Source organism: Glaesserella parasuis, assembly GCF_017352235.1.
GTDB classification, from domain to species: Bacteria; Pseudomonadota; Gammaproteobacteria; order Enterobacterales; family Pasteurellaceae; genus Glaesserella; species Glaesserella parasuis.
In genome coordinates, this window is sequence record NZ_CP071487.1 from 113,494 (window position 1) to 228,836 (window position 115,343).

The following is a 115,343-nucleotide window of genomic DNA, read 5'->3' on the forward strand; positions in this document are numbered from 1 at the left end:
CGTTTCGGATCTATCCTGCTTGGTATTCTTACTAAGTATCTATAGCCATTTTCGCCCTTAGATAGCATTCCTTTATCTGATAGGATTTTACAAGCCTGCTCCTTTGGGTGTCCCTTTATCGCTTCCTCAAAAGCTAATGGATACAGATAAAAGCTCTCTATCTCATTATCTCGTTGAGGAATGATTTTATAGCCTGCGATATTCGAGATGGCTCGCTGTTCGGGGTTGTTTGGGTATTCGATAAACCGCCCCTCCGCATTCGCTAATAACCAACCATTCACTTGCTCAATGATTTGCTTTTCTTCTTGGCTATGTAGCCCGAATATATTAATCCATTCATTGAAGCAATGTAGTAAGGCTTCACCGTTGGCGGAAGTGTCCCACCCTGTGAGAAAGCTCGCTAATTGTAAGGCGGTTTCAAGGATAGCGAAACGGCTGGCCACTCGTTGAACCTGTGGACTTGCGTCGCTTGGTAAGCGGTCTAGCCACTTGGCTTTTATTTGGCTATGAACGCTAATCAGTGTTTTCTGGTTGTCCGCCACTGTTAGCCATTCAATCCACGCCCTACCAACAGCTCCGTAGTGTTGCTTGCTCGCATAGTTTAAATGGTCGGCGTGTGCCTTGCCGTCAGAGAATGAATGATAGACTTTCGCCCTTGTGATAGGCACATTCAACAAGCGGACTAATTGCCCTGCGTTTGTCTTAATGCCTCCCATCGACAAATAGCCCTCTAGGTCAATCTCACCCGTCGAAAACGCCATAATCCGCCACCGTTGAAGCTCTCTATTACCGCCGTCTTTCGCTCCCTGTATTTTCCCCACGCCATTAAATAAAGCGTAGGCGGTTTGCTCTATGTACTTGCGGTTTGAGCCTTGCCCGATTTCATCAAGGGGCATAAAGTTATCATTTCTTGCTGAGGCTTCATTAATTAAACCTAACCCTGTCGCATTCCACGATAGGCGGATTTTGTCAGGGTGTCCGTATAGACTGCTGGCAATGTTAGCGGTGGTGGTTTTGCCTGCGGTTGAGCCACCGAATAAGTGAACTCCAAAGCTCTCAGCCTCTATGATGTTCATTATCGGGGCAGATAAAGCACAAGCCACGCCTAACATCATTGACGGATTACCTCGCACGTTATCGGCGATTTCTTGCCTCCAGCTCTCTATTGTGCCTTTGGTGTCGTATCCACTGGCGGTGGCGGATTGACGATTAAATAGCACGGGTGTTTCAGGTTCGCCTAATACTTCCCCATTTGGCAAAATATAAGCCCCATTATGCCACCCTGTAGCGTTGGTGATGTGCCATAGGGTACGCTTACCGCTACTTTGTAAATAGTCCGCTAGCTCGTTGCGTAGGTAGGTGCGAGTAGTTAAGCGTAGCCCTTTTGCTTTGAGCTGTCGCCATCCCTCCCGTTCGCCTAAATCCCCCAAGGATAACGCCTCTTTGATTGGTTGCGATTTGCCCTCAGGCGTCCACTCTAGCACGAGATAATGTTCAGCTTCACTTTGCCCTATACCTACTACAGAAATCACATCAGAAAGCCATTCTGTACGCTCTGATAGCAGTCCGCCTGTGTCCTTGTCATATTTCGGGGTAATGCGATAAAGCCCTTCTATGCCGTTCTCTGTGCGTTTTTCGATATAGGGTTTATGTTTATCTATGTCAGCATTCACATCATCACTAGCGGTCATTTCCGCCACGTTTTCCGCTATTGCTCCACCTTGTCGAATGCATTCGATATATCCGCTTAAATCTTCAAGGTGTTGCTCGGCTTCGTCAATGTAGTGAATGATTTTAGCCTGTGTATTCTTAGCAAGGTTTAAGTAAAGTTTAGCCATAATCTTACCGCTTACATCTTCACCGTGATTAGCTCGCTGTATCGTGATGATATAAGCCTTTTTAGGTGCTATGCGGTATTGATGAACGTTTTCCAAAACCTCACCTGTCAGCACAATAGGGGGCGATTTCTCGCCCTGTGGTAACACATCATCAAGTGCTATCTCGTCCTGTGAACGTTCAGCTGGTGGAGCTTTGGCAAAATCCCACGCTTGAGAGCCGATAATGATAAAGGCATTTTCCGCATTTGGTTTTTGCAGTTTCATATTTGGGGCGTTTTTTAGCTTAGTGAATGCTTTCATTTTCGCCCCCTGTTAAGCCCATCACTAACAACGTAAAGCCGTCTTGGGTCATTAGGTACATCTTTCTAGCTTTGCCTTGTTCGTCGATATATTTAGCCTCCTTAAAATTAAGGTGGCGAAATTCATCAGAGCAACCTAGATTTTTGATGATTTGTAATAGGTTGTCGTGTCGTTTACCAAAGTATTCCGCCACTTTTAGCGTATCAGTCATAGATACGCTTTCTTTGTGAAATACCTTTGGGAATACTGCGTTTAATAGTTCTGTTTTCATTGGGTTGTTCCTTAAATGTCAGGTTTTGTAAGGTTCTGTTGCCCCTTAAATCTCAGGTTTTCTCAGGTTCTAGTGTTTTTCTCATTTTTGAGTAAAACCCCCTAGGCTGTACTTTCATTTGGTGCTACCAACTCAATAACCGTAGGGCGAAGTGAACCGTCAGAGCTTGTATGGTCGATAACTTGCTTATCTAACCCTAGCAATTTGGCTTTACCCATTGTGGCTGATACTGCAACGCTTAACTGCCCACGTTCTAAAGCCTTTTCTCTGGCTACCTCTAGCTCATCTAGTAAATCATCTACGGTTAGTTTGTGTCGCTCTATGTGTTCAGCTTGTAGTTCCTCAATCCTTGCCGTAATCTTGCCGTTATCCATTAGCTCTTTTGCTTTGCGGTGAACCGTTTCGGGTTTCATTCCATCCGCTTTATAAGCCTTGCGATAGGCTTCGCTTGCGTTGCCCGTTTCTACAAAATACTGAGCAAAATTTTCTTGCTTTGGTCTGTCTAAGGTTGGCATTGCTCCCCCTTAAACTGTGATAAATAGCGTTGTGTTTCGTACTCGGTCAGCATTGGTAAACCACATTTAGCACGCTCACCATTTAGCAAGGTGATAGCTTTCAAGGCTTCTTTTGTATTGGGTAAGCGGTAAATCGTGTAAGTCCCTGTTCCGTATTGGTTTGGTCTTTCGGTTTTGTGAATGGCGATATTGTGTAATCTTGGTAATTCCGTCACCTCATTACGCCCGCTATTGATGAAGTATTTAAAGTCAATCTCTCGCCCGCTAATCCCTTGTGGGTGTTCTAGTAGTGCGGTGATAGATTTTGCTTTTCGGGTTGGGTAGATAAGTTGTTTCATAAGATGTTACCTCGTCTTATTGTTGGAATGAAGCCAACCACGCTTTTACATCGCTCTCTTTCCAACGAGAAGAACGCCCCCATTTCTCAGGCTGTGCTAATTTCCCGTTTTTAATGTGTCGATAAATGAAAGCGTGTGATACTCCGCTTAATGCTCTTAATTCCGCCATTGAGTAACGTTTCTCTACGGCTTCGGTTGTGGTTTGGTTTTGAATTTGTTTCATATAAATACCCCTGTTTATGTTGGTTTACGGTTGGAAATGTAGGAGTATTGTAGAAATGAAGTTTGTGCTATTGGGGATAATGAACAAATGAACTGGTTCATTGAACTAATGAACTGAGAGAGATAAAAATAAACCGCCATAAAGGCGGTATAGTTTATTGCGATAAATATTTTTTAATGGTGTTTTTTGAGACTACGTCGACCCTATCCCAAATTCTGTGTAAACACCCATTTCAACTTAACGGTGATCGTCTAAGCGATCACCAAAATCAATCATAAATCGATTCATCGCCAGTTTCCAGTTCTGAATCGGCATTGTCCATTTTTTTGATGCATCTTTAATCGCAAGCCAAATCACTTTGAAAACTGAATCATCCGTCGGGAATACATTTCGTTTTTTAATCACGCGACGAATCACGCTATTAAGCGATTCCACAGCATTCGTGGTATAAATCGCTTTACGAATATCAGCCGGATAATCAAAAAATGTGGCAATATTTGCCCAGTTATCTTCCCAGCCTTTCGCCACAAGCGGGTATTTTGCCTGCCATTTTTGCGAAAGTGCGGTCAGATTTTCGCGAGCTTGTGCTTCCGTCGGGGCCTGATAAACCTGCTTTAAATCTGCGGTGACGGCTTTGTAATCTTTCCACGAAACGAATTTCAAGCTGTTACGCACTAAATGCACAATGCAAAGCTGAATTTTCGTTTTAGGATAGACTGCATTGATGGCTTCCGGGAAGCCTTTTAAACCGTCTACACAGGCAATAAAAATGTCTTTTAAGCCTCGATTTTGAAGCTCTGTCAGCACATTCGCCCAGAACTTCGCACCTTCATTTTCAGCAATCCAAAGCCCCAATAACTCTTTATGTCCTTCAAGATTCACACCCAAGGCAACAAACACGGATTTGTTGATAATTCGTCCATCTTGGCGTACTTTCACTACGATACAATCTAGGTAAACAATTGGATAAACCGCATCAAGTGGGCGATTTTGCCATTCCATTACGCGTTCTTTCACGGCGTCGGTAACGCGAGAAATCAGGCTGCTTGACACATCCGCATCATAGAGTTCTTTGAACATTTCAACGATTTCCTGATTACTTAACCCTTTGGAATATAAGGCAATAATCTGCTCATCCATTCCTGTGATGCGGGTTTGGTTTTTCTTGATAAGTTGCGGTTCAAAGGTGCCGTCACGGTCACGAGGCGTCTCAATTTCTATCTCACCTTCATCACAAATGACGGTCTTAGATGTGTAACCGTTACGTGCATTTTTACCTTTTCTAGGCTGATGTTTTTCATAACCAAGATGGTCGGTCAGTTCACCATTTAACGCAGCCTCGACGGTGATTTTCTTGAGCATCCGTGAAAATTGATTGAGGTCTTCTGGTGTTTTTAGGTTTTTGGCAAATTCCGCTGCCAAGGCGTGAAGTTGTTTTTCGTTCATAATAAAATACCTGTGTCTGAATGTATTATCTCAGAAACAGGTATTTACACAAATTGTGGGAGAGGCTCGACTACGTCTCTATTTTTATGTGTGAGTGAAATTTTAGTATGTAATTTGCTGTATGATGGAATTTTCCCATTGTCTAGTAAATCAGGGTTAATAATATCTTCTATAAATTTCATCAAAGTGTCGGGTTTATATGTGAATGTTCCTATATCCTCATCTATTAAATGCGTATTTTGTACCTGTTCAGGTTCTTTTTTATTATCATCATAAAAAATAGGAATGTCTGGGAATGGTTCGATTTTAAAGCCCATTTTATCTGCAAAAAGTTCTAGATCTTCCCTATGAATGTTCACTATTTTTACATCACCTAGCTCACTATTGTGTTCTATTTCTATTGATGATTTTCTCAATAGTCCACTTTTAATATATTGCTCTAGGATAGTTTGAGCAGATTTAAAATCTTGATTAAGAATATCATTACCAACATCACAAGGATTTAAACCGAATAGAATTGAAGCGGCTTCATAAGTTGAAAAATAAATCTGATAACGATAAAGATATAAATGCTCATTAGAATTAAGATTTTTTCTCTTTTCCAAAAGGAAAGGCGTTATATAGTCCTCCTCTAAATCTTCAATATACTGCTCTCCAATATGTTGTGCTACTTCATATTGTACTGCTTCAGATATAAGATTGTTTTTTTCTTTGGGTGTGTTCATAACTATCCCCTGTGTTAAGCCTGTTTTATTTTTATTATGTCCGTTTATGTGTGTTTATAAACAGTTATTATTTTACATAGGCTTTTGAAAAATTCATCATATTGACTTTTTGAGAACTCTTTTCCCTTCGTGTTGGTTATTGATTTTAAAAAGAAAAAATTTTGTAAAAAAATCACAATAAAAAAGCCTAGCTGTAAAACTAGGCTTAATCGGTACTTATAAAAATGGTTTTGGTGCTAATTCTTCCACATAATCCGCCCAATGTTGCAACATATCAAAACGTTGCTCTAAGTAGTTCGCTTTGTTATAACTGCCTCGTATTCGATTTCTATCTTTGTGCGATAAAGCTCGCTCTATCCAATCCGCATTAAAATTCTGCTCGTTGAGTGATGTACTGAACAAATAGCGGATGCCGTGAGTGGTTAGCCGATCTTCACCAATGGATTTAATAATTGCTTTACGCATTGTTTCTATAGATAAATGCCCTGTTTTCTTTGAAGCAACACTAGCAAAAACAAAAGGACTTTGAATATTGGCGTTTACTACCTCATTAAAATGCCTCATCTTGTTTAAAAGCTCAATAGATTGGCGTGATAGCGTAACAATGTGCGTTCTGCCCTCAGGTAAGTTCTTATTCCCTTTCTGTACTTGATAAGCCCATAACCTTTCTTTTTCGTCTATATCTTCCCATTTTGCTTTTGCAATTTCAGAGGGTCTGCCACCTGTTAACAGAACCAACATCACAGCATAAAACACATTTAAACCAAAACGCCCCTTATCTCGTTTTTGATAGAAAGCCTGTAGAAATTCCGCTAATTCGTCAGGTTGAATTGTGTTCATACTTTGTGGAGTTGGTTTATCAAATTCTTTACCAATGTCAGAAAGGTTATTAGTTGCTATTAGCCCACGGTGTAAAGCGTAACGCATTACCTCGTTAATTTTAGCGATAGTTTTGCGTATAGTTTCAAGTTTCCCTGCTCTCTCTAAAGGCTTTAACGCATTAATTGCAATAAGTGGGGTTATTTCTGAAATAGGATAATTGCCAAAATGTGGGAGGATGTGGCGTTTAAATAAAGCCCATGTATCTTTTGCAGTTCGTTCTGAAAAGTCAGCTTTAAGTTTTCTATCCTCGAACCACTTCACAGCCATTTTTTCAAAAGTTAATTCTAATCTATTCGCTTGCTCTTGCTTATCTAGTTCCCTTTGTCTAACAGGATCGATATTTTGAGCAAGTAACGCCCTTGCTTTTGCGTGTTCTTTCCTTGCTTGTATTAAAGAGATTTCAGGGTATTCCCCTATAGTGAAGTTTGTTCTCGTTTTGGTGTATGGTTTGTAATAGTTAAAAACAAACACTTTAGCCCCGCTCTTTCTAACAATTAAACGCAATCCGCCACCGTCAGATAGTGGATAATCTTTATCTTTGGGTTTTGCTTGTCTGATCTGCGTATCGACTAGCTTGTATTTCATCTTAAAAATCCGTAAAAAGTAACAAGGAAGTAACAAGGTTTTACCAGTCCAATAAATCTTCCTAAGCATTGATATATCTAGCTCTAAACTAAAAATAGTAACAAGGTTATTTAAATAAAAGATGGTTTTTTGGGAGTAGCCAACACAAAAGGCAAAATCTTGTTACTAATCTTGTTACTATTTTTTTGTGATGATAGGATACATTGAGAGACGCAGGGAGACAATAAAAAGATTAAAAAGCTAGTATTTGCAAGGTTTTTTGTTAGGTTGGTTTACGTTGAGATACGTGTAGATAAGTGAGTTGGCGGAGGCGTATGGGAGTTGAACCCACCCGAGAACGCCGGCGTCCTCAACAGGATTTGAAGTCCTGCCACATCACCGGATATGACACACCTCCGAAAAAGTAGCACTATTCTACTGAATTTATTAGAATTGTGCAAAATTTCTGACAGATCTCTGCTATGCAATCACTATTTCGTTCAATTCCTGCAATTGATAAACTGCTAAAAACATCACAAGGTGCTGATTTAATTCAACAATTCGGACATCAAGCCTTTGTTGCTCAAGCTCGTTTACTGATTGAACAAGCTCGCCAACATATTCAGCAACATCAAAGTCTGCCTGACTTTCTACAAACAGAACATACGCTTTTTAACGAATTAACTCACCGCTTGCAAAGCCTTGCTCAAGTTAAAATGAAACCTGTGTTTAACCTGACAGGAACGGTTTTGCATACCAATCTTGGTCGTGGCTTGTGGTCGGAACAAGCGATTTCAGCTGCTACCGATGCAATGCGAAATAATGTGGCGTTAGAGTTCGATATTGAAGCAGGTAAACGCAGTCACCGTGATCTCTATATTTCTGAGCTGTTGCAACAACTGACAGGGGCGGAAGCGACTTGCGTGGTCAATAACAATGCGGCTGCCGTATTGTTAATGTTGGCTACTTTTGCTCAAGGCAAAGAAGTGATTATCTCACGTGGCGAATTAATTGAGATAGGCGGTGCTTTCCGTATCCCTGACATTATGGCTCAAGCAGGGTGCAAGTTGGTTGAAGTGGGTACAACAAATCGCACCCATTTAAAAGATTATCGCAACGCAATCAACGAAAATACTGCATTTTTAATGAAAGTTCACACCAGTAATTACCAAATTCAAGGTTTTACTTCGAGTGTGAGTGAAGAAGAGTTGGTGGCATTAGGGCAAGAGTTTAATCTACCTGTGATTAGCGATTTAGGCAGTGGCTCGCTCACCGATATGCAAGCCCTCAACCTACCTGCCGAGCCGATAATGCAACAAAAAGTCGCTTCAGGTGTGGATTTAGTTTCGTTTTCAGGGGATAAACTACTTGGCGGTCCACAAGCTGGGATTATTGTTGGGAAAAAAGCCTTTATCGATCAACTTCAACAGCACCCACTCAAACGGGTTTTGCGTTGTGATAAAGTGATTTTGTCAGGCTTAGAAGCTACGTTACGCCACTATCTTTTCCCTGATCGTTTAACGGACGAGCTACCGACACTGCACTTGCTAACACAATCCCTTGATGGTCTGCAACAGAAAGCAGAACGTTTAAAAGAGGCGCTCTACAAGCGGTTAGATCAGCGCTATATTTTGCAAATCGAACCGAGTGAAGCTCAAATCGGTAGCGGTGCCTTGCCAACGGAAAAAATCCCATCGCTTGCTGTGACTATTTCGGCAGACAAACAGAGCGATTTACTTGAATTAGAAAAACAGTTTAAAACCTATCCAAACCCGATTATTGCTCGTTTTGCACAACAAAAAATGTGGCTAGATGTGAGAAGTGTGGCGGAGTTTGAGGTGCTTATTTTTATGTTGGAGGAACTATGATCATCGTCACCGCAGGACACGTCGATCACGGCAAAACATCACTTTTATACGCCTTAACGGGCACTCACACCGCTCACTTGCCAGAAGAGAAAAAACGGGGGCTGACGATTGATCTTGGCTATGCTTATTTGCCGATTGAAAATGATATTTTGGGTTTTATTGATGTTCCAGGCCACCAAAAATTTCTGTCTAATATGCTGGCAGGTCTTGGCGGTGTCCAACACGCTTTGTTGGTTGTATCGGCAGACGAGGGGATTAAACCGCAGACGGAAGAACACCTTGCTATTCTTCGCCTGTTGAATTTTAAGCAGATTATTGTCGTACTCACCAAAGCGGACAGAGCAGAAGCTACTCGTATAACCCAGCTGATCGAACAATTAAAACAGCGTTATCCGTTTTTAGCTTCAGCACATTTCTTTGTGACTTCGGCTCAGACAGGCGAGGGAATTGAGCCGTTAAAGCACTATCTGATCAGCCTTAATCACCAAAGCACACAAATAGATAAACCGTTCCGCTATGCGATTGACCGTGTATTTAATGTGAAAGGTGCAGGCTTGGTAGTAACAGGGACTGCAGTCGCTGGGAAAGTGGCTATCGGTGATGAATTTTATCTCTCAAGCGGTCAGAAAGTGCGGATAAAAAACATTCACGCCCAAAATAACGAAGCGTCAATCGGGGTGGCAGGGCAACGTTTAGCCTTAAATATCGCCAATGTGGAAAAAGAGCAGATTGAACGTGGCGACTGGATTACACAGCAGGATCCCCAATTTGCTTGTGACCGCATTACCGTTCGCCTAACGACAGCCCAAGCTTTAAAAGAAAACAGTGTTGTGCATCTCTATCACTTTGCCAGTCACACTACCGCAAAATTAAATTTACTGGATAGAAGCCAATGTCTTGCTGATGATACAGCGATAGCCGAACTGATTTTAGATACGCCGTTACACATTGCTTTGCAAGACAAACTTATTTTGCGTAGTGGCGACGATAGTCAAACCCTTGCTGGTGCGGAAGTGATCGAAATCCACTCACCAAAACGCCATAAACGTAGCGAAGCACGCTTGAGTTATCTCTCACAGTTAGCTAACTGCACGAGCTATCAAGAACGTATTGCACTCTACCTGCAACATAAAGCGGTGAATTTAACCCAACTACTGTGGGCAGAGCAGATTTTTATTCGTGATTTAGAAAAACTGGCGGAAAAATCGGATTACTATCTCAACTCTAATCACCTGTTTAACGGGGCATTTAAAACTCAGATCCAGCAACATATTGTGGCGACGCTCGAAGAGTATCACCAACAACATAGCGATCAGCTTGGAGTGACAAAGGCTCGTTTACATCGTATTGCTACGTTAGAGTTATCAGAACAACTTGCCTTTGCCCTCATTGACGAACTGATTGCCGATAACACTTTGGCACAAACACGCGGTTGGATCCATACCTCAACGCATCGAATTGAGTTCAATGATGCTGAATTGCAAATTTGGGCAGAAATCCGACCGCTATTTGAACGAACCAATCAAGCCTTATGGGTTAGAGATATTGCTTCCGAACTGTCCATAGATGAAACTGAAATGCGTAACTTGCTATATAAAGCAGGGAAGTTGGGCTATTTAGTGCCGATTGTCAAAGACCGTTTCCTATTACACGAACAGATCAGTGCATTTGCTCAGCTTATCAAAAATTTCATTGAACAACACGGTGAAATTTCGGTAAATCAGCTTAGAGATGAAATTCAATATGGGCGTAAAGTGACTGTACAACTGATCGAATACTTCGACCGTTCAGGCTTCTTACGCCGTAAGGGGAATGTTCATTTGTTGAGGGATAGGGATACTTATTAGGAACTATAGAGAGTACTACCATGCACGGAGACGAGGAATAAAATCTGAGAATTTTATGATGTGAGGCTAAAATTTCATTGCAAGAAGCATATGAGGCTTTAAGACCATATGACGCTAATAATAAGTATGGTTCTGATATTAGTGATCATAATAGATATAGCTTTTGGGCATTGGTTAATAATATTCCTTGCCTCATCTCTATACGAAAAGAAGGCAGGGGAATTAAGCTTATGGTTACTAGAGGGGAAGATCATAACTTCATTCTTAGATCTCAAGGGTTAAAAGAAAGTAACATTCCAAAGAACTTGAAATCAATAGTGTAAGGAGGGTAGATGTTTATTTTAGGTATTATTTTGATTATATTAAATTTACTTATTAGTTCTAGACAAAAAACAATGAATTTGGGTAGAGAGTTAGATTATATCAACCCATTCTTATTTTTAGGTAGAGTTATTTGTATCATTGTTAGCTTTTTCTAATAAAATTCCTCTCTAAACAAGCGGTTAAATTGTTGCCAAACTTTGCAAAATCCGCTATAATCCCTAACCATTTAGGTAAAAATTGGCTGACAGCTTTGAGTGGTCAGCCTTTTGTGCTTGAACGCAAGTGTTGGTTTTGTCATTTTAATCAACAAAATTTGCAAATCTCCTGCCCAATTTGACCGCTTACAGTAGTGATTTTTGACTGTTTGATTGGCAATTGGAAAATGACACCTCGTACAATTTTTTATAATGCCACTTCCTGCCGGTCTTTAGGCGGATTGTGAAAACTCAACCAAACAGAAAATCAGAGGCTATATTTAATGGCATACTCATATTCCGAGAAAAAGCGTATTCGTAAGAGCTTTGGCAAACGCTCACAAGTTCTGAACGTACCTTATCTATTAACAATTCAGCTCGATTCTTTTGATAAATTTATCCAAAGAGATCCTGAAGGACTTCAAGGTTTAGAAGCGGCATTCCGTTCAGTATTCCCGATTGTGAGCAGCAACGGTGCAACTGAATTACAATACGTTTCTTACGAATTAGGCGAACCCGTATTTGATGTGCGTGAATGCCAAATTCGTGGTACAACCTATGCAGCGCCTTTACGCGTAAAACTTCGTCTTGTGACCTTTGATCGCGAAGCGGCAGCAGGCACAGTAAAAGACATCAAAGAACAAAACGTCTATATGGGTGAAATCCCATTGATGACCGACAACGGTACTTTCGTGATCAACGGTACTGAGCGTGTTATCGTTTCTCAGTTACACCGTAGTCCAGGCGTATTCTTCGATTCTGACAAAGGTAAAACCCACGCTTCAGGTAAAGTGCTTTATAACGCACGCATCATTCCTTACCGTGGTTCTTGGTTAGATTTCGAGTTCGATCCGAAAGACAACCTTTATGCACGTATCGACCGTCGCCGTAAATTACCGGCAACAATCATTCTGCGTGCATTAGGCTACACCACCGAAGAAATCTTAAATATGTTCTTCGAAACTGCGACTTTCCACATTGAAGACAACAGATTATTGATGACCTTAGTACCTGAGCGTCTTCGTGGTGAAACCGCAGCTTTCGACATTGAAGCAAACGGCAAAATCTATGTTGAAAGTGGTCGTCGTATTACCGCTCGTCACATTCGTGCATTAGAAAAAGACAATATTACTCAAATCCAAGTACCGACCGAGTATATCGTAGGTCGTGTGACAGCGAGAGATTACGTTGATCTTTCAACAGGTGAAATTGTTTGCCCAGCAAACAGCGAGATCGGTTTAGAAACCCTTGCAGCATTAGCACAAGCAGGTTACAACGAGATCGAAGTATTATTTACTAACGATCTTGATTACGGTCCGTACATTTCTGAAACCTTGCGTATCGATCCAACTTACGACCGTTTAAGTGCGTTAGTGGAAATCTATCGTATGATGCGTCCAGGTGAGCCACCAACAAAAGAAGCGGCTGAAGCATTATTTGACAATATGTTCTTCTCAACCGACCGCTATGATCTTTCTGCGGTAGGTCGTATGAAGTTCAACCGTTCTTTAGATATTCCTGAAGGCGTAGGCACAGGTATCTTAAGCAACGACGACATCATCGGTGTAATGAAGAAATTGATCGAAATCCGTAACGGTCGTGGTGAAGTCGATGATATTGACCACTTAGGTAACCGTCGTATCCGCTCAGTGGGCGAGATGGCGGAAAACCAATTCCGTATCGGTTTAGTGCGTGTTGAACGTGCGGTGCGTGAGCGTCTTTCATTAGGCGATTTAGATGGCGTGACCCCACAAGATTTAATCAATGCGAAACCAATTTCTGCGGCAGTGAAAGAGTTCTTCGGTTCATCACAACTTTCGCAATTTATGGACCAAAACAACCCGCTTTCAGAAGTCACCCACAAACGTCGTATTTCAGCGTTAGGTTCGGGCGGTTTAACTCGTGAACGTGCAGGCTTTGAAGTGCGTGACGTACACACCACTCACTATGGTCGCTTATGTCCGATTGAAACCCCAGAGGGTCCAAACATCGGTTTGATTAACTCGCTTTCTGTATATGCACGTACCAACAACTACGGCTTCTTAGAAACCCCATTCCGTAAAGTCGTGAATGGTCAAGTGACTGAAGAGATCGAATACTTATCAGCGATTGAAGAAGGTGCTTACGTTATCGCACAGGCGAACTCAAACTTAGATGAGAACTTCCGCTTTACCGATACTTATGTGACCTGTCGTGGTGAACACGGTGAGTCTGGTTTATATCGCCCAGAAGAAATTCACTATATGGACGTTTCAACGCAACAAGTGGTTTCTGTGGCGGCAGCATTAATTCCATTCCTTGAACACGACGATGCGAACCGTGCGTTAATGGGTGCAAACATGCAACGTCAAGCAGTTCCAACATTGCGTGCGGACAAACCATTAGTCGGTACAGGTATGGAAAAACCAATCGCCCTTGACTCTGGTGTTGCGGTGATTGCAAAACGTGGTGGTACTATCCAGTACGTTGATGCTTCTCGTATCGTAGTAAAAGTCAATGAAGATGAAACCGTTGCAGGTGAAGCAGGTATTGATATTTATAACTTAATCAAATATACCCGTTCAAACCAAAACACTTGTATCAACCAAATTCCTTGTGTGAAATTAGGTGAGCCGGTTGGTCGTGGTGAAATCTTAGCTGATGGTCCTTCAACAGATTTAGGTGAGTTGGCGTTAGGTCAAAATATCCGTGTGGCATTTATGCCTTGGAACGGCTATAACTTCGAAGACTCAATGTTAGTCTCTGAGCGTGTAGTACAAGAAGACCGCTTTACTACAATCCACATTCAAGAGTTATCTTGTGTGGCTCGTGATACCAAACTTGGTGCAGAAGAGATCACGGCAGATATTCCAAACGTGGGTGAGTCAGCATTAAGCAAACTGGACGAATCAGGTATCGTGTATATCGGTGCTGAAGTGAAAGGTGGCGATATTCTTGTGGGTAAAGTGACACCAAAAGGTGAAACCCAATTAATCCCGGAAGAAAAATTACTCCGTGCGATCTTCGGTGAAAAAGCATCAGATGTTAAAGATAGTTCGCTTCGTGTACCAAACGGCACATCAGGTACCGTTATCGACGTTCAAGTCTTTACCCGTGATGGCGTAGAAAAAGACAAACGTGCGAAAGACATTGAAGAAATTCAATTACGTGAAGCGAAAAAAGACTTAACCGAAGAGTTAGAGATCTTAGAAGCAGGCTTGTTCACCCGTGTTCGCAACCTATTACTTGAAGGTGGCGTTGCACAAGCAACGTTAGATAACCTTGCACGTGAAAAATGGTTGGAACAAACCCTTGATGACGAAGCAAAACAAAACCAACTTGAACAGCTTGCAGAACAACACGAAGAACTACGCAAAGAGTTTGAACGTAAACTTGAGATCAAACGCAACAAGATCATTCAAGGGGACGATTTAGCACCGGGCGTATTAAAAGTGGTGAAAGTGTATCTTGCGGTGAAACGTCAAATTCAACCTGGGGATAAAATGGCAGGTCGTCACGGTAACAAAGGGGTTATCTCAAAAATTAACCCAGTTGAAGATATGCCGTATGACGAAAACGGTCAGCCAGTTGAGATCGTATTAAACCCATTGGGCGTTCCATCTCGTATGAACATCGGTCAGATCCTTGAAACTCACTTAGGTCTGGCAGCTCGTGGTATCGGTGACCAAATCGACAAGATGATCAAGCAACAGCAAGAGATTGCGAAGTTACGCGAATATATCCAAAAAGCCTATGACTTAGGTCACGGAGCGCAAAGCGTGGATTTAAGCACCTTCTCTGATGAAGAAGTGATGCGTTTAGCACAAAACTTACGCAAAGGCTTACCGCTTGCAACACCGGTATTTGACGGTGCACACGAAAGCGAGATCAAAGGCTTATTAGAATTAGGTGGATTACCGACATCAGGTCAAATTACTTTATATGATGGACGTACCGGTGAGAAATTTGAGCGTCTGGTAACCGTAGGTTATATGTATATGCTCAAATTGAACCACTTAGTTGATGACAAAATGCACGCTCGTTCAACAGGTTCTTATAGTCTTGTTACCCAACAACCACTCGGTGGTAAAGCACAGCTCGGTGGTCAGCGTTTCGGTGAGATGGAGGTATGGGCATTAGAAGCATACGGTGCCGCTTACACCTTACAAGAAATGCTCACGGTGAAATCGGACGACGTAAACGGTCGTACGAAGATGTACAAAAACATCGTGGACGGTACACACTATATGGAACCGGGTATTCCAGAGTCATTCAACGTAATCACGAAAGAAATCCGTGCATTAGCGATTGATATGGAGTTGGATGAAGCGTAAGAACGACAATTTGTAGGGACGCACTGCGTGCGTCCGTGGACACACTCAGTGTGTCCCTACATTCGTTCCCACAAGCGGTCAAATCTTGCAAACAATTTGCCAACACCGACCGCTTGCAACCAAAGATTTTCAGTTGAAATGGGCGACCATTTCAAGAACAAAAACCTCAAATCAGGGGCAAAAACGTGAAAGACTTAGTTAAGTTTTTAAAAGCACAATCTAAATCGAACGACGATTTCGATGTGATTAAAATCGGTTTAGCATCACCAGACAAAATCCGTTCTTGGTCGTTTGGTGAAGTCAAAAAACCAGAAACCATCAACTACCGTACATTCAAACCTGAACGTGACGGTCTTTTCTGTGCGCGTATTTTCGGGCCGGTAAAAGATTACGAATGTCTTTGTGGTAAATACAAACGCTTAAAACACCGTGGTGTGATTTGTGAAAAATGTGGCGTTGAAGTCACCCAAACCAAAGTTCGCCGTGACCGTATGGGACACATTGAACTGGCTTGCCCGGTGGCACACATTTGGTTCTTAAAATCACTTCCGTCCCGTATCGGCTTAATCCTTGATATGCCGTTGCGTGATATTGAACGTGTGCTTTATTTTGAAAGCTATGTCGTGATCGAACCGGGTATGACGGATTTAGAGAAAAATCAGTTATTAACCGAAGAACAGTTCTTAGACGCAGAAGAGCGTTGGGGCGACGAGTTTGAAGCGAAAATGGGTGCAGAAGGTATCCAAGCGTTACTCAAAGACTTAGATTTAGAACATCAATGTGAAATGTTGCGTGAAGAGTTACAAGAAACCAACTCAGAAACCAAACGCAAAAAAATCACTAAACACTTAAAATTACTTGAAGCATTCATTCAATCAGGCAACAAACCTGAATGGATGGTAATGACGGTATTACCGGTTCTTCCACCGGATCTTCGTCCATTAGTTCCGCTTGATGGCGGTCGTTTTGCGACATCTGATCTGAACGATTTATATCGCCGTGTTATTAACCGTAACAACCGTTTAAAACGTCTTTTAGACTTAATCGCACCGGATATTATCGTGCGTAACGAAAAACGTATGTTACAAGAATCGGTTGATGCGTTATTAGATAACGGTCGTCGTGGTCGTGCAATTACGGGTTCTAACAAACGTCCATTAAAATCACTTGCGGACATGATCAAAGGTAAACAAGGTCGTTTCCGTCAAAACTTATTAGGTAAACGTGTAGATTACTCCGGTCGTTCAGTAATCACCGTAGGTCCATACCTACGCTTACACCAATGTGGTTTACCGAAAAAAATGGCGTTGGAATTATTCCGTCCGTTTATCTACTCTAAATTAGAAAGCCGTGGCATTGCTTCAACGATCAAAGCGGCGAAGAAAATGGTAGAGCGTGAAGATCCGATTGTATGGGATATTCTTGCTGAAGTTATCCGTGAACACCCGATCCTGCTTAACCGTGCACCAACACTTCACCGTTTGGGTATCCAAGCGTTTGAACCGTTGTTGATTGAAGGTAAAGCGATCCAGTTACACCCACTTGTGTGTGCGGCGTTCAACGCGGACTTCGACGGTGACCAAATGGCGGTACACGTTCCATTAACGCTTGAAGCACAGTTAGAAGCACGTGCGTTAATGATGTCTACCAACAACGTACTTTCACCGGCAAACGGTGATCCGATTATCGTACCATCTCAGGACGTTGTATTAGGTCTTTACTATATGACCCGTGAGAAAGTAAACGGTAAAGGCGAAGGAATGTACTTCCTTGACCCTCGTGAAGCAGAAAAAGCATACCGTACAGGTCAAGCGGAATTACACTCTCGTGTTAAAGTGCGTATTACTGAATATGAGAAAAACGCAAGCGGTGAGTTTGAAGCAACAACCAGCTTAGTCGATACCACTATCGGTCGTGCAATCCTATGGATGATTTCACCAAAAGGTATGCCGTTTAAACTGTTCAACCAAACTTTAGGCAAAAAAGCGATTTCAAAATTAATCAACGAAAGCTACCGCCGTTTAGGTTTGAAAGAATCAGTTGTATTCGCTGACCAAATTATGTACACAGGTTTTGCATATGCGGCACGTTCCGGTTCATCTGTTGGTATTGATGATATGGTGATTCCAGCACAGAAATACGAAATTATTTCAGCTGCTGAAGAAGAAGTTGCAGAAATCCAAGAGCAGTTCAACTCAGGTCTTGTAACCGCAGGTGAGCGTTATAACAAAGTGATCGATATTTGGGCGGCTGCAAACGAACGTGTTGCGAAAGCGATGATGGAAAACTTATCAACGGAAGAAGTATTAAACCGTGAAGGTAATCCGGAAAAACAAGCATCATTTAACAGCATCTTTATGATGGCAGACTCTGGTGCGCGTGGTTCTGCAGCACAGATTCGTCAGTTAGCAGGTATGCGTGGCTTGATGGCTCGTCCAGACGGTTCGATCATCGAAACCCCAATTACCGCAAACTTCCGTGAAGGTTTGAACGTTCTTCAATACTTTATTTCAACCCACGGTGCACGTAAAGGTCTTGCGGATACCGCATTAAAAACAGCAAACTCAGGTTACTTAACCCGTCGTTTAGTTGATGTGGCACAAGACTTAGTGATCGTAGAAGACGACTGTGGTACACACGAAGGTATCGTGATGACCCCACTTATCGAAGGTGGTGACGTAAAAGAAGCATTGCGTGATCGTGTATTAGGTCGTGTGGTAGCTGAAGATGTCTTAAAACCAGGTTCAGAAGAAGTGTTAATCCCACGTAACACCCTAATTGATGAAAAATGGTGTGATGTGATTGACCGTGAATCTGTTGATGTGATCAAAGTACGCTCAGTCGTAACCTGTAACACAGACTTCGGCGTGTGTGCGAAATGTTACGGTCGTGACCTTGCTCGTGGTCACTTAATCAACCAAGGTGAAGCGATCGGTGTTATTGCGGCACAATCAATCGGTGAACCGGGTACACAGTTAACGATGCGTACATTCCATATCGGTGGTGCGGCATCTGCAGCTGCAAAAGAATCTAGCATTCAAGTGAAAAATGCAGGAACGATCAAACTTACCAATGCGAAATCGGTTACAAACAAAGACGGCAAGTTAGTACTAACTTCTCGTAACACCGAATTAACTGTGGTTGATGCGTTCGGTCGAACTAAAGAGAACTATAAAGTGCCTTACGGTGCGGTGCTTTCAAAAGCAGATGGTGCAGAAGTGAATGCAGGCGAAGTGGTTGCTAACTGGGATCCACATACAATGCCAATCATCTCTGAAGTAAGCGGTTTCATCAAGTTCAGCGACATTGTCGATGGCTTAACCGTAACACGTCAAACCGATGAACTCACAGGTCTTTCATCTGTGGTAGTACAAGATGTGGGTGAGCGTGCAACGGCAGGTAAAGATTTACGTCCAGCATTAAAATTAGTCGATGCACAAGGCAACGATATTTTAATCGCAGGTACCGATGTTGCAGCACAATACTTCTTACCAGGTAAAGCAATTGTTACCTTAAACGACGGTGCAGAAATCTCTGTGGGTGAGGCATTAGCGCGTATTCCACAAGAATCCACAGCGACTAAGGATATTACGGGTGGTCTTCCACGCGTTGCAGACTTATTTGAAGCTCGTAAACCGAAAGAGCCAGCAATCCTTGCGGAAATTTCAGGTATCGTTTCATTTGGTAAAGAAACCAAAGGAAAACGCCGCTTGTTAATTACTCCAGCAGAGGGCGAAACACACGAGGAAATGATTCCGAAATGGCGTCAGCTCAACGTGTTTGAAGGCGAAATGGTACAACGTGGTGATGTGATCTCTGACGGTGCGGAAACGCCACACGACATCTTACGCTTACGTGGTGTTCACGCAGTAACTGAATACATCGTAAACGAAGTGCAAGAAGTTTACCGCTTACAAGGGGTAAAAATTAACGACAAGCACATCGAAGTGATCGTACGTCAAATGTTACGTAAAGCGGTAATTACCAACGCTTACGACTCTGAGTTCTTAGAAGGCGAACAAGTGGAAGTGGCACGTGTGAAAATCGCTAACCGCAAACGTGTTGCTGAAGGTAAACCAGAAGTGGAATTTGAACGTGAATTGCTTGGTATCACCAAAGCATCACTTGCAACAGAATCATTCATTTCTGCAGCATCGTTCCAAGAAACCACTCGTGTGCTTACCGAAGCAGCTGTGGCAGGTAAACGTGACGAATTACGCGGCTTAAAAGAGAACGTTATCGTCGGCCGTTTAATCCCAGCGGGTACTGGTTTTGCATATCATAAAGAACGCGCAAAACGTCGTAGCGTAGATGGAGAAATCAGCGTAGCACAAGCGGCAGTTTCTGCTTCTTCTTTTGCAACTGAGGAAGACATCGAAGCTGAAACCCAAAGCTTTGTTAATGACGAAGCAACTCAAAACCTTGCAGCATTACTAAATGCAGGGTTTGATAGTGATGATGAAGAGTAGTCACTTATAGGTGGGGGTTGCCCCACCGTTGTTAAAATGAAAAAGCCCTCAGAACTGTGAAGTTTTGAGGGCTTTTTGATGCAGATAGTTTTACATTATGAAGAGCAATTTGTATTGTTCAATAAAAGATATTTTTCTTAGAATGGAAAGTCAAACGTACCCAAAGAAAGCATTTACATAAAAATACAGGCATAGTAGACAAATTTGTCTACTATGCTCATAGTGAGAAACTCTCTAAAGGATTGAAGCATTATTGAACATTTTTATAGTATTTAAGTATCCTACCTACATAAATTGCATTTTTCCGTCTTTGATAAAAAATGAAGTGGCATTGTCCTGTCTTTTCCCTTGTATTGGTTTTAGCTGTTCTTGGGTAATTGCAGTAACAAAAACTTGTGAACCGCTTTGATACAGTCGATCAGCCAGTAATTCGCATTTTTGAGTGTCAAGTTCAGAGGCAAAGTCATCAATTAAAAAGATACATTGACGATTTTTTTGAGCAATAAAATACTCTCCTTGCGCAAGCCGTAAGGCACACATCAATAATTTAAGTTGCCCTCTAGAAAGTACGTCTTCTACTGGTAATCCGTTAGCTCGGAAGCGAAAATCCGCTTTTTGAGGACCGACCATAGTATATCCAACGGATCTGTCTCTTTCAAAGCCTTGTGCTAAAAGATCGGCGTAATCTCTCTCTTTTTCCCACCCTTGATAGAAAGTTGCTGTAATTTCTAATTCAGGTAAAAAGAATTGGCAGTTTTTTTCAATGTAGGTAAGAATAGATTCGGCATAGACAGCCCTAGATTGGCTAACTATTTGTGCAAATTTGCTAAGCTCGACATCCCATGGCTTTAGTTCATTATAATGACGAGTTTGTACAAGGGCTGCATTTCGTTGTTTTAGTAGTCGTTTTAGGCTATTCCAATTATGATAGAAGTCAGTATTTTGATGGAACAACCCCCAATCTAGGAATGCTCTGCGATATATTGGTCCTCCATTGAGCAATGTTAAACCTTCAGGGGTAATAACCTGCATTGGAAGAAGATAGGCTAGGTCAGCGATCTTTTTATTACTTTCCCCATTGATTCTTAATATAGTTTCTCCTTGACGATTTTTTTGTAAACCGACAGAGCATTCGTGTTTTTCTTCTTGGATTTTGCCAAATAAAGTGAATTCTTCTTGGTTGTACTTAATGATTCGATTACTAATATGACTTTTAAAGGATTTACCGTGACCAAGGTAGAAAATTGCTTCAAGTAGGCTGGTTTTTCCACTTCCATTTGCTCCAATAAAAAAGTTAAAGCCGTGGTTCAGCTCAAGATCCACAGCTGTTAAATTTCGGAAATTATTAATAATTAAACGAGATAGGGACATGCAAAGATTACTTTTAAATCACATAATAATCTATGTATTAGTTTATTGAGTTAGTAATGGATAATCCCACCAAATATCAAACAAATTACTCACTTCGATTTCAACTAAGCCATTAGCTTCTAACCATTTTTGCACTAATTGACGGTGAGATTCATCACATTTACCTAATTTTTCTAAGCAAATTAAACCTTCCCAATGCAAATAGCCGCTGCCTTCATAAGCTAAGCCATTTGGGCGAATTACTTCATCAATGAAACGATCAACAGTTGTATCAATTTGGTCAATACCAGTACCTTCTACAAATTGGAATTTCACTAAAAAGCCTAATTCTTGGAACTCTGCTAAGTGCATTTTTTTACGCTGTCTGCGATTACGAATTGGTTGAGCCATTTTCTTTCTCCTATTTGAGTAACATTATTTCTTAATAAAATATAAATCCCACACACCGTGTCCTAACTTATGTCCACGTTCTTCAAACTTAGTTAAAGGACGGAAATCAGGGCGAGGGATAAAATCGTTGGTTTCTGATGTATTTTGCAATGAAGCATCAAATTGACGTAATACTTCTAGCATATGCTCGGCGTAGTTTTCCCAGTCTGTCGCAAAATGAATAAAACTATTCGGCGACAGTTTGGTTAATACACGGGTAACAAATTCAGGTTGAACAATACGGCGTTTATGGTGTTTCGCTTTTTGCCACGGATCAGGGAAATAAAGCTGCAATCCACCTAATGATCCATCAGCAATACTATCTCGCAAAATCTCTGTCGCATCGTGGCAGATCACTCGCAGATTTTTCACGCCTTTTTCCAACGCATAAGCGATACAAGCACCAACCCCTGGTGTGTGGACTTCAATCCCAATATAGTTGCGATCAGGATTTTGTTCTGCCATTTCCACGAGTGAACGCCCCATACCGAAGCCAATTTCAAGCACTACAGGATTGCCGTTGCCAAAAATTGCCTCAAAATCAAAAGGCGTATTTTGATAATCCAAACCGAGATTTTCCCAGTTATTATTCATCATATCACGCTGATAATCGCTCAAACGCCCCGTACGCAGTACAAAACTACGCACTTTACGAAGATAGCGACCATCAGCAGTAAATTCAGCACGTTCAACGGTTTTACGTTTTTTATCGGCAAAAGTAATTTTTTCAGACATTTTAATGTTCGCCGATTAAAATCTAACAAGGGCAGAACCCCAAGTCCAACCGCCACCAAAGGCTTCAAGAAGCAATAGTTGCCCACGTTTAATACGCCCGTCACGCACCGCTTCATCTAAGGCTACGGGAATGGTTGCAGCACTGGTGTTGCCATAACGATCTAAGGTGATCACAACCTGTTCCATATCCATCTCTAATTTTTTCGCTGTTGCACTAATAATGCGTAAATTTGCTTGATGTGGTACAAGCCAATCTAACTGAGCTTTTTCCAAATTATTTGCGGTTAAAGTTTCTTCTACCACATCAGAAAGCTGCTTCACGGCTAATTTAAAGGTTTCATTCCCTTGCATTTCAATATAGCCAGATTGTTCATCGCCACGTTGAGCATAAGGCAACACTAACATCTCATTTTTTTCAGGGGAAGCGTGTAAATGCGTAGAAATAATGCCCTGTTCAGTACTTGCTTCTAAAATAACTGCACCTGCACCGTCACCAAATAAGATCACTGTGCTACGATCTGTTTCATCTAAATTACGCGAGTTAAGATCCGAACCGATCACTAAGGCTTTTTTCACTTGTCCTGTACGAACGAACTGATCTGCAACACTTAATGCGTAAACAAATCCAGTACAAGCGGCGGCTACATCAAAAGCAATTGCATCTTCAATGCCTAACAAACCTTGAATTTGACAGGCAGCACTTGGATAAGCGTGAGAATTACTGGTTGTTCCCACCACAATTAAATTGATCTCTTGCAGATCGATATTGGCCTGTTCCAAACATTTCTTAGCTGCTTCAAAGCCCATTGTTGCAACAGTTTCATCGGCTGCAGCAATGCGACGTTCTTTGATACCTGAGCGAGTAACAATCCACTCATCTGAGGTTTCTACCATTTTTTCTAAATCAGCATTTGTACGAACTTGGGTGGGCATATAGCTTCCCGTCGCTAAAATTTTGCTGTACATATTTTTTTCTCAACTTTTCTAGATTGCTAGATATTATAACTATAACCCTCTAAAAATAGTAGGGGATAGGAGCAATTATAAAGGTAAATCATTCTCGACAATTCGCAAAAAATCACTAAAATCATACCGCTTATATCAAAAGGAAATTCAATGAAACTCAATCCTCAACAACAACAAGCGGTAGAATATGTCAATGGGGCTTGCCTTGTTCTGGCGGGTGCTGGTTCGGGCAAGACACGGGTGATCATCAATAAAATTGCTCATCTGATTGCCCGTTGCGGTTATTCGCCGAAGCAGATTGCGGCGGTGACTTTTACCAATAAAGCTGCCCGTGAAATGCGTGAGCGTGTGGCACATTCTATCGGTAAGGAAAGTAGTCGAGGATTGACGATTTCAACCTTTCACACCCTTGGTTTTGAGATTTTAAAACGTGAACATAAATTACTCGGCTATAAGTCGGGGATGACGCTGTTTGACGAACACGATCAGCTGGCGTTGTTGAAACATCTGTTGCCTGAAAATGTGACGGAAGATAAAGATCTGTTGAAATTGTTGGTGGCGACCATTTCTAACTGGAAAAACGATCTGCTTTTGCCCGAACAGACGATTGTCTTAGCAAAAAGCGATCGTGATCGGGCGTTCAGCCATTTTTACGATCAATATCAAAATCAGCTCAAAGCCTACAATGCTTTGGATTTTGATGATTTAATTATGTTGCCGACTTTGCTGTTTAAGCAATTTCCTGAAGCTAAAGAGCGTTGGCAGCAGAAAATCCGTTATTTGTTGGTGGACGAATATCAAGACACCAACACCAGCCAATATGAATTGATTAAGCTGTTGGTCGGTTGTGATGGCAATTTTACCGTGGTAGGCGATGACGATCAGTCGATCTACTCGTGGCGTGGGGCAAAGCCTGAAAATATGGGGCGGCTGCAACAGGATTTTCCGAAGCTCAAAGTGATTAAACTCGAGCAAAATTACCGCTCTAGTCAACGGATTTTGCACTGTGCCAACATTCTGATTGATAACAACGATCACTTGTTTGATAAACGCCTCTTTTCGCAGTTGGGCGAAGGCGAAAAGCTCAATGTGATTGAAGCAAAAAATGAAGAACGAGAAGCTGAACGTATTGTGGGTGAGTTGATTGCACACCGTTTTTCACGCAAAACCAAGTATAAAGATTATGCAATTTTATATCGTGGCAATCATCAATCTCGCTTGTTGGAAAAGTTGCTGATCCAAAACCGTATTCCCTACAAAATCTCAGGCGGAACGTCTTTCTTTGCCAAAGCCGAAATCAAGGATATGTTGGCCTATCTGCGGTTATTGGTGAACCAAGATGACGATGCGGCATTTTTACGCATTGTGAATACGCCGAAACGGGAAATCGGGGCGGCGACGCTTGAAAAATTAGGGCAACTTGCCAATGAAAAACAGGTGAGCCTATTTGAAGCTATTTTTGATTTTGAACTGATCCAACGTTTAACCCCAAAACCGTATCAAGCCTTGCAGGACTTTGCTCGCTGGGTGGTGGAATTATCCGATCAAGCGGTCAGATCCGAGCCGAAATCTGCAATTCAGGATATGTTGGCGAAAATTCAATATGAAGCCTATCTCTACGAAACGGCGGCAACCCCGAAATCCGCAGAAATGCAAAGTCGCAATGTGCAAACACTGTTTGAATGGGTGGAGAAAATGTTGGAAGGCGATGAACTCAGCGAGCCGATGAGCTTAAATCAAGTCGTCACCAATTTGACCCTAAGAGATATGATGGAACGTGGCGAAGATGATGACGAAAGCGATCAGGTGCAACTGATGACATTACACGCCTCTAAAGGGTTGGAATTTCCACACGTTTTCTTGATCGGTATGGAAGAAGGCATTTTGCCACACCAAACCAGCATAGATGAAGACAATGTGGAAGAAGAACGCCGTCTGGCTTATGTTGGCATTACCCGTGCACAACAGACACTGACTTTTTCTTTATGCAAAGAACGCCGTCAATATGGCGAAATAATTAAACCCGAAATCAGCCGATTTTTACTCGAATTACCGCAAGATGATTTGCAATGGGAACGAGATAAACCTAAACTGAGTGAGCAAGAACGCCAGCAAAAAGTATCTGCTGGACTAAATAGCTTAATGGCTATGGTACAAGCGAATAGGAAATAGAATACTTGATGTTATCGAACAATTTGTATTAATGGTGAAATATCATCGTTTACAAAGATTTCTTTTTCAGCCATTGAGGCTATTTGTTCGTGGGAATATTTTTTGGCGTTGTATACAACAACTATGCTTGTATCTCCAATATGTAAAAAGTGATTTTTTCCAAAATCTGTGTAACACGTTGCTCCGATACTAATAATTGCTTTATTGGGATAATCTGCTTTTTTAATTAGTTCAGATATATTATTCATTGGATCTTGATTGGGTTGGTTGTTCATTCTATCAATGATCCAAGCTAACAATTTCTGATGGAAATAGCTATAGCTAATAACTGGACTATCTACTCCATATTCCGAAAGTTTGCCATCACGTTTATGAAAACAGGCAATGTGGTAGCTATCTAAATTTCCCCCCTGTTCAAATTTATCTAATGCAATTTGTACAGAAGAAATACCTTTTGAATGGGCTCCCCAATTTTTCTTTTCGCAAATTTTACGGGCATCAGGCCGGCGAATTGAACAATCATTATAGGCTGCAAAATGTGTTGGTCTTAATGCAATCACACGACCTTCTTTATATTCAATATCACAAATTAATGCAACTTCAGGTTCAATTTGGAGATTGTCTGCTTTCTCAGGAAAAACAATGATATCGTGAGAGAGAGGATATGTTGAAAGAAATTGTTCATTTTTGTCTAGATGTTCGCTAGGAACATAAAAGGGAAAAATAGCTTTTGGTTGATGAACTTCGCTAGTTTGAATTTTCACAAAATCCCTATCCTCTCCAGCTTGTTCTAAATGCCCAGTAAAATTACCAGCAACGCCCAGTCCAATGAATTTAGAATTTTCCATACCTAATCTCCAAGAAATTCAATATATGTAAATATTATTTTACTGATTTTATACAGAAATAACGATAGGTATTGTAACTATTTGTTATTCAGGCAGTTCTTTTTAATACCTATTAATATGATACATGTTTTTTATAAATTGTATTTGTTTTTCAATAAGTTAGCATTATACTGCACAGATTTTAACATCGGAATCCCATAGTGTTCAAATATCAATGTACGGGAATATTTCGTATCAATGATAATTGAATATCAATTTTTCTTAAGAGAGTCAATCAATGAAAAAAATGATATTGAGAGTGGTTAATAACCATCAAACAAAAGACATTGTTTTGAACGGTGCTAAAACGGTTGTTCAAAAAGCAGAGAAAGGAACAAAATACCAACTAATAGATGAACATGGAAATTTAATTACTAATGCTAAAGCGGAAGTTGTTGGAAACGATCTTGCTATTTCGGTAGAAGGAAGTCAGCAACCTAGTTTAGTGTGACAAGATTATCAACTACATTATCCTATAGAAAATGCACAATATTTAGCAAATACTCAAGCCTCATTTGCTACAGCAGAAAGTGCCGCAGCTGCAGCTGAGATTTCGGCGGTTGCTTCCACAAGTATCGCATCAACATTAAGCACAGCACAACTGGTTGGTCTTAGTTTAGGTGCGGTAACTGCGGCAACAGCTGGCGTTGTATCAGAAACAGTTAGAAACCATACGAGTAAATCGTCTTCATCCTCAAAATCATCAATGCAATCAAATCATGTTGAGAATAGTGTACCCCAAATTACTCTAGATCAGATTACCAATGATAACCTTATTGATTATATAGAATCTCAACAGGAAAAAATTACGATCACTGGGTCTGTGACTAATGCAAATAACGGTGATATTGTTACGTTGAAAGTAGGGGAAGCAGTATCAACTGGTCCGGTTACAGATGGACGTTTTGCGATTGAAGTTACCGCAAAAGATAAGATGGATAACCCAGCAAAAGCTCCTGTAGAAAAAGAATATCAAGTTGATACGATTGCACCTGAAGTCAAACTCGGCCTTGAACCTATTGCAGGCGATAATGCAATTAGCAGCGATGAACGTTCGGGCAATATTACGATTTCAGGTAGTGATGCTCAGGCAGGACAAACCGTAAAAATAATGGTAAATAGCCAAGAAAAATCGGCAGTTGTAGATAGCAATTTAAAATTCAAACTTGAAGTTCCAGCAAGCGATCTTATTGCAACCGATAAATATGTGGTAAAAGCAAGTGTTACAGGCAATAACAATGCTTCTGCCAATACTGCTCGTGCTTATAGTGTCGATAAAGAAGTCGTTGCTCAAATTGATATTAAGAAAGTGGGCGACTTTTCGTTAAATATGGGCGAAATTGAACCGCTTGTACGCATTAAAGGCAATGTTGAGTTCACTGATGTCTATGCTGTGGGTTTAAATCACAAACGCTTGCTTGAAGTGAAAGTGAAGTTTGGCGATAAAGTTTATAAGGCTGGTTTCCACGATAAACAGTTCTTCCTTGATATTCCTGCAAGTGAATTAGCTGAATTAACCGGGAAGGACGTTTCATTATCGTTTTCTTTAGCAACAGGCGTTAAGGGTGACTACCATAACAATATTTATGGGCTAACCAAAAAAGATGATGGTTCCTATGCGACTTGGATCAGTTATGGTACAAGAACACCTGCAGTGAAAACAGTAACTTTCGACAGTCCACATTTAGAAAGACAATCTGATACCAGCTACAAAGCAAATTACAAAGCAGAACAACAGGTTGAGGTAAGCGGAACTGTTACAGCAGCGGCGAATAGCTCTGTGAAAGTCGGTGATACTGTTGTGGTCAAAGTAGGTGAAAAGAGCTATGAAACCAAAGTGCAAGCGGGTAATACCTTCTCGACAATGGTTGATAAAAAAGCCTTGGTCCAAACGGATAAAGTAACAGCAACATTAACAACTAAAGACTTGGCTGAAAAAGAGATCCAAGTAACTGATGTAGAGAGAGTTGTAACACCAAGTAATATAAGCAGTAAGCACGTTATTGTACAAAATCAACCACCGAAAGAGATTAATAATGATCACTCTACTGATGGCTATAATTTCCCTTATTTTATTGAAAAAGTGCAAGATGATCATTCACAAGCGGGTTGGAGCACGGCTTATTTTGTCAAACGTTTAGGTGGATTTGGTCTGAGCTACAATGTACCGGCAGGTTCACCGCAAGAGAAACCTGCGGTGATTAAATATTATTTCCACGGTTCAGAGCAATTGGAGTTTGAAACAGGCGGAAGTGTTCCAAGCGATGCGTTACAAGATACGAGATTGAAAGAGATTTTTAGAGAGGTTTATGATCAATACTCAAGCTATCTTAACGTTGAATTTGTGGAAAGTAAGGTGGTTCCTGTTACAGATAGACAAAGTTTAGTGATTAATTTTGGCAAAATGACGAACGGTTCTGCTGCTGTGGCAATGAGCGGGGGAAATATCACTTGGAATGCAGCAAATGATTATAAGAGCTGGGGCGAGGATTACAGTTATTACACCGCATTACACGAAATAGGCCATACCTTAGGAATGCCGCATACTGATTCCACAACAGAATTTGGTAAAGACTATTTGATTGAAGACAGTTCTGAGTTTTCAGTGATGTCTTATAACCGTTATGTAAACAATAGCTTATATCAGAAGTTACATTCTTTGCGAATGTATGATTTAGCCTATTTACAAAATCGTTTTGGTGTGAATGCGAAATCTCGTGCTGGAGATGATGTTTATACCTTTGCTGATTTTAATACTTACGCCTCCGATGGTGGTCGTTATATTTGGGATGGCGCAGGGATTGATACCTTTGACGCATCTAAAGAGCAAGCAGGGGTCTATGTTAATTTAAATCCAGGCTCTTGGATTTATGTTGGTGAGACAAAAGAGAAAAATTTCTTGATTAAAAGCGTTCACAGTAGTAAGCAGGACGTAAAAATATACTTTGGCTTACCTGATAAAGCAACAGTGGATAGTAATGGGGCTGTGAATGCGCCTCTAGATATTTCTGATGTCGAATATACAAAAGGTCAAGCCTATATCGGACAAGGTACACAAATTGAAAATCTACTTGGTTCCGCACATAGCGACACTTTAATCGGTAATGCCGCAGACAATAATATTTACGGCGGAGCGGGTGATGATACATTAATTGGCGGGGAAGGTGAGGATACTTTTGTTTTCAATGCTAGTTTGAATGGTAAGGCAGATGTTATTACCGATTTCAGTGCTGAAGATAAAATTGAATTATCCAAAACGATCTTTAGTAGTTTAACAAGTGCAGATAAAGTGATAGAACATATTCAATATGATTCATCAACAGGGAAATTAAGCTACGATAGTGATGGAAGCGGAAAAGGCAATGCGATTCATTTTGCAACACTTTCGACATCATCGCTTTTCACAGTAGAGAGCAATGTATTTATTATTGCTTGATGTATTGTGAAAAAGTAATGAAAATCGACCGCTTGTCGCTAAAAATTCACTCAAACTGAATTTCTTTTCACCAAGCGATCATTTTTTTCAAATTTTTTGCAAAAAAGTACTTGCGTTGGATTTGAATTTCTCTATAATGCACACCACACAACGACGCGCTGTTGTGAAGTAGTTAAATTTGACAGTGCGTCGTTCTTTTTTGCTCTTTAACAACTTATCAGACAATCTGTGTGGGCACTTGTTGATTGACTTTGTTTTAAAATATTTTTTAATTTTGAAGTCTTGATAGGTGCTTAAACTAGAAATTCATTTTTACTTAAAAGTAATATGTAAACTTTAGCTAAGCAGTTTATTGAGCGATTAAACTTTTTAAATTGAAGAGTTTGATCATGGCTCAGATTGAACGCTGGCGGCAGGCTTAACACATGCAAGTCGAACGGTAGCAGGGAGGAAGCTTGCTTTCTTTGCTGACGAGTGGCGGACGGGTGAGTAATGCTTGGGGATCTGGCTTATGGAGGGGGATAACGACGGGAAACTGTCGCTAATACCGCGTAATGTCTAAGGACTAGAGGGTGGGACTTTCGGGCCACCTGCCATAAGATGAGCCCAAGTGGGATTAGGTAGTTGGTGGGGTAAAGGCCTACCAAGCCGACGATCTCTAGCTGGTCTGAGAGGATGACCAGCCACACTGGAACTGAGACACGGTCCAGACTCCTACGGGAGGCAGCAGTGGGGAATATTGCACAATGGGGGGAACCCTGATGCAGCCATGCCGCGTGAATGAAGAAGGCCTTCGGGTTGTAAAGTTCTTTCGGTGATGAGGAAGGGTGATGTTTTAATAGAGCATTACATTGACGTTAGTCACAGAAGAAGCACCGGCTAACTCCGTGCCAGCAGCCGCGGTAATACGGAGGGTGCGAGCGTTAATCGGAATGACTGGGCGTAAAGGGCACGCAGGCGGTGACTTAAGTGAGATGTGAAAGCCCCGAGCTTAACTTGGGAATTGCATTTCATACTGGGTGGCTAGAGTATTTTAGGGAGGGGTAGAATTCCACGTGTAGCGGTGAAATGCGTAGAGATGTGGAGGAATACCGAAGGCGAAGGCAGCCCCTTGGGAAAATACTGACGCTCATGTGCGAAAGCGTGGGGAGCAAACAGGATTAGATACCCTGGTAGTCCACGCTGTAAACGCTGTCGATTTGGGGATTGGGCTTTATGTTTGGTGCCCGTAGCTAACGTGATAAATCGACCGCCTGGGGAGTACGGCCGCAAGGTTAAAACTCAAATGAATTGACGGGGGCCCGCACAAGCGGTGGAGCATGTGGTTTAATTCGATGCAACGCGAAGAACCTTACCTACTCTTGACATCCTAAGAAGCTTTCAGAGATGAGAGTGTGCCTTCGGGAACTTAGAGACAGGTGCTGCATGGCTGTCGTCAGCTCGTGTTGTGAAATGTTGGGTTAAGTCCCGCAACGAGCGCAACCCTTATCCTTTGTTGCCAGCGATTCGGTCGGGAACTCAAAGGAGACTGCCAGTGATAAACTGGAGGAAGGTGGGGATGACGTCAAGTCATCATGGCCCTTACGAGTAGGGCTACACACGTGCTACAATGGTGCATACAGAGGGTGACGAAGCCGCGAGGTGGAGTGAATCTCAGAAAGTGCATCTAAGTCCGGATTGGAGTCTGCAACTCGACTCCATGAAGTCGGAATCGCTAGTAATCGCGAATCAGAATGTCGCGGTGAATACGTTCCCGGGCCTTGTACACACCGCCCGTCACACCATGGGAGTGGGTTGTACCAGAAGTAGATAGCTTAACTGAAAGGGGGGGCGTTTACCACGGTATGATTCATGACTGGGGTGAAGTCGTAACAAGGTAACCGTAGGGGAACCTGCGGTTGGATCACCTCCTTACCTGAATGAAGAGATTTGCAAGTGTTCACACAGATTGTTTGGTAATTGTAGACAAGGAATAGAGCAAGAAAACAGACACAAGCGGTCAGATTTGCGATAAAATTTGCAAATTGACAGGATGAAGGAAAGCATCTTTAAATGTTGTCCCCATCGTCTAGAGGCCTAGGACATCGCCCTTTCACGGCGGTAACCGGGGTTCGAATCCCCGTGGGGACGCCATTTAAAGATGATTTTTTGTCGAAAGATAAGTGATTATCGAATGTTCTTTAAAAATTTGGAAACAAGCTGAAAACTGAGAGATTTTCTGTAGGGGCAAATCACATTTGCCCTGAAACAAGAAAGTCTGAGTAGTAAGAAAAATCTTGACTGAACAAAAGCAGTCAAGTGTTTAGTAGTTAATATCAACTTCAAGTGAAAATGTTTGAGGTTGTATGGTTAAGTGACTAAGCGTACACGGTGGATGCCTAGGCAATCAGAGGCGAAGAAGGACGTGCTAATCTGCGAAAAGCTTGGATGAGTTGATAAGAAGCGTTTAATCCAAGATATCCGAATGGGGAAACCCAGTAGATGAAGAATCTACTATCAATAGATGAATACATAGTCTGTTGAGGCAAACCGGGAGAACTGAAACATCTAAGTACCCCGAGGAAAAGAAATCAACCGAGATTTTGTCAGTAGCGGCGAGCGAAAGCGAAAGAGCCAGCAAGTGATAGCAGCAAAGACAGAAGAATTGGCTGGGAAGCCAAGCGACACAGGGTGATAGCCCCGTATTTTAAGTTTATGTTGTGGTACTAAACTTGCAACAAGTAGGGCGGGACACGAGAAATCCTGTTTGAAGATGGGGGGACCATCCTCCAAGGCTAAATACTCCTGATTGACCGATAGTGAACCAGTACTGTGAAGGAAAGGCGAAAAGAACCCCAGTGAGGGGAGTGAAATAGAACCTGAAACCGTGTACGTACAAGCAGTGGGAGCCCTTTTGGGTGACTGCGTACCTTTTGTATAATGGGTCAGCGACTTATATTTTGTAGCGAGGTTAACTGAATAAGGGAGCCGAAGGGAAACCGAGTCTTAACTGGGCGGTGAGTTGCAAGGTATAGACCCGAAACCCGGTGATCTAGCCATGGGCAGGTTGAAGGTTGGGTAACACTAACTGGAGGACCGAACCGACTAATGTTGAAAAATTAGCGGATGACTTGTGGCTGGGGGTGAAAGGCCAATCAAACCGGGAGATAGCTGGTTCTCCCCGAAATCTATTTAGGTAGAGCCTTATGTGAATACCTTCGGGGGTAGAGCACTGTTTCGGCTAGGGGTTCATCCCGGATTACCAACCCGATGCAAACTGCGAATACCGAAGAGTAATGCATAGGAGACACACAGTGGGTGCTAACGTCCATCGTGGAGAGGGAAACAACCCAGACCGCCAGCTAAGGTCCCAAAGTCTATATTAAGTGGGAAACGAAGTGGGAAGGCTTAGACAGCTAGGATGTTGGCTTAGAAGCAGCCACCATTTAAAGAAAGCGTAATAGCTCACTAGTCGAGTCGGCCTGCGCGGAAGATGTAACGGGGCTAAAATATAGCACCGAAGCTGCGGCATCAGGCGTATCACAAATACGCCTTCGATTAACAACATCGAATGAAGTGAAACGGAATAAGATGTTGGTCAAGCACCCAACACGTTGAGTTGGCATAAAGTGCGGATAGAAATCAGAGGAATATTTGTGATACGCCTGTTGGGTAGGGGAGCGTTGTGTAAGTCGATGAAGGTGTATTGAGAAGTATGCTGGAGATATCACAAGTGCGAATGCTGACATAAGTAACGATAAAACGAGTGAAAAACTCGTTCGCCGGAAGACCAAGGGTTCCTGTCCAACGTTAATCGGGGCAGGGTGAGTCGGCCCCTAAGGCGAGGCTGAAAAGCGTAGTCGATGGGAAACGGGTTAATATTCCCGTACTTGGTAAAGCTGCGATGTGGGGACGGAGAAGGTTAGGTTAGCAGACTGTTGGATGTCTGTTTAAGTTGGTAGGTGGGAAGTTTAGGCAAATCCGGACTTCCATAACACTGAGAGATGATGACGAGTTTCTACGGAAATGAAGTAACTGATACCACGCTTCCAGGAAAAGCCACTAAGCGAAAGGCTTTACTAAACCGTACTGAAAACCGACACAGGTGGTCAGGTAGAGAATACTCAGGCGCTTGAGAGAACTCGGGTGAAGGAACTAGGCAAAATAGCACCGTAACTTCGGGAGAAGGTGCGCTGGCGTAGGTTGTAAGAGTATACCTCCGAAGGCTGAACCAGTCGAAGATACCAGCTGGCTGCAACTGTTTATTAAAAACACAGCACTCTGCAAACACGAAAGTGGACGTATAGGGTGTGATGCCTGCCCGGTGCTGGAAGGTTAATTGATGGTGTTATCGAAAGAGAAGCTCCTGATCGAAGCCCCAGTAAACGGCGGCCGTAACTATAACGGTCCTAAGGTAGCGAAATTCCTTGTCGGGTAAGTTCCGACCTGCACGAATGGCATAATGATGGCCAGGCTGTCTCCACCCGAGACTCAGTGAAATTGAAATCGCCGTGAAGATGCGGTGTACCCGCGGCTAGACGGAAAGACCCCGTGAACCTTTACTATAGCTTGACACTGAACATTGAATTTTGATGTGTAGGATAGGTGGGAGACTTAGAAGCAGGCACGCCAGTGCTTGTGGAGTCGTCCTTGAAATACCACCCTTTAACGTTTGATGTTCTAACGAAGATTACGAAACGTGGTCTCGGACAGTGTCTGGTGGGTAGTTTGACTGGGGCGGTCTCCTCCCAAAGCGTAACGGAGGAGCACGAAGGTTTGCTAATCACGGTCGGACATCGTGAGGTTAGTGCAATGGTATAAGCAAGCTTAACTGCGAGACAGACAAGTCGAGCAGGTGCGAAAGCAGGTCATAGTGATCCGGTGGTTCTGAATGGAAGGGCCATCGCTCAACGGATAAAAGGTACTCCGGGGATAACAGGCTGATACCGCCCAAGAGTTCATATCGACGGCGGTGTTTGGCACCTCGATGTCGGCTCATCACATCCTGGGGCTGAAGTAGGTCCCAAGGGTATGGCTGTTCGCCATTTAAAGTGGTACGCGAGCTGGGTTTAGAACGTCGTGAGACAGTTCGGTCCCTATCTGCCGTGGGCGTTGGAGAATTGAGAGGGGCTGCTCCTAGTACGAGAGGACCGGAGTGGACGCATCACTGGTGTACCAGTTGTCTCGCCAGAGGCATTGCTGGGTAGCTAAATGCGGAAGAGATAAGTGCTGAAAGCATCTAAGCACGAAACTCGCCTTAAGATGAGTTCTCCCTAGCTATAAGCTAGTAAGGGTTGTTGGAGACTACGACGTAGATAGGTCTGGTGTGTAAGCGGTGTGAGCCGTTGAGCTAACAGATACTAATTGCCCGAGAGGCTTAACTATACAACCTCAAGCGTTTTTGAAGTAGACGTGAGAGAGTTAGAGAGCTAAATAGAAACGAAAAGACTAAACAAAACTCAGAGAACAGCTTGTTTCGAATAAGAATAGTGTGGGGGCAAATTACATTTGCCCTTAAAGAACAGAAAAAGAAGATAGAGAAAGTCATTGAAAGATTTTCCCGACGACAATAGTGCAGTTGTCCCACCTGATTCCATACCGAACTCAGAAGTGAAAAGCTGTAACGTCGATGGTAGTGTGGGGATTCCCCATGTGAGAGTAGAGCATCGTCGGGGTTTTATTAACTTAGTTCATTAAATTAGTGAACTAACTTAATAAAAGAATTTCTTGGCAACCATAGTGCTGTGGTCCCACCTGACTCCATACCGAACTCAGAAGTGAAACGCAGTTACGCCGATGGTAGTGTGGGGCTTCCCCATGTGAGAGTAGGGCATTGCCAAGTACCCAATTTGCGGAGCGGTAGTTCAGCTGGTTAGAATACCTGCCTGTCACGCAGGGGGTCGCGGGTTCGAGTCCCGTCCGTTCCGCCACTTATTTATAAGCGAGTAAATTACTCGCTTTAACTATATGTAAATAATTATATAGGGGCGTAGTTCAATTGGTAGAGCACCGGTCTCCAAAACCGGGTGTTGGGAGTTCGAGCCTCTCCGCCCCTGCCATGTTTCAAATAAACCGATTAGTTTTGCTAATCGATTTTTTCATTTCAGTCGACCTTCCAAGGTATTTTTATGTTAGAATTTTGCAGATTTTTACGATAATTTTATCGTTATTATGAAACCACTTGATCCTATTATTGAACAATTTCTTGATACTCTATGGCAAGAGCAGGGATTATCAGAAAATACTGTAGCCTCTTATAGACTAGATTTAGAAAGTTTTACCCAATGGTTTTCTGAACCCAATGCATTTTTAAAAGTAGACTATGTTGATCTACAAACCTTTTTGGGCGAAAGACTGGAGCAAGGCTATAAAGCAACGAGTTCATCTCGTATGTTGAGCTGTTTGCGCAAGTTTTTTCGTTTCCTTTATTTGGAAAAGTATCGAGATGATGATCCAACAGCAACACTTACATCTCCGCGTAAACCAGCCCATTTACCTAAATCATTGAGTGAAGAGCAGGTATTAGATTTACTGAATATTCCAAATACTCAGGATCCTTTAGAATTGCGTGATAAAGCAATGTTAGAACTACTTTATGCCACGGGTTTACGCGTCACAGAACTCGTTTCTCTAACACTGGATAACCTAAGCCTGCGTCAAGGGTTAGTTCGTATCATTGGTAAAGGTGATAAAGAGCGTTTAGTGCCTTTAGGGGAAGAAGCGAGTTATTGGATCCAACAGTTTTTTGATTATGGGCGAAGTTCATTGCTTAATGGTGTGCCGTCAGATGTGGTTTTTCCTAGCCGCTTAGGCAATCAAATGACCCGTCAAACATTCTGGCATCGAATTAAGCATTATGCGTTGTTGGCGGGTATTGATAGTAATAAACTCTCTCCACACGTTTTACGCCACGCGTTTGCAACACATTTAGTTAATCACGGTGCAGATTTACGGGTTGTGCAGATGTTACTTGGACATAGTGATCTGTCTACGACACAAATTTATACCCAAGTGGCGAAAGCTCGTTTAAAATCACTGCATCAACAGTTTCACCCAAGAGGATAATATGCAACAAGGTTTTTCAAAATTTAGTTGGGCATTGGCATTTTTTTGTTTACCCAGTTCATTATGGCCATTAGCATTGCTTGTATCACCTGCATTAAGCGAAAATCCTAATCTCAGCCCAAGTCAAATTGATTGGTTTTCTACCGCATTTTGGATTTATCCTTTCATTTTATTGGCTATTGCTGGCTTGCTGCATAAATTACATCAAAAGCAACCGCTAGTAGCAAAGATAGGATTATTGATGGGCTATATCTCTTTCTACGACCTAATTTACTATATTATCCGCACCCTTTAATGAAAAATATTCATTAGCAGCCACTTTGTCTACTATACCCTTTGAATATTTATTGTATCCATACGGTTAGAAATCAAATTACAGTTGTACTGAAAGGCTATGTGGCTCTTTATACCTTTGATAATTCAACTGCAACCACTGTAATCCAACAACGGCAATCACATTATCAATTTTTCCTTCAACAACCCATTGATATGCTTGCTCACGGCTCACAACGTGGACAAGAATATCTTCGCCTTCTTCTTCCAAGCCGTAAACACCGCCGACTTGGGTGCTATCAACTAAGCCTAAAAAGAGATGTAAACGCTCAACTGCACCGCCTGGGCTGTCCCAAATGCTTAAGGCGTGTTCCACATTGCTGACGGTTAAACCTGCTTCTTCGTAACTTTCACGGATAGCAACATCTTCTGGCGTTTCCCCGTCATCTACCATTCCTGCAATCAGTTCCACTAACCAAGGGGATTGGTTGCTCGTTGGATCGTAAGCACCAATGCGGACTTGTTCGACTAACACTACAGCATCTTTGACTGGATCATAGGCAATTAATGCAGCAGCAGAGCCTTTAATCATTAATTCACGCACAACTTCACCGCTCATTCCACCATTAAATAGCTTGTGGCGGAAATACATTTTTTTCATTGTGAAATGGCCTTGATAAACCACTTCTTCTTTTAAGATCTCTAAATCTTTTTGCTGAAATTGCTGAATTTGTGTCATAAAAATTCCTTAGCTTTTATGTAAGCGTTTTGAATGAACAATATATAAAGCAACGATCATCACTAAAATAGCCAGTGCAAACAATAAAGTATGCATTGCATTAGAGTGATCTACGATAATTAAACGTACCATTGCGGTAATGCCGATATATAAAAAATAGCGTAATGGAAAATGGTAGTTATATTTAAAATATTGAACAATGAGAGCTAGAAATTCAAAATATAAGAAGAAAATCACAATTTTTTCTACAATTTGAAATTTATCACTATGGCTAAAAAATAATTCAATTAATGAATATGCTTCATAGAAAAGAGAGTAAGCCAGAATTAGTCCTATCACTAAGAGTGAAAGATTTAATATCCATTGAAAACTCTCAGAAATAAATTTCCCGAAACGAGAATGTTGTTCTTCTAAATTAAATTTATTCATACTATCCTTAATTTACTTGATAAATAATTGGGTGAAGATGATCAAATGAGATGTAGTCCCCATTTTTCCATTGGCTCAGTTTTGGTAATGATAACATAGCCTGAGTATGTTCAAAAAAATAAGCCAAATAAAATGGAAGTTGATGATAAAAGCAGAGTTTTCCTGTTGGGCTATAGGCGGTTGTGATCTGCTGTTTACTTAATGAGTGGGTTACTTCCGACAGTTTTATAATTCCAGAACCCTGTGATTTAAGCACAGCTTCTCGCAAACACCAACTTAAGTAAAAACGACTTTCAAGGGAAGAGAGTTCCGAGAATAGATGATGATTATTTATTTCAGCTATTTCTTGCTCACTGGCATAATAATGTAATAAATCGTTAAAACGACGTATTTTTTGTGGGTGTTCAATATCAATACCCACCACTTTTTTCGGGGATTGATAAGAGAAAATAATCGCAACCCAATCGCCCGAATGGCTAATATTAAAATCAATCTCGCTATGTTCAATATAAGGGCGCCCACTTTCTGTTTTAACGATATTAGTTAATAAACTTTTATCTAAATGATATTTTTCAAATAATTGATGTAACAGGAAATAAGCCATACGGCGACTTTTCCATTTTTTTATTTGATAAGCTGACGGCTTATCAAGAGATTTGTTTATATTCCCCAAATAATTTAAAAAATCTGAAGGGATAAATTCATCATTTGGAGCAAAAACAATTTCAATAGTATTCATAGCTGTCATTATAGAAGAAAAACCCGATAACTATATTTGTTATCGGGTTTTATTGAGTATAGAATTAGCAATTTAAAAGCTAAATCAAAAATTATTTGATTTCTACTTTCGCACCAGCTTCTTCTAATTCTTTCTTAAGTGCTTCAGCTTCACCTTTAGAGATGCCTTCTTTTAATGCTGCTGGAGCAGATTCAACTAAGTCTTTAGCTTCTTTCAAGCCTAAGCCTGTTGCACCACGTACTGCTTTGATTACTGCTACCTTGTTAGCACCTGCATCTGCAAGGATAACATCGAATTCAGTTTTCTCTTCAGCTGCTTCTGCTGGGCCTGCTGCTACTGCTACTGCTGCCGCTGCTGCTGATACACCAAATTTTTCTTCCATCGCTGTGATTAATTCAACGATTTCTGATACTGATTTAGAAGCAATCGCTTCAATGATTTGTTCGTTAGTTAATGACATAACAATCAATTCCTAAAGTAAATAAGTTAAACGAGTTGAGAATACGGCGAGTAAAAATTATGCCGCTTCTTGTAATTTGTCGCGTAATGCCGCAAGAGTGCGAACAAGTTTGCCTGCCGCAGCTTCTTTCATTGTGCCCATTAAACGTGCAATTGCTTCTTCGTAAGTTGGTAATGTTGCCAAGAATTCAACATCTTGGATTTTACCTTCAAAGGCTGCACCTTTAACTTCAAACTCTTTGTTTGCTTTTGCAAAATCTTTGAACAAACGTGCTGCTGCACCTGGGTGTTCGTTAGAGAATGCAATAAGAGTTGGACCAGTAAACGTATCTTTTAAGCACTCAAATTCAGTACCTTCAACCGCACGACGTAATAAAGTATTACGAACAACACGCATTGAAACGCCTGCTTCACGAGCTGCTTTACGTAACTCAGTCATTTTCTCTACTGTTACGCCACGAGAATCCGCAACAACAGCAGAAAGGGCACCTTTGGCAGCTTCGTTTACTTCAGCAACAATTGCTTGTTTGTCTTGAAGATTTAATGCCATTGGTTTTAGCTCCTGATACACTCCACATAAATACTGTGGAATTTACAAAAAATCTCAAAAAAGTAACCGCTTGAGCGACGTTTTTGAGGCTAAGGTGTACAGAAGCAGATAATTCTGTCTGTTCACCATCTACGTAGGTTGTTTTCATTAAGAAACTGTTCACACAGGTTCACCTACGGTCTTGGACGGGGCTTGAGATAAGGCTCAGCACCATCATTTACTATCCATATGGAGTAGCAATTTTGCAATTTTACCCTTAAATTTTTAGGCTGTAAACTAAAAATTCATGCGAATATCTGGTATCTGCTTGTTTTACGTATCTCATTATTCATCCACTAAACTACATTGACACTACCCTCTTTAAAATCTTGATCATATGTAAACACACTTTCCTCATCGATTACCTTAGAGACTTTAAAACTATTTCTGGCACAAACTGCCCCACATCTCCCTGATGGCGATAAATTTCTCTTACCATTGTCGAAGAAAGATAACGCCACTCTACGGCTGGGGGTAAAAAAATCGTTTCTAACTGCCCTGCTAATTTTTGATTTAACTGTGCCAGTTGAATTTCATACTCAATGTCGTCCGCCCCTCGAATACCTCGAATAAGCGTGGTGGCATTATGCTGTTTAGCAAAATCGACCAACAACCCACTAAAGCCGATCACCTCAACATTATTCAGCATTTGACAGCTTTGCTGTACCAACTCAACACGCTGTTCAAGGCTAAATAGCGGTTGCTTTGAGGGATTTTTTGCCACAGCCACAATCACTTTGCCAAACAATCGGCTACTGCGTTGAATAATATCTAAATGCCCATTTGTTATCGGATCAAATGTGCCAGCATAAATTACAGTTTGGTTCATTCTATTTCTCTAAATAAGGGGCTAACAGTTGAAGATGACGAGTTAAAGCACCTTGATTTTCTTGTAATACACTCCCCCCTGCTTGACTAATTGTTTGTCCAAGTTCAGGCTTTTCAAAAAAGTAATTGACGGCATCAACAATCGAAGTGACATCACTTTGAATTTCAATCACGCCCCGAACCTCTCTTAATTTAGCAAAAATCTCAGGGAAATTAAAAGTATGTACACCAGAAATCACAGGAAGTTCAAATGCAATTGGCTCTAATGGATTATGCCCACCGTGTTTGACTAAACTTCCACCAACGAAAGCGACCTGAGCCAAGCCATAAAACAGCATCATCTCTCCCATTGTATTGCCTAACAGTACCGACGTTCCTGCACTTAAAGGTTCAAAAGAAGAGCGTGTTACATAGGGCATTCCCATATTTTTTAGTAAATTTTCCACACTATCAAACCGCTCAGGGTGGCGAGGTACAAGGATCAGAACTAAATCAGGATATTGCTTTAATAACTGCTGATGTGCTTCCAACAACATCTTTTCCTCACCTTCGTGAGTACTACCTGCAACCCAAATTGAGCGGTCAAGTAAATGTAGCTCAACGGCTGTTTGAGTTACCTTCTGGCGTAATTGAGGTGAAATTTCTAAATCAAATTTAAGATTGCCTGTATTAACTAAATGTTCAGCATTAAATCCTAGTCCCAAGTAGCGATCTGCACTCACCTGATCTTGAGCCAAGATAAAATCAATTTCACTCAGCATTTCTTGCAAGTAAGGCTTAATCCAGCCATAACGTTTTGCTGAACGAGGTGAAAGACGAGCATTGGCAATCACAAAGGGAATTTGGCGTTGATGGGTTTGATGAATTAAATTCGGCCAAAGTTCCGTTTCAATCACAATCAATAACTTTGGTTCAACAAAGTCTAAAAAACGTTTCACCGCATCGGGCAAATCATAGGGCAAATAAAGATGGTGAACACGATTGCCAAATGCTACTTTAACACGATCTGACCCCGTTGGGGTTACTGTCGTCACCGTAACAGACAACTGAGGATAATTCGCTAAAATCGCTTTAATCAAAGGAGTAGCTGCAATCACTTCTCCCACAGAAGCGGCGTGAATAACAATGCCATTTGCTTGAGGCTTGATTTCACCCGATGAATAAAAACCGTATCGTTCCTTCAAACATTTACGACGCTTAGGTAGAGAGTGTTCTTTCTGCCATATGATAAGAGAAATAATAGGTAGTACTAAATAACCTAGAATAGTATAAATTATACGTAGCATTATTTACTCCTACTCAAACTCCAACTCAACGGCATTTTCGCCTAAAAAATCTTTTAATTTCTGCAGCATCGTCTCTTTTGGGGTAACACGCCACTCAACGCCACTACGTAATAATACACGCCCTTCTGGGCTTTGATAATAGAAATGTAACGGTAATGTTCCCTCTTTATAAGGCTCAATAATAGCGGTCAGATCTTTGACAAATTTTGCTGAGAGCTGTTCTTGTTTGATCGCTAGAGCTAAACTTCTTGCATAACGGCTACGAGCTTCATCAAGAGTAATCATTTCGCGAACCGCCATTTTTAAGCCACCACTGAAATCATCGTGTTGCACAGCCCCTGTTGCGATAATAATCTGATCTTTTTGCAACAGATCGCCATAGTTTTCCAGTGCTTCTGAAAAAAGGGTGAGATCCATTTTACCTGAACGATCTTCAATCGTTGCGATACCAATGCGACTGCCCTTTTTGGTTGTCGCAATTCTTGCTCCCATAATTAATCCAGCAACGGTGGTAGTTTGTCCTCGATAGGTTGGTTGAACTTCATTTAATTTATTCGGTGCATAATGAGCTAACTCTTTCAAAAAACGTCCAACAGGGTGTCCACTTAGATATAAACCTAAGGTGGCTTTTTCGTTATCTAAAATGGTCTGCTCCGTCCATTTTGGCGTGTTGGCATAGGCGTTCTGAACTTCTTCGGGGGTTTCAGTCAGCACGCCAAACATATCACTCTGTCCAAGTGCTTCCATTTTATTATGTTGATCGGACGCTCTAAGGGCATCTTCTAAATTTTTCATCAACGCCGCACGGTGAGGCCCTAGTTTATCGAAAGCCCCAGCCATAATTAATCCTTCAAATGTGCGACGATTAACTTTTCTTAAATCAACACGAGCGGTTAGATCGAATAGATCTTTGAAAATCCCGTCTTTATTGCGAGCTTCTAACATCGCATCAATCGGGCCTTCGCCTACGCCTTTGATTGCCCCTAAACCATAGACAATTTCGCCTTTTTCATTGACACTAAAACGGTGTTTACCGCTGTTAATATCAGGCGGAACAACGGTTAATCCCATATTGATACATTCATCATAAAAGCCGACGATTTTATCGGTGTTATCCATCTCTGAAGTCATCACCGCCGCCATAAACTCCGCTGGGTAATGGGTTTTGAGCCACAAGGTTTGATAGGATACCAACGCATAAGCCGCCGAGTGCGATTTATTAAAGCCGTAGCCTGCGAATTTTTCTACCAAGTCGAAGATTTTCATCGCCAACTCGCCATCAATTCCCTGCTTCTTCGCCCCTTCTTCAAAGGTTGCCCGTTGAGCCGCCATCTCTTCGGGCTTTTTCTTACCCATCGCACGACGCAATAAATCCGCACCACCGAGCGTATAGCCAGCCAACACCTGTGCAATCTGCATTACTTGCTCTTGATAAACGATAATGCCATAGGTTGGCTCTAAAATCGGCTGCAGCGACTCGTGCTGATACTGGGCATCAGGATAGGCAATCGGCTCTTTGCCGTGTTTACGGTCAATAAAGTTCTGCACCATTCCCGACTCAAGCGGACCTGGACGGAATAAGGCTACCAACGCAATAATATCTTCAAAGTTACTTGGTTGTAGGCGTGAAATCAGATCTTTCATACCCCGTGACTCTAGCTGGAATACCGCCGTGGTTTTGGCTGCTTTTAATAATTTAAAGGCTTTTTCATCGTCAAGGGGAATACTTTCAATCCGAACCAGTGGCTTACCTTCTTTTTCCAAGCGTTGATTGATCATCTCTAACGCCCATTTGATGATCGTCAGCGTGCGTAAGCCCAAAAAGTCAAATTTAACCAAGCCTGCATATTCCACATCATTTTTATCGAAGTGGGTCACAGGGTGTAAACCGTAAGAGTCGAAGTAAAGTGGTGAAAAATCGGTAATCGCCGTTGGGGCAATCACCACGCCCCCTGCGTGTTTACCTGCATTACGTGTTACCCCTTCGAGCTTACGAGCCATATCAATCAAGGCTTTCACTTCTTCATCAGTATCATAAAGCTCAGGCAATTTGGGCTCGGCTTCAAAGGCTTTTGCCAACGTCATACCAGGGTCAGGGGGGATCAATTTAGAAATACGATCCACAAAACTATAAGGGTGTCCAAGCACACGCCCTACATCTCGAATAACCGCTTTTGCCGCCATAGTACCAAAGGTAATAATCTGCGACACCGCTTGGCAACCATAGGTTTCCGACACGTGTTCAATCACACGATCTCGCCCGTCCATACAGAAATCCACATCAAAATCGGGCATCGAAACCCGTTCCGGATTTAAGAAACGTTCAAAGAGTAAGTCAAATTCAAGGGGATCTAGATCGGTAATTTTCAACGCATAAGCAACCAAAGATCCTGCTCCAGAACCACGCCCTGGTCCAACAGGAATATCGTTATCTTTCGACCACTGAATAAATTCCATCACAATTAAAAAGTAGCCGGGAAAGCCCATTTGATTGATCACGTCCAACTCGACTTGCAATCTTTCATCATAAACAGACCGCTTGCTTGCTCGCACATCAGGATCAGGAAACAAAAATGCCAAACGTTCTTCCAAACCTTCTTTGGCTTTTTTGACTAAAAAATCTTCAGTGGAAAGATCGCCCGTCGGGAAATTCGGTAAGAAATATTCCCCTAAACGAATGGTGACATTACAACGTTGAGCAATGAATAAGGTATTTTCAATCGCTTGTGGCAAATCGGCAAACAACTGACACATTTCGTCTTCTGAACGGAAGTATTGCTGTTCCGAATATTTTTGTGGGCGTTTAGGATCGTCCAACGTAAAGCTGTCGTGAATGGCAACACGGATTTCGTGGGCTTCAAAATCGTTCTGTTTTAAAAACATCACATCATTGACAGCCACCAACGGAATTGCAAATTTTTGCGAAAAAGTGACCGCTTGTTGAATATAACGTTCTTCATCACTTCTTCCTGTTCGACAAAGGGAAAGATAATAATGATTGTGGAAATAACGTTGATAAAAAGCCAAAAGCTGTTCGGCTTCTTGCTGATTTTCTTTCAATAATGCTTTACCTACATCGCCATTGCTACCGCCCGAAAGCAAAATCACGCCTTCATTATGTTCTGCCAGCCACGCTTTTTCCACCACAGGAAATTCCACATAGCCCTGTTGATAAGCCTTTGAAAGTAAAAGGGTAATGTTATGATAACCGGTATTATTTTTGGCTAAAAGGGTAAGTTCGTATAACTCTTCACTCTCAGGTTCAGGGCGAACCATCACATCTGCCCCAACAATCGGCTTCACCCCCGATCCTAAGGCTTCGCCGTAAAAACGCACCAAGCCACAGAAGTTAGTAAAATCGGTCAATGCCATTGCGACCATATTATTGGCAACACAGGCTTTGATTAACGGCTTCACTTTCGCCAAGCCATTAATCATTGAGAAATCACTGTGTACTTTCAGATGAACAAAACGAGGTTGGGACATAATGGTTATTTTCTATTTATATTAAATGACTTTCCAATGCATTGTCGAATGTAAGCTATCTTTATTCACCACAAACGGATGAGCATCGACTGCCTTCAATAACATCTTTAATTTTTGTTTTAATTTTGCAGGATCGATCGGCTGAGGGAATAAACGTGAATTACTTCTTTTTTGCTCTAAATGTAATACTATCTTTATCTTATTTTTCTTCAAAAACTGTTTAGCAAACTGCTGTTCGCTTTGATTATTCGCATTTAATTTCATCGCAACAATTCCAGCCAAGGTATCTCTAACTTTAATTGCTATTTCATCGGCTAATGGTATTGTTTTCGTTCTCTGATATTGTCGATAATCTTTTACTTCAATCATCCAGTTATCATTTTCATCAACCACAATAATATCTACTGCTTTGGTTCCATTTGCAAAAGCATTAAATTGATTACGATAAAAAGATAAATCATCATATTTTTCAACAAGAATAAACTCGTTAAAAATAAACGTTAAATCACCTTCTTTAATTACAATCTCTGACATTTATTCTACCAATGCTAAAAATCTATCGGATTGTTCAAGCTCTTCGTCTAATAATGTTAAAACTTCCAATTGATTAATACTATCACCTTGATCAACTACAATACCATTATCTATCGTTTTTAAACCAAAATAAAATTGTTTTAAATGAGCAAATTCTTGTCGTTTAGAAAGTATTTCTAGTTCTCTTAACAAAAAAAGTGAATGAGTTGCAATAAAAATTTGGATACCGTTATTACATAATTGCAAAATAACCTTAGCGACTGTTTTAATAAGTTTAGGATTTAAATTTGCCTCTGGTTCATCCCAAAATAACGCACCTTTACCTAACAAAGATCCTGTTGCAATTAATCTCGCAATCATCGCTAATTTTCTTAATCCCTCAGCAACCAAAGGAATTTCCATAGTTCCTTGTCCCTGAATAGAAAGATAAAAACGCCCATTATCTAAAACCGTTTTCCCCCCCATTGCCTCTTCTAATGGTTTTAATAGCTCTTTTGCACGCTCCTCTCTAGGACCTTTGGCTAAATAATTTCCTAATAATAAACAAGTGTCATAATATGTTTCCTCATACTCTAAATAATGATTATTATAAGTATGAACAAAATTAGGATAAATCGTTAATAATTCTCTTGTAGGTAAAAAAACAGGATTATTCTCTATTTTACTTTTAGGTAATATATCTATTTGAACTTCGGATTTACTTGATGTCGCAAAACTAAATTGACAATTATAAAAGTCATTTTCAAATTTAGCTGAAATTTCACAACGCTCTCTCCCTTGTTTACGGCGAACAAGTCGGCCTAAACTTTCAGGTCTAAATACATTAATTAATTTATCTGCATAATTCTTTTGCATTTGCGTTTTACTTACAGAAAAAGCAGAAGCATTACAAGCAATGAGAGAATACGCTAATTTTAAAATGTGCGATTTTCCCATTCCATTTTCCCCTATAATAACATTTAAATGGGGAGAAAAATTTAAATCAACTTCGTTAAATACTGTGAAATTCTTTAATACTAATTTATTTAACATAGTCTTTCCTTAATTTAATCCCTTTTCTTATTCAACAACCACCACACCACACTTAAACAGAGCAAACTTGGGATTAATGCCCCTATTGGTACGGGTAGCCACGAAACAATAAGACTTAAATTACCAAAGACGATATTCGCCACATAAAATACAAAGCCTGCGAGAATACCGATCACAATTTTTGCCCCCATCGTACTACTGCGAAGTGGACCAAAAATAAAGGAAATCGCAAGCAACATCATCACTGCCATTGAGATCGGCTGAAAAACCTTACGCCAGAAAGTGATCTCAAAACGTTTTGAGTCTTGCCCTGTATCTTTTAAGAAACCAACATAATCTGCTAACCCCGAAATAGACAACGACTCTGGCTTCAAGGACACGATCCCTAACTTGCTCGGCGTAATGCTTGTTTTCCACGCCTGATCTGTTTCTCTGGTCTGGGTTATTCCGCTTTCGTGAATTTCTGATTTATCCACCTGCTGTAAAAGCCAGCCTTGTTCCGAATAGGTCGCTTTTTCCGCCTGTTTGATGGATTTTAAAACCTGATTTTCAAATTGGTAAATTAAAATATTATTTAAGTTACGTTCATCTTGAATTTGACGAATATAGATAAAATCATTGCCATCTTTCGCCCAAAATCCGCCTTGGGTCGCCAGCATTGAACCGCCACTTTGAGCAATAGATCGCATATTTCGGGCATATTGTTCCGTTTGCGGTACGCCCCATTCCCCCATAATCATCGTAATCACCATTAATGGAATTGCCGTTTTCATCACCGCCAGCCCAATGCGGAAGCGAGAAAATCCAGCCGATTGCATTACCACTAACTCACTACGGCTCGCCAAACCGCCCAACCCCATTAATGAACCAAGCAACGCTGCGATTGGGAAAAAGGTTTCAATATCACGAGGCATCGTCAATAGGGTATAATATGCTGCGTGTAAGCCATCGTAGCTCCCTCGACCAACGGAACGGAACTCTTCGACAAATTTAATAATTGCCCCAAGCCCTACTAACATAAATAGGGTAAGCATAATGGAAGCAAGAATGGTTCTGCCGATATAACGCTCTAATACATTCATTTACTTGCCACCTTTTTACTTGAAAAACGATAACGCAATGCCGAAAACCATTTACTTTCCCAGCTATTTAAAAGAGTGCCAAGCACTAAAAATGCCACAGACACCATTGGCATTAACAAAGACACATTTAGCTTACCCGAAGCCCCTGCCGATTTTAACGAACTCTGTAATAAGAAATAGATTAAATACAACAATAACGCAGGTAATAATTTTGCAAAACGCCCTTGCCGTGGGTTTACACTACTCATCGGCACAGCCAGCAACGCCATCAATGGCACAGATAAAATCAACGCTAAACGCCACTGCAACTCTGCCTGAGCTTCTGGGGAAGTTTCAGAAAGCAACTTCTGAAAATCGGCACGTTGAACCAATTTTTCATCACTATCAACATTTTGATAGCCGAGATAGGCATTGTAATTATCAAAATGCGAAATACGGAAATCCGCCGTTTGAGGCGTTCCTTCATAACGAGTACTATTGGTTAAATTTAACATTTGATCGCCATTCGGAAGCCCTTGTAATTCCCCCGATTTAGCCACCACCACAGAGGGTTTATTTTTCTTTTGCTGTTCAGGCTGAAAAACATAAATATCATTAATGGTGTTATCTTTAATGTTATCAATAAATAACACATACCCACCTGCAGACATAAATTGCCCTGCGGCTAATGCAGCAAAGCGAGGATTTGCTTTTGCTTCAGCCAACATTTCGCTCTGTTTATTAATCGCCCAAGGGGTAAGCCAAAAGACATTATAAACCGCCACTGCCGTGGTAAAGATCGATAAAAATAACGCTGCTTTCACTAAAAGGCTCTGCCCCACCCCACAAGCGCGCATTACCGTAATTTCACTTTCAGCATAAAAACGCCCTAAAGTGAGCAAAAGAGCAATAAATAACGACAAAGGCAACATCAACTGTGCCATTGTCGGCATACCTAATCCGAGCAAGCTCAATACTAAGTCTGTAGGGACTTTGCCACTCACAGCCGAGCTTAATACTCGTACTAATTGTTGGCAGAAGAAGATCACTAACAGTATGAAAAGTATAGCAATTTGGCTTTTAAATATTTCTTTCGTTAAATATCGACTTAAAATCACGACAAAGTTCTCATTTTGACAATTTATCGCTTGCAATTTTCAAGCAAACAGGTAGTTTTATGACCCATATTTTAATTGCAAGTTCAAGCGGTTGGATTTGGGTAAAATTTTGAATAGCCCACTTGTAGGGACACACTGCGTGTGTCCGTAAAGCTGCGTGTCCATAAAACTATATATGTCCGCAAATATGTGTTTGAGCCAGAAATATGGACACACGCAGTGTGTCCCTACCTTTCTTTATCATTCAAACAAAGGCTAAATAATATTGTAAAATTTTACCAAAACCCACCGTTTGCAAAATATGTGATCATACCCTTTTATACAAAAAAAATCACGGGAGTATTTTATGGAATTTAGCGTTAAAAACGGATCTGTTGAAAAACAACGTACAGGCTGTCTGGTTGTTGGGGTGTATGAACCCCGTCGCTTATCGCCTGCTGCGGAGCAATTAGATAAATTAAGTGACGGCTATTTAAGCAATTTATTGCGTAAAGGCGATTTAGAAGGACGTGTTGGGCAAACGTTATTACTACACAACGTACCCAATGTCCCCGCAGATCGCGTGTTGTTAGTTGGCTGCGGCAAAGAGCGTGAACTGACTGAACGCCAATACAAACAAACCATTCAAAAAATGGTACAAGTCATTAACGACACAGGCTCAACGGAAGCGATCTGCTTCTTAACCGAATTACACGTCAAAGCCCGTTCCGTTTACTGGAATATCCGCTTTGCGATTGAAGCTATTCAAGAAAACGGCTACCAATATAACGAATTTAAGAGCGTAAAACCTGAAATCCGCCGTGAACTCCGCAAAATTGTGTTTAATATCGCTAACCGCAAAGATTTAACTGTGTCAGAACAAGCGGTTGAACAAGGCAAAGCGGTCGCTTTAGGGGTGATTGCTGCAAAAAATGTAGCGAACTGTCCGCCAAATGTCTGCAACCCGAAATATTTATCTGGGTTAGCCAAAGGCTTAGCCAAAGAGTACGATAACATCACCACCACGGTACTGGACGAAAAAGAGATGGCGGCATTACAAATGAACGCCTATCTTGCCGTTTCTCGTGGTTCTGAAAATGATGCTTATCTTTCAATTATCGAATATAAAGGATCGCCAAATCCTGCAGCAAAACCGATTGTTCTTGTCGGCAAAGGCTTAACTTTTGACACAGGTGGCATTTCCATTAAGCCGTCCGATGCAATGGACGAAATGAAATATGATATGGGCGGTGCGGCTTCTGTCTATGGCACAATGAAAGCCATTGCGGAAATGAAATTGCCATTAAATGTTATCGGCGTACTCGCAGGCTGTGAAAATATGCCAGACGGCAACGCTTATCGCCCTGGTGATATTCTAACCACAATGTCAGGCTTAACCGTTGAAGTCCTCAATACCGATGCAGAAGGACGTTTGGTATTATGTGACACCTTAACCTATGTCGAACGTTTCGATCCTGAATTAGTGATTGATGTGGCAACACTCACAGGGGCGTGTATGATCGCACTTGGCAACCACAATAGCGGATTGATTTCACCAAATAACACACTTGCAAACGACTTATTAAATGCTGCAGAACAAGCGGATGATAAAGCATGGCGTTTACCAATGGGAGAAGAGTATCAAGAACAGCTTAAATCCAACTTTGCCGATCTTGCCAATATCGGCGGACGTTTAGGCGGAGCGATCACCGCAGGGGTATTCCTATCTAACTTCACCAAGAAATACACTTGGGCGCATTTAGATATTGCAGGCACTGCGTGGAAATCAGGGGCTGCAAAAGGGGCAACAGGCAGACCAGTGCCGTTGTTGAGCCAGTTTTTGCTTAATAAAGCGGGCATCTAACCTGTTTGCCTCCTAAATACAAGCGGTCAGTTAGGCTCTAAAATTTGCAAATTTTGAGTCGAAACCGACCGCTTGTAATGGCAGAATTTTCACTAAACAAACATATAATTCTTAACCCAAAGGCGTTATTCCGTTAGAATAACGCCTTTTTACGTTTTCCTTCGGGAAAGTCCTGACTTGTTATCAGAAAGAGAATCCACATGTTACAACATAAACCAGAACTTTTATCACCAGCAGGCACGCTGAAAAATATGCGTTATGCTTTTGCTTATGGAGCAGATGCCGTTTACGCAGGGCAACCACGTTACAGCTTGCGTGTTCGCAATAACGAATTTAACCACGCTAATTTGAAAATCGGTATTGATGAAGCTCACGCACTTGGCAAAAAATTCTATGTGGTGGTCAATATCGCTCCGCATAATTCTAAACTCAAAACCTTCATTAAAGATCTGCAAGTCGTTGTGGATATGAAGCCCGATGCGTTGATTATGTCTGACCCAGGCTTGATTATGTTGGTGCGTGAACATTTCCCAGAAATGGATATTCATCTTTCCGTGCAAGCGAATGCGGTAAACTGGGCAACGGTAAAATTCTGGAAACAGATGGGATTAACCCGTGTCATTCTTTCCCGTGAACTTTCCATTGAAGAAATCGCAGAAATTCGTGAGCAAGTGCCTGATATGGAAATTGAGATTTTCGTCCACGGGGCATTGTGTATGGCTTATTCTGGGCGTTGCTTATTGTCTGGCTATATTAACAAACGTGATCCGAACCAAGGCACCTGTACCAACGCTTGTCGCTGGGAATATCAGGTGGAAGAGGGTAAGGTAGATGATGTTGGCAATATTGTGTCAAAAATCGATCCAAAACAGCAGATTGAAATTAAAAATGTCGCACCAACCTTAGGCGAAGGCGATACCACAAGTAAAGTTTTCCTGCTTGCCGAATCGCAAAAACCAGATGAGCAAATGACCGCTTTTGAAGATGAACACGGCACTTACATTATGAACTCGAAAGATTTGCGTGCGGTGCAACACGTTGAGAAACTGACCCAAATCGGCGTACATTCCTTAAAAATTGAAGGTCGAACTAAGTCATTCTACTATTGTGCAAGAACTGCTCAAGTTTACCGCAAGGCGATTGATGATGCGGCAGCAGGCAAGCCTTTTGATGAAAGTTTAATGGATACCCTAGAATCCTTGGCACACCGTGGTTATACGGAAGGTTTCTTACGTCGCCATACCCACGATGAATACCAAAATTACGATTACGGCTATTCGATTTCAGAACGTCAGCAGTTTGTCGGCGAATTTACTGGCAAACGCAATACAGAAGGTATGGCGGAAGTCGCCGTGAAAAATAAATTCTTACTTGGCGATGAAGTCGAAATGATGACCCCAAAAGGCAATATCGTGTTCAAAATCGAACGAATGTTAAACCGCAAAAATGAAGCTATTGAAGCTGGTTTAGGCGATGGGCATTTTGTCTTTTTAGATGTACCAGCCGATGTGGAATTAGATTATGCTTTGTTAATGCGTAATTTGGTTGATGCGAATACTCGAAATCCGCATAATTTATAAAAGATAACCTTAATCTTATTACTACTTAGCGGAAGTATGTACAGAATAACTAAAGCAATTGAACTGATAAGCGGTAAGATGGACTAAGTTTTTTGCAAATCATTAGCCAAATCTTACCGCTTATTTTTAGGAGATAAAATGAAAAAAACGCTCTCTTTTAGCCTTATTGCCCTTGCTTTAGGCTTAACGGCTTGTACCACGAAAACCTACCAAAGCACCTTAACCGAAGGGGTGGATAACAGCGTTGCCCCACAACAAGATTTTTATCGCTATGTGAATGGTAAGTGGCTGGATACCGCCCAAATCCCGTCTGATCGTACTTCTTGGGGAACCTTAGCAGAACTCAATGAATTGAACGAAAAACGTTCTGTTGAGCTGTTACAAGCGGTGATTTCAAACCCAAATTTTGCGAATGATGAAAAGGCACAACGTTTAAAAGCACTTTATCAAAGTTATACCGATTTGACTGCCCGTGAAAAGCTTGGTTTAAGCCCAATTCAAGCTGATTTAAGCCGAATTGAGAGGATAAAAACCTTTGCCGAGTTAGAGCAATATTTAATTAATGAAACCAAGCAAGGCAATGAGATGTTATTTGGTTGGTCGGTATTTGCTCACCTGAAAAACTCTCGCCAAAACGCAATCTATTTCAGTAATGATAGCCTTGGTTTGAGCAACGATTATTATCAAAAGGATACCCCTGAAAATCGTAAAACATTACAGCTTTATCAAGATTATGTTGCACAGATGCTTCATTTTGCTCAGGTAAAAAATTCGAAGCAAAAAGCAAAAGCGATTGTGGAGTATGAAAAAGCGATTGCGAAAACCCTATTTACCAATGAGCAGCGTCGAGATATTCAAAAACGCTATAATCCTTTATCTATCAATGAATTAGCTAAAGCGAGTAAACATATTAATCTTGCAAATTATCTCAACGCCGTTGGGGTGAATACGGAAGAAGTCATTGTGTGGGAGCCGAATTTCTTAAAACAGTTTGATCAGCTAATCAACCCACAAAATCTTGCGTTAATTAAAGATTACCTACGCTTTAAAACCGTTTCAAATGCGTCTACCTATTTAAACAAAGCCTTAGATGATGCGAATTTTGCTTTTTATAGCAAGCAGTTGGTGGGACAGAAACAGCAAAGACCGTTAGATAAACGTGCGTTACGTTTGATTAACAACCAAATTGGGCAGGAATTTGCTCAATTTTATGTGGAAAAATTCTTCCCTGCGACAGCTAAAAAAGACCTGCTTGAAATGGCTGGTTATTTGGTTAAAGCCTACCATCAGCGTATCGACAATTTAAGTTGGATGTCGGCAGAAACCAAAGCAAAAGCGAAAGTGAAGCTAGATAAATTCATCGTTGAAGTGGGTTATCCAAACAAATGGAAAGATTATAGCCAACTGCATTTAAAAACCGTAGAACAGGGCGGTTCGCTTTATGCTAACTTGCGTGAAATTGCCAAATGGAATTACCAAGAAGCCTTAAGTAAAATCGGCAAACCTGTTGATTTGAATGAATGGGGAATGTTGCCACAGGTGGTGAATGCTTCTTATAGCCCATTGATGAACCGTATTGTATTCCCGGCTGGGATCTTACAAGCACCGCTTTACGATATGAACGCCGATCCTGCTGTTAATTTTGGGGCTATCGGAGCTATTATCGGACACGAAATCACTCACGGCTTTGACGACAGCGGTTCAAAATTTGATGGTGATGGCAACTTAAAAGAGTGGTGGACAGCAGAAGATCGACAAAAATTTGAAGCCCTTGCCGATCAACTAGTTGCTCAATTTGATAAATTTGAAGTCGCCCCGAAAATTTTTGTCAATGGACGTTTCACCTTAGGGGAAAACATTGCGGATCTGGGCGGATTAAGTATTGCTTATGATGCATTAAAACGTTATGAGCAAGATCACGGCGTAACCCCAACTTTGGAGAACCTTACCCCAGATCAACGCTTTTTTATGAGCTGGACACGTTCGTGGCGAAATAAAGCGACGGTCCAAGCCTTAACGCACCAAGTGAAAAGCGATCCGCACGCCCCAGGACAATACCGTGCTTTTGCCCCTGTATTAAATATTTCGGGCTTCCATAATGCTTTTAATACAAAGCAAGGTGATGCAATGTACCGTCCGATTAATGAGCGGATTAGGATTTGGTAATATACAAATTTCCCATAGAAGAGAGGCTGAGTATATAATCAAGGAAAAATTCATAAATTCCCAGTATAATCTATCCACTTATTTAAACTAAAAGGAATACAAAATGCAAAACCCAAAAGATGATGTACTTTATGCCCCTGTTGAATGGTTCGATTGCAGCGAAGGTTATACGGATATTCTGTATCATAAATCGACTGACGGTATCGCTAAAATCACAATTAACCGCCCTGAAGTGCGTAATGCGTTCCGTCCGCAAACGGTAAAAGAGATGATCCAAGCTTTCTCTGATGCACGTTTTGATGAAAAAATCGGTGTGATTGTTTTAACGGGTCAAGGCGAAAAAGCGTTCTGTTCTGGTGGCGACCAAAAAGTGCGTGGCGATTACGGCGGTTATAAAGACGAAAGTGGTGTACATCACTTAAACGTATTGGATTTCCAACGTGATATTCGTAGCTGCCCGAAGCCTGTGGTGGCAATGGTCGCTGGTTATGCCATTGGTGGCGGTCACGTTTTACATATGCTCTGTGATTTAACCATTGCCGCAGAAAATGCGATTTTCGGTCAAACCGGCCCGAAAGTGGGTTCATTCGATGGCGGTTGGGGTGCAAGCTATATGGCGCGTATTGTTGGGCAGAAAAAAGCACGTGAGATTTGGTTCTTATGCCGTCAATATGATGCGAAAGAAGCCTTAGAGATGGGTTTGGTGAATACTGTTGTGCCTTATGCCGATTTAGAAAAAGAAACGGTGCGCTGGTGTCGTGAAATGTTACGCAACAGCCCGATTGCATTACGTTGCTTAAAAGCGGCGTTAAATGCAGACTGTGACGGACAAGCTGGCTTGCAAGAATTAGCAGGTAATGCAACGATGTTGTTCTATATGACGGAAGAAGGTCAAGAAGGTCGCAATGCGTTTAATGAAAAACGTGCGCCTGACTTTAGCAAGTTTAAGCGTAATCCTTAGTATGTATAAAATGGTATAGTAGACAAAGTGGTTGCTAATGAATATTTTTAATGGGGCTGACGTAGATTAGCTAGTATGCTAACCTACAAAAATGAAGATAACTCATTGTAAATTAAAGAAATCTATACAGAAAAAGCTACTTGAATTTTTTGTGTTAGAAGTAACTGCTCGATCAGCCGCAGATTTACTCGGTATTCAGCCCAATTCAGCAATCCTGTTTTATCGCAAAATCCGTGAGGTCATCAGTTATCATTTAGCCCTTGAAGCAGATGAAGTATTTGACGGACAAATTGAGTTGGATGAAAGCTATTTTGGTGGACATCGTAAAGGAAAACGAGGTCGTGGAGCGGCAGGAAAAGTGGCTGTCTTTGGGATATTGAAACGGCAAGGAAAAGTATTTACTGTGGTAGTCAATGATACGAAGACAACAACGCTAATGCCTGTTATATCAAGGAAAATCAAGCCCGACAGCTGGGTTTATACAGATACTTATCGTAGTTATGATGCCCTTGATGTAAGCGAATTTCACCACGAACGAATTAACCATTCGGAGCTGTTTACAGTGAAACAAAATCACATCAACGGCATTGAAAATTTTTGGAGTCAAGCCAAGCGGATACTCCGAAAATATAATGGAATTGACCGAAAAAGTTTCCCTTTATTCTTGAAAGAATATGAATTTCGGTTTCACTTTGGAACACCAAAAGAGCAACTTAAAACGTTGAGAAAATGGTGTGAAAATTAGAGCTAATCTGCGTCAGCCCCTTTTTAATTATTCTTAGCAGCTCTTTTTATTTAAAAATCCTTTATAAACATAATTTTATGTTGCTTCGTTAATCCTGCGTGATGCGATAATTTTTCCTTTGGTTGCCCAAATAAGTTTTCAAGTCTATTTGTCGTTTTTTCGATATTTAAATCGCCATGCTTTTCATAGGTAAATAGATAATCCATATAACGTTTAAAACTATGATAAGCACTTCTTACATTCCGATGTTTATAAGAGGATAATAGCCCTTTTCATTCGGTTTATCTGACCGTTCTTCTAAAAATGCTTTATATTTTAAATGCCAATGATGTAATCGTAAATAGACGTCTTTTTTAGAACTCTGTTTAAGCGTTAATGCTATTGTTTTTAATTCTTTTCCAGCTATAGATTGATGCTTTTTTCGTAATGCTCTCATCACAATCGCTACCATATGAAAATGGCACATTTGCGTCGGTGTATTCAATAAATCTTTCAATATACCCTGTCTGCCGTCGCAGGTAATTGATTGAATGTTATAGCCTTTCATACGAAGTGAATTAAATGCTATCCTGTAATAAACATCTTTTTCCGTTTTAATAACACGATGGTAAACCACTTTTTTAGAAAGCGAATCCATCAGGACTAAAATACTAAATTCACGACCAAAGAAGGTGGTATCCGCAATAATATTTAAATAACGTGATAGTGGTGGATTTAATTTCTTTTTAAGGGTAAATGTTTTATTACAAGCATTACATTTATAGCGTTGAATATTATTTCTTATACCATGCTTGCGAATGTCGCTACTGTGGCAAAAATGACATTTTTTTTGGTTCATAATTCAAAAAAGTGGCTTAAAGCCTTGTACTATAAGATTTTAAGCCATTTTTAGTGGCCATTTTGTATACTATGCTATTTTAGGAGTAATAGACTTTTCTTATAAAAACGACTTCATTGGGGTATAGTAGACAAATTTGTTGCTAAAACATTTGCACAATACGATCCAGTTCAACCTTAGCTGCTTCAACTGCTTTAGCTGCAACTTCAGGACCATAACCAATACCTTCTGCATACACAAACCCAACATCAGTAATACCGATAAAGTTTAACACCGTTTGCATATACATTTTAGCTAAGTCCGCAGGACCATCTTTATAAATACCGCCGTGAGCAAGCACTACCACTGCTTTTTTACCTTTGATTAAACCTTCAGGACCATTCGCTGTATAGCGGAAAGTCACACCTGCACGGTTTAAGTAATCAATATAAGTTTTAAGTTGTGCAGGGATACCTAAGTTGTACATTGGTACGGCAAATACAAGCACATCACTGTTATTCACTTCACCAATCAATTTGTTAGATAAATCAAGTGCTGCACGTTGAGCATCATTTTGCGGTTCATCACGTGTACCTGATGCCGCATTTAAATCATAATAAGGAAGTGGATTTACCCCAAAATCGTGTTCAGTCACGTTCGCTGTGATTTTAGATTTAAGGTAATCAACTAATTTGTTTGAAGTGGAATTATCGGCAAGAATACTTGATTTGATCACTAATACATTTTTCATTAAAAACTCCGGATATCGAAAATACGATTGAATAACTGTGTTAGTTTATCTGAATATAAAAAGAAATAAAGTAGAGAAAAGTGAAAAGAGTGTTTATTAAAATGAAATAATATATCAATTTGCAAAATATTAAATTGTTCTGACCGCTTATAAAACACAAGCTCAAGTATTTACTTGAGCTTGTATATAAAAAGCGTTTACTACTCTTTTTTCATTTCAGACGCAAACAGATAAGCACCTACAAAGATTCTGGTTAAAGTATCTAATAAGTAAGCCTCACTAATACCCTCCTCAACATCCAGATCATCTTTCAAAGCAAGATCACCATCTTTATCAATATAAGCAGTTAAAAATCTTTTTGTTGCATTCCATTTATTGACACTTTCAATGAAGTATTATCGCCATCAAAATACATCCTAAAAGTTAAAGAGCCATTGTCACGTTGATTATAAATTACCAGCTTTATCCCAGAGTCGCTGGTAATTCTAATCTTTCCTTTTTCAATCAGCTCAACTGTTGGATGTTTTTTCTTCACAATATCAATCAATTGTTGATCAGAAAACTTAGTATAAACTTCCACCATTTTGGTTTCTGCATAAGCTGTTGTAGAAACGAGCGTAGTGGTAATCAACATGGCAAAAAACATTGATAGAAAATAAGCTGGCGTTTTGAGGTATTTATAAATTTTCATAAACACCCCCACCATTTTCTAACTGACGATAGAGATTGAGAGAAAGTTTATCCCTTGTTTGAGCGGCAATATCTGTTTCGTAAAGTTGCTTATCAACAGGATTGCTTAAATCATATTGGTAGTAGGTTCCACTTAATCCTTTATAAGCAAACATACCGTTTTCATCTGTTCTTTAATCATAAATGTACCTTCATAGTAATGCTAAATGTTTTGGCAGAGATGATTTTAGTTCATTACGCAAGTAATGAACTAAATAATGCTAGCATTATTGAAAATTTTGATTAAAAAATGGTAATAAGCGGTAAGATATAAGAAGAATTTTGAAAAAACAAAAGCCCGATAAATCTATCGGGCTTTTTAAGTCAATGTAGAATTATTCTGCTGCTTGTTCAGCTGCAACTTCAGGACGATCAACTAACTCAATGTAAGCCATTGGTGCGTTGTCACCTGCACGGAAACCACATTTTAAGATACGAGTATAACCACCCGCACGGTTTGCAAAACGTGGACCTAATTCATTGAATAATTTAGCAACGGTTTCGATGTTGCGAGTACGAGCAAAAGCTAAACGACGATTAGCAACGCTATCTACTTTTGCTAAAGTAATTAATGGTTCAACTACACGACGTAATTCTTTTGCTTTTGGCAATGTTGTCTTGATGATTTCGTGACTAACTAATGCACTTGCTAAATTACGGAACAACGCCTGACGATGGCTGCTGTTACGGTTTAGTTGACGTCCACTCTTACGATGGCGCATAACCTTATTCCTTCTAAGAAAATCTAAACCTAAAATTAGTCTTCAGCAATACTTGCTGGAGGCCAATTCTCAAGGCGCATACCGAGTGATAAGCCACGAGAAGCGAGAACATCTTTAATTTCAGTAAGTGATTTCTTACCAAGATTAGGTGTTTTTAATAACTCAACTTCTGTACGTTGTACTAAATCACCGATATAGTGAATTGTCTCTGCTTTCAAACAGTTAGCAGAACGAACTGTCAGCTCTAAGTCATCTACTGGACGAAGAAGAATTGGATCAAATTCCGGTTTCTCTTCTTTCACTTCTGGCTGACGAACATCACGCAAATCAACGAATGCAGCGAGTTGCTCTGCTAAAATCGTTGCAGCACGGCGGATGGCTTCTTCTGGATCTAATGTTCCGTTAGTTTCCATCTCGATAACGAGCTTATCTAAGTCTGTGCGTTGTTCAACACGAGCAGCTTCAACATTGTAAGCAATGCGATCTACCGGGCTAAAACGTGCATCGACTAATAAGCGACCGATTGGACGATCGTCGTCTTGTGTATGTACACGAGCAGATGCTGGTACATAACCACGACCACGTTGTACACGGATACGCATACTAATTGATGCGTTTTTATCCGTTAAGTTACAAATAACGTGATCTGGATTCACAATTTCAACATCACCATCGTGAGTAATGTCTGCTGCAGTTACAGGGCCAATCCCAGATTTAGTGAGTGTCAAAATAATATCATCTTTATTTTGCACTTTTACCGCTAGACCTTTAAGGTTTAACAATACCTCAAGAATATCTTCTTGTACGCCTTCTTTGCTGCTGTATTCGTGTAATACACCATCAATTTCTACTTCTGTAACTGCACAACCAGGCATAGATGAAAGTAAAATGCGACGAAGTGCGTTACCTAAAGTGTGGCCGAAACCACGTTCTAACGGCTCTAAGGTCACTTTTGCGTGAGTTGAACTAATTTGTTCAATATTCACTAAGTGTGGCTTTAAAAATTCTGTTACAGAACCCTGCATTTTATCCTCTCTTTGCTTTTAAGCTTAACTATTATTTAGAGTAAAGCTCAACGATCAGATGTTCATTAATATCTGCTGATAGATCAGAACGCTCAGGAGTACGTTTAAATACGCCTTCCATTTTAGTTGCATCAACTTCTAACCAAGTTGGTTTTTCACGTTGAGTAGCTAACTCTAATGATGCTTTGATACGTGCTTGTTTTTTAGATTTCTCACGAACAGCAATCACATCATCAACAGAAACTTGGTATGAAGGAATGTTTACAACACGACCATTTACCACGATAGATTTGTGGCTTACTAACTGACGTGCTTCAGCACGAGTAGCTGCAAAACCCATACGGTAAACAACGTTGTCTAAACGACCTTCTAACAATACTAATAAGTTCTCACCGGTATTGCCTTTTAAGCGGTTAGCTTCTTTATAGTAGTTACGGAACTGACGTTCTAAAATACCATAGATACGGCGAACTTTTTGTTTCTCGCGTAACTGACTACCATAGTCAGATAAACGAGGCTTACGAGCACCGTGTTGACCTGGTGCTGTATCAATTTTACATTTTGACTCGATCGCGCGAACACCTGATTTAAGGAATAAATCGGTACCTTCACGACGGCTTAGCTTGAGTTTTGGACCCAAATATCTTGCCATTTTCTTTCTCCAATTATCCTAACGTCAATTACACACGACGTTTTTTCGGTGGACGACAACCGTTATGTGGAATCGGAGTCACATCTGTAATGTTCGTGATACGGAAACCCGCTGCGTTTAATGCACGGATTGTTGATTCACGACCTGGACCCGGACCTTTAACCATAACTTCTAAATTCTTTAAACCAAACTCTTTAACCATTTCTGCACAACGCTCTGCAGCAACTTGAGCAGCGAATGGAGTTGATTTACGAGAACCACGGAAACCTGAACCACCCGCAGTTGCCCAAGCTAGAGCATTACCTTGACGGTCAGTAATGGTTACGATTGTATTATTGAAAGATGCGTGGATATGAGCTACGCCATCTACGATCTGTTTTTTTACACGTTTACGTGCACGAACTGGTGTTTTAGCCATTATTTATCTACTCCGATTATTTTTTGATCGGTTTGCGTGGACCCTTACGAGTACGCGCATTAGTCTTAGTACGTTGACCACGTACTGGTAAACTACGACGATGACGTAAACCACGGTAGCAACCTAGGTCTAAAAGACGTTTGATGCTTAAAGTTACTTCACGACGTAAATCACCTTCGACAGTAAATTTACCAACTTCTTCACGCAGTTTTTCAATCTGCTCTTCAGACAATTCTCTGATCTTCACATCTTCAGCAATACCCGTTGCAGCGCAGATCGCTTTTGCACGAGTTTTACCGATGCCATAAATAGCAGTCAGTGCGATTACGGTGTGTTTTTGATCAGGAATGTTAATGCCTGCAATACGGGCCACTATGCACTCCTATTTAACTAAAGTTATTGATATGCTGATCTTGAAAAGCCCGTTTCAGGATACTCAAACAGCATATCAGGACGAAATGAGCTGAGCAGTATAACTGCTCAGCAGGTTCTTTGCAAGAAATAATGTCAATTAACCTTGACGTTGTTTATGTTTAGGGTCGCTACAAATTACGCGTACAACACCTTCACGTTTAACAACTTTGCAGTTACGACACATTCTTTTAACTGAAGCACGAACTTTCATTGCTTATCCTTTTGATCTAAGGGCTTATTGCCCTAAGCCTTTCAAATTGGCTTTCTTCAACACAGAATCATACTGTAAAGACATTAGATGACTTTGAACCTGTGCGATGAAATCCATAATAACAACCACAACGATCAATAATGAAGTACCACCTAATTGGAAAGATACTTTCCATAATGATGTTATGATATAAGGAACCAAACAAACAAAGGTAATATATAACGCACCAATTAAGGTTAAACGTGTCATTACTTTATCGATATAACGAGATGTTTGCTCGCCTGGTCGATAACCTGGTACAAATGCACCTGATTTTTTCAAATTATCCGCTGTATCACGAGGATTATATTGCATTCCTGTATAAAAGAATGCAAAGAAGATTACAGCCATTGTAAATAATACAATATAGAGTGGCTGACCTGGTTGTAATAACTGTGATAAATCAAATAACCATTCAAAACCTTCGCTTGTTCCGAACCATTGTGCAATGGTTGCTGGGAATAAAATAATACTTGAAGCGAAGATTGCTGGGATTACACCAGCCATATTTACTTTCAACGGCAAATGAGATTGTCTTGCAGGTGCCATCATTCTTCCCTGCTGGCGACTTGCATAGTTTACAACAATTCTTCTTTGTCCACGTTCCACGAAGACAACAAAATATGTTACAGCAAATGCAACTACAGCTATTAGTAATAACACTAATAATGAAATCTCACCTTGGCGAGATTGTTCAATAGTTTGCCCGATTACTGATGGAAGATCAGCAACAATCCCTGCAAAAATAATTAACGAAATACCATTACCAATGCCACGTTCAGTGATTTGCTCACCTAACCACATCAGGAACATAGTACCTGTTACTAAACTAATTACAGAAGTTACATAGAACAGCATATTTGGATTAGGAACTAATCCGGCTAGCATATTCGGCAGGGCTAATGAAATACCAATAGACTGAATAAATGCTAATAACAACGTAGCATAACGTGTATATTTGCTAATTTTACGACGCCCTGCTTCGCCTTCTTTTTTCAACTCGGCAAGTGCTGGGTGTACCGCTGTCAATAATTGAATAATGATTGACGCTGAAATATAGGGCATAATCCCTAACGCAAATATAGAAGCTCTACTTAAAGCACCACCAGAGAACATATTGAACATATCAATGATGGTGCCTTGCTGTTGTCGTACTAGCTCGGATAATACAGAAGCATCAATACCAGGAACAGGAATAAAAGAACCGATACGGAAAACGATTAAAGCACCTAAAACAAACAATAATCGTGATTTTAATTCACCAGTCCCTTTTTGGGTATTACCTTGATATCCTGGTTGTTTAGCCATTTATTATTCCTCGATAGAACCACCAGCAGCTTCGATAGCAGCTTTTGCACCTTTAGTCACGCCTAAGCCTTTAACCACTACTGCTTTTTCAACTTTACCTGAAAGAATTACTTTTGCAGATAAAATATCTTTTGTGATTACGTTTGCTGCTTTTAACGCATCTAAAGTAACAACATTACCATCTACTTTTGCTAAGTCACTTAAACGGATTTCAGCTACGTGTAATGCTTTAAGAGAAGTAAAACCAAATTTTGGTAAACGACGGTATAAAGGCATTTGACCACCCTCGAAACCACGACGAACACCGCCGCCTGTACGAGATTTTTGACCTTTATGACCACGACCACCAGTTTTACCTAAACCAGAACCAATACCGCGACCTAAACGTTTTGCACTGTGTTTAGCACCTTCAGCTGGAGAAAGAGAATTTAAACGCATTCTATTATTCCTCCACTTTAACCATATATGAAACTTGATTGATCATACCACGTACTGCTGGAGTATCTTCTAACTCTACGGTATGACGAATATGACGAAGACCTAAGCCTTTCAACGTTGCTTTATGCTTCGGTAAACGAGCGATAGAGCTACGAGTTTGAGTTACTTTAATAGTTTTAGCCATATTCAATTACCCCAAAATTTCTTCAACGGTTTTGCCACGTTTTGCAGCAACCATTTCTGGTGATTTCATATTTGCTAGTGCATCAATTGTTGCACGAACAACGTTTATTGGGTTAGTTGAACCGTACGCTTTAGAAAGTACGTTGTGAACACCTGCAACTTCTAATACTGCACGCATTGCACCACCTGCGATGATACCTGTACCTTCGCTAGCTGGTTGCATAAACACGCGTGAACCAGTGTGAGAACCTTTAACAGGGTGTTGTAATGTACCTTCGTTTAACGCTACATTAACCATATTGCGACGAGCTTTTTCCATCGCTTTTTGGATTGCTGCCGGAACTTCACGAGCTTTACCGTAACCAAAACCTACACGACCGTTACCATCTCCCACCACTGTTAAAGCAGTGAAACTCATAATACGACCACCTTTTACGGTTTTAGATACACGGTTAACCGCGATTAGCTTTTCCTGCAGTTCACCAGCTTGTTTTTCGATGTTTGACATCTCAAATTCCTCTATTAGAACTGAAGACCAGCTTCACGAGCAGCATCTGCTAATGATTGCACACGACCGTGGTATTTGAAACCTGAACGGTCAAATGCAACTGCTTTAATACCTTTTTCTAAAGCACGTTCAGCAACGATTTTACCAACGACTGCTGCCGCTTCTTTATTACCAGTATATTTAACTTGCTCTTTAATTACTTTCTCAACAGTTGAAGCTGCTGCTAAAACTTCTGAGCCATTCGGTGCAATCACCTGCGCATAGATATGGCGAGGTGTGCGATGCACAACTAAACGTGTTGCACCTTGCTCTCTCATTAAATGACGTGCACGGCTTGCACGACGGATACGAGCTACTTTCTTATCCATAGTGTTACCTTACTTTACTTTTTCTTCGCTTCTTTAATACGTACAACTTCATCAGCGTAACGTACACCTTTACCTTTATAAGGCTCTGGTTTGCGGTATGCACGAATATCAGCTGCCACTTGACCGATTAACTGTTTGTCCGCAGACTTAAGAATAATCTCAGTTTGTGATGGACATTCACCAGTTACACCTGCTGGCAACTCATGTTCAACCGAGTGTGAGAAACCTAAATTTAATGCAACAGTGTTGCCTTTCATTTGAGCTCTGTAACCAACACCCACTAATTGCAATTTCTTAGTAAAGCCTTCAGTAACACCGATAACCATTGCATTAACGAGGGCACGAGCTGTACCTGCTTGCGCATCTGCATTAACGATACCCGCTTTTGGAGCGAATGTTAAAGTATCAGCTTCGTATTTTACTTCAACTGCATTGTGAATTTCGCGAGACAACTCGCCATTTTTACCTTTTACTGTTAATAGCTGACCATTCAAAGTAACTTGAACGCCGGCAGGAACAGCGACAGGTGCTTTTGCAACACGAGACATTTTTCCTACCTCACTATTATGCTACGTAACAGATAATTTCACCGCCGAGGCTCGCTTGACGTGCTGCACGGTCGGTCATTACACCTTTAGATGTAGAAACCACTGCGATACCTAAACCACCCATTACTTTTGGTAACTCGTCTTTACGTTTATAAATACGAAGACCTGGACGGCTTACGCGTTGGATACTTTCTACAACTGGTTTGTTTTGGAAATATTTTAAAGTGATTTCCAATTCAGGTTTTGAACCTTCAACAACTTTGAAGCTCTCAACATAACCTTCTTCAGCTAAAACGCTTGCAATAGCAACTTTTAACTTAGATGAAGGCATACTGATTGCAACTTTATTCGCAGCTTGACCGTTACGAATACGGGTCAGCATATCTGCGATTGGATCTTGCATGCTCATGTATTTACTCCCATGATTCCAAATTAAAAGAGGTTATTACCAGCTTGCTTTCTTAAGGCCTGGAATTTCACCGCGCATTGCAGCTTCACGCACCTTAATACGGCTTAAACCAAACTTACGAAGTACACCGTGTGGACGACCAGTTTGGCGGCAACGGTTACGCTGACGGATTGGACTAGAATCGCGTGGAAGTGTTTGTAATTTTAACACTGCTGCCCAACGATCTTCGTCTGAAGAATTTACATCAGAAATAATTTTCTTTAACTCTTCACGTTTAGCGTAGAATTTATCAGCTAATTTCGCACGTTTTACGTCACGTGCAATCATTGATTGTTTTGCCACGATAACCTACCTTATTTACGGAATGGGAAATTGAAAGCCGCTAATAAAGCTTGACCTTCTTCATCAGTTTTCGCTGTAGTGGTAATAGTAATATCTAAACCACGAACACGATCTACTTTATCGTAGTCGATTTCAGGGAAAATGATTTGTTCACGAACACCCATACTGTAATTACCACGACCGTCGAATGATTTCGCGTTTAAACCGCGGAAGTCACGGATACGTGGAACAGCGATAGTAATCAATCTTTCAAAGAATTCCCACATACGTTCACCACGTAGGGTTACTTTGCATCCGATTGGATATCCCTGACGGATTTTAAAGCCTGCAACAGATTTGCGTGCTTTTGTAATTAAAGGTTTTTGACCGCTGATTGCTGTTAAATCTGCTACTGCGTTGTCTAACAGTTTTTTGTCGGTCAATGCTTCACCCACACCCATATTCAGGGTTATCTTTTCGATTCGTGGGACTTGCATGACAGATGAGTAGTTGAATTTTGCTTTTAATTCATTAACTACTGTATCTCTGTAGTAATCATGCAGTTTCGCCATCGCATTACTCCAGTTAATTAAATTGTTTTCTCGTTAGATTTGAAGAAACGGACTTTTTTGCCATCTTCGAATCTAAATCCTACACGGTCAGCTTTATTTGTTTCTGGGTTGAAAATCGCAACGTTTGACGCATCAATCGCAGCTTCTTTCTTCACTAAACCGCCAGCTTTGCCTAAAGCAGGAACTGGTTTTTCGTGTTTAGTGATAATGTTGATACCCTCAACAACCACTTTACCGTTTGGTAACACTTTAGTTACCTTACCACGTTTGCCCTTGTCTTTACCAGCAAGAACAATTACTTCATCGTTTTGACGGATTTTTGCAGCCATTACATTCTCTCCTTATAGTACTTCTGGAGCTAAAGAAATGATCTTCATAAACTTCTCAGAACGAAGTTCACGCGTCACAGGTCCAAAAATACGAGTACCGATTGGTTGCTCAGTGTTATTGTTTAAAATTACACAAGCATTGCCATCGAAACGAATAACTGCGCCATCTGGGCGACGAACACCCTTCTTGGTGCGCACAACAACTGCTTTTAACACATCACCTTTTTTAACTTTACCGCGTGGAATTGCTTCTTTCACAGTAACTTTGATGATATCGCCGATAGCAGCGTAACGACGGTGCGATCCACCTAGAACCTTGATACACATTACGCTACGAGCCCCTGAGTTATCAGCAACATCCAGCATAGTCTGTTCTTGGATCATATTAGTGCTCCGTTAAAATAAAAAACACCCTTTCGGGACGAACCTATTTACCCTATGCAAATAGGTTGCGGATTATATCGCAATTAGCGTAATAAGATCAACTGGATTTTATTAGAATGCATTAGAGAGTAGGAGTTCTCCTCATTCACTACTTTAAAAAAGTATTAGGATTAATAATCATTGGCGCAACTATTTTACATGAATAAAAACAACCAAATTTTGTGACCCATCTCTCAATAACATCGCGGAAGACTAGGCATTTTTGATATTCTATGATTAAAATGCACTTATTTATTTTATCGAAGCAGGCTTTATGAAAGTATCTTCCATTGCTATTTTAGTCAGTTTATTGAGTTTAAATTGTTGGGCGAATGATGAAATTGTTCGTTCCCAACAAGAAAACCAACACCAATTACAACAAATCCAACAACATCAACAATCTCGTTGGGTTTCCCAACATCAATTCCAAAGCCAGACTAAAGCACAGGATAACAGTACGGCAACCGAACATTATTGCTTACGTTACAATAGGTTACAGATAACGGGTGTAACTTTAATCGATCCCCTTTCATTTCAGCCATTGCCCTACGAATGTTTAAATGAAAACCGCCTTAATCAACTTAGCCGAGATTTAACGCAAGCCTATTTGGATAAGGGCTATATTCACAATCCATTTCAATTTGAAGATGATGGTTCGAAAACGCTGATTTTACGAGTAACCGAAGGCAAAGTGGCTAAATTGACGGGGGGAAGTTCGCAAGTAAACTTAGCCATGCTGTTTCCTAACATTGTAGGTCAACCATTAAATATCAAAGAATTAGATCAGGGGCTAGATCAAGCGAATCGTTTGAGTAGCAATCAAGTTTCTGTCGATGTATTACCTGCCAAAATGGCGAGATCGAACTCTCTTTTGTCAATAATCCCTCGCCTGCTGTTTCCGGTTATATTGGTGTAGATAATTTTGCTTCACGCCAATATCATCGTTGGCAAAGCCGTTTCGGGTTAAATGTAGATAGCCCATTTGGATTGTCAGATAGCCTTTATTTGGGCGGAAGCCACACGTTAAAATCGACACTGGAATTTAATCGCTCTGCAATTTTATATTATTCCGTACCTTATGGGCGTTGGACCTTTAACAGCTTTGGTTCTGTTTCGCAATTTCGCCGACAAATTCCGTTGGTTTATCATAATGTCGAGCAAAAAGGTCGAACGTGGCAGGCTGGGGTGGAAGTTGATTATGTTGCTCATCGAGGGGCAAACCATATTTCCACAATTTCTGCACAAGTAGAACATCTGAATAGTAAAAGTCGTTTTGAGGACAGTGTGATCGAGTTACAAAGCCCTAAATCGAGCGTTGCACAATTCTCTTTTAACCACTTACAGCTACTGTCGCAAGGTTCGTTGATCTTTAACCTTGATTATCGTCGGGGATTGGCTTGGTGGAATGCGATTAAAAATCAAGGACGAGATCAGCCTGAAGGGCAATTCCAAAAATGGAGTGGCGATGTACAGTTGAGTTACTTTCATTTGTTAGGTTCGCAAAAATTCCGCCAATCTCACCGCTTGTTTGGTCAGTATAGTTCAAATTATTTGCCAGCCACAGAACAAGCGGATTTATTAGGACGATATGCAGTAAGAGGCTTCCAAGATTTATCGCTCTCGGCAGAAAAAAGCCTTGTTATGCAAAATACGTTAAGTTGGTTAAATAACTATCGATCTTTACAAATAGAGCCTTACGCCTTGTTTGATCTGGGGGTACAGAAAAATAGCAGTGATAACGCTCATAGCCAACGTGCTTTCGGCTATGGTGCTGGACTTCAGTTAGCTAAAACTACGTGGAAGTCGGATATTCAATGGGTTAAAGGCAAAATGCAACGAGAAAAAACACAGATGTGGGAAAAAGAACAAAGACGGCAAATTAACCGTTCAGGTGGAAGAGGCAAAAGGAAAAGTACTCGATGGTCGTGTTGTAGGCAGTATGCAAGCGGAGAGAATCCGTATCCATTCTACCGACAATCGTGCCACACTTAATGTTGAAGCGGCGGATATCAAGGCAAAAGATGTTTTAGTTCAAGCTGGCAATGCAAATGTTCAGGGGAAAGTGACCGCTAGCACCCACTGTCAACATAACCACTACACTGCAGACAAAAACGTTAAAGTAGAAGAGTACCGTTCCGGCAAAAATGAAAAATATCAAGCAACCAAAATCCAAGCGGATAATCTTGTTGTCGATGTGGATAACCGTTTAAATGTTTCTGGGGCAGATATTCAAGCGAAACAAGCGAGTATCATCGGTGGTCAAACCCATTTTGGTACACAAATCACAACGAACGAAAGTAACGCACGTAAACATCAATCTAAAGGTCTTTGGTTCCGTGAAGAAACCGATAAAACTAAAGCTCAAACTGTTCACCGTACCACTGTGACTGCAGATAAACTCAATGTGGTAGCAACAAAAGGTCAAGTAACGGGGAATGCGGTTAAATTAGCAGGGCAAGATGCTTTTGTTTATGGTGATAAAGGCGTTGCATTAAAAGGTGTTACACAAACAACACAAGCTGAAGCGACAAGCAAATTTAAAAATGAAACTGCCCGCTTGCGTACAGGTTCTAGTTCACAAACAGCCAATACCCAAGCGTTAGTGGCAAGTGAATTACAATTTAAAAACCTTAGCGTAGGTGGCAACGATGTACATTTGAGTGCGGTGAAAGGTCAAATTGACGGTCAACTCTTTGTGCAAAATAAAGGTAAAGCTGAATTTGTCAGCCAAGCGACCAAAAACACTTACAACTGATTTCAACAAAAGGCATTAACGTGATTGGTAGTAAAGTGCAAGCGGTGAATACTTTAGGGGTTTATGCACCAACCGTTGAAGTGATTGGGGCGAAAAACCAAAGTTTATCAATGAAAGAAGAAGCTGGATTTGGTATTTCCGCAAAAGGCGATAAGCCAAAAGTGAACTTTAATACCGAAGCGGCACTACGTGGTGTTATCACATCACTGATCAAAGGCGAATCAGTAAACGCACTTAATGTTGTTAAAGGCAATACTAAATTTGAAGCACAAGGCAGCATTACCTTAGGCATTTATAACCACAAACAACAGAATAGCCAAACACAAACTGCACAAGCGAGCCAATTAAGTGCGAAACAAAACCTCACTTTAGAGGCAGAGCGTATTCAACATCAAGGTTCACAACTTTCTGCAGGCAATAACATTGCACAAGGTGCAGAACATATCGAACATTCTGTGGCAACGAACTCACAAAATGATCGCACCAAAAATGTGGACGTAGGATTGTCGGTCGCTTCATCGATCAACAAAGATAAAGCGATCAGCAGTTCTGTCACCTTATCTGCTTCAGGTGGTCGTGAAAACAGCCAAAGCACCACAGCACAAGCAACGACTCTCAATGCTGGCAATAGCATTGTGATCAACGGTCAAACCTTGCAAGATACTGCAACACAATATCAAGCTGGTGGCGATTTAACCCTTAACTCTCAACAACATAACTTACAAGCAGCCGTAAATAGTAGCAGTAAAGATACAATGAAGGCAGGGGTAAATATCGGCGTTAGTGGCAACACGAGCGACCTCAAAACCGTTAATCTGAAAGTGAATGTAGGTGCAAATTACCAACAAAATCAGACCGCTTCTGAGCAAGCTCAAAAAGCCTCTTTAACTGCGAATAACATTGCGGTAAATACAAACACGCTTTACAGCCAAGCGGATATGAAAGCAGATGGCAACATTAACGTGGTGGCGAAAGAGAGTGCAACCTTTGCTCAAGCAACGAATAAAGAGCAACAAAATGGCGTAGGCTTTAAAGCAGATCTTGGCGTAGGGGCATTAGTCGTTCCTGCCGCAAGTGCTGCTATTCCAAGCGTTGATGCAAGTGTTTCAGTAAATGCCGTAAATGGTCGCACACAAGATGCGGTTACCGCTAAAGTTGAAGGGCAATCAATCACCATTCAAAGCGGTAAAAATACGCTAGTACAAGGCACAAGTTTGGCGGCGGACAACATCAACTTAAGCGGTGAGACCGTCAATGTTGTGGCAGCGAAAAGCGATAAACAACTCACTGATGTTGCAGTGGGTACGGCAATATCCTTAGGTAAAGGTGCATCAAGTTTAGGCTTAAATGCGAACTTGAAAGTACATCATGAAGTTTCTAATAGCCATACTGCAAGTCAAGTTACCGCTCAAAATCTGAATATTCAAAGCAGAAATGACATTACCCTTACTGGCGTACAAGCAGATGCGAAAAATGTGACCCTAAACAGTGGCAATGGCAACCTTGCTTTAACCGCTTTACAGGATAATGTGAAGAAAACAGGCGTAGGTGCAACACTCTCATTAAATGGTGGTGTAGCAGAACAAAAATGGACACCAAATGGCGGCAGTGCTTCCCTTGATGTGAATGTTATTCGCAATCAAACCCACACAAGTACCGTAGTTAATAGTGAAACTGCGAACCTCAATGTAGGTGGTAATGCACTCTTAACAGGTAGTGCATTAAATGCGGACACTGTTTCTGGTACTGTGACAGGCGACTTAATCAGCAAAGGACTTGTGAATAAAGTCAGCGAAACAAGTGTGAGCGTTTCTGCAAGTTAAACCAATCCAACATAACCATCATTAAATAAGTAAGATAAATTAGGGAAAAATTGAATTAAACGGAATAATGTGAAATAAAAAATGAAAAGGCATTACACATAGAGAAATAAAAAACTCAGCCGAGAGCCTCTCCCACAATTTGTGTAAATACCTGTTTCTGAGATAATACATTCAGACACAGGTATTTTATTATGAACGAAAAACAACTTCACGCCTTGGAAGCGGAATTTGCCAAAAACCTAAAAACACCGGAAGACCTCAATCAATTTTCACGGATGCTCAAGAAAATCACCGTCGAGGCTGCGTTAAATGGTGAACTGACCGACCATCTTGGTTATCTAAAACGAAGATTCAGCTTTGCATTGTGCATTTAGTGCGTAACAGCTTGAAATTCGTTTCGTGGAAAGATTACAAAGCCGTCACCGCAGATTTAAAGCAGGTTTATCAAGCCCCGACGGAAGCACAGGCTCGCGAAAATCTGACCGCACTTTCGCAAAAATGGCAGGCAAAATACCCGCTTGTGGCGAAAGGCTGGGAAGATAACTGGGCAAATATTGCCACATTTTTTGATTATCCGGCTGATATTCGTAAAGCGATTTATACCACGAATGCCGTGGAATCGCTTAATAGCGTGATTCGTCGCGTGATTAAAAAACGAAATGTATTCCCGACGGATGATTCAGTTTTCAAAGTGATTTGGCTTGCGATTAAAGATGCATCAAAAAAATGGACAATGCCGATTCAGAACTGGAAACTGGCGATGAATCGATTTATGATTGATTTTGGTGATCGCTTAGACGATCACCGTTAAGTTGAAATGGGTGTTTACACAGAATTTGGGATAGGGTCCTACCTGGGTTTGCTGCGGCTGTTGCCGAATCCGCTTTAGCTGGTACATTCTTATTGTTGTACGCAGTCACATTAACCTGAGTATTATCCATCACCTCAAAGGCTTTTAACGTGATTTCACCTGTTTCAGGATTAATCTCTGCCACAGTAGATGGGACATCATACTGCTCAGTCACTTTAACTTTCTGACCGTCAGCACCATCTTGTTCCACTTCTCTCGTTAATTTTTCAAAAGACCATTTGCCAGTTTGGGTATTTTTCGTCGCAACTAATTTACCATCCGCTACTTGAGTTGAAGCGTCTGCTGTTGGCTTATCTTCACTATTTTCAGCTTTCTCTTTCACATAGCTTACTTCAAGACGGACATTATCTGTGTCTGCTGGTGTAGTGGTTTGCCCTGGCTTAATGATTAAGCCGCCAACATTTGCATCTACGCCTTGTGTAATGGTTGGTTTATCTGTTGTATCCGGTGTTGTATCCGTTTTTGGCGGTTTCACTGGTTCACCAGAACCCGATGTTGCACCATTGCCATCCTTGGTTTCAACATAGATACCATTATTCTCTCCTACCTTTTCCGCAGGAACCGTAACTTTACCCGTGTTAGGATCTACCACCATTCCATCTGGTAAGCCTTGACCTGTCCATTGACCATCTTCACCCTTCACAACCTTACCAATAGATTGTGCTTCACCTTCACCCTCAAGCGGTTTTTTGAAGATTTCATACTCCTTAGTATCACCACCAGGAATGATCGTGCCATCAGGCGTTACTGTTGCAGGATCTGCCGTAGGCGTTGGATCTGCCTTAACTGGCTGTTCTGCAGGCGGTTCACTACGGTTAGATTTTGCATCAATACCTACGGCGGTAACGTTGCTATTCTCTTTTAAGCCTGATTTATCAAGGGTTAATTCGCCTGTTTCTGGGTTCAGTTTAACTTTCACGCCATTGATAAGCATGGTATTTGGATCACCATCATTATCTTCAGTAAGATTTTGTTGGTTCTCACTGAATTTCCAGACTTTAACCTTAGCCGTTTGCGTGGCTTGACCATCTTCTGCGGTAAAGGAAATATCTTTTTCTGCCTGCTCAATGGTAACTGTCGTTTTCTCGTTGTTAGCGCTGTCTTTCTTCTCAAAAGACACTTCCAACTTAGTATTATCACCATGAGGACGAGCGACCATATCACCATTACTGAGCTGTTCAAGAGAAGGTTTATCTGCAACAACGTCTTGATCTTGACGGAGATCGCTGCCTACGGTAATTGATGTATTAGAGGTGACTCGATCTGGTTGACCATTTGCCCCTTGTGTTTTTTCAACCGCATCTTTACCTTCTGCTGGCAATCCTAACGCATTGTAGCCTTTGGCAGTCACAGGGGAGTCATCCTTAACCGCATTTGCGTTAAGGGTAATCTTGCCTGTGTTCGGATCAATAGTTGCAATACCAGCATCTTTAGCAGAAACAAGTCCAACACCCTGTGGATTGCTAGGGTTTTCGCCGTTGTCTGCCAGTGCTGTTTGTGCTTGTTGTAACTTCTCATAATCTGCTTTGGTTGCAGCAAAGAGTTCCCAAACACCATTAACTTTCTGAGCCACTAACACCATATCTATATCTTCATTGACTGATGCACCATCCTGAGATTTCACTGTTGGGATAGGCTGATTATTGGTGTTGGTTGAATCTCCCAGCATCGCTGTCGGAGTCATGGTGTAGCCTTTGAAGGACACAACAACTTTCTCATTATCCCCTTGCGGTTCAATGATTGCAGTACCTTGTTGATAGGTATTACCCTTACCTTTCACCAAATGAGGTGCATCAGCTTCTTTCGGTGTAGTATCATCTACCAACGCCTTAATCTTGGCTTCCTGTACGGTTGTCAATCTAGTGCTGTTTTCTGTTGTATCACTAGTTTCATAAGGTTTGTTTGATGCTACTGATTCATTTCCAACAGTCTTATAACCAATCGCTTCTGCTTCCGAACCATCCTTCACTTTCGGACCTTTAACAATTACAGTACCGTCTTCTTTGATGATATAGTCGTCCTTAGCAGGTTTTTTATCTGCATCAGTCGGATGTGTTTCATCCAACACCCACTTACCTTGCTCAAGATCTTTCTTCACAGCAATTTCTTTATCCTGACCGCTATTATCCTTATACTTCACAACCATTCTGTCGTTATCACCACCCGGTTTCGCTACGATGTCGCCGGAGTTTGGTTGGTCGTTTTGAACGCCGTTAACTGCCTCTGTTCTGCCCGCAGTGATTGTCGGTACGTCTGTGCGAACTTTGCTGTATTCAGGCTCATTGGCTGTTGCGTCTGTAGGTCCTTTGTTCAGTTCTTTAGTTTCTGCAGCGTTTTGTTTGTACTGTGGCAACAAATTTATCCCCAACGGCTAATGGAGTTGCTGTAGATTCGCTAATATCAAACTTGAACTTACCGCTTGTTACCGTTGTTTCTGCAATTGGTTGTCCGTTAGTTTGACCTTCTTTGTAGAGGTAAACTTTGGTTCCATCTGCTTCTGTGCTTGTTCCTTCAATGATGACACGCTCAGGATCTTTGTCTGCCGTTGTTGATGTATCAATCGCCTTGATTGAGGTAATCACTGGCTTATCTGATTTCACATCAAACGGAGCATCTTTCTTGCTGGTTTCACTTTCTGCAGATGTGCGTCCTGCTACATCGGTCGTGGTTGCACTGACAGATATTTTATCTGCTACTTTGTCTTCAGGAATCGTTACACTGACTTTGCCACTTTGATCAGTGGTTGGGGTGAGTTTAAGTGAATCTTTTTCATCTTGAACCCAGTTTCCGCCAGTATAGGTGTAAGTCAATGTTGTCGGTGTACCCGCTGTTCCATTTTCAAGCTCTGGGGTGTAGTTGATGGTGACTTTATCCCTTTCAACAATTGGCTTTTCCCCTGTTGCTGCTGGGAATTCGATCTTCACATAACCCTCATTATATGAAGGTGGTGCAGAATGCATTGTTTTATAAGGGATATTGGTAGAGATGTGGTGTTTTATTTATTGTATTTTCTTTTGCTATAATACGGTTTCCCATGTTTTTTTGAAGTGGTTTAATTCATGTTAAATTTTGAAAATTTACCTTCTCTTCTTACAGGAAAGAGCAGACAGCATTTGGTTGCCTTACCAAACAAATTATCTGATCAGCATGCATTACAATCTGAAGTAGTAAAAGCATTTTTGCATTTACAAGATGCCGCACTGAAAGCAGGTTTTAATTTACAACCTGCAAGTACTTATCGGGATTTTGAACGACAAAAATGGATTTGGAATACAAAATTCAATGGTGAAAATAAAGTTCATGATGATCATGGTAAAGCTATCATATTAACTGGATTAGATGATTGGGACAAATGTCAAGCTATCCTGCGTTGGTCCGCAGTGCCAGGGGCTAGCCGTCACCATTGGGGAACAGAAATTGATATTTTTGATCCTACTTTACTTCCTGAAGGAAAAAAGCTCATGTTGGAACCGTGGGAATATCAGACAGGAGGCTATTTTCAACATTTAACGAATTGGTTATTAGTCAATGCCGAACGTTTTGGTTTTTATTTCCCTTTTATGGAAGCTAATAATAAGTTTATTGGTCTAGAACCATGGCATATGAGCTATTTCCCTATTTCGGAACAATATGAGCGATTACTGTCCCCAGAGATGTTGCAAATGGCTTGGCAAGGCGAGAATATCGCTGGTGTAAATAGTTTGAATGAGCATATTTCTGAGTTATTTGAATATTACATTTTGTAAATGTCCCTTTCTGCTTTTTTATTACTTAAAGATAATTTTCAAGATCAATCACCTTATCACAACTCCGTTCAATCAAAAACGGATCGTGGCTGACGATAATTAATCCGCAGTTTCTCGCTCGGCATTGTTCAATCAGCAATTTGATCGTTTCTTGTTGGGTGATCGGATCTAAACGAGAAGTCACTTCATCGGCAAACAGTAGCACGGGTTCAAGCAGTAAAGCTCGCAAAATTGCAACCCGTTGCAACTCGCCACCCGATACGTTATCGGCGTTGCGTTGCAGAATGTCAGGCGACAGTGTGAGCTGTGTTAATAACGCTGGAATTTGTGAACGGTCGAGATGATGATGTTCGATCACATCGTCCAATAGTTGTTGCAAGCTCACATTTGGTGCAAAGGCTTCGGGCGGATCTTGATACAATTTCAGCACTTGATGTTTTTTATGGCTGTGGCTATGCCAAATCACTTCGCCCGATTGCGGTTTGAGTAGCCCGCAAAGCACATCAGCAAGGGTGCTTTTGCCTATGCCACTGTATCCGACAATGCCTAAAATTTCGCCTTGGTGTAAATCGAAGGAAAGCTGTTTGAACAGCGTTCTTGTTCCCCGTGCGACCGTTAAATTTTTGACAGAAACAAGCGGTGTTTTTGACGTAGAATGTTGCAAATCAGCCAAAGGTTGCCAATGTTGCGGATCTGCACCGATTAAGGCTTGAGTATAAGGATCTTGCGGTTGGCTCAGCAGTTGTTCCGCTTCGCCTTGTTCGATCAATTTGCCTTTTTTCATTACGAAAATATAGCCACCGAGAGCGGTCGCCACTTCAATATCGTGAGTGATCGTCAGCAAGCTACCGCCTGTTTCATATGCTTGTTTCAGCAAGTTAATCACTTCCGCTTTGCTATTCGGATCAAGTCCTTTGGTGGGCTCATCGGCAAGCAGAATTTTCCCCCCTGATGCGGTCGCTATCGCAAAGGAAGCTCTCTGTGCCATACCACCTGAAAGTTGGTGTGGATAGCGTTGTTGAGCTTGAGATAAACCCAGTTGAGTTAAAGAAATCTCGCTCGCCTTTTCCGCATTCTTTTGGCTTAACCCAGCGACAAAACGAAAACTTTCCCACAGTTGTCGGCTAATTCGCATCAGTGGATTTAATGAACGGCGTGGCTCTTGGGGTAGCATCACTAAGGTTTTGCCCCAAAGAGATTGCAAGCGGTCGGATTGCCCGTTTATTTTGCAATTTTCCACCACAATCTCACCGCTTGCGGTTAAGCCTTGCGGTAATGCCCCCATAATTGCTTGAATTAATAGGCTTTTTCCTGAGCCTGTTTCGCCTAAAATGGTAATATTTTTGCCACGTTCAAGACAAAAGCTGATCGGCTCGACCAGTTCAATGCCATCGAGTGTTTGAACAGTGACGTTGGTTATTTTGAGTAATGACACGGTGTTTTCTCTACTATATTTCAATGGATTTTACATTAACCTTCGTACTATGCTACGTTTGATTCTTCCCCCACTTGTGGGGGAAGGTGCCCGAAGGGCGGATGGGGGCTATTTACATTTAGCTTTATTCCCCTTTTCCCCCATCCCCCTCGCTGTCGCTTGGGGACTTCCCCCATAAATGGGGGAAGTATTTTGATAGAGAAGGAAATATGCACGATAGTTAATGTTCAAATTTACTTCACCTTCCCTGCCAACAACTGCAAGCTAAATACCAATAGGAACACAGCAATTACAGGTTGCAGGAAAATCAGTGGGGCTTGATAGTAATAGGGGAACAGCTCTGTCATCATCAGCCCTAATTCAGCCGTAGGCGGTCGCAATCCTACGCTGACAAAGCCGAGTGTCGCAAGAGCTAAAATCGCATTACCGATTGAAAATGCGGTTAATGTGGCAACCATCGGCAATAAACGGGGAAATAGGTGACGTTTAATGCAATAAAACCAAGGCATTCCCATCAAACGAGAAGATTGCAGTTCTGAGCTGGACGCAAGGGTACTGGTGATCGCCCTGATAACACGGAAAAATTCAACCCAAATCACTAAGGCAATGCCTAAATAGAGTGTCCAAAATGAACCAGGGGAGAGCGAAGCAAACAACAAAATCAGCAATAAGCCCGGTAATGCCATCACCAAATCGCAGATAAAGCTAAACAGACGATCTAACCAACCGCCAAATAATCCAGCCAGAATACCGAATAACAAGCCTGCCACCAATGCACAAGTGACGCTAAACAGCGATAAACCAAATGAAAGTCGAATGGCAGAGGCAAGACGGGCAAACATATCTCGCCCTAAATGATCGGTGCCAAACCAACTTTCTGCGTCAGGGCTTGCCAACATATTGCTGAGATCTTGGAAACCAACATCCATCGGGTAGAAATAAGGTTGTAAAAATGCAGTGGCGAGTAACAGTAGCAGTAACAAGGCTCCGCAACGTTGTCCAACGGTTAATTTCATACGGTTCCCCCTTCACGAATACGCGGATCAATCCACGCATTAAGTAGATCGGCGAGCATATTGAGTACCACAAATAATCCCCCCATCACTAATGCCGTACCTTGTATCATCGGCACATCTCGTGCAATGATGGCGTGAACTAAGGCGTGTCCGCTTCCCGGCCAAGCAAAAAGACTTTCGACAATCACCACCCCTTCAATCAGGTAAACCAGTTGTACGCTATGATAAGCAATCACTGGCACGGCGATATTCGGGATCCCGTGTCGCACAAAGGTCTGCCAACGACTTAAACCTTTGAGTTGAGCAAATTGATAGTAATCGGATTGCATTACTTGCACCATAGCTTGACGTGTCACACGTACCGAAACTGCACTTAACCCTATTGCTAAGGTGAGAGCAGGCAAGACAAAATGTAATGCCGTGCCGTATCCACCTGCAGGTAGCCATTTCAACTGAACGGAAAAGAGCGTAATCAACCCAATCGCAATGATAAAAGCAGGTACGGCACGAAATAGACTGCTTAAGACTAAGGTCAAGCGGTCAAATACGCCGTTTGGTTTACGTGCCGATAATACGCCTAAGGTGGGGCCGATAAGCAAGGCTAACAGTAAGGCTACCACGGCTAGACTAAAAGTATGCGCGAATTGATGTTCAATTTTGTGCCAAACGCTGTCGCCTGTGACTAACGATTTACCTAAGTTAAACTGCACTAAATCCGCTAACCAACTGCCGTAGGTTTGCCACCAAGGTTGATCCAACCCAAGTTCTGCTCGCACCATTTCTGCTGCGGCGGCATCGGTTTGATCATAACCGTAGCGACTTGCCGCAATACGATATGCCATATCGCCCGACAGTTGCCGAGTTAAAATAAAAGTCAAAGTCCCGACTGACCAAATCACCAAAAGGATTTGGGATAGTCGTCTGAATAAAATAGAAAGCACGGGGATCCTGTTTTATAAAAATTTGTAGGAAATTCCCCCCTTTGAAAAAGGGGGGCTAGGGGGGATTTTTAATCAATCAGTGTGAGAATTTGCATTTTAAAATCCCCCTTAATCCCCCTTTTTCAAAGGGGGAAATTAATTAGGTTTATTTTGTTAGTAACTCCAAAAAGAACCGTCTTTCAAAAGGATCTAAAGTCACATTTTTCACATCTTTATGCGCCACCACATTTTGCTGATAGTACACCACAGGAATAATCGGCAGTTCATCGTGAATAATTTGGCTCACCGTCTGTTTTAATGCTTTCGCTTTTTGCGGATCACGTTCTGTTTCAAGCTGAGTTAAGGCGTTGTCTAATGTCGCATTTTGCCAATTCATCACACCCCAATCGCTTCCTGTTTTCGCATAATCCTGCACGATCACGCCAAAAGGATCTAAAGTTTTGCCATAATTTAACGCATAAAGTGCCATCTCTAAACTGCCGTCTTGATGTCCGGCAGGGATTTCACTGAAGTTACCGACAGACACATTCACATCAACGCCAATCTGTTTCCACTGGGCTTGCAAAATCGTCGCAATCATCGGCAATTCAGGGCGATCGGAGAATGTGCGTAGGGTAAAACTAAACGGCTTACCGTCTTTAGTTAGCTTGCCTTCGCTATTAAATTCATAACCGCGAGCGGTCAGATCTGCTTTGATTTTTGCAAGATCAGGTTTTGCTGTTGTCGTATCAATTCGCCATTCCGCAAAGGCTTTCGGCAGAATTTGATCCGCTTCGCCACCTTCGATTTTTAACACATATTCCGCAATTGCTTTGCGATCAATCGCTTCACTTAAGGCTTTACGCACCGCTAAATCATTGAAGAATGGTTTTGCCACGTCCATTTTGAGCTGAATAGTACGAGCAATAGACACACTGGTTAAGTTCAAATTCGGATCGGTTTTCAAACGCTCAACACTGGCGGTATCAAGGTTAAACACTAAGGCAGATTTATCGCTTTGTGCCATCAGCATTCGGGTTTCACTACGGCTACTTGCAAGGTAGTTCGCTTGAGCCAGTTTCGGTTTATTACCCCAATACTGTTCAAAACGCACCGATTCCAATTTTTGTGGTGCTTCAATTTTAGTCGCTTTAAATGCCCCCGTGCCGATCACTTGGGTCACTTCCCCTTTGTCGTTATAGCTTTCAGGGGCAAGAATAATTGCGGTGTAGTGTGTTAAAAAAGATGGAAACGGCACAAAAGATTTGGTTAAGGCAATTTGAATTTCTGTCGGGCTGACCGCTTGAATATCTTTAATAAAGGCTTTTTGCAACATTCCCGGTTTCGCCAATGCAATATTTAGACTGTTTGCCACCGCTTGTGCAGTTAAAGGTTGCCCATTGTGGAAAATCACATTCGGACGGAGTTTAAAAGTCCAAAGGGTCGCATCTTCATTGCTGTTCCACTCGGTAGCCAATCCTGCAACAAGTTCCCCCTGTAAATTCGCTTCTACTAAGGTTTCCGCTAAATTCATACGTTGAAAAATCACCCCTGTCTGGTTCGGATCAAGGCTATTGATTTCCCAAGGGGCAACCACCGTTGCCAGAGCAAGTTCATCATTTTGCTTTGTTTGAGTTGTCGGTTCAGTCGGCTTTGCCGTTTCTGTTGCTGTGGCTTTATCACCTTGAAAATAGTGAACCGCCAACGCTGCAACACCACCGACTAAAAATAGAGCAAGAAATTTTTTCATTGTTATATCCCTTAAAATAATAATGGTTTTCAAAAAGGCGTGTATTGTGCCATAAATTCCATAAAAAAATAGTGGGATGTTAAAAAATTTATCACCGAAGAGTGTGCCCGTAGAGGGATTAGATAGTAACTAAGACTATCTGTTCAGGATCGATATGTATCCATACCTGTTGATTTTCTTGGAGCGGTTGAGCTTTTTTGACCGTTGCGTAACATTCCGTTCCATTTGCGTTTAATGCAATTTCTTTATATTCCCCTTTGTCGTAAATTGCTTCGACTTTGGCTGCTAGGCTGTTTGGGCGTTGTGGGTGTTCGGGGTGAATTTCAATCCACGGCGCTTTGACCATTAACATTACTTCTTTCCCTTGTGTCAGTTTGAGCCGTGCTGCACTTTGAGCTGTAATGGAAGCGGTGAGATCTTGCGGAAATTCTGCAATGTGAATATCAACGTAGCAATGAACATCTTCTTCTCTCAATTGGGTGACAGTGCCAAAAAATTGGTTTCTGGCACTGCTTTGTAGGGAGAATTTGGCTGTTGCAGTGAGTAAGCTATCTAGGGGGATGCTTTCATCTTGAAGGATCGCAAAGGCTTTTGCTTGGGTCTGTTCAAGTAAATCGTAGAGCTGAAGTAACCGCTCGGCATAAGGGGTTAGGGCAGTGCCGCCGCCGTGTTTGCCTCCTGTGTTGCGTTCGAGAAGTGGTTTAGGGCTGATGTTGTTCATCGCCTCAAGATGATCCCAAGCACTTTTGTAGCTGACTTTGGCGTTTTTTGCCGCTTGGTTTATTGAGCCACATTCTTGAATGGCTTTGAGTAGGGTAATTCGTTTGGGATCGACAAAAAGCTGTTGTTTTAGTTTGATGGTTAATAGGATTTCGTTGTTTAACATAGGCTGCCTTTTTGCAAAATAGAACGCTGAAATTATCTACTTTCTTGTATTAAAAGGAAATGTAATTTTTATCTTTGTATTTATTTTACAATTCGTTATATAATTGTTTATATATTGTTAATCCACTCTCATAAGGATCATTTATGAAAAAAACGTTTGTAAAATTAGCTTTAGCGTCAGCATTGGCTTTGGGTGCAACTTCTGCGTTTGCTGAAAATATTACGGTATTTGCGGCGGCGTCTATGACAAATGTGTTGCAGCAAATTGGTGATGAGTATAAAAAAACTTATCCAGAGGATAGTTTGACCTTTTCTTTTGCTGGGTCTTCAACTTTAGCAAAACAGATTGAGCAAGATGCTCCTGCAGATTTGTTTGTGTCTGCGGATCAAAAATGGATGGATTATGTGGCTGAGAAGCTACCTGCCAAAACAAAAAATGTGACAACGTTGGTTGAAAATGAGTTGGTGTTGATTGCGCCTGCAGACAGTAAAATTAAAGTGGCATCTATTAAGGATATTAACTTTAAAAAGGTGATCGGAGATAGCTATTTGGCGGTGGGCGATGATAATGTGCCTGTTGGTCGCTATGCGAAGAAAGCGTTGGAACATTTAGGCGTTTGGGCTGATGTTGAGCCTCGTTTGTCTAAGGCAAAAGATGTGCGAGCGGTGCTTTCTTATATTGAGCGTGGTGAGTTGCCGTTGGGGATTGTGTATTCAACCGATGCGAAAGTGAGTGATAAGGTGAAAGTTGTCGCGGTTTTCCCTCAAGAGAGTTATGGCAAGGTGGTTTATCCTGCGGCAACCTTAAGCGATAAGCCTGAAGCAAAACGTTTCTTAGACTTTTTAGCGACACCAAAAGCGAAAGAGGCTTTTGCGAAAGCTGGGTTTAAGGCAGTTAGATAGCCTTCGGATTTGACCTGCTATTAGTGAGATGAGTTTATATTCCCTCCTACTATAGCGTTTATCTTTGATATTCCATCCATCCTTTTTCTTTATCTTCCCCCGCTTAGGGGGAAAATAAAGAAATCGTCAAACATAATTATATCGAGTGAAAATAGATTCACTATTTCCTTTTCTGGGCTTCATTTTCCATTTGTTCTACACATAAGTGAAGAATTTGATCCGCACCTTCTTGGATATATTTATCGTGACGCACTTTATTGGCTTGAATATCTAACATTGCATCATAGATACCCTGTGTAATGCTTGGTGTTTGAACCATTGTCCAGCAGGTTGGGCTTAGACGATTAAAATTATTTTGTAGATCGGCAGCATAAAGTACGCCGCTATAATAAGCATACACGTTATGATCTAACATTCGATTTAACAGGCTTGCCCGAATTTGTTCTATCGGGTGCTTGACTTTCTTGTTAAACCAATCATCAACCCCACGGATAAAAGATGTAATATCATAACTTTCATTCACGCGATCTGCATAAGTTTGCTCTACTGCACCATAAGCAATCGCATAGGATTTTTGATCGATTTGGGATTCGGGTAAACGCTTCCAACCGTTTGTATTAGTGCTACAAGCTGTTACCAATATCAATGTAAAAATGACAGCAACTCGTTTGTATAAAGATTTCATCATTTACTCCTTATCTCTCTGTACTAAAAAAGTGTTACAATTCTAACAAATTATTTTACGGATTACTCTAAACATTTTAAGGTTGAATTATGAAACAATATCTTGATCTCTGCCAACGTATTGTCGAACAAGGGAAGTGGGTTGAAAATGAACGTACGGGTAAGCATTGTTTAACCGTGATTAACGCCGATTTAACCTATGATGTGGCAAAGGGGGAATTTCCCCTTGTGACTACACGCAAAAGTTTTTGGAAAGCTGCGATTGCGGAATTACTCGGTTATATCCGTGGTTATGATAATGCCGCAGATTTCCGTCAGCTTGGCACAAAATCGTGGGACGCAAATGCCAATGAAAATGCAGCTTGGCTGACAAACCCACATCGCAAAGGCGAAGATGATATGGGGCTGGTTTATGGTGCGGTCGGACGAAACTTCCCGAAAGTTGGCGGTGGTAGCGTCGATTTATTGCGTCAAATTGTCGATGATCTGAAACGTGGCGTAGATAATCGTGGCGAGATTTATACGTTCTATCACCCTGGGGCTTTCCATATGGGCTGCCTACGCCCGTGTTTACACAGCCACCATTTTTCATTGCTGGATGGCACGCTTTATTTGAACAGTACCCAACGCTCTGCCGATGTGCCACTTGGTTTAAACTGGAATATGATCCAATGTTACACTTTTCTTGCGTTAATGGCACAAATTACAGGACACCAAGCAGGACAAGCATTCCATAAAATTGTGAATGCTCATATTTATGAAGATCAGCTGGAATTAATGCGAGATGTGCAACTGAAACGCACGCCATTTAAAGCTCCAACACTCAAAATCAACCCCGATATTAAATCCCTAGAAGATTTAGAAACTTGGGTAACCTTGGCGGATTTTGAAGTCGAGAGCTACGAATATCATCCGAGTATTCAGTATCCGTTTTCTGTGTAGTTGGAAAAATTTTTGCTATCTTCAGACTTTATTATTTCTCTTTATATAAATGATTGGAAGGTAGGATATTTGAAAAAGTGTGCAATAATTTCCTAAAAAATCATCGAACAATAGAAAATCGCTGATTTGTGTTTGACAAGCATATAAAAATCTCTAAAATACGCCGCAACGAATATGTTGTGTTAAGCAATGCTGCGGGAATAGCTCAGTTGGTAGAGCACGACCTTGCCAAGGTCGGGGTCGCGAGTTCGAGCCTCGTTTCCCGCTCCATTTTTTTGTTATGCCCGAGTGGCGGAATCGGTAGACGCAAGGGATTTAAAATCCCTCGCCTTTCGAGGCGTGCCAGTTCAAGTCTGGCCTCGGGCACCATTTTTATTCATCATGTTTGCGGGAATAGCTCAGTTGGTAGAGCACGACCTTGCCAAGGTCGGGGTCGCGAGTTCGAGCCTCGTTTCCCGCTCCATTTTTTCGTTATGCCCGAGTGGCGGAATCGGTAGACGCAAGGGATTTAAAATCCCTCGCCTTTCGAGGCGTGCCAGTTCAAGTCTGGCCTCGGGCACCATTTTTATTCATCATATTTGCGGGAATAGCTCAGTTGGTAGAGCACGACCTTGCCAAGGTCGGGGTCGCGAGTTCGAGCCTCGTTTCCCGCTCCATGATAAAAACTGCATCTATCACCCATCTTCTTTTCTAGATCTAGATAAAAAGTTTTTTCTATTCCATTATTTACTCTTTTTCCTTTCTATTTAGAAAATCTTTGCAATATCTTTAAGATAATATTAAATTCAACTTGATTATAGTTTGGCGTGATTTCTATAAATGCGATATTAGCTTTGCGACAAGCCTCCCTTTTTATTGCATCTCTTTCCGCTGCATTATGTTGATAATGAGCGTGCCCTTGATATTCGATGACTGCAATAGGATTGCTTTGTTTATCTGTGATAAGAAAATCAACCCTTTTGTGATTAATTTTTGCATAGGCTTCATCCTGTTCCGCTTTGATAAACTCCCCCATGGCGACTTGAGAAAATAGAAGAAAATGTGAATCAAGGTTGTGTGATTTTAGATAATTTAATAAAAGATAGAATAAACGATGTTCACTTTTGTTCATTAATGGGACTTTATGGTAACTCGACTTAGCAACTATTGCTAAGTTGGAACTATGTGTAAAGCCTTTTGGGAATATCGGAGTATCAATAGTAGCTCTCCTAGATAATGTCGTTCTTTTCCGGCTATTAGATATGGTTATTCCAAAAGCAAAGATGAGTATGGCACTAGCAATAATGAGTAATAGCTGACTGTGTTCAAATAAATAGGTAAGAGACATTGCGTACTCCATTTGTAAATATAAAGTTGTCATAAAGTAAAAAAATTTTGTGATTGCTGCAATTGGATTCTTTTAATTTTTCGACAGAGATCGAAAAATTTATTTTTTTCTCATGGCAAACGTTTGCGTAAGTCGATATAATTATTCTATTCTTTGTTTAGATATTGGAACTTTGTTATGCAAATCAGCCTAAAAAAAATCTATTCTGGTAAAGTTCGTGATCTCTACGAAATTGATGATAAACGCATGTTAATGGTCGCAACCGACCGCTTGTCTGCTTTTGATGTCATCTTAGATGATCCAATCCCTCGTAAAGGGGAAATCCTGACGCAAATTTCTAATTTTTGGTTCAATAAATTAGCCCATATTATGCCGAACCATTTTACGGGAGATTCTGTTTTTGACGTGCTACCACGAGCAGAAGCAGAAGCTATTCAACATCGTGCCGTTGTTTGTAAGCGGTTAGTCCCAGTAAAAATTGAATCTATTGTGCGTGGCTATTTGACGGGTAGTGGTTTAAAAGATTATCAAAAAACAGGGACTATTTGTGGTTTGGCATTGCCCGAAGGTTTGGTTGAAGCAAGCAAGTTACCTGAGCCAATTTTTACCCCTTCAAGTAAAGCGGAAGTTGGCGACCACGATATTAATATCAGCTACGCTGAATGTGAGCGTCAGATTGGGGTAGAGCTAGCGGCAAAAGTACGAGATGCAGCCATAGCACTTTATAAAGAAGCGGCAGATTATGCTTTAACTAAAGGGATCATTATTTGTGATACTAAATTTGAATTTGGTTTAGATGAAAATGGCGTATTAACATTGATGGACGAAGTTTTGACCCCTGACTCTAGCCGTTTTTGGTCAGTTGAAACCTATCAAGAAGGAAGTAATCCCCCGTCTTTTGATAAACAGTTTATTCGTGATTGGTTAGAGCAGAGTGGTTGGAACAAACAGGCTCCAGCCCCTAGTGTGCCTGCTGATGTGATTGAAAAAACTGTGGCGAAGTATCAAGAGGCTTTGGAACTCTTGACTCAATAGGCTGTGTAAGCGGTGAAATCATTGCAAAAATTTCAATATTATGTAGCAATTGCATAAACATTTAATTTTTTGTAGGGGCGGGGAAAACCTTACCCCTACATAAATTTTCTTAATATAGATCATCGTAAATTTACTTGATCTTTTCTTTTTAAAGCGTATCATACGTCCTCTTTTTTCACTTGGGTTCCCTCACCCCAAACAACCAAACTTATATAAAAAGGAACAATATGAACGTATTTGATTACTTTTCTGACGAGCAGAAGCGTCGCTCGTTGCTATTACTTTCTCTTTTTCACATATTTATCATCACAATCAGTAACTATTTAGTACAGATTGCGTTTGAAATTCCAATCCCTTTTACTCAAACGACGATCCCAACAACTTGGGGGACTTTTACCTTTCCGTTTATCTTTTTAGCAACGGATTTAACGGTTCGTGTATTTGGTGCGTCACTTGCTAGAAAAATTATTTTAGCGGTAATGTTGCCAGCATTGATCGTTAGCTATGTGATCTCGGTGATTTTCTTTGAGGGGCAATTTCAGGGAGTAGCTACATTGGCGGAGTTCAATCTATTTGTTTTCCGTATTGCATTAGCAAGTTTTGCAGGTTATGTGGTGGGTCAATTAATGGATATTTTTGTCTTTAACCGCTTGCGTCAAGGCAAAACGTGGTGGCTTGCCCCTGCAAGCTCAACGATTTTCGGTAGTTTAATTGATACATTTGTGTTCTTTGCAGTGGCATTTTATAAAAGTAGTGATGAATATATGGCGGAACACTGGTTTACTATTGGAGCAGTTGATTATGCATTCAAATTGTTTGTCAGTCTGTTGCTCTTTTTACCGCTCTATGGCCTAGTACTTAATTTTTTAATTAAAAAATTAAATTTAAAACGCTTTAATTAAGTAGGCTTCTTCCCATCCTTTTGGATGGGAAGAAAATACCTCCTTACTTGTTTGGCGCTTGCCCCAATATTCTCGTCAATAATTCCCAATAAATTTCAACAGCAGGAATATGCACTTTTTCATCTGGAGAATGGGCATTACGGATTGTTGGGCCAATAGAAACCACATCAATGTTTGGATAGACTTTCTTAATCAAGCCACACTCTAGGCCTGCGTGAATCACTTTAATTTGAGATTCATAGCCCAGTATTTCATCATAAATCGCTTTGGTAAGTGGCGTAATGGCGGATGTTGGGTCTGGTTCCCAACCTGGATAACCACCAGAGAAAGTGGCTATTGCACCGACCAGTTCTGCCAATGAAGTTAAACGAGAACGTACGTCTGCTTTGCCGTTTTCAATTAATGAACGCACTAAAATATTCGCTTTTACCCCTTGTTCATCGCTAGTCAAAATGCCAATGCTCAATGAAGTTTCTACCACATTTTCGACCACATCGCTATTGCGAATTACGCCGTTTGGTAGCACGTTGAGGAACTGAATGACTTTCTCACTGCTCTCTTTGGCAAAAATCTGTGACGGCTTGGCAACCTTTTCCACAATAAAATGTAAATTAGGTTCGGCAAAAGCTAACTCACGTTGCAATGCCTGTTCAAACTGACGCAAATAAGCGGTCAGATTGTCTTGATCTTTTGCATTAAAGCCAATGGAAACGACCGCTTCTCTAGGAATTGCATTACGCACGGAGCCACCACGAATTGCACCGATTTGAAAATCAAAATGCGATTTTAACTCAGCCAACGTACGAGCCATTAATTTAATGGCATTAGCTCTTGTGGTATGAATATCACAGCCTGAATGTCCGCCATTTAAGCCTTTTAGACTTATCTGTAAGGTTGTATCAAAAGGATTTTGTTCATAGTTCACAGGCAAGATTAAGGTCGCATCTTCGCCACCTGCACAACCAATGTAAATTTCACCGTTATCTTCGGTATCCGTATTAATCAAAATATCCGCTTTCAGCCAATTTGGACGTAAGCCTAAAACCCCTTCCATACCAGCCTCTTCTGTCATTGTGAGCAAGGCTTCGATTTCAGGGTGAACAAGATCATCAGCGTCTAACACCGCCAAACAAGAGGCTAAACCGATCCCGTTATCCGCCCCAAGTGTCGTGCCTTTTGCCTTGACCCATTCGCCGTCAATATAAGGTTGAATAGGATCTTTTTTGAAATCGTGCAATGTTCCTTCATTTGCTTGTGGCACCATATCTAAATGGGCTTGCAATGCCACCGTTTTACGATCTTCCATTCCTTTTGTTGCAGGTTTGCGAATTAAAACATTGCCAGCTTCATCACGTTCTACAAAAAGCTGTTTCTGCTTTGCCCAGTTCACAATAAATTGAGCGATTTCTTCTTCGTGATAAGAGGGGTGTGGAATGGCACAGATTTGATCAAACCATTTCCATAATAAGTGAGGTTTAAGTGTTTGAATTTCTGACATATCGATTTCCTATAAACAATAATAGCGGTGAGTTTCCTGTAAAATTTTGCAAAATTCATTCGGATAAATACGTTTATTGTAAAATTTGCCTTGAAATGATAGCACGAAAGTTGTTTTCAGGTTATCATTTCGCAATTTTTTTATTCGGTGGCATCGCCACCGCTTTTTTTAGGTGAACTTATGAGTGAGAAATACACAAATGAAAAATATGTCGTGACGTGGGATATGTTTCATATGCACGCACGCAAATTAGCTGAACGTCTTTTACCTGCATCACAATGGAAAGGCATTATTGCTGTCAGTCGTGGTGGTTTATTCCCTGCTGCTGTATTGGCTCGTGAATTAAGTATTCGCCACGTCGAAACTGTGTGTATCGCAAGTTACGACCACGATCATCAAGGTGAATTAAAAGTGTTACACGCTGCACAAGTGGCAAATGGTGGTGAAGGTTTTATCGTTGTTGATGATTTAGTGGATACAGGGAATACTGCTCGTGCTATTCGTGAAATGTACCCGAATGCAAAATTTGTCACCGTGTTTGCTAAACCAATGGGGGCAGAGTTAGTAGATGATTATGTGGTTGATATTCCACAAGAAACGTGGATTGAGCAACCTTGGGATTTAGGTATTACCTTTATTCCACCCCTTGCGAAAAAATAAAATTCAGTGTTAGGGACGCTTTTGCGTCCTTAATTTTTTACTCTATCATTTACATAAATAATCGTAGGGACACACGCAGTGTGTCCCTACATTCAAGACCATTGTGAGAACAACACTAAATAAATTATGAGCTTAGGAAATTTATATATCATCTCAGCCCCAAGCGGTGCAGGAAAATCATCATTAATCAATGCGTTACTTTCGGATCTTCCTCGTTCACAAGTACAACTTTCCATTTCCCACACCACACGCAATCCACGTCCAGGTGAAGAACACGGCGTACATTATTACTTCACGCAACACGATGAATTTAAACGCCTGATTGAACAAGGACATTTCTTAGAATGGGCGGAAGTTTTTGGTAACTATTACGGCACATCATTGCCAATGATTGAACGTAGCCTTGAGCAAGGGATTGATGTGTTCCTTGATATTGACTGGCAAGGGGCAAGACAAATTCGTGAAAAAGTGCCAAATGTCAAAACTATTTTCATTCTACCACCGTCAAAAGCAGAATTAGAAAAACGTTTAATTGGTCGTGGGCAAGATTCGGCAGAAACCATTGCAAAACGAATGAGTGAAGCGGTTTCTGAAATGAGCCACTACAATGAATTTGATTATGTGATTGTAAATGATGATTTCCAAACAGCATTATCCGAATTAAAAAGCATTTTAACCGCAGAGCGTTTAAAACAAGCGGTGCAGGCAGAACGCTATCAGTTCTTGATAGCATCACTATTGTCTGAAGTATAGAATGGGAGAACATATAGGAGTTTAATTATAGCTCCTATCATTTTCCTAATGCTTATAGATCATTCACAATATCCAACGCATCACTTAATTTCTTCACGGTAAAGACTTCCATTCCCTTAATTGCTTTTTTCGGAGCGTTGCCGTGAGGAATGATCGCGCGTTTAAAGCCGTGTTTTGTTGCTTCACTAATTCGCTCTTGTCCGCTTGGCACAGGGCGGATTTCCCCTGCTAAACCAACTTCGCCAAAGACCACCAAATCTTGCGGTAAAGGACGGTTGCGAAAGCTCGAAATTAATGCCAGCAATAAAGCTAGGTCGGCACTGGTTTCCGTGACTTTTACCCCACCGACCACATTCACAAACACATCTTGATCAGACATTTGCAAGCCACCGTGTCGATGTAACACCGCAAGTAACAGCGATAAACGGTTCTGTTCTAGCCCCACCGCAACACGGCGAGGGTTGGCAAGCATTGAGTGATCGACCAATGCCTGAATTTCTACCAACAACGGACGAGTGCCTTCCCACAATACCATCACCGAGCTGCCTGAAGTCTGTTCTTCACTGCGACTTAAAAAGATCGCCGAAGGGTTCTTCACTTCTTTTAAGCCCTGCTCTGTCATTGCAAATACACCCAGTTCGTTCACTGCACCAAAACGGTTTTTCTGGCTGCGTAAGGTACGATAACGAGAGTCCGCCTCCCCTTCCAATAACAGCGAAGCGTCAATGGCGTGTTCTAGCACTTTAGGGCCTGCTAAAGTTCCATCTTTCGTAACGTGGCCGACCATAATAATCGCCACTTGACGTGTTTTGGCATAACGTGTCAAAAACGCCGCACATTCACGCACTTGAGCCACACTGCCTGGGGAAGATTGAATATCCGAAAGGTGCATCACTTGAATAGAGTCAATCACCATCAGCTTTGGTTTTTCCTGATCGGCAAGATTACAAATATGTTCGACCGAAGTTTCAGATAACATTTTCAGATTATCAGTCGGCAAGCCCAAACGGTTAGCTCGCATTGCCACCTGTTGTAACGACTCTTCTCCAGTCACATAAAGGGTTGGCACACTTTGCGACAAACCGCACATCACTTGCAAGAGCAAGGTGCTTTTCCCTGCCCCTGGGTGTCCGCCGATCAAAATCGCACTGCCGGGTACAATACCGCCCCCCAGCACACGGTCTAGTTCATAAAAAACACTGCTAAAACGTGGCACTTCCTGCAAATCAATGTCAGACAATCGCTGAATTTTGCCTGTCGTTTCCCCTGCATAGCCACTCAAGCGGTCACTTTTGCTCTCTTTTGCCGAAATTAGTCGAACTTCGCTAATGGTGTTCCACGCTAAACACGCCTTACATTGCCCCATCCAACGAGCATATTCCGCGCCACAATCACTACATACATAAGCGGTTTTTGGTGCTTTTGCCATTTTATCTTTCACTCTCAAATCAAAAATTTGCCCTATTTTAGCAAAAATACTGTGTAAATGCACAGGGAGAAAAAACGATTTTTTCGATCTACGTCGAAAAAATAAATGTTGCTCGTCGCATTTTTTATAAAAAGTGGCAGAGTAAATAGGGCGTAAATCCTACGCATTCATTTTAGAAGGACAATTTATGAAAAAAATCAGGTTAATTCGACCGCTTGCAAAAGCCTTTACCTTAATTGAGTTAATGATCGTGATCGCCATCATTGCCATTTTAGCAACAATAGCAATCCCGTCTTACACCAGTTACACCCAAAAGGCAGCTCTCTCTGAGTTATTAAGTGCTTCCGCATCTTATAAATCCGATGTGGAAATTTGTATTTATAACGTAGGGGATAAAAAAATCTCGGAATGTAGTTCAGGTAAAAATGGCGTTCGAGCGGATAAATCCGATGTCCCTGACGCGAAATACCTTAAATCTATTTCCGTCGCTTCGGGGGTAATCACCGTGGCAGGTAAAGGCAATATTGATGGCTACGGCTACACAATGACTCCGAAATTCGCTAATAACAACATCACTTGGGCAACAAGCTGTCAAGGGGCTGACATTAGTTTGTTCCCTGAGAATTTCTGTAGGCAATAATCAAAAATACTTCTCCCCTGAGTAGGGGAAGTATGTAAATGATGTCTTTGGGTTGTACTGCCCCCATCCCCCTCGCCAGCCCCCATCCCCCTCGCTGCGCTCGGGGACTTCCCCCATAAATGGGGGAAGAATTTGTGGGGAAGAGTTTATGGAGAAAAGATTTATTTTAAATCTTCCCCCGCCTGCGGAGGAAGTCCCCGAGCGCAGCGAGGGGGATGGGGGCTGGCAGGGGAATGGAAGCTCAAGGAAATAATACATTCAAAGGAAACTATATGAAAAAATATAGAAAAAGTGAAACTGAAAATTTATCAAAATATAAAAAACAGCTTCGTAAAAATATGACATTTGAAGAAGTTTTGTTATGGCAAAAAATTAGAAATAAACAATTATCTGATTTTAAAATTAGAAGACAAGTTGTAATAGGTCAATATATTGTTGATTTTGTGTGTTTATCGCAAAAATTAATTATTGAAATTGATGGTTCACAACATTTTGAACCCGAAGCACAAAAATATGATGAACAAAGAACAGCGTATTTTAAGACATTAGGATTTAGAGTATTACGATTTACAAATGCTGAAATAAAAAAGGGATTAGACGAGGTATTAGATTGTATTTATGTTCATTTGCAGACATAAGTCTTTATTGGCTTCATATTGCTCCTATTTTGCCTCGTTTTGTTCCCATCTCCTCGCCAGCCCCCATCCCCCTCACTGCGCTCGGGGACTTCCCCCATAAATGGGGGAAGAATTTGTGGGGAAGAGTTTATGGAGAAAAGATTTGTTTTAAATCTTCCCCCGCTTGCGGGGGAAGTCCCCGAGCGCAGTGAGGGGGATGGGGGCTTGCGAGGGGGGATGGGGGTCTGCGAGGAAGATTGGGGTATACAAAAATAATGGAGGCATTGCTAAAAAATAAACCCAAAAGATGAGAGAGAATTACAAAGTTTTCCATTAAATAAAATATGAAAATAACTTAACCAAAGGATCTACTATGTCCCAATACACTATCTGCGAACAACAAACCGAACGCATTTTTGATATATCGCCTAGCCGTTGGCAAAAAAATTGCGAGGAGAAACAGCTTTTATTGCGTTACCTTGCCGTTCCTGTGCAAGAAACTGAGCATAAATTATGGCTTGCCGTTGATGATGAAAACAATCTCACCGCTTGCGAAATCTTTGCTTTTATGACCCATAAGCAGATTGAGCCAGTGGTGATTGCTTCTGATGAACTGAAATACTTGCTTAACGCTCTCTCGCCTGAACAACAGCCCATTTATGAAGAGAGCGAGCTGGCTTTTGTTGAACAGGAGCAAGAACAGCTCAACCTAAACGATCCGATTATTCAACTGCTAGATAATCTCTTTAAATTTTGTCTAGCTCAGAATGCGTCCGACATTCATATTGAGCCACGCAAGCAAAAATTGATTATCCGCTTACGCATTGACGGCGTTTTGCACCTGTATAAAAGCCTATCTATTCAGCTGGCAAGCCGACTAATTTCACGGATAAAACTACTGGCAAAGCTAGATATTAGCGAATTACGCCAGCCACAAGACGGGCAATTTAGTTTTACCACCGCCCTTGCGGATACCCTTGATTTTCGGGTGTCTAGCCTGCCGACGATCTACGGTGAAAAACTGGTATTACGCTTACAAAAAAACAAGCCGACCAGTTTTGATTTTCTACAACTTGGCTTTAATCCACAACAGCAAACCACACTGCTCAACGCTCTGAAACAACCACAGGGGCTGATTTTAGTGACCGGACCAACGGGCAGTGGCAAAAGCATCACTCTGTACAGTGCCTTAAACTATCTTAACCAAATGGATAAACATATTCTCACCGCCGAAGATCCGGTGGAAATCGAGATTGACGGCTTAATTCAAACCCAAGTTAATCGCAGTATTCAACTGGATTTTAGCCAGCTGTTACGCACCTTTCTACGCCAAGATCCTGACATCATTATGTTAGGCGAAATTCGAGATGAAGAGAGTGCCAAAATGGCGTTACGAGCAAGCCAGACGGGGCATTTAGTCCTTTCGACCTTGCATACCAACGACGCACTCTCTGCGGTCGAACGCTTGTTGCAACTGGGTATTCAAGAGTATGAAATCCAAAATTCACTACTGTTAGTGATTGCACAACGCCTTGTGCGTAAGCTCTGTAAAAAGTGTCGTGGAGTAGGCTGTGACGAGTGCTATCAAGGCTATAGAGGGCGGATCGGGGTTTACCAATGTTTAAGCAGAACGGCAAAAAAATTCGATAAACAGACCGCTTACTTGGATTTTTCCAGCCTACGAGAGAGTGCTAAACAGAAAATTGAACAACAACTCACCAATGAAACCGAAGTGGATAGGGTATTAGGTTATGAATAACATTTATGAATTTCAATGGAAAGGACGCAACCGCTTTGGGCAAAAGCAGACAGGGCGACAGCTTGCCGAAAGCCGAGAAGTGCTAGAGAAACGGTTGCAACAAAAAGGATACAGCCAGTTAAGCATTAGCCGACATTTTGCCTTGCCGACTGCACCAAAAAAGGAAGAAATTAATCAATTTATGCAACAGTTAGCCTTATTAATTCAAGCTAAAATCCCCCTAAAACAGAGTTTAGTGATGTTGCTTGAAACCTGCCAAAATCGCACTTTTTACCGTTGGCAACAAGAAACAATCCGCTTGATTGAAGCCGGCTTTGCGTTATCCGTTGCCTTTAAAAAACAGGGAAAATATATTAATCCACAAGAAATCCAATTAATTAAAATGGCAGAAACAAGCGGTAATTTAGGGCTAATTTTAACCAACATTGCACAACGCCGTGAAAAATCGGAAAAATTAGCCAAGAAAATTAAAAAAATTCTCTTTTATCCCGTCTTTATTTTAGCTATTTCAATCACACTCTCTATTTTATTATTGCTTTTTATTGTGCCACAATTTGCAGAACTTTATGGTTCAAAAGGAAAATCACTCCCTCTAATTACCGAAATACTCTTTAGCCTATCCCATTTTCTACAACACTCTATTTTAACGCTAATTATTTTATGTGTATTATGTTTTCTATTAATTCATATTTTAAATAAAAAAACAGATCTTATTAAACGCCTAAAGTTTATTATATTAAGCCATATTCCTATTTTAAAAGGCATTATCCAGTATTCACGCATTATCTTTTTTTGTCAAAATAGCAGTTTAATGCTGGCTTCACATATTCGTTTAGATACTGTACTTCATTCCTTTTTAGCCAATAAAAGCGATGATATTTTATTACAAGGTTCTCTAGCAACTACACTAACTTATTTAAAACAAGGCTATCGTTTAGCCGACAGTTTAGATCCAAAACTCTTTCCTACGGATATGTTACAGATGATTGCCATTGGCGAGCAGAGCGGAAAATTATCGCCAATGTTGCAACAAATCAGCGACGGTTATCAACAGCGGTTAGATTATCAAATTGATATACTTTCCCAATTATTAGAGCCGATGTTAATGGTGTTAATGGGAATTATTGTAGGAACTATTTTAGTCGGGTTATATTTGCCGATTTTTGATATGGGAGCAATGATAGAATGATGTTATTTTTATTGTCGATTTTACTTGCTTATTGGTTTCAAAAGGAAATGCAACATTTTCCAAGGCGAATTAATCAGCAGACTTATCAGGATTATCATTTATTAGTCCAATCGCCGTTAAGTTTGACGGATTTTATCCATAAATCTAGCTTACAGCCTAAATTTACGTTTTTATCCTACAGTTTTTATATTTTATTTCCTATTACGGTTTGGATATTTTACGAGGAAAACTTACCGCTTATTTTTATTCTTATCTGTCTAATATATTTATCTTTATTGGATTATTTATATTATTTAACGGATATTCGCTATGTTTCGATTATTTTTATCTTAGCATTATGGCAACTGCTTTTTTATCATTCCCTTGAGCTAAACTCCCATATTTTTTCACTTTTTATTACTATTCTCTTTTTTAGCTTATTTTCACTGCTTAGTCAGTTAATCTACAAAAAAGAGAGTTTAGGTTTAGGGGATATTCTTCTCTTTATTGCATTATCGCCTTTGTTTACCCTTGAAGAGATGATTTTATTACTGCTTTATGCCTCCTTATTCGGTTTAGTGTTTTATGCCCTCTATTTTTTATTCACCAAACAAAAACTTGCCCGATTACCTTTTATTCCCTTTATTAGCCTTTCGACTTTGTGGGGGATTATTGCTAAAATTTGAATCCTCTTAATTTTCTTCATAAAGAAAAATAGGCATATACCTGTTGTAAGGTTTCAATAATTTAGCAAATACAGTGAAATAAAATGCAAAATCAAATTATCTCTCTTAGTCGATCTCTTATCCAACGTAAATCTATCAGCCCGAATGATGAAGGCTGCCAACAACTGATTGCCGAACGACTACAAGCGGTCAGATTTAAGCTGGAATGGTTGCCTTTTGGCGACACCTTAAATTTATGGGCAACCCACGGCGAAGGCGAACCTTGCCTTGCCTTTGCAGGACATACTGACGTTGTCCCTGAGGGCGATGAAAGCCAATGGACTTATCCGCCGTTTTCCGCTGAAATTGTTGATGATATGCTTTACGGGCGTGGAGCGGCGGATATGAAAGGTTCTTTAGCGGCAATGGTGATCGCTTGTGAAACCTTTGTGAAAAACAACCCGAACCATCAGGGCAAAATTGCCTTACTCATCACTTCTGACGAAGAAGCAGCAGCCAAAGACGGCACGGTGAAAGTGGTGGAAACCCTAATGCAACGCCAAGAGCCGATCCACTATTGCGTAGTGGGTGAGCCGTCCAGCACCAAACAGCTAGGCGATGTGGTGAAAAACGGTCGCCGTGGCTCAATTACCGCCAATCTTTATATTGAAGGCATTCAAGGACACGTTGCCTATCCCCATTTAGCTGAAAACCCCGTTCATACAGCTCTGCCGTTTTTAAGTGAACTGACCGCTTACCAATGGGATAACGGCAACGAATTTTTCCCACCGACAAGCCTGCAAATTGCCAATATCAAAGCTGGCACGGGCAGTAATAATGTGATCCCAGGCGAGCTTTATGTGCAGTTCAATTTACGTTATTGTACCGAAGTAAATGATGAAATCATCAAAACCAAAGTTGCCGAAATGTTGCGAAAATACGGTTTAAAGCATCGAATTGAATGGAATTTGTCAGGAAAACCGTTTTTAGCAGGCAACGGAAAACTGGTGCAAGCCACGATACAAGCGGTCGAAAAGGTGACACAAATTACACCTAAATTAGACACTGGCGGTGGCACATCAGACGGGCGTTTTATTGCCTTAATGGGCGCAGAAGTGGTTGAGTTCGGTCCAATCAACCAAACCATTCATAAAGTGAATGAATGTGTGAATGTGAATGACTTAGGTAAATGTGGAGAAGTTTATTACCAAATTTTGTGTTCGGTTATACCAAATTAGTTAACTTGATTCAGTAGTGGAAAAGTTTCTAGTAAAAATTCCCGCCCTTAGGACGGGGAGAATATCAATTAAGTTACTCCACCTTAGGCTTTTCACCTTTCTCAACACAGTTTTTACTCACTGTCACTTTACTTGCTTTCAATGATGGTAAATCATACATCGTGTCGAGTAACAAGTTTTCCACGATAGAACGTAGCCCCCTTGCCCCTGTTTTGCGAGAAATCGCTTTTTGAGCAATCGCCACTAAAGCATCTTTGGTGAATTTTAACTCCACACCTTCCATTTTGAACAAAGCTTGATACTGCTTGATAATCGCATTTTTCGGCTCTGTCAAAATGTTAATAAGTGCTTTTTCATCAAGTTCTTCAAGCGGTGTGATAACAGGCAAACGCCCGATTAGCTCTGGAATTAAACCAAATTTCACCAAATCTTCAGGCTCAACTTGTTTGAATAATTCAGTGAGTGCCTGACGATCTTTATCTTTCTTCAATTCCGCTTTAAAGCCAATTCCGCCTTGTGTATTTGTTCGAGCTTCGACAATTTTATCTAGCCCAGCAAATGCACCACCGCAGATAAAGAGAATTTTAGACGTATCGACTGGAATTGTTTCTTGTTTCGGGTGTTTGCGTCCACCCTGTGGATTGATATTCGCAATAGTGCCTTCAATCAATTTCAGCAACGCTTGCTGAACCCCTTCCCCTGATACATCACGGGTCAATGATGGATTTTCTGATTTACGGGTAATTTTGTCGATTTCATCAATAAAAATAATGCCACGTTCAGCCTGATCTTTATCAAAATCACACTTCATCAGCAATTTTTGGATCACATTTTCAACATCTTCACCCACATAACCTGCCTGCGTCAGCGTTGTTGCATCAGCCACAGCAAAAGGCACATTTAAACGGCGTGCCAAGGTTTCTGCCAACAATGTTTTACCACTTCCTGTCGGGCCGATAAGCAAAATGTTACTTTTACCTAACTCAACGCCCTCACTCTCTTTATTGTCAGACAGTGCATTGCGTAAGCGTTTGTAGTGGTTATAGACCGCAACGGACAATACCTTTTTAGCGTGTTCTTGACCGATCACATAATCATCTAAATGTGCGTGAATTTCGTGTGGGGTAGGCACATTGCCTAACACATCTTGGCTCTCAGCTTCATTTTCATCAATCAATGGTTCGTCTGTTCCATTAATTAACGCATAAGACTCATCAATACATTCGTTACAAATATGCCCTTCTGTACCTTCAATTAACGCATCGACTTCATTACGACGCTTTCCACAAAAACTACAATGTGGTTCTTTCTCAAAATTTGCCATTATTCACTATCTCTTTGTTACAACGTCATCAATTAAACCGTAGGCTTTCGCTTCTTCCGCAGACATAAAATTATCACGTTCCGTATCTTGAGCCACTTTCTCAAAAGGCTGTGAACAATGTTCTGCCATTTTGCGTGTCAGCATCTCTTTCAATTTTAAAATTTCTTGTGCGTGAATTTGAATATCCGTCGCTTGCCCACGATAACCGCCTAAAGGTTGGTGGATCATCACACGAGAGTTAGGTAATGCAAAACGCTTACCTTTTGCCCCAGCAGATAATAAAAATGCCCCCATTGAACAGGCTTGCCCCATACACAACGTAGATACATCGGGTTTAATAAAGTTCATCGTATCGTAAATCGCTAAACCAGCGGTAACGACACCACCTGGCGAATTAATATAAAGATAAATATCCTTTTCAGGATCTTCTGCTTCTAAAAAGAGCATTTGAGCAATAATTAATTTCGCCATTTCATCTTCAACACCGCCATTTAAGAAAATAATACGTTCTTTCAACAGACGGGAATAAATATCATAGGCACGTTCGCCTTTTGAGCTTTGCTCAACGACCATAGGGATTACAGCCATTTTGTGTTCCTCATTACAAATCGGTAAAAATCGGGGGATTTTAACAAAAAATCGCAGTATGATATAGCTCTTTTATTACCGATACTTGGATAGGGATTTTATGACATTTGATGAAATCAATGCCCAGTTTGCCCTTTGCAAATCTTGGGAAGAAAGATACCGCTTGTTAATTCAACTAAGCCGTCAATTACCCAAACCAACCGAACAACAGCTTGAACAGTGGCAAGAAATTCACGGTTGTGAAAGCCGTTTATGGTTTAATTTTCAGCTTGAGCCACGTCAAGTACAAGGTTATAGCGACGCTCGTTTAATGCAAGGATTGTTAGTGGTGTTGATTGCTTTTGTTACGGAAAAATCAGCTGAAGCATTGCAATCCTTTGAAATTCAACCGCTTTTTGATGATTTGCAGATAACTCGCCATTTGACAAGTACAAGGTTAAATGGGCTGCAGCAATTACAAAACATTATTCTAGATACTGTGAAAAATTAGTCATCAGAAATAAAATATGCAGTCACTAAATTATCATTCCTATTTTAGCGACTGCCTTTTTAGTTTTTTTCTATTGATTAGTAAAGCAACTCAATAATAAACCAGCCCCATATAATGCTCAAAGCAGGGCCTAATAAACCAATAACTATTCCCCCTAATCTAAATTCGGATTGTTGAATTAGCCCTGTACTAAATGCAATAGCATTAGGTGGAGAGCCAATGATAGTTCCCATTCCACCAATGGAAGCAGCGGCTGGAATGCCTAATAGTAATGCTCTAGATAGATTAGCTTTTTTGTCTAGGGTCGCAAAAATAGGACTAATCGTCGCAATCATCATCGCTGTTGTAGCTGTATTGCTCATAAACATTGACATTAGTGCAGTAATCAACATTAATCCCCAAAGTACATAACGAGGGTCTGTACCAAATTTAGGTAATAAATGTTTCAACAATAACGTATCTAACGCTGTTTTTTTCATTGCTTCCGCAAGGAAAAAACCACCTAGAAAGAGCCAAATAACACTATCCGACCAGGTTTGTAGATATTTCATTGCATTTTGTGCATCGTGCCTTCCCATAATTAACACGAGAAAACCGATGATTAAAATACCTACTGAAAACGGTGGAATAGCTTCAGTTACCCATAAACAAATCGCAAAAAGAGTAAAAACATCACATTTCTTTGAGTTGGGGTAAATAATGGATCTGAAAGAAGCTGTGCCATAAAAAAGCAAAAACAAGCGAGAATAGAAAGAAAAGCACCCTACGTTTTCTGGCTAATGCTAGAGGATATTTAGTCAGTTTTTTTAACGAAGCATAACGTGAGTCAACCATAATTGCCTCCTATATGAAATGACGTTCAGATTTTATAAGAGTCACTCAAAATAAACTGTGATCACATTCAAATTGTTAAAAATTCATTACCGCTAAAATATATTTTACAAAAACACGGAAGCGCAAAATGCACTCCAGATTATTGACAAAGTAGCTTGTAGGGTGGGTCTTGACCCACCATATAAACGTAACATATTGATTTTATTGGTGGGTTAAAACCCACCCTACAATATTCAATCTGTTTAATATATAGTTTGTCAGCAATCTGACTCCCACATTTTTGCATTGTAATTATCAGAATTTTGATAAAATCTTACCGCTTCTTAGCTAAAAAGCGTATAATCTCGCCAATTTTGACAACCTAAAGGAAGAGTATGAGCCAATTTTTCTATATTCACCCCGAAAATCCACAACAACGCTTAATTAATCAAGCAGTGGAAATCATCAAAAATGGTGGTGTGATTGTTTATCCGACAGATTCTGGTTACGCCTTAGGTTGTGCGATTGGCGATAAGCACGCAATGGACAGAATTGTGGCAATCCGTCGTTTACCTGAAAATCACAACTTTACGCTCGTATGTAGCGATTTATCAGAGCTTTCGACTTATGCACTAGTGACAAATCAATCTTACCGCTTGATTAAAAATAATGTGCCAAATCCTTATACCTTTATTCTGCCAGCGACTAAAGATGTGCCTCGTCGTTTAATGACTAAACGTAAGACGATTGGTATTCGTGTGCCAAATAATGTAATTGCTTTGGCACTGATTTCTGCTTTGGGTGAACCGATTCTCTCGTGTTCATTAATATTACCAAATGAAGCAATTACCCAATCGGATCCTGATGAAATTCGAGAGCATTTAGAACATCAAGTTGATTTAATTATTCACGGTGGTTACTTAGGGCAATCACCGACAACAGTGATCGATTTAACTCAAGATAGCCCTGAAATTATTCGAGTGGGTTCGGGCGATCCGACACCTTTTGTAGCATAATATCCCTCTCCCGCTTGCGGGATAGGGTGGAGAAAATCCGAAGGATTTTCGGAGGGAGAGGGATTATACTCCCCCCCTTCCGCCCTTCGGGCACCTTCCCCCGCAAGCGGGGGAAGTATAGTAAATAACACTCCGACGCTTGTGAAAGCGACAAATAAGGAACTTAAATGACGACATTTCGTAAACCAACTGCAACCAAGCGGTCAGATTCTGCAAAAACGTTGCAAAAACCGACTCAGCGTAATACACGCCAAGAAACCCAAAATCGTAAACCACTTGTAAAAAAATCGCCGAAACCGACCGCTTCCATTGAAACGGAAAATAAAGCAAACGACAAAATCGTCGGTGAAAAACTACAAAAAATTCTAGCTCGTGCAGGACAAGGCTCTCGCCGTGAAATTGAAGAAGTGATTGCGGCAGGGCGAGTAAGTGTAGACGGTAAAATTGCGATGCTAGGTGATCGTGTACAGGTTAGCTCGAGCACCAAAATCCGTATCGACGGCAATTTAGTCAGCCTAATTCCAACGCAAAAAGAGATCTGCCGAGTGTTGATGTACTACAAACCTGAAGGCGAACTCTGTACTCGTTCTGATCCTGAAGGAAGAGCTACGGTATTCGACCGCTTACCACGTTTAACAGGCTCTCGCTGGATTGCGGTGGGGCGTTTGGATATTAACACTTCAGGCTTGCTACTATTTACCACTGATGGCGAATTAGCGAACCGTTTAATGCACCCAAGCAGAGAGGTTGAGCGTGAATATTCTGTGCGTGTATTTGGCGAAGTGAATGACGCAATGATACAACGTTTACGCAAAGGTGTGCAGTTGGAAGACGGCCCTGCTAATTTCAAGCAGATTAAAGCAGTTGGCGGCACAGGGATTAACCAGTGGTTTGATGTCACCTTAACCGAAGGACGTAACCGTGAAGTTCGTCGTTTATGGGAATCACAAGGGATTCAAGTGAGTCGTTTGATTCGTATTCGTTACGGCAATATCAAACTTGAAAAAAGTTTACCTCGTGGTGGTTGGGAAGAGATGGGATTAGAACAAGTGAACTACTTGCGTGAATTGGTTGGCTTAAAGCCTGAAACGGAAACTAAGGTTGATGTAACAAAAGCCCGTCGTCGTACCAGTACTCGACAAATCCGTAAAGCCGTGAAACAGCATACGAAATACCGTAAAATTTAAATGTTCCCCCCTTTGATCTGCACCCCAAAAGTTGGACTAAACAACCAACTAATTAAGGTGCAGATTTTTTATGGCTAAATACACCCAATCTTTTAAACAACAAGTGATCGAATTTTATCTTCAAAATAATAGAATTCGCTCATTAACTCGTCAGCATTTTCAGGTTAAGGAAACCATATTAAGATATTGGATTAATCAGTATAATCACACCTCGTGAAGGAACTACGCCACCAATTTCCGTTTGAGATTTTATTGCAATTGGTTGATTTAAAACGGAGTACGTTCTTTTATCATCTTGCTGAAAAAGACAATAAAATGGCAAGTTATCAGTCGATATTGAAGCAAAGCGGCATCGTACAAAGTATGTCGAGAAAGGGAAATTGTTTGGATAACAGTGCAATGGAAAGTTTCTTTGGGCGTTTAAAAACGGAATGTTACTTTGGTAAACGGTTTGAGACCTTTGAGCAACTGGAACAAGCTATTCACGAATATATTCATTATTACAATCATGAGCGTATTCAAGTAAGATTAAAAGGACTAAGCCCTGTGGAATACAGAATTCAGTCCTTGAACTAAATCAGTCTAACTTTTTGGGGGCAGATCAAAAACCACCGCACTTTTTTGGGCAATTTACATCTTAATTTTTGCTATCGCGCTCATTGGCATTGTGGCGGGTAATTTTTATTACTATAAAACCTATAACAATTATTACGATATGTTTATGTTTGGTTTAGTGGAAGACGATACCAAAGCCGTGTTGAAAAATATCTATGATGATTACCCTGTTATTTCAGGATCTCTCGCAGTGCTTGTGTTAGCTGCGCTTCCTGCGTACTTTATGTATTATGCGTTATACCAAGGATTGTTAAATTGGGATGTGCATTGGTCTGTTGCAACTTTGCTTTTTGTTGGCTCATTCCTTGCCTTGGCATTTTTTGTACGCGGTACAATACGCTCCAAACCATTAACCAAAGATCATGCGCAAGTTTCCTCTTTAGCCGTTATCAATAAACTAGTCCCAAATGGCGTAATTGCTGTGGAATGGGCATTTAGAGATCGTAAACGCAATATTCTTTTTGAGGCGGTTGATTTAGACGAAGGTAAAGCCTTAATGCAACAAGTCTTTGGCACAGATAGCCTGATTGAGCGTACGCCTGTTAATCCTGCATTGAAGGAAAGCAAACCTCATGTTGTATTTGCCTTAATGGAAAGCTTTGGTACCAATTATTTGGTTTTAGATAACCCTGAAACCAATGATTTATTGGGACAATTACGGTCGCACTTTGAACAAGATTTTGTGTTCAAACGCTTTACCTCTGATTATAACGGCACTGCGCCAACTTTGGCATCGTTGCTTTTTTATAGCCCTATTCAAAATATCAGCCAATCAGCTGCACAGCAAATCGCCCCGCCCTATAGCCCATTTAAAACCTATAAACAACAAGACTATCGTACGGTGTTTATCACATCTGGTGGTTTAATGTGGCACAACTTAGGCAATTATTTGCCGTTGCAAGGTGTGGATGAATGTTATGACCAAAATGATATTATCGAAACTTTTCCTGATGCAAAACCTGCCATGTCTTATTGGGGCATTGCGGATGAATATGCCTTTGCCTTAGCAGAACAATTACTGAAAGAAAGTAATGAACCTTTATTTATCAATATATATTAAGTATGACGAATCATCCGCCTTATGAAGTACCTCAACATTACAAGGCGGAGCGTATTAATCCTCAAGTACTAGAAGGAAAATTTGGCAGTGAAGAAGAAAATCGCAAATCCCTTTCCACTTATCAATATGCTAATAACGCCTTGGGGCAATTTATTACACAAGTGGCGCAAAGTGCGGTGGGAAATCGAACCATTATTGCTGCTATAGGAGATCACCACGTGCGCTGCGTGCGTTTCGATGCGCCAAAACAGAATTTTATGGCAATGGGCGTACCGTTTTATGTTCATGTTCCAACGGAATTACAGAGCAAACTTGCCCTTAAATTTGATCCAAGCCGCATTGGTTCGCACAAGGATATTATGCCTACATTATATGGTTTAAGCTTATCAGATGCGGAATATTGGAACCTAGGCGGGTGCAATTTGTTGGCGGAGCAAGACAATGAAAAATATGCTTTTGCTTATAACGAAGGACTTTATGCCGATAGCGAAGGGGTGAGCGATGGCGAGCATCTCACGCAATATTCTTGGCAAAATCCAACCGCACTTTATCCTGACAATCTTTGAGTTACCGAGTTGAAACCAGTGAGTGATAAAAAACGGGCGCGAATTCAGGCTTATAAACAACTTTTAACATGGCAGATTCATTACTTAGTGAAAGGATTAAAATAGTCATTCCTTTCAAGTGCGGTCATATTACCGAAAAAATGGGGTTGATTTAATGAAAATCCCATTTTGCCCTTCTCTAAATATCCCAAAACCTACTTCATATTCTCTTGAATCCTTCCTTCATCCAATAATTATTTCTAAAAAAGTTGACAATATTAATTTATACTAGTTTAATAGTACAAAATTAACAAATGCCAGGATGTTAAAAATGCAGTCCGTTTTTATCCAAACCAAAGAATATCATGTGGATTATTGTAATGATCCCATCGCCATTTTTGCGACACTTTGCCAAAACCGACAAAATACCTTGCTTTTAGAGTCCGCTGAAATCCAAAGTAAAAACAGTTTAAAAAGTTTGTTGCTAGTAGATGCCGCATTAAAAATTTCTTGCCAAGGACAACAAGTTGATTTCGAGGCATTGACCTTAAATGGGCAAGGGGTTTTACCCTACATCGCACAACAATTACAGCCTATTTGTGAAATAAGTTCGTTTGATACCCATCATCTTTCGGTGAAGTTTTCTTTGCCAAACCCAAATCTTGATGAAGACAGTAAGCTAAGCGCCCCGTCGATTTTTGATGGATTACGTTGCTTAACAACGCTTTATCAGCATAGCGATATTCCGATTTTCTTAGGGGGATTATTTGCTTATGATTTAGTCACCAATTTTATTCCTATGGAAAATATTCAATTAAAAGACGATGGTTTGAGTTGCCCTGATTATGTCTTTTATTTGGCTGAAAATTTATTACTTATTGATCATCAAACCTTGTCAGCGACATTGCAAACCTTTTGCTTTCATCCAAAGGCAGCCGATGGCTTGAATCAAAGTGCGGTGCAAATTTGCCAAAATTTGCAAAAAGTTGAACCGCACTTGCCTCACATCCTCGCCTCCACAGAAGTTCGCACGAATTTAGAAGATGAGGCATTTAAAGATATTATCCGTTCACTTAAACATCATATTCATATTGGGGATGTATTCCAAATTGTACCATCAAGACGTTTTTCTTTAGCTTGTCCAAATCCTCTTCGGGCATACCGACAACTAAAACAAACCAATCCAAGCCCTTATATGTTCTTTATGCAAGATGAGGTGTTTACTTTATTTGGAGCCTCACCGGAAAGCGCCTTGAAATATTCCGCACAAACACGCCAAGTGGAAATTTATCCGATTGCTGGTTCAAGACCGCGAGGTTTTGATGAGCAAGGTCAAATCGATCTGGATCTGGATGCTCGCTTAGAATTAGAGCTACGCTTAGATAAGAAAGAACTCGCGGAGCATTTAATGTTGGTGGATTTGGCTCGTAATGATGTGGCGCGTGTGTGTGAAAGTGGCTCACGCCATGTTAAGGCATTAATGCAAATCGATCGTTATTCGCACATTATGCATTTGGTTTCTCTGGTCGTAGGAAAATTGCGCCCTGAACTGGATGCGTTGCATGCTTATCAAGCCTGTATGAATATGGGAACTTTAACCGGTGCACCAAAAATTAAAGCGATGCAATTAATTTACCTTGTTGAGCAACAAAAACGACATAGTTATGGTGGCGCAGTGGGTTATTTGTCCTCAAACGGTAATTTGGATACCTGTATCGTGATTCGTTCTGCTTTTGTACAAAACGGGATAGCGCATATTCAAGCCGGTTGTGGAGAAGTGTTAGATTCTGATCCACAAATGGAGGCAGATGAAACCCGCCATAAAGCTAAAGCAGTGATTAATGCCATTATTCAGACTCACAGCGCAATATAAGGATTTTTTATTATGGCAACCATTATTTTTTTAGATAATTTTGATTCTTTCACCTACAACTTAGTCGATCAATTTCGGACATTAGGTCATCAGGTTCAGATTTACCGTAACGATTGTGATATAGCGTTGTTAGAACAAGCCGCCTTAGCTCAACCCAATACCCTACTTGCCTTATCCCCCGGTCCGGGTAATCCCTCTGAAGCCGGCAATTTACTGCCATTAATTGCGCGCTTAAAAGGCAAAGTGCCTATGATTGGTATTTGCTTGGGGCATCAAGCTTTGATTGAATCTTTTGGTGGCAAAATTGTTCATGCCGGCGAAGTGTTACATGGCAAGGTATCGCTAATTTCTCATGATAATTTAGCTATGTTTGAAGGTTTGAATAATCCTATGCCTGTTGCTCGCTATCATTCATTAATGGGCGTTGAGTTGCCTGATGAGTTAATTGTTAATGCCACTTATGAAAATATCGTCATGGCAATTCGCCATAAATCTTTACCGATTTGTGGTTTTCAATTCCATCCTGAGAGTATTTTGACTGTACAGGGATCTCAATTATTGAAACAAACTATCGCATATTTAATGAATTTTAATAGAACACAAGGAATATAATATGCAAACAGAACAACTCTTACTTAAAATTATTGAGCAAACTCATTTAACATCCTCGGAAATGCAACAGCTTTTCACATCCATCATTCAAGGGGAATTAAATCCAATACAGCTCACTGCGCTGTTAATTACGCTAAAAATACGCGGGGAAAGCGCTGAAGAAATAAGTGGTGCAGTGGCAGCATGCCTTAATGCGGCACAATCCTTCCCTACCCCTGATTATGCATTTGCCGATATTGTCGGCACCGGTGGGGATAGCGCCAATACCATTAATATTTCTACCGCCTCTGCAATAGTTGGAGCTGCTTGTGGGTTAAAAATCGCAAAACATGGAAATCGAAGTGTATCAAGCAAAACCGGCTCAAGCGATTTATTAACCGCACTTGGAGTCAATATCAATATGCCGGCGGATATTGCAAGACGGGCATTGGATGAAATCGGGCTTTGTTTTCTTTTTGCCCAGCAATACCACCTCGGGTTTAAACATGCGGTTCCTGTGCGTCAAGCACTAAAAACAAGGACTATCTTCAATATTCTAGGACCGCTTATCAACCCTGCACGACCAAAACGTCAACTACTTGGTGTTTATTCTCCTCATTTACTCAAACCTTATGCCGAAACCGTTGCACAACTCGGTCATCAACATACTTTTGTTGTGCATGGCTGTGGATTGGATGAAGTGGCTATTCATGGACGGACTGATGTAGCGGAAATCTATGATGGGAAAATCACCTACTACAGCCTTTCTCCTTTGGATTTTGGTTTTCAAGCCAAACCATTGGAATCTTTACGTGGTGGTGAACCTGCAGAAAATGCCCAAATGATAACCGCACTGTTACAAGGTCAAGGCAAACCTGAACATGCCCAAGCCGTTGCAATGAATACAGCATTATTGATGAAATTGTTTGGTTATGAGAACATCAAGCATAACGCACAACAGGTTTTGGATGTCATCCAATCCGGTAAAAGTGTTAATGTTTTATCTCAATTAACGCGTTATTAAAAGGAATTCACTATGCCACAAAACCACACGCAACCTAGTATTTTGAAAACAATCGTACAGGATAAATTACTTTGGATCCAACACCAACAAACCCATTTTCCTTTGAGTGCGTTTCAAAATAGCCTTCAACCTAGTGATCGGGATTTTTATACCGCACTTCAGCAAGGTTCGGCGCAAAAACCGGCTTATATTCTTGAATGTAAAAAAGCCTCTCCCTCAAAAGGTTTGATTCGAGCCAATTTTAATGTAGAAGATATTGCACAGGTGTATAAAAGTTATGCCTCCGCAATTTCTGTTCTCACAGATGAAAAATATTTTCAAGGGGATTTCACTTATATTCCGCGCGTTCGCCAGCTCGTCAACCAACCAATCTTGTGCAAAGATTTTATTGTGAGCGAATATCAAATTTATTTGGCGCGCTATTATCAAGCAGATGCGATTTTATTAATGCTTTCTGTGTTAGATGATGAGACCTATCGTCGATTGGCAGAAATTGCACATGGATTAGGCATGGGAATATTAACGGAAACTTCAAATCAAACAGAATTAACTCGAGCCATTGAGCTTGGCGCTAAAGTTATTGGTATCAATAATCGTGATTTGCATGATTTATCTGTCGATATTGCTCGTACACCGCCTCTTGCACGCCAAATTCCGGCAGGCCGAATTATTATTAGCGAATCAGGCATTTACCACCATCATCAAATTCAACAGCTGAAATCTGATGTACATGGTTTTCTTATTGGTAGCAGTTTGATGGGAAGTCTCGATCTCCATCAAAGCGTCCGCACCTTAATTTTTGGCGAAAATAAAGTTTGTGGACTTACTCGTCCGCAGGATGTACAAGCCGTGTATGAGCAAGGCGCATTGTATGGAGGCTTAATTTTTGCAGAACATTCTCCCCGACAGCTTTCATTACGCCAAGCTCAAGAGTTGGTGGTACAGGCTCCCTTGCGTTTTGTCGGCGTATTTCAAAATCAATCTATTGATTTTATTGAAAAAATCGTCAACCAACTTGATTTATTTGCAGTACAATTACATGGCGAAGAAACGGCTGAATTTATTGCCGCACTTCGCCAACAATTACCGCAATCATGCCAAATTTGGAAAGCAATTTCAGTTGATGCGCCCTCTAAAATTACATTAGCCGCCCTTGCAACCAAAACACAAAGTAAAAGTGCGGTAAAAATTCCGTCGATTCCCCATGTGGATCGCTACATATTGGACAGCAAAATCGGCAATCAACGTGGAGGGACTGGACAGCCTTTTGATTGGTCGAAAATCCCTCAAGAATATAAATCTAAACTGCTCCTTGCCGGTGGCATTAATCCAGACAATATTGAGCTTGCCTTATCACAACATTGCCTAGGTCTTGATCTCAATTCCGGCGTAGAAAGTCTAACGGGCATGAAAAGCCCACAAAAATTAGCAGCGGTGTTTAACAAAATTTTGGAGCGTCAAACACCTAAAAAATTATCATAAAAATGTAAAAGGAAATGCTATGACAACCATTCTTAATCCCTATTTCGGTGAGTTCGGCGGTATGTTCGTTCCCGAAATCTTAGTACCTGTTTTACAAGAACTGGAAAAAGCCTTTGTGGAGGCGAAAGAAGATCCTGCTTTCCAACAAGAATTTCAGGATTTATTAAAAAATTACGCCGGTCGCCCTACAGCATTAACATGTTGCCGTAATTTAACAAAAGGCACGAACACTACACTTTATTTAAAACGTGAGGATTTATTGCATGGTGGCGCCCATAAAACCAACCAAGTTTTAGGGCAAATTCTCTTAGCAAAACGCATGGGGAAAACACGTATTATTGCTGAAACCGGTGCAGGACAACATGGCGTTGCGACTGCATTAGCCTGTGCAATGCTCAATATACCTTGCCGTATTTATATGGGCGCAAAAGATGTTGAACGTCAATCGCCTAATGTTTTCCGAATGAAGTTAATGGGCGCCGAAGTGATCCCTGTACAAAAAGGCTCTTGTTCACTCAAAGATGCTTGCTGTGAGGCTATGCGGGATTGGGCTGCAAATTATGCCACAACACATTATCTGCTCGGTACCGCCGCAGGCCCGCACCCATTTCCAACCATCGTGCGTGAATTCCAAAAAATGATTGGAGAAGAAACCAAAAGGCAAATTTTGGAGAAGGAAGGGCGCTTACCTGATGCGGTTATTGCGGCTGTCGGCGGCGGATCAAATGCCATTGGTATGTTTGCCGATTTTATTGAAGAAAAAAGTGTACGCCTAATTGGGATTGAACCAGCAGGCAAAGGCATTGAAACCGGTGAGCATGGTGCGCCTTTACGTCATGGTTCAGTCGGTATTTATTTTGGGATGAGATCCCCGATTATGCAAACCAAAGACGGGCAAATTGAAGAGTCTTATAGTATTTCAGCCGGTTTAGACTTCCCTTCTGTCGGCCCGCAGCACGCGCATCTCCATGCTATTGGTCGTGCAGATTATGAGAGCATTACAGATGATGAAGCACTTGAGGCATTTCAAGCTTTAGCACAACATGAAGGTATTATTCCTGCTTTAGAAAGCTCCCATGCTTTGGCTTACGCATTAAAACTCATCAAGCAAGATCCAACAAAAACACAACTACTTGTTGTGAATCTATCCGGTCGTGGTGATAAGGATATTTTCACGGTGGATAAAATTTTAACTGCAAAAGGAGCTATCAAATGATTGTGCAATCATCTCGTTTCAGCCGTTTATTTGCTCAATTAGCTGATAAAAAACAAGGGGGATTTGTTCCTTTTGTGACACTTTGTGACCCTGATTTTGAGCGCTCTTTTGAGATTATTTGTACTTTAGTTGATAATGGTGCGGATGCCTTAGAATTAGGCTTTCCCTTTTCTGATCCCTTGTTGGACGGACCGGTTATTCAGGCTGCCAATGATCGGGCTCTCAATGCAGGTTGTAGCACCGAAGAAAGTTTTCAGTTACTTGCCAAAGTGCGGTCAACCTATCCAGACATACCGATTAGTCTGTTGCTTTGTGCCAATTTAATTTATGCGCAAACTCTTGATAAATTCTATGCACGCTGTGCCGAAGTGGGCGTTGATGCCGTATTGGTTGCAGATATTCCTTTACTCGCCGCAGAAGAATATATCCAAGCTGCTCAACGTCATGATGTACAGCCGGTTTTCATTTGTCCACCTAATGCTAATGAATCCACAATTAAAGCGGTAGCTCAACATACTCGAGGTTATACTTATTTAGTCTCAAGAGCCGGCGTTACTAGCGCAGAAAATCAAACACAAGCTGCCAATTTAGATGTTCTTATTGAAGGGTTAACCCAATATCAAAGCGCCCCAATTTTACAAGGTTTTGGTATCGCAAAACCGGAACAAGTTAAAGAGGCGCTGCGTTTAGGGGCTGCCGGTGCAATCTCGGGTTCCGCTACAGTTCAGATTATTGAACGAAACCTCGACAATCACCCTCAATGTTTGCTTGAATTGGCACAATTCGTACAAAACATGAAGAGGGCAACACATCTCTCATAAATAGGAAATATAAAATAAAAAGGGCGAAATACTTCTTTCGCCCTGTCATCCTACTGTCTGTTATGCCTTTTATTCCTAATATTAAGAATAGGATAACAACTAGAAATTCAACACTTTATCTGCATTGACCGTCCAATCAGCTAATTCAACTAATGTACCAATTTCAACGCCTTCAGCTGGTGGTAATGAGGTAATTCCACGTGCATTAGTGCAAGTTTTACATAATTTGACCATAGCCCCTTGTGCGGTGAGAATTTCAAGCATTTGTTGCAAATGGTAACCTTCTGCCGGCTGTTAATGAGCAAGTCCCCCGCTAACGGCATCTGACATTAGCAATAACTTTAATTCAACCGCACTTTTGTGTTGCTCTTGTAGTTGTAAAGCTAAACGCAATGCGCTGAAAAAATGTTCATCACCATATGGAGAAGAATGAATAATAAAAAGTATTTTATGCATGAAAATATCCTTATTTGAAATGAAATAGAAATAACATTTAGAAAAAATGACTATTTATCATAAAGATAAAAATGATCTGCACCCCAAAAGTTGGACTAAATAACCAACTAATTAAGGTGCAGATTTTTATGGCTAAATACCCCCAATCTTTTAAACAACAAGTGATCGAATTTTATCTTCAACATAATAAAAATCGCCATTAACTCGTCAGCATTTTCAGGTTAAGGAAACCATATTAAGATATTGGATTAATCAGTATAATCACACCTCGTGAAGGAACTACGCCACCAATTTCCGTTTGAGATTTTATTGCAATTGGTTGATTTAAAACGGAGTACGTTCTTTTATCATCTTGCTGAAAAAGACAATAAAAATGCAGCGATTGAGCAAGAAGTCATCAAAATTTATCACAAAAATGACGGTAATTACGGTTATCGTCGTATTACGCTGGAATTAAGAAAAATATAGCTGATTAACCATAAAAAAGTCCAACGCTTACTGCAACAACTTGGGTTGAAAGGGAAAAACAAACGCAAAAAATATCATTCTTATCGTGGCGAAGTCGGCAAAATTGCAGAGAATTTGCTAAAACAGAATTTTCACACTACAGC

The 115,343-nt window shown here is 41.0% G+C and carries 104 protein-coding genes, 9 tRNA genes, 4 rRNA genes and 5 pseudogenes (2 of these 122 only partly in view); 58 read left to right on the forward strand and 64 right to left on the reverse strand.

The annotated features are described in order from the left end of the window. The 9 genes and pseudogenes from J1G47_RS00610 to J1G47_RS00650 all read right to left on the reverse strand — a co-directional run. Positions 1–2,138, reverse strand: the 5' portion of a protein-coding gene (locus tag J1G47_RS00610; RefSeq protein WP_207326685.1) for a DUF927 domain-containing protein. Its footprint begins 49 nt before the window's first position; 2,138 of the gene's 2,187 nt are visible here — the first part of the coding sequence; the start codon lies at positions 2,136–2,138; the stop codon falls past the left edge of the window. 7 nt (positions 2,139–2,145) lie between these two features. After that, positions 2,146–2,409: pseudogene (locus J1G47_RS00615) on the reverse strand (Rha family transcriptional regulator); the annotation flags it as partial. A gap of 101 nt (positions 2,410–2,510) precedes the next feature. Next, complete coding sequence (locus J1G47_RS00620; RefSeq protein ID WP_010787351.1) at positions 2,511–2,924, reverse strand: terminase small subunit; 414 nt, start codon at positions 2,922–2,924, stop codon at positions 2,511–2,513. Continuing rightward, positions 2,912–3,262: a hypothetical protein gene (locus J1G47_RS00625; RefSeq protein WP_075592434.1), complete on the reverse strand. Its 351-nt coding sequence runs from the start codon at positions 3,260–3,262 to the stop codon at positions 2,912–2,914. Before J1G47_RS00625 ends, J1G47_RS00620 begins: the two co-directional genes overlap by 13 nt. A 16-nt stretch (positions 3,263–3,278) precedes the next feature. Continuing rightward, positions 3,279–3,485, reverse strand: coding sequence for a helix-turn-helix transcriptional regulator (locus J1G47_RS00630; protein WP_202115716.1), 207 nt, complete (start codon positions 3,483–3,485; stop codon positions 3,279–3,281). Between the two features lie 237 nt (positions 3,486–3,722). After that, a complete protein-coding gene (locus tag J1G47_RS00635; RefSeq protein WP_016527735.1) occupies positions 3,723–4,931 on the reverse strand; it encodes an IS256 family transposase in 1,209 nt (402 codons plus the stop codon). Positions 4,932–4,975: 44 nt separating this feature from the next. Further along, on the reverse strand, positions 4,976–5,656 hold the full coding sequence (locus tag J1G47_RS00640) for a hypothetical protein (RefSeq protein ID WP_207326686.1): 681 nt from the start codon (positions 5,654–5,656) through the stop codon (positions 4,976–4,978). A gap of 216 nt (positions 5,657–5,872) precedes the next feature. Then, positions 5,873–7,132 (reverse strand): tyrosine-type recombinase/integrase, encoded by a 1,260-nt coding sequence (locus J1G47_RS00645; protein ID WP_207326841.1) that lies wholly within the window; start codon positions 7,130–7,132, stop codon positions 5,873–5,875. Between the two features lie 293 nt (positions 7,133–7,425). Continuing rightward, positions 7,426–7,520, reverse strand: a tRNA-Sec gene (locus tag J1G47_RS00650). Between the two features lie 64 nt (positions 7,521–7,584). On the opposite strand from J1G47_RS00650, the gene selA reads away from it, so the two are divergent. The 4 genes from selA to rpoC all read left to right on the forward strand — a co-directional run bounded on the left by selA (position 7,585) and on the right by rpoC (position 20,117). Beyond that, entirely contained in the window at positions 7,585–8,970 is a 1,386-nt protein-coding gene (gene selA / locus J1G47_RS00655) for an L-seryl-tRNA(Sec) selenium transferase (protein WP_207326687.1), read from the forward strand. Continuing rightward, entirely contained in the window at positions 8,967–10,817 is a 1,851-nt protein-coding gene (gene selB / locus J1G47_RS00660) for a selenocysteine-specific translation elongation factor (RefSeq protein WP_207326688.1), read from the forward strand. The genes selA and selB overlap by 4 nt, the downstream gene beginning before the upstream one ends. Before the next feature lie 802 nt (positions 10,818–11,619). After that, positions 11,620–15,648 carry a DNA-directed RNA polymerase subunit beta gene (gene rpoB / locus J1G47_RS00665; RefSeq protein ID WP_010787245.1) on the forward strand — a complete coding sequence of 1,343 codons (4,029 nt, stop codon included), beginning with the start codon at positions 11,620–11,622 and terminating at the stop codon, positions 15,646–15,648. A 185-nt stretch (positions 15,649–15,833) separates the two neighbouring features. Further along, the gene (gene rpoC, locus J1G47_RS00670) at positions 15,834–20,117 is read left to right on the forward strand and encodes a DNA-directed RNA polymerase subunit beta' (protein ID WP_005712650.1); all 4,284 of its coding nucleotides are present in this window, start codon (positions 15,834–15,836) and stop codon (positions 20,115–20,117) included. A 285-nt stretch (positions 20,118–20,402) separates the two neighbouring features. Here rpoC and recF read toward each other — a convergent pair whose 3' ends face one another. The 4 genes from recF to J1G47_RS00690 are packed head-to-tail and all read right to left on the reverse strand — an operon-like array spanning position 20,403 to position 23,618. Next, positions 20,403–21,488, reverse strand: coding sequence for a DNA replication/repair protein RecF (gene recF / locus J1G47_RS00675; protein ID WP_005712648.1), 1,086 nt, complete (start codon positions 21,486–21,488; stop codon positions 20,403–20,405). 42 nt (positions 21,489–21,530) lie between these two features. Continuing rightward, positions 21,531–21,878 carry a YggL family protein gene (locus J1G47_RS00680; protein WP_005712645.1) on the reverse strand — a complete coding sequence of 116 codons (348 nt, stop codon included), beginning with the start codon at positions 21,876–21,878 and terminating at the stop codon, positions 21,531–21,533. Positions 21,879–21,902: 24 nt separating this feature from the next. Next, positions 21,903–22,652 carry a tRNA (guanosine(46)-N7)-methyltransferase TrmB gene (gene trmB / locus J1G47_RS00685; RefSeq protein WP_010787244.1) on the reverse strand — a complete coding sequence of 250 codons (750 nt, stop codon included), beginning with the start codon at positions 22,650–22,652 and terminating at the stop codon, positions 21,903–21,905. A gap of 15 nt (positions 22,653–22,667) precedes the next feature. Then, the gene (locus J1G47_RS00690; RefSeq protein WP_010787243.1) at positions 22,668–23,618 is read right to left on the reverse strand and encodes a beta-ketoacyl-ACP synthase III; all 951 of its coding nucleotides are present in this window, start codon (positions 23,616–23,618) and stop codon (positions 22,668–22,670) included. Between the two features lie 150 nt (positions 23,619–23,768). Between J1G47_RS00690 and rep the strand changes: the two genes are divergently transcribed. Continuing rightward, positions 23,769–25,790: a DNA helicase Rep gene (gene rep / locus J1G47_RS00695; protein WP_207326689.1), complete on the forward strand. Its 2,022-nt coding sequence runs from the start codon at positions 23,769–23,771 to the stop codon at positions 25,788–25,790. A gap of 11 nt (positions 25,791–25,801) precedes the next feature. On the opposite strand, the gene J1G47_RS00700 is transcribed toward rep, so the two are convergent. Further along, entirely contained in the window at positions 25,802–26,638 is an 837-nt protein-coding gene (locus J1G47_RS00700; protein WP_021114366.1) for a DUF5718 family protein, read from the reverse strand. Positions 26,639–26,915: 277 nt separating this feature from the next. Here J1G47_RS00700 and J1G47_RS00705 point away from each other — a divergent pair, with 277 nt between their 5' ends. From J1G47_RS00705 to J1G47_RS00755, 11 genes are all read left to right on the forward strand, one after another. After that, on the forward strand, positions 26,916–27,128 hold the full coding sequence (locus tag J1G47_RS00705) for a hypothetical protein (RefSeq protein ID WP_005712633.1): 213 nt from the start codon (positions 26,916–26,918) through the stop codon (positions 27,126–27,128). Between the two features lie 255 nt (positions 27,129–27,383). Further along, positions 27,384–30,113 carry an Ig-like domain-containing protein gene (locus J1G47_RS00710; RefSeq protein WP_005712630.1) on the forward strand — a complete coding sequence of 910 codons (2,730 nt, stop codon included), beginning with the start codon at positions 27,384–27,386 and terminating at the stop codon, positions 30,111–30,113. A gap of 371 nt (positions 30,114–30,484) precedes the next feature. Then, positions 30,485–32,027, forward strand: a 16S ribosomal RNA gene (locus J1G47_RS00715). Between the two features lie 143 nt (positions 32,028–32,170). Then, a tRNA-Glu gene (locus J1G47_RS00720) sits at positions 32,171–32,246 on the forward strand. Between the two features lie 214 nt (positions 32,247–32,460). Continuing rightward, positions 32,461–35,477: ribosomal RNA gene (locus J1G47_RS00725) — 23S ribosomal RNA — on the forward strand. Between the two features lie 174 nt (positions 35,478–35,651). Beyond that, positions 35,652–35,767, forward strand: a 5S ribosomal RNA gene (rrf, locus tag J1G47_RS00730). Between the two features lie 51 nt (positions 35,768–35,818). After that, a 5S ribosomal RNA gene (gene rrf, locus J1G47_RS00735) occupies positions 35,819–35,934 on the forward strand. The 16S, 23S and 5S rRNA genes sit together here with 3 tRNA genes alongside, the layout of an rRNA operon. Positions 35,935–35,945: 11 nt before the next feature. Beyond that, positions 35,946–36,022 (forward strand) — tRNA-Asp (locus J1G47_RS00740). Between the two features lie 53 nt (positions 36,023–36,075). Then, a tRNA-Trp gene (locus J1G47_RS00745) sits at positions 36,076–36,151 on the forward strand. A 112-nt stretch (positions 36,152–36,263) separates the two neighbouring features. Continuing rightward, a complete protein-coding gene (gene xerD, locus J1G47_RS00750) occupies positions 36,264–37,157 on the forward strand; it encodes a site-specific tyrosine recombinase XerD (protein WP_021114300.1) in 894 nt (297 codons plus the stop codon). A gap of 1 nt (position 37,158) precedes the next feature. After that, the gene (locus tag J1G47_RS00755) at positions 37,159–37,452 is read left to right on the forward strand and encodes a DUF5389 family protein (protein WP_021114301.1); all 294 of its coding nucleotides are present in this window, start codon (positions 37,159–37,161) and stop codon (positions 37,450–37,452) included. A gap of 78 nt (positions 37,453–37,530) precedes the next feature. Here the strand turns inward: J1G47_RS00755 and nudF are convergent, their stop codons facing one another. From nudF to lptF, 12 genes are all read right to left on the reverse strand, one after another. Further along, positions 37,531–38,169, reverse strand: coding sequence for an ADP-ribose diphosphatase (nudF, locus tag J1G47_RS00760; protein WP_021114302.1), 639 nt, complete (start codon positions 38,167–38,169; stop codon positions 37,531–37,533). A 9-nt stretch (positions 38,170–38,178) separates the two neighbouring features. Further along, complete coding sequence (psiE, locus tag J1G47_RS00765; RefSeq protein ID WP_035496350.1) at positions 38,179–38,598, reverse strand: phosphate-starvation-inducible protein PsiE; 420 nt, start codon at positions 38,596–38,598, stop codon at positions 38,179–38,181. A gap of 7 nt (positions 38,599–38,605) precedes the next feature. Next, a complete protein-coding gene (locus J1G47_RS00770) occupies positions 38,606–39,346 on the reverse strand; it encodes a 4'-phosphopantetheinyl transferase family protein (RefSeq protein WP_407926573.1) in 741 nt (246 codons plus the stop codon). Between the two features lie 82 nt (positions 39,347–39,428). Further along, complete coding sequence (gene rplL / locus J1G47_RS00775) at positions 39,429–39,797, reverse strand: 50S ribosomal protein L7/L12 (protein ID WP_005714464.1); 369 nt, start codon at positions 39,795–39,797, stop codon at positions 39,429–39,431. A 57-nt stretch (positions 39,798–39,854) separates the two neighbouring features. After that, entirely contained in the window at positions 39,855–40,346 is a 492-nt protein-coding gene (gene rplJ, locus J1G47_RS00780) for a 50S ribosomal protein L10 (RefSeq protein ID WP_005714465.1), read from the reverse strand. A gap of 400 nt (positions 40,347–40,746) precedes the next feature. Continuing rightward, positions 40,747–41,214: a pantetheine-phosphate adenylyltransferase gene (coaD, locus tag J1G47_RS00785; RefSeq protein WP_005713743.1), complete on the reverse strand. Its 468-nt coding sequence runs from the start codon at positions 41,212–41,214 to the stop codon at positions 40,747–40,749. Between the two features lies 1 nt (position 41,215). After that, positions 41,216–42,499, reverse strand: coding sequence for a lipid IV(A) 3-deoxy-D-manno-octulosonic acid transferase (gene waaA / locus J1G47_RS00790; RefSeq protein WP_160415208.1), 1,284 nt, complete (start codon positions 42,497–42,499; stop codon positions 41,216–41,218). Positions 42,500–42,508: 9 nt separating this feature from the next. Continuing rightward, positions 42,509–45,985 carry a DNA polymerase III subunit alpha gene (dnaE, locus tag J1G47_RS00795; protein ID WP_075592638.1) on the reverse strand — a complete coding sequence of 1,159 codons (3,477 nt, stop codon included), beginning with the start codon at positions 45,983–45,985 and terminating at the stop codon, positions 42,509–42,511. A gap of 21 nt (positions 45,986–46,006) precedes the next feature. Next, complete coding sequence (locus J1G47_RS00800; protein WP_005713748.1) at positions 46,007–46,519, reverse strand: hypothetical protein; 513 nt, start codon at positions 46,517–46,519, stop codon at positions 46,007–46,009. Beyond that, positions 46,520–47,551 carry an AAA family ATPase gene (locus tag J1G47_RS00805; RefSeq protein ID WP_010787038.1) on the reverse strand — a complete coding sequence of 344 codons (1,032 nt, stop codon included), beginning with the start codon at positions 47,549–47,551 and terminating at the stop codon, positions 46,520–46,522. A gap of 14 nt (positions 47,552–47,565) precedes the next feature. Continuing rightward, complete coding sequence (gene lptG / locus J1G47_RS00810) at positions 47,566–48,633, reverse strand: LPS export ABC transporter permease LptG (protein ID WP_010787037.1); 1,068 nt, start codon at positions 48,631–48,633, stop codon at positions 47,566–47,568. Further along, on the reverse strand, positions 48,630–49,730 hold the full coding sequence (gene lptF / locus J1G47_RS00815; protein WP_207326842.1) for an LPS export ABC transporter permease LptF: 1,101 nt from the start codon (positions 49,728–49,730) through the stop codon (positions 48,630–48,632). The genes lptG and lptF overlap by 4 nt, the downstream gene beginning before the upstream one ends. 346 nt (positions 49,731–50,076) lie before the next feature. On the opposite strand from lptF, the gene pepA reads away from it, so the two are divergent. From pepA to J1G47_RS00840, 5 genes are all read left to right on the forward strand, one after another. After that, the gene (pepA, locus tag J1G47_RS00820; RefSeq protein ID WP_160405349.1) at positions 50,077–51,573 is read left to right on the forward strand and encodes a leucyl aminopeptidase; all 1,497 of its coding nucleotides are present in this window, start codon (positions 50,077–50,079) and stop codon (positions 51,571–51,573) included. A gap of 200 nt (positions 51,574–51,773) precedes the next feature. Continuing rightward, a complete protein-coding gene (gene trhP, locus J1G47_RS00825; protein ID WP_075605706.1) occupies positions 51,774–53,153 on the forward strand; it encodes a prephenate-dependent tRNA uridine(34) hydroxylase TrhP in 1,380 nt (459 codons plus the stop codon). Positions 53,154–53,291: 138 nt separating this feature from the next. Next, positions 53,292–55,319 (forward strand): M13 family metallopeptidase, encoded by a 2,028-nt coding sequence (locus J1G47_RS00830; RefSeq protein WP_207326690.1) that lies wholly within the window; start codon positions 53,292–53,294, stop codon positions 55,317–55,319. A gap of 103 nt (positions 55,320–55,422) precedes the next feature. Continuing rightward, on the forward strand, positions 55,423–56,280 hold the full coding sequence (menB, locus tag J1G47_RS00835; protein WP_010787032.1) for a 1,4-dihydroxy-2-naphthoyl-CoA synthase: 858 nt from the start codon (positions 55,423–55,425) through the stop codon (positions 56,278–56,280). 91 nt (positions 56,281–56,371) lie between these two features. Further along, positions 56,372–57,025, forward strand: a complete 654-nt coding sequence (locus J1G47_RS00840; RefSeq protein ID WP_207326691.1) for an IS1595 family transposase — start codon at positions 56,372–56,374, stop codon at positions 57,023–57,025. A gap of 50 nt (positions 57,026–57,075) precedes the next feature. Here J1G47_RS00840 and J1G47_RS12250 read toward each other — a convergent pair whose 3' ends face one another. The 23 genes from J1G47_RS12250 to rplN form a co-directional block, all read right to left on the reverse strand. Next, positions 57,076–57,231 carry a hypothetical protein gene (locus J1G47_RS12250; protein ID WP_457769178.1) on the reverse strand — a complete coding sequence of 52 codons (156 nt, stop codon included), beginning with the start codon at positions 57,229–57,231 and terminating at the stop codon, positions 57,076–57,078. A gap of 29 nt (positions 57,232–57,260) precedes the next feature. Then, positions 57,261–57,863 (reverse strand): transposase, encoded by a 603-nt coding sequence (locus J1G47_RS00845; RefSeq protein WP_457769179.1) that lies wholly within the window; start codon positions 57,861–57,863, stop codon positions 57,261–57,263. A gap of 142 nt (positions 57,864–58,005) precedes the next feature. Further along, positions 58,006–58,593, reverse strand: coding sequence for an FMN-dependent NADH-azoreductase (locus J1G47_RS00850; protein WP_010787029.1), 588 nt, complete (start codon positions 58,591–58,593; stop codon positions 58,006–58,008). Positions 58,594–58,793: 200 nt separating this feature from the next. Beyond that, complete coding sequence (locus J1G47_RS12170) at positions 58,794–58,982, reverse strand: YbjN domain-containing protein (protein WP_080513246.1); 189 nt, start codon at positions 58,980–58,982, stop codon at positions 58,794–58,796. Continuing rightward, complete coding sequence (locus J1G47_RS00860; protein WP_041603155.1) at positions 58,940–59,284, reverse strand: hypothetical protein; 345 nt, start codon at positions 59,282–59,284, stop codon at positions 58,940–58,942. The genes J1G47_RS12170 and J1G47_RS00860 overlap by 43 nt, the downstream gene beginning before the upstream one ends. Continuing rightward, complete coding sequence (locus tag J1G47_RS00865; protein ID WP_010787027.1) at positions 59,271–59,438, reverse strand: hypothetical protein; 168 nt, start codon at positions 59,436–59,438, stop codon at positions 59,271–59,273. Before J1G47_RS00865 ends, J1G47_RS00860 begins: the two co-directional genes overlap by 14 nt. 219 nt (positions 59,439–59,657) lie before the next feature. Further along, complete coding sequence (gene rplQ / locus J1G47_RS00870) at positions 59,658–60,044, reverse strand: 50S ribosomal protein L17 (protein ID WP_005711970.1); 387 nt, start codon at positions 60,042–60,044, stop codon at positions 59,658–59,660. Between the two features lie 35 nt (positions 60,045–60,079). After that, positions 60,080–61,069, reverse strand: coding sequence for a DNA-directed RNA polymerase subunit alpha (locus tag J1G47_RS00875; RefSeq protein WP_005711973.1), 990 nt, complete (start codon positions 61,067–61,069; stop codon positions 60,080–60,082). A 31-nt stretch (positions 61,070–61,100) separates the two neighbouring features. Next, positions 61,101–61,721: a 30S ribosomal protein S4 gene (gene rpsD, locus J1G47_RS00880; RefSeq protein ID WP_005711975.1), complete on the reverse strand. Its 621-nt coding sequence runs from the start codon at positions 61,719–61,721 to the stop codon at positions 61,101–61,103. 28 nt (positions 61,722–61,749) lie between these two features. Further along, positions 61,750–62,139, reverse strand: a complete 390-nt coding sequence (rpsK, locus tag J1G47_RS00885) for a 30S ribosomal protein S11 (RefSeq protein WP_005711978.1) — start codon at positions 62,137–62,139, stop codon at positions 61,750–61,752. Between the two features lie 16 nt (positions 62,140–62,155). Then, on the reverse strand, positions 62,156–62,512 hold the full coding sequence (gene rpsM, locus J1G47_RS00890; protein ID WP_005599322.1) for a 30S ribosomal protein S13: 357 nt from the start codon (positions 62,510–62,512) through the stop codon (positions 62,156–62,158). 138 nt (positions 62,513–62,650) lie between these two features. Further along, positions 62,651–62,764 carry a 50S ribosomal protein L36 gene (gene rpmJ / locus J1G47_RS00895; RefSeq protein ID WP_005705974.1) on the reverse strand — a complete coding sequence of 38 codons (114 nt, stop codon included), beginning with the start codon at positions 62,762–62,764 and terminating at the stop codon, positions 62,651–62,653. Between the two features lie 24 nt (positions 62,765–62,788). Then, positions 62,789–64,111, reverse strand: a complete 1,323-nt coding sequence (secY, locus tag J1G47_RS00900) for a preprotein translocase subunit SecY (RefSeq protein ID WP_005711980.1) — start codon at positions 64,109–64,111, stop codon at positions 62,789–62,791. Positions 64,112–64,114: 3 nt separating this feature from the next. Then, complete coding sequence (rplO, locus tag J1G47_RS00905; protein ID WP_010787026.1) at positions 64,115–64,549, reverse strand: 50S ribosomal protein L15; 435 nt, start codon at positions 64,547–64,549, stop codon at positions 64,115–64,117. A gap of 4 nt (positions 64,550–64,553) precedes the next feature. Then, on the reverse strand, positions 64,554–64,733 hold the full coding sequence (gene rpmD / locus J1G47_RS00910; protein WP_005711983.1) for a 50S ribosomal protein L30: 180 nt from the start codon (positions 64,731–64,733) through the stop codon (positions 64,554–64,556). Positions 64,734–64,739: 6 nt separating this feature from the next. Continuing rightward, on the reverse strand, positions 64,740–65,240 hold the full coding sequence (rpsE, locus tag J1G47_RS00915; protein WP_005711985.1) for a 30S ribosomal protein S5: 501 nt from the start codon (positions 65,238–65,240) through the stop codon (positions 64,740–64,742). A gap of 14 nt (positions 65,241–65,254) precedes the next feature. Continuing rightward, positions 65,255–65,608, reverse strand: coding sequence for a 50S ribosomal protein L18 (rplR, locus tag J1G47_RS00920; RefSeq protein ID WP_005711987.1), 354 nt, complete (start codon positions 65,606–65,608; stop codon positions 65,255–65,257). A gap of 14 nt (positions 65,609–65,622) precedes the next feature. Then, positions 65,623–66,156: a 50S ribosomal protein L6 gene (gene rplF / locus J1G47_RS00925; protein WP_005711990.1), complete on the reverse strand. Its 534-nt coding sequence runs from the start codon at positions 66,154–66,156 to the stop codon at positions 65,623–65,625. A 16-nt stretch (positions 66,157–66,172) separates the two neighbouring features. Continuing rightward, positions 66,173–66,565 carry a 30S ribosomal protein S8 gene (gene rpsH, locus J1G47_RS00930; protein WP_005711992.1) on the reverse strand — a complete coding sequence of 131 codons (393 nt, stop codon included), beginning with the start codon at positions 66,563–66,565 and terminating at the stop codon, positions 66,173–66,175. Positions 66,566–66,601: 36 nt separating this feature from the next. Further along, positions 66,602–66,907, reverse strand: coding sequence for a 30S ribosomal protein S14 (gene rpsN / locus J1G47_RS00935; RefSeq protein ID WP_005708075.1), 306 nt, complete (start codon positions 66,905–66,907; stop codon positions 66,602–66,604). Between the two features lie 11 nt (positions 66,908–66,918). Beyond that, positions 66,919–67,458, reverse strand: coding sequence for a 50S ribosomal protein L5 (rplE, locus tag J1G47_RS00940; protein WP_005711994.1), 540 nt, complete (start codon positions 67,456–67,458; stop codon positions 66,919–66,921). A 17-nt stretch (positions 67,459–67,475) separates the two neighbouring features. Then, on the reverse strand, positions 67,476–67,787 hold the full coding sequence (gene rplX / locus J1G47_RS00945) for a 50S ribosomal protein L24 (protein WP_005711996.1): 312 nt from the start codon (positions 67,785–67,787) through the stop codon (positions 67,476–67,478). A 12-nt stretch (positions 67,788–67,799) separates the two neighbouring features. After that, positions 67,800–68,171, reverse strand: coding sequence for a 50S ribosomal protein L14 (gene rplN / locus J1G47_RS00950; protein WP_005711998.1), 372 nt, complete (start codon positions 68,169–68,171; stop codon positions 67,800–67,802). 313 nt (positions 68,172–68,484) lie between these two features. On the opposite strand from rplN, the gene J1G47_RS11680 reads away from it, so the two are divergent. From J1G47_RS11680 to J1G47_RS00975, 6 genes and pseudogenes are all read left to right on the forward strand, one after another. Then, the gene (locus J1G47_RS11680) at positions 68,485–69,126 is read left to right on the forward strand and encodes a POTRA domain-containing protein (protein WP_020996962.1); all 642 of its coding nucleotides are present in this window, start codon (positions 68,485–68,487) and stop codon (positions 69,124–69,126) included. Then, positions 69,117–70,202, forward strand: coding sequence for a ShlB/FhaC/HecB family hemolysin secretion/activation protein (locus J1G47_RS11685; RefSeq protein WP_234923286.1), 1,086 nt, complete (start codon positions 69,117–69,119; stop codon positions 70,200–70,202). The genes J1G47_RS11680 and J1G47_RS11685 overlap by 10 nt, the downstream gene beginning before the upstream one ends. Continuing rightward, entirely contained in the window at positions 70,150–70,965 is an 816-nt protein-coding gene (locus tag J1G47_RS00960) for a hypothetical protein (protein WP_041603156.1), read from the forward strand. Before J1G47_RS11685 ends, J1G47_RS00960 begins: the two co-directional genes overlap by 53 nt. Before the next feature lie 20 nt (positions 70,966–70,985). After that, entirely contained in the window at positions 70,986–72,788 is a 1,803-nt protein-coding gene (locus J1G47_RS00965; RefSeq protein ID WP_041603157.1) for a hemagglutinin repeat-containing protein, read from the forward strand. A 191-nt stretch (positions 72,789–72,979) separates the two neighbouring features. After that, complete coding sequence (locus J1G47_RS00970; protein WP_020997266.1) at positions 72,980–73,162, forward strand: transposase; 183 nt, start codon at positions 72,980–72,982, stop codon at positions 73,160–73,162. After that, positions 73,129–73,599: pseudogene (locus tag J1G47_RS00975) on the forward strand (IS256 family transposase); the annotation flags it as partial. The gene J1G47_RS00970 and the pseudogene J1G47_RS00975, both read left to right, overlap by 34 nt. On the opposite strand, the gene J1G47_RS00980 reads toward J1G47_RS00975, so the two are convergent. Further along, positions 73,559–76,012, reverse strand: a complete 2,454-nt coding sequence (locus J1G47_RS00980) for a hypothetical protein (RefSeq protein WP_207326692.1) — start codon at positions 76,010–76,012, stop codon at positions 73,559–73,561. The pseudogene J1G47_RS00975 and the gene J1G47_RS00980 sit on opposite strands and share 41 nt — an antisense overlap. Continuing rightward, positions 75,978–76,583, reverse strand: coding sequence for a hypothetical protein (locus J1G47_RS00985; protein ID WP_207326693.1), 606 nt, complete (start codon positions 76,581–76,583; stop codon positions 75,978–75,980). The genes J1G47_RS00980 and J1G47_RS00985 overlap by 35 nt, the downstream gene beginning before the upstream one ends. A gap of 135 nt (positions 76,584–76,718) precedes the next feature. Between J1G47_RS00985 and J1G47_RS00990 the strand changes: the two genes are divergently transcribed. Continuing rightward, the gene (locus J1G47_RS00990; protein ID WP_010787021.1) at positions 76,719–77,405 is read left to right on the forward strand and encodes a M15 family metallopeptidase; all 687 of its coding nucleotides are present in this window, start codon (positions 76,719–76,721) and stop codon (positions 77,403–77,405) included. Positions 77,406–77,430: 25 nt separating this feature from the next. On the opposite strand, the gene J1G47_RS00995 is transcribed toward J1G47_RS00990, so the two are convergent. From J1G47_RS00995 to J1G47_RS01015, 5 genes are all read right to left on the reverse strand, one after another. Next, positions 77,431–78,840, reverse strand: coding sequence for an ABC transporter ATP-binding protein (locus tag J1G47_RS00995; protein ID WP_207326694.1), 1,410 nt, complete (start codon positions 78,838–78,840; stop codon positions 77,431–77,433). Positions 78,841–79,073: 233 nt separating this feature from the next. After that, positions 79,074–79,856: an ABC transporter permease gene (locus J1G47_RS01000; protein ID WP_015939781.1), complete on the reverse strand. Its 783-nt coding sequence runs from the start codon at positions 79,854–79,856 to the stop codon at positions 79,074–79,076. Beyond that, entirely contained in the window at positions 79,853–80,797 is a 945-nt protein-coding gene (locus J1G47_RS01005) for an ABC transporter permease (RefSeq protein ID WP_041603159.1), read from the reverse strand. The genes J1G47_RS01000 and J1G47_RS01005 overlap by 4 nt, the downstream gene beginning before the upstream one ends. Before the next feature lie 145 nt (positions 80,798–80,942). Next, complete coding sequence (locus tag J1G47_RS01010) at positions 80,943–82,526, reverse strand: ABC transporter substrate-binding protein (protein WP_021115071.1); 1,584 nt, start codon at positions 82,524–82,526, stop codon at positions 80,943–80,945. A gap of 118 nt (positions 82,527–82,644) precedes the next feature. Next, complete coding sequence (locus J1G47_RS01015; RefSeq protein ID WP_010787016.1) at positions 82,645–83,412, reverse strand: TOBE domain-containing protein; 768 nt, start codon at positions 83,410–83,412, stop codon at positions 82,645–82,647. A gap of 143 nt (positions 83,413–83,555) precedes the next feature. Between J1G47_RS01015 and modA the strand changes: the two genes are divergently transcribed. After that, positions 83,556–84,314, forward strand: a complete 759-nt coding sequence (modA, locus tag J1G47_RS01020) for a molybdate ABC transporter substrate-binding protein (RefSeq protein ID WP_016528548.1) — start codon at positions 83,556–83,558, stop codon at positions 84,312–84,314. Positions 84,315–84,474: 160 nt separating this feature from the next. Here modA and J1G47_RS01025 read toward each other — a convergent pair whose 3' ends face one another. Then, the gene (locus J1G47_RS01025) at positions 84,475–84,999 is read right to left on the reverse strand and encodes a hypothetical protein (RefSeq protein WP_010787014.1); all 525 of its coding nucleotides are present in this window, start codon (positions 84,997–84,999) and stop codon (positions 84,475–84,477) included. A gap of 89 nt (positions 85,000–85,088) precedes the next feature. Between J1G47_RS01025 and J1G47_RS01030 the strand changes: the two genes are divergently transcribed. From J1G47_RS01030 to J1G47_RS01055, 6 genes are all read left to right on the forward strand, one after another. After that, positions 85,089–85,940: a thymidylate synthase gene (locus tag J1G47_RS01030; RefSeq protein WP_160414320.1), complete on the forward strand. Its 852-nt coding sequence runs from the start codon at positions 85,089–85,091 to the stop codon at positions 85,938–85,940. A gap of 194 nt (positions 85,941–86,134) precedes the next feature. Next, positions 86,135–86,210 (forward strand) — tRNA-Gly (locus J1G47_RS01035). 12 nt (positions 86,211–86,222) lie between these two features. Beyond that, positions 86,223–86,309, forward strand: a tRNA-Leu gene (locus J1G47_RS01040). An 18-nt stretch (positions 86,310–86,327) separates the two neighbouring features. Further along, a tRNA-Gly gene (locus tag J1G47_RS01045) sits at positions 86,328–86,403 on the forward strand. A 12-nt stretch (positions 86,404–86,415) separates the two neighbouring features. Next, positions 86,416–86,502, forward strand: a tRNA-Leu gene (locus J1G47_RS01050). Positions 86,503–86,520: 18 nt separating this feature from the next. Further along, positions 86,521–86,596 (forward strand) — tRNA-Gly (locus tag J1G47_RS01055). 86 nt (positions 86,597–86,682) lie between these two features. On the opposite strand, the gene J1G47_RS01060 is transcribed toward J1G47_RS01055, so the two are convergent. After that, positions 86,683–87,267, reverse strand: a complete 585-nt coding sequence (locus J1G47_RS01060; protein WP_005714026.1) for a DUF2726 domain-containing protein — start codon at positions 87,265–87,267, stop codon at positions 86,683–86,685. A 177-nt stretch (positions 87,268–87,444) separates the two neighbouring features. Here J1G47_RS01060 and J1G47_RS01065 point away from each other — a divergent pair, with 177 nt between their 5' ends. After that, on the forward strand, positions 87,445–88,302 hold the full coding sequence (locus tag J1G47_RS01065) for a phosphoribosylaminoimidazolesuccinocarboxamide synthase (protein WP_005714024.1): 858 nt from the start codon (positions 87,445–87,447) through the stop codon (positions 88,300–88,302). A gap of 227 nt (positions 88,303–88,529) precedes the next feature. Next, positions 88,530–89,204 (forward strand): 7-cyano-7-deazaguanine/7-aminomethyl-7-deazaguanine transporter, encoded by a 675-nt coding sequence (locus J1G47_RS01070; protein WP_005714023.1) that lies wholly within the window; start codon positions 88,530–88,532, stop codon positions 89,202–89,204. Between the two features lie 43 nt (positions 89,205–89,247). On the opposite strand, the gene J1G47_RS01075 is transcribed toward J1G47_RS01070, so the two are convergent. Then, on the reverse strand, positions 89,248–90,702 hold the full coding sequence (locus J1G47_RS01075) for an aminoacyl-histidine dipeptidase (RefSeq protein WP_075605845.1): 1,455 nt from the start codon (positions 90,700–90,702) through the stop codon (positions 89,248–89,250). A gap of 180 nt (positions 90,703–90,882) precedes the next feature. On the opposite strand from J1G47_RS01075, the gene gpt reads away from it, so the two are divergent. Continuing rightward, positions 90,883–91,362: a xanthine phosphoribosyltransferase gene (gene gpt / locus J1G47_RS01080; protein ID WP_160403664.1), complete on the forward strand. Its 480-nt coding sequence runs from the start codon at positions 90,883–90,885 to the stop codon at positions 91,360–91,362. A 126-nt stretch (positions 91,363–91,488) separates the two neighbouring features. Next, entirely contained in the window at positions 91,489–92,115 is a 627-nt protein-coding gene (gene gmk / locus J1G47_RS01085; protein ID WP_010787010.1) for a guanylate kinase, read from the forward strand. 52 nt (positions 92,116–92,167) lie between these two features. On the opposite strand, the gene radA is transcribed toward gmk, so the two are convergent. Further along, positions 92,168–93,544 carry a DNA repair protein RadA gene (gene radA / locus J1G47_RS01090; protein WP_160403706.1) on the reverse strand — a complete coding sequence of 459 codons (1,377 nt, stop codon included), beginning with the start codon at positions 93,542–93,544 and terminating at the stop codon, positions 92,168–92,170. Between the two features lie 187 nt (positions 93,545–93,731). Here radA and J1G47_RS01095 point away from each other — a divergent pair, with 187 nt between their 5' ends. The 6 genes from J1G47_RS01095 (at position 93,732) to dapE (ending at position 99,631) form a co-directional block, all read left to right on the forward strand. Next, positions 93,732–94,184 carry a pilin gene (locus J1G47_RS01095; RefSeq protein WP_010787008.1) on the forward strand — a complete coding sequence of 151 codons (453 nt, stop codon included), beginning with the start codon at positions 93,732–93,734 and terminating at the stop codon, positions 94,182–94,184. A 272-nt stretch (positions 94,185–94,456) separates the two neighbouring features. Continuing rightward, the gene (locus J1G47_RS01100; protein WP_015940027.1) at positions 94,457–94,822 is read left to right on the forward strand and encodes an endonuclease domain-containing protein; all 366 of its coding nucleotides are present in this window, start codon (positions 94,457–94,459) and stop codon (positions 94,820–94,822) included. Between the two features lie 352 nt (positions 94,823–95,174). Continuing rightward, positions 95,175–96,560, forward strand: a complete 1,386-nt coding sequence (locus tag J1G47_RS01105; RefSeq protein WP_010787006.1) for a GspE/PulE family protein — start codon at positions 95,175–95,177, stop codon at positions 96,558–96,560. Then, the gene (locus J1G47_RS01110) at positions 96,553–97,749 is read left to right on the forward strand and encodes a type II secretion system F family protein (protein ID WP_005711777.1); all 1,197 of its coding nucleotides are present in this window, start codon (positions 96,553–96,555) and stop codon (positions 97,747–97,749) included. Before J1G47_RS01105 ends, J1G47_RS01110 begins: the two co-directional genes overlap by 8 nt. Then, the gene (locus J1G47_RS01115) at positions 97,746–98,414 is read left to right on the forward strand and encodes a prepilin peptidase (protein WP_010787005.1); all 669 of its coding nucleotides are present in this window, start codon (positions 97,746–97,748) and stop codon (positions 98,412–98,414) included. The genes J1G47_RS01110 and J1G47_RS01115 overlap by 4 nt, the downstream gene beginning before the upstream one ends. 83 nt (positions 98,415–98,497) lie before the next feature. After that, positions 98,498–99,631 (forward strand): succinyl-diaminopimelate desuccinylase, encoded by a 1,134-nt coding sequence (gene dapE / locus J1G47_RS01120; protein ID WP_207326695.1) that lies wholly within the window; start codon positions 98,498–98,500, stop codon positions 99,629–99,631. Between the two features lie 73 nt (positions 99,632–99,704). On the opposite strand, the gene clpX is transcribed toward dapE, so the two are convergent. Together clpX and clpP are read right to left on the reverse strand one after the other, a co-directional pair. Then, a complete protein-coding gene (gene clpX, locus J1G47_RS01125) occupies positions 99,705–100,955 on the reverse strand; it encodes an ATP-dependent protease ATP-binding subunit ClpX (protein ID WP_005711769.1) in 1,251 nt (416 codons plus the stop codon). Positions 100,956–100,961: 6 nt separating this feature from the next. Continuing rightward, entirely contained in the window at positions 100,962–101,543 is a 582-nt protein-coding gene (gene clpP, locus J1G47_RS01130) for an ATP-dependent Clp endopeptidase proteolytic subunit ClpP (protein ID WP_010787003.1), read from the reverse strand. A 100-nt stretch (positions 101,544–101,643) separates the two neighbouring features. On the opposite strand from clpP, the gene J1G47_RS01135 reads away from it, so the two are divergent. Then, positions 101,644–102,033, forward strand: coding sequence for a SufE family protein (locus J1G47_RS01135; RefSeq protein WP_005711765.1), 390 nt, complete (start codon positions 101,644–101,646; stop codon positions 102,031–102,033). A 77-nt stretch (positions 102,034–102,110) separates the two neighbouring features. Here the strand turns inward: J1G47_RS01135 and J1G47_RS01140 are convergent, their stop codons facing one another. Further along, the gene (locus tag J1G47_RS01140) at positions 102,111–102,767 is read right to left on the reverse strand and encodes an SLC13 family permease (protein WP_234701750.1); all 657 of its coding nucleotides are present in this window, start codon (positions 102,765–102,767) and stop codon (positions 102,111–102,113) included. 474 nt (positions 102,768–103,241) lie between these two features. Between J1G47_RS01140 and J1G47_RS01145 the strand changes: the two genes are divergently transcribed. The 11 genes and pseudogenes from J1G47_RS01145 (at position 103,242) to trpA (ending at position 114,276) form a co-directional block, all read left to right on the forward strand. Then, the gene (locus J1G47_RS01145) at positions 103,242–103,862 is read left to right on the forward strand and encodes an L-threonylcarbamoyladenylate synthase (RefSeq protein ID WP_207326696.1); all 621 of its coding nucleotides are present in this window, start codon (positions 103,242–103,244) and stop codon (positions 103,860–103,862) included. Between the two features lie 167 nt (positions 103,863–104,029). Further along, positions 104,030–105,049 (forward strand): 23S rRNA pseudouridine(2605) synthase RluB, encoded by a 1,020-nt coding sequence (gene rluB / locus J1G47_RS01150; protein ID WP_015940023.1) that lies wholly within the window; start codon positions 104,030–104,032, stop codon positions 105,047–105,049. A gap of 312 nt (positions 105,050–105,361) precedes the next feature. Continuing rightward, a pseudogene (locus J1G47_RS01155) lies at positions 105,362–105,625 on the forward strand (transposase); the annotation flags it as partial. A gap of 145 nt (positions 105,626–105,770) precedes the next feature. Continuing rightward, on the forward strand, positions 105,771–106,724 hold the full coding sequence (locus tag J1G47_RS11690) for an LTA synthase family protein (protein ID WP_234885832.1): 954 nt from the start codon (positions 105,771–105,773) through the stop codon (positions 106,722–106,724). A 2-nt stretch (positions 106,725–106,726) separates the two neighbouring features. Next, positions 106,727–107,290 carry an LTA synthase family protein gene (locus tag J1G47_RS11695; protein WP_234885599.1) on the forward strand — a complete coding sequence of 188 codons (564 nt, stop codon included), beginning with the start codon at positions 106,727–106,729 and terminating at the stop codon, positions 107,288–107,290. Between the two features lie 310 nt (positions 107,291–107,600). Beyond that, a complete protein-coding gene (locus J1G47_RS01165; RefSeq protein WP_010786995.1) occupies positions 107,601–109,142 on the forward strand; it encodes an anthranilate synthase component 1 in 1,542 nt (513 codons plus the stop codon). Positions 109,143–109,154: 12 nt separating this feature from the next. Continuing rightward, the gene (locus tag J1G47_RS01170) at positions 109,155–109,754 is read left to right on the forward strand and encodes an aminodeoxychorismate/anthranilate synthase component II (RefSeq protein ID WP_075592643.1); all 600 of its coding nucleotides are present in this window, start codon (positions 109,155–109,157) and stop codon (positions 109,752–109,754) included. 1 nt (position 109,755) lies between these two features. Continuing rightward, positions 109,756–110,757 (forward strand): anthranilate phosphoribosyltransferase, encoded by a 1,002-nt coding sequence (gene trpD, locus J1G47_RS01175; RefSeq protein WP_207326697.1) that lies wholly within the window; start codon positions 109,756–109,758, stop codon positions 110,755–110,757. A 12-nt stretch (positions 110,758–110,769) separates the two neighbouring features. Beyond that, on the forward strand, positions 110,770–112,239 hold the full coding sequence (trpCF, locus tag J1G47_RS01180) for a bifunctional indole-3-glycerol-phosphate synthase TrpC/phosphoribosylanthranilate isomerase TrpF (RefSeq protein ID WP_207326698.1): 1,470 nt from the start codon (positions 110,770–110,772) through the stop codon (positions 112,237–112,239). Between the two features lie 19 nt (positions 112,240–112,258). Beyond that, on the forward strand, positions 112,259–113,455 hold the full coding sequence (gene trpB / locus J1G47_RS01185) for a tryptophan synthase subunit beta (RefSeq protein WP_015940020.1): 1,197 nt from the start codon (positions 112,259–112,261) through the stop codon (positions 113,453–113,455). After that, positions 113,452–114,276 carry a tryptophan synthase subunit alpha gene (gene trpA / locus J1G47_RS01190; RefSeq protein WP_015940019.1) on the forward strand — a complete coding sequence of 275 codons (825 nt, stop codon included), beginning with the start codon at positions 113,452–113,454 and terminating at the stop codon, positions 114,274–114,276. The genes trpB and trpA overlap by 4 nt, the downstream gene beginning before the upstream one ends. A 99-nt stretch (positions 114,277–114,375) precedes the next feature. Here the strand turns inward: trpA and J1G47_RS01195 are convergent. Further along, positions 114,376–114,732, reverse strand: a pseudogene (locus J1G47_RS01195) (DsrE/DsrF/TusD sulfur relay family protein). A gap of 267 nt (positions 114,733–114,999) precedes the next feature. Here J1G47_RS01195 and J1G47_RS01200 point away from each other — a divergent pair. Continuing rightward, positions 115,000–115,343 (forward strand): annotated as a pseudogene (locus tag J1G47_RS01200) (IS3 family transposase) (its annotated part continues 481 nt past the right edge of the window); the annotation flags it as partial.

Excerpts from the sequence above, each read along its gene's own strand:
- J1G47_RS00620 (WP_010787351.1), bottom strand. The coding sequence starts at position 2,924 with ATGCCAACCTTAGACAGACCAAAGCAAGAAAATTTTGCTCAGTATTTT.
- J1G47_RS00625 (WP_075592434.1), bottom strand. The coding sequence starts at position 3,262 with ATGAAACAACTTATCTACCCAACCCGAAAAGCAAAATCTATCACCGCA.
- J1G47_RS00630 (WP_202115716.1), bottom strand. The coding sequence starts at position 3,485 with ATGAAACAAATTCAAAACCAAACCACAACCGAAGCCGTAGAGAAACGT.
- J1G47_RS00635 (WP_016527735.1), bottom strand. The coding sequence starts at position 4,931 with ATGAACGAAAAACAACTTCACGCCTTGGCAGCGGAATTTGCCAAAAAC.
- J1G47_RS00640 (WP_207326686.1), bottom strand. The coding sequence starts at position 5,656 with ATGAACACACCCAAAGAAAAAAACAATCTTATATCTGAAGCAGTACAA.
- selA (WP_207326687.1), top strand. The coding sequence starts at position 7,585 with ATGCAATCACTATTTCGTTCAATTCCTGCAATTGATAAACTGCTAAAA.
- selB (WP_207326688.1), top strand. The coding sequence starts at position 8,967 with ATGATCATCGTCACCGCAGGACACGTCGATCACGGCAAAACATCACTT.
- rpoB (WP_010787245.1), top strand. The coding sequence starts at position 11,620 with ATGGCATACTCATATTCCGAGAAAAAGCGTATTCGTAAGAGCTTTGGC.
- recF (WP_005712648.1), bottom strand. The coding sequence starts at position 21,488 with ATGTCCCTATCTCGTTTAATTATTAATAATTTCCGAAATTTAACAGCT.
- J1G47_RS00680 (WP_005712645.1), bottom strand. The coding sequence starts at position 21,878 with ATGGCTCAACCAATTCGTAATCGCAGACAGCGTAAAAAAATGCACTTA.
- trmB (WP_010787244.1), bottom strand. The coding sequence starts at position 22,652 with ATGTCTGAAAAAATTACTTTTGCCGATAAAAAACGTAAAACCGTTGAA.
- J1G47_RS00690 (WP_010787243.1), bottom strand. The coding sequence starts at position 23,618 with ATGTACAGCAAAATTTTAGCGACGGGAAGCTATATGCCCACCCAAGTT.
- rep (WP_207326689.1), top strand. The coding sequence starts at position 23,769 with ATGAAACTCAATCCTCAACAACAACAAGCGGTAGAATATGTCAATGGG.
- J1G47_RS00700 (WP_021114366.1), bottom strand. The coding sequence starts at position 26,638 with ATGGAAAATTCTAAATTCATTGGACTGGGCGTTGCTGGTAATTTTACT.
- J1G47_RS00705 (WP_005712633.1), top strand. The coding sequence starts at position 26,916 with ATGAAAAAAATGATATTGAGAGTGGTTAATAACCATCAAACAAAAGAC.
- J1G47_RS00710 (WP_005712630.1), top strand. The coding sequence starts at position 27,384 with ATGCAATCAAATCATGTTGAGAATAGTGTACCCCAAATTACTCTAGAT.
- xerD (WP_021114300.1), top strand. The coding sequence starts at position 36,264 with ATGAAACCACTTGATCCTATTATTGAACAATTTCTTGATACTCTATGG.
- J1G47_RS00755 (WP_021114301.1), top strand. The coding sequence starts at position 37,159 with ATGCAACAAGGTTTTTCAAAATTTAGTTGGGCATTGGCATTTTTTTGT.
- nudF (WP_021114302.1), bottom strand. The coding sequence starts at position 38,169 with ATGACACAAATTCAGCAATTTCAGCAAAAAGATTTAGAGATCTTAAAA.
- psiE (WP_035496350.1), bottom strand. The coding sequence starts at position 38,598 with ATGAATAAATTTAATTTAGAAGAACAACATTCTCGTTTCGGGAAATTT.
- J1G47_RS00770 (WP_407926573.1), bottom strand. The coding sequence starts at position 39,346 with ATGACAGCTATGAATACTATTGAAATTGTTTTTGCTCCAAATGATGAA.
- rplL (WP_005714464.1), bottom strand. The coding sequence starts at position 39,797 with ATGTCATTAACTAACGAACAAATCATTGAAGCGATTGCTTCTAAATCA.
- rplJ (WP_005714465.1), bottom strand. The coding sequence starts at position 40,346 with ATGGCATTAAATCTTCAAGACAAACAAGCAATTGTTGCTGAAGTAAAC.
- coaD (WP_005713743.1), bottom strand. The coding sequence starts at position 41,214 with ATGAACCAAACTGTAATTTATGCTGGCACATTTGATCCGATAACAAAT.
- waaA (WP_160415208.1), bottom strand. The coding sequence starts at position 42,499 with ATGCTACGTATAATTTATACTATTCTAGGTTATTTAGTACTACCTATT.
- dnaE (WP_075592638.1), bottom strand. The coding sequence starts at position 45,985 with ATGTCCCAACCTCGTTTTGTTCATCTGAAAGTACACAGTGATTTCTCA.
- J1G47_RS00800 (WP_005713748.1), bottom strand. The coding sequence starts at position 46,519 with ATGTCAGAGATTGTAATTAAAGAAGGTGATTTAACGTTTATTTTTAAC.
- J1G47_RS00805 (WP_010787038.1), bottom strand. The coding sequence starts at position 47,551 with ATGTTAAATAAATTAGTATTAAAGAATTTCACAGTATTTAACGAAGTT.
- lptG (WP_010787037.1), bottom strand. The coding sequence starts at position 48,633 with ATGAATGTATTAGAGCGTTATATCGGCAGAACCATTCTTGCTTCCATT.
- pepA (WP_160405349.1), top strand. The coding sequence starts at position 50,077 with ATGGAATTTAGCGTTAAAAACGGATCTGTTGAAAAACAACGTACAGGC.
- trhP (WP_075605706.1), top strand. The coding sequence starts at position 51,774 with ATGTTACAACATAAACCAGAACTTTTATCACCAGCAGGCACGCTGAAA.
- J1G47_RS00830 (WP_207326690.1), top strand. The coding sequence starts at position 53,292 with ATGAAAAAAACGCTCTCTTTTAGCCTTATTGCCCTTGCTTTAGGCTTA.
- menB (WP_010787032.1), top strand. The coding sequence starts at position 55,423 with ATGCAAAACCCAAAAGATGATGTACTTTATGCCCCTGTTGAATGGTTC.
- J1G47_RS00840 (WP_207326691.1), top strand. The coding sequence starts at position 56,372 with ATGAAGATAACTCATTGTAAATTAAAGAAATCTATACAGAAAAAGCTA.
- J1G47_RS12250 (WP_457769178.1), bottom strand. The coding sequence starts at position 57,231 with ATGGATTATCTATTTACCTATGAAAAGCATGGCGATTTAAATATCGAA.
- J1G47_RS00845 (WP_457769179.1), bottom strand. The coding sequence starts at position 57,863 with ATGAACCAAAAAAAATGTCATTTTTGCCACAGTAGCGACATTCGCAAG.
- J1G47_RS00850 (WP_010787029.1), bottom strand. The coding sequence starts at position 58,593 with ATGAAAAATGTATTAGTGATCAAATCAAGTATTCTTGCCGATAATTCC.
- J1G47_RS00860 (WP_041603155.1), bottom strand. The coding sequence starts at position 59,284 with ATGAAAATTTATAAATACCTCAAAACGCCAGCTTATTTTCTATCAATG.
- J1G47_RS00865 (WP_010787027.1), bottom strand. The coding sequence starts at position 59,438 with ATGTTTGCTTATAAAGGATTAAGTGGAACCTACTACCAATATGATTTA.
- rplQ (WP_005711970.1), bottom strand. The coding sequence starts at position 60,044 with ATGCGCCATCGTAAGAGTGGACGTCAACTAAACCGTAACAGCAGCCAT.
- J1G47_RS00875 (WP_005711973.1), bottom strand. The coding sequence starts at position 61,069 with ATGCAGGGTTCTGTAACAGAATTTTTAAAGCCACACTTAGTGAATATT.
- rpsD (WP_005711975.1), bottom strand. The coding sequence starts at position 61,721 with ATGGCAAGATATTTGGGTCCAAAACTCAAGCTAAGCCGTCGTGAAGGT.
- rpsK (WP_005711978.1), bottom strand. The coding sequence starts at position 62,139 with ATGGCTAAAACACCAGTTCGTGCACGTAAACGTGTAAAAAAACAGATC.
- rpmJ (WP_005705974.1), bottom strand. The coding sequence starts at position 62,764 with ATGAAAGTTCGTGCTTCAGTTAAAAGAATGTGTCGTAACTGCAAAGTT.
- secY (WP_005711980.1), bottom strand. The coding sequence starts at position 64,111 with ATGGCTAAACAACCAGGATATCAAGGTAATACCCAAAAAGGGACTGGT.
- rplO (WP_010787026.1), bottom strand. The coding sequence starts at position 64,549 with ATGCGTTTAAATTCTCTTTCTCCAGCTGAAGGTGCTAAACACAGTGCA.
- rpmD (WP_005711983.1), bottom strand. The coding sequence starts at position 64,733 with ATGGCTAAAACTATTAAAGTAACTCAAACTCGTAGCTCTATCGCTCGT.
- rpsE (WP_005711985.1), bottom strand. The coding sequence starts at position 65,240 with ATGTCAAACATCGAAAAACAAGCTGGTGAACTGCAGGAAAAGCTAATC.
- rplR (WP_005711987.1), bottom strand. The coding sequence starts at position 65,608 with ATGGATAAGAAAGTAGCTCGTATCCGTCGTGCAAGCCGTGCACGTCAT.
- rplF (WP_005711990.1), bottom strand. The coding sequence starts at position 66,156 with ATGTCTCGTGTTGCAAAAGCACCTGTCGCTGTTCCTGCCGGCGTTCAA.
- rpsH (WP_005711992.1), bottom strand. The coding sequence starts at position 66,565 with ATGAGCATGCAAGATCCAATCGCAGATATGCTGACCCGTATTCGTAAC.
- rplE (WP_005711994.1), bottom strand. The coding sequence starts at position 67,458 with ATGGCGAAACTGCATGATTACTACAGAGATACAGTAGTTAATGAATTA.
- rplX (WP_005711996.1), bottom strand. The coding sequence starts at position 67,787 with ATGGCTGCAAAAATCCGTCAAAACGATGAAGTAATTGTTCTTGCTGGT.
- rplN (WP_005711998.1), bottom strand. The coding sequence starts at position 68,171 with ATGATCCAAGAACAGACTATGCTGGATGTTGCTGATAACTCAGGGGCT.
- J1G47_RS11680 (WP_020996962.1), top strand. The coding sequence starts at position 68,485 with ATGAAAGTATCTTCCATTGCTATTTTAGTCAGTTTATTGAGTTTAAAT.
- J1G47_RS00960 (WP_041603156.1), top strand. The coding sequence starts at position 70,150 with ATGCAAGCGGAGAGAATCCGTATCCATTCTACCGACAATCGTGCCACA.
- J1G47_RS00970 (WP_020997266.1), top strand. The coding sequence starts at position 72,980 with ATGAACGAAAAACAACTTCACGCCTTGGAAGCGGAATTTGCCAAAAAC.
- J1G47_RS00990 (WP_010787021.1), top strand. The coding sequence starts at position 76,719 with ATGTTAAATTTTGAAAATTTACCTTCTCTTCTTACAGGAAAGAGCAGA.
- J1G47_RS01000 (WP_015939781.1), bottom strand. The coding sequence starts at position 79,856 with ATGAAATTAACCGTTGGACAACGTTGCGGAGCCTTGTTACTGCTACTG.
- J1G47_RS01010 (WP_021115071.1), bottom strand. The coding sequence starts at position 82,526 with ATGAAAAAATTTCTTGCTCTATTTTTAGTCGGTGGTGTTGCAGCGTTG.
- J1G47_RS01015 (WP_010787016.1), bottom strand. The coding sequence starts at position 83,412 with ATGTTAAACAACGAAATCCTATTAACCATCAAACTAAAACAACAGCTT.
- modA (WP_016528548.1), top strand. The coding sequence starts at position 83,556 with ATGAAAAAAACGTTTGTAAAATTAGCTTTAGCGTCAGCATTGGCTTTG.
- J1G47_RS01025 (WP_010787014.1), bottom strand. The coding sequence starts at position 84,999 with ATGAAATCTTTATACAAACGAGTTGCTGTCATTTTTACATTGATATTG.
- J1G47_RS01030 (WP_160414320.1), top strand. The coding sequence starts at position 85,089 with ATGAAACAATATCTTGATCTCTGCCAACGTATTGTCGAACAAGGGAAG.
- J1G47_RS01060 (WP_005714026.1), bottom strand. The coding sequence starts at position 87,267 with ATGTCTCTTACCTATTTATTTGAACACAGTCAGCTATTACTCATTATT.
- J1G47_RS01065 (WP_005714024.1), top strand. The coding sequence starts at position 87,445 with ATGCAAATCAGCCTAAAAAAAATCTATTCTGGTAAAGTTCGTGATCTC.
- J1G47_RS01070 (WP_005714023.1), top strand. The coding sequence starts at position 88,530 with ATGAACGTATTTGATTACTTTTCTGACGAGCAGAAGCGTCGCTCGTTG.
- J1G47_RS01075 (WP_075605845.1), bottom strand. The coding sequence starts at position 90,702 with ATGTCAGAAATTCAAACACTTAAACCTCACTTATTATGGAAATGGTTT.
- gpt (WP_160403664.1), top strand. The coding sequence starts at position 90,883 with ATGAGTGAGAAATACACAAATGAAAAATATGTCGTGACGTGGGATATG.
- gmk (WP_010787010.1), top strand. The coding sequence starts at position 91,489 with ATGAGCTTAGGAAATTTATATATCATCTCAGCCCCAAGCGGTGCAGGA.
- radA (WP_160403706.1), bottom strand. The coding sequence starts at position 93,544 with ATGGCAAAAGCACCAAAAACCGCTTATGTATGTAGTGATTGTGGCGCG.
- J1G47_RS01095 (WP_010787008.1), top strand. The coding sequence starts at position 93,732 with ATGAAAAAAATCAGGTTAATTCGACCGCTTGCAAAAGCCTTTACCTTA.
- J1G47_RS01100 (WP_015940027.1), top strand. The coding sequence starts at position 94,457 with ATGAAAAAATATAGAAAAAGTGAAACTGAAAATTTATCAAAATATAAA.
- J1G47_RS01105 (WP_010787006.1), top strand. The coding sequence starts at position 95,175 with ATGTCCCAATACACTATCTGCGAACAACAAACCGAACGCATTTTTGAT.
- J1G47_RS01110 (WP_005711777.1), top strand. The coding sequence starts at position 96,553 with ATGAATAACATTTATGAATTTCAATGGAAAGGACGCAACCGCTTTGGG.
- J1G47_RS01115 (WP_010787005.1), top strand. The coding sequence starts at position 97,746 with ATGATGTTATTTTTATTGTCGATTTTACTTGCTTATTGGTTTCAAAAG.
- dapE (WP_207326695.1), top strand. The coding sequence starts at position 98,498 with ATGCAAAATCAAATTATCTCTCTTAGTCGATCTCTTATCCAACGTAAA.
- clpX (WP_005711769.1), bottom strand. The coding sequence starts at position 100,955 with ATGGCAAATTTTGAGAAAGAACCACATTGTAGTTTTTGTGGAAAGCGT.
- clpP (WP_010787003.1), bottom strand. The coding sequence starts at position 101,543 with ATGGCTGTAATCCCTATGGTCGTTGAGCAAAGCTCAAAAGGCGAACGT.
- J1G47_RS01135 (WP_005711765.1), top strand. The coding sequence starts at position 101,644 with ATGACATTTGATGAAATCAATGCCCAGTTTGCCCTTTGCAAATCTTGG.
- J1G47_RS01145 (WP_207326696.1), top strand. The coding sequence starts at position 103,242 with ATGAGCCAATTTTTCTATATTCACCCCGAAAATCCACAACAACGCTTA.
- rluB (WP_015940023.1), top strand. The coding sequence starts at position 104,030 with ATGACGACATTTCGTAAACCAACTGCAACCAAGCGGTCAGATTCTGCA.
- J1G47_RS11690 (WP_234885832.1), top strand. The coding sequence starts at position 105,771 with ATGTTTGGTTTAGTGGAAGACGATACCAAAGCCGTGTTGAAAAATATC.
- J1G47_RS11695 (WP_234885599.1), top strand. The coding sequence starts at position 106,727 with ATGACGAATCATCCGCCTTATGAAGTACCTCAACATTACAAGGCGGAG.
- J1G47_RS01165 (WP_010786995.1), top strand. The coding sequence starts at position 107,601 with ATGCAGTCCGTTTTTATCCAAACCAAAGAATATCATGTGGATTATTGT.
- J1G47_RS01170 (WP_075592643.1), top strand. The coding sequence starts at position 109,155 with ATGGCAACCATTATTTTTTTAGATAATTTTGATTCTTTCACCTACAAC.
- trpD (WP_207326697.1), top strand. The coding sequence starts at position 109,756 with ATGCAAACAGAACAACTCTTACTTAAAATTATTGAGCAAACTCATTTA.
- trpCF (WP_207326698.1), top strand. The coding sequence starts at position 110,770 with ATGCCACAAAACCACACGCAACCTAGTATTTTGAAAACAATCGTACAG.
- trpB (WP_015940020.1), top strand. The coding sequence starts at position 112,259 with ATGACAACCATTCTTAATCCCTATTTCGGTGAGTTCGGCGGTATGTTC.
- trpA (WP_015940019.1), top strand. The coding sequence starts at position 113,452 with ATGATTGTGCAATCATCTCGTTTCAGCCGTTTATTTGCTCAATTAGCT.